The organism is Williamsia maris (assembly GCF_024171815.1).
Classification (GTDB): domain Bacteria; phylum Actinomycetota; class Actinomycetes; order Mycobacteriales; family Mycobacteriaceae; genus Williamsia_A; species Williamsia_A maris.
The window spans coordinates 1,251,686-1,367,028 of record NZ_JAMTCJ010000002.1 but is presented as its reverse complement, the minus strand read 5'-3'; the positions used below and the strand labels follow the sequence as shown (position 1 = coordinate 1,367,028).

The window sequence follows — 115,343 nt, the reverse complement described above, 5'->3', positions numbered from 1 at the left end:
CACGACTCGGCGGTCGAGGCGACCTACACCGCGCGTGACGAGGCCGCGATGACCACGCTGCGTGCGCTCCGAGACCGGCTCGGCGACGACATCGTCGCCGAGATCCATCTCTGCCACGACGATTCACCGGCCCGCGGTTTGGCGACCATGGCCCAGCACCTGGAGGCCAGCGCCGTCGTGATCGGCGGGGAACCGGCGTCCGGCGGTGCCGCATCCGCACTCCTGCACGCATCGCCGTTCCCGATCATCCTGGCCGCACGGGCCAGCGCACATCGCGGCGTGGCGCGGCTCGGCGCCATCACGTGCGCGCTGGGCCCGCGGTCGCAGGACGACCTCGTTCGGATCGCCGCGCTGTGTGCCCAGGTCGCCGACACCCCGTTGCGTGTGATGACGCTGCTCGTCCCGCCGGCCGACGTGCAGGACGGTACCGCTCCGCGTGCCGAGCACCGCGACGCGATGTATCAGCGACTGGCCGACGCGACACTGCTCGCCCAGGGATGCCTGCCCGTCGATTTCCCGGTCACTTCGGTTCTCGTCGAGGGTGATTCGATCACCGACGCAGCCGCGCGACTCGAGTGGGGCCCGGGCGATGTGGTGGTGCTGGGTTCGAGCCGACTCGCGGTGCCACGCCGCGCCTTCGTCGGGTCGTCGGCCGCCAAGATGCTGCGGGTCCTCAACGTCGCCGCGGTGGTGGTGCCGAACGATCCGTATGCCTACAACTCGCCGGAGGACGCCCGAGCCCGCACCCGACGGCTCAGCGAGGAGCGACGGACGCCGACCACCCCGCGATGAGGGCCCCGAGGCCGGCGTCGAACGCCCGGTCGGCGCGGTCCGGCGTGTTCGCGTGCGCGAGCACCTCCGCGAAATCGGGGTCGGTGGTCGCGTCGGCCGACCAGACCTCCTCCGGCGCAGCGAGATCCAGTGCAGATCCCAGCACGTAGGCATCCAGGGTCGTGATGGCGTCGAGCGTCTGCTGCGCCGACATGCCGCCGCGTCGGAAGGTCCGGGCCAACGATTCGTACATGGCGACCGCGGCGTGGGAGCGGACCGTGTGCGCGGTCAACAGCGGGATCAGTCGCGGATGCGCAGCGTAGGCATCGCGGTACGACCGGGCGATCGCAGCCAACGTCGTCGTCCAGTCGGTCTCGTCGGCTGCCTGCGACGCGGCGACCCGAACCGCCGACATCGCCCGCTCACGAAGGAGTTCCACGATCTCGCTGCGCCCACCGACGTGGTTGTACAGCGACGACGGACGCACGTTCAACGCCGCTGCGATACCCGGCATCGTGAAGTCGCCCGCAGTGTCGACAGCCCGCAGCGCGGCGTCGACGATCAGCTCCACCGACAGCAGTGGACGACTTGGACGGGGCATGCGGCCAGCCTAGTGTCGCGGCCCTGCCAGAGGCCTCCAGGTGGTTCGGACCATCTGCCCAGCCGGCTGTCAGCGACCTCCCAGCTTTGTCTCCTAGCGTCAGCACCACAGGTTGGACACCGCGCGACGAGAGTAGGGAACACCATGGCGACCGTCGAGGTCAGTCGCAGGACGATGTTGTACGGAATGGGCGCGCTCGCAGGTGCCGTGGCGGTGGCGGGATGCTCCTCGTCGTCCGGCTCGACGAGTTCGAGCTCCTCGTCGTCGTCGGCGACACCGACCACGGGACTGGTGTTCGACCCGACGACGTTCACCGAGAAGACCACCACCATCACCACCGACGCCGGCGACAAGAAGGTCGTCTACAAGTTCTTCGGTCCCATCACCTACGTCACGAACCCGTCCGACACCGAGCACCAGAGCCTCACCATCAGCGTGCCGACCAGCATCGACGGCACCGCGGTGGACGCGACCGACGCCCCGATCGTGTTCGCGAACTCCGTCGGCGGCTACATGCCCGCGTCGGTCGCCACCGCGACCGGGGTGGGCGAGGCCTCGATGCAGATGGGCGGTATGGGCGGCGCACCGGCCGGTGGCGGGGCGCCGCCGCAAGCCGCGGGCGGCGAGGTCCGATCCGGTGGCAATGCGATGCTCAACGCGGGCGGAGGGATGGTCAGCCTGGCGAAACTCGCTGTGGCGGCCGGATATGTGGCGGTCGATCCGGGCTGTCGTGGTCGGAGCCTCACCGACGCGAAGGGCACCTACTACGGTGTCGCACCCGCCGCGATAGTCGACCTGAAGGCCGCGGTCCGATACCTGCGTTCGAACAAGGGCAGGGTCCCCGGCAACACCGACCGCATCGTGTCGACCGGGACCAGCGCAGGCGGCGCGCTCTCCGCGCTGCTGGGTGCCTCGGGCGACAGCGCTGCCTACGACCCCTACCTGACGGCGGTCGGCGCGGCGAAGGCCAGCGATGCGGTGTTCGCCAGCGGGGACTGGTGTCCGATCACCGATCTCGAGCACGCCGACGGCGCGTACGAGTGGAACTGGGGCACGAACCCGTCGTCCACCGGCGCACCGGTGGACCAGACCGTCTCGGCCCAGCTCAGGCAACAGTTCGCGACCTATCAGGCCGGACTGAAGCTCAACGGGAGCAACGACTTCGGTCAGATCACCGCGGACAACTACAACCGATATCTGCTGGAGACCTACCTACAGCCGTCGGCGAGCAGGTATCTGGCCGCACTGTCGGCCACAGATCGTGCGAAGTACCTGGCCGCGAACCCGTTCATCACCTACACCGACCAGAAGGCGACCTTCTCGTGGGCGGACTACCTCACCCATGTCGGGGTGCGCAAGAAGTCGACGCCCGCGTTCGACGCGTTCGACCTCTCGGCCGGCGAGAACAACGAGTTCGGCCTCGGGACGACGAAGGCCCGACACTTCACCGACTACAGCATGTCCAAGGACACCACCGGGCTGACGACGCGCCGGCTCGACAAGGACATCCCCGATGCACTGAACCTGATGAATCCGATGTACCACTTGGGCCGCGGCGACACCGAGCGGGCCGAACACTGGTGGATCCGTCTGGGCACCAAGGACAGTGACACCGCGCTCACGGTGTCGGCCAACCTCGCCGCGGCGGTGTCGGCGCGCGGGGAGACAGTGGATCACCGCATGTACTGGGACGCCGGACACGGCGCCAACGAGGACGCCGCCGACTTCATCACCTGGGTGAAGAAGATCGCCGGCTGACCTCGTCGTCGACTCAGGGGGCGACGAGCACCTTGAGGGCCTCCCGATCGGCCATCTGCTGATAGCCGGTCGGGACCTCGTCGAGGCTCATGGTCACGTCGAAGACCTTGCCTGGCTCGACCTTTCCGTCGAGCACGTCGGGCATCAGTTCCTCGATGTACGCACGAGCAGGTGCCACACCGCCGGTGAGCGTGATGTTGTTCATGAAGAACTGGCTGCCCGCGGTCACCTTGTCGTACTGCGGGACGCCGACGCGGCTCACGGTGCCGCCGGAGCGGACCGCGCCGAGCGCCATGTCCATCGCGGCCTCGTGACCGACGCACTCGAGCACCTTGTGGGTGCCGTCGCCGCCGGTGAGCTCGCGGACCTTCTCGATGCCCTCGTCGCCGCGCTCGGCGACGACGTCGGTGGCCCCGAACTCACGGCCGAGATCGGTGCGCGCGGTGTGCCGGCCCATCAGGATGACCTGCTCGGCGCCGAGACGCTTGGCGGCGAGGACGGCGGACAGACCCACCGCACCGTCGCCGATCACGGTGACCGTGCTGCCCTCGGTCACGCCGGCGGTGACCGCGCAGTGGTGACCGGTGGAGAACACGTCCGACAGCGTGAGCAGCGACGGCAGGAGTGCGGAGTCCTCGGCGACGGGCAGCTTCACCAGCGTGCCCTGGGCCTGCGGCACACGGACCGCCTCGCCCTGGCCGCCGTCGACACCGCCCATGCCCCAGCCGCCACCGTGGCGGCAGGACGTCTGCAGACCCTCGGCGCAGAAGTCGCAGGTGTTGTCGGCCCAGACGAACGGGGCGACGACGAGGTCACCACGCTTGAGGCCGCTCACCTCGGAGCCCACGTCCTCGATGATGCCGAGGAACTCGTGTCCGATCCGAGCGCCCTTGTCGGACGGCTTCTTCGAGCCATACGGCCACAGGTCGCTGCCGCAGATGCAGGAGCGGACGACCCGGACAACCGCGTCGGTCGGATCCTTGAGCACCGGGTCGGGTACGTCCTCGATCCGGATGTCGCCCTTGCCGTAGATCAGCGTTGCCTTCATGCGTGTTCTCCTAGAACGTCTTTCGCCACCGCGATGGCGGACATCGCGCGCGGCCATCCCGCGTAGAACGCGAGGTGCGTGATGGTCTCGACGATTTCTTCGCGCGAGACCCCGTTGTCCAGCGCCCGCTGGATGTGGCCGGGCAGCTGCTCGGTGTGCCCACCGGCGATGAGCACGGCCACTGTCACCAGACTACGGTCGCGCTTGCTCAGCTCCGGTCGTTCCCAGATGTCGCCGAATACGACACCGTCGGTGAGCTCCACCATCTTGGGCGAGAAATTGCCGATCAACTGCTGTGCGGGTGTCGTGTTTGTCATTGCTGACCTCCTGTCGTGGTCGGGCGTTCGGCCGGCGTGCCCCCTCGGGCGGTGACCGGGTCGCCACCCATGCAACCGCGAATCAGTGGTGGCCGGGAGTGGCTGCCCGTACAGGTGATGACAGGCCCCCTTGGCTGCTGCCTGCCGTCGGCCCCGTCGCCGCCAGCGGACCGCTGTAACTTTGTACGGATCACTGTGATTCGGAGAGCTTCGCTCCAACCGCCCGCAGGCTGCGGGTAAATGATCGATAATTCCCTCTGGGGTTTCCGGCGTGGAAACGAACCGGAAACAACTGACGGTGCATAGTTAGCCGTAGTACGCGAAAGGCATCGGAGGGTACGACGTGATCAGGGGACCTCGGCGAGCGTGATCGCCTATTTGTTGCGAAAGACGCTCGGGTGGCTCGCCCTCATCGTCGTGGCCACCAACCTCGTCTTCTTCCTCGCGAGCGCGCTGCTCGAACCGCGCGCCAACTATCTGTCCCGTCGACCACCCCTGCCCGAGAACGTCGTCGACTCCACGCTCGATCGGTACAACCTCAACGACAAGGTGTCGATCTTCGATCGCTGGTACCACTGGATCTCCGGGATCGTGTTGCACTGGGACTGGGGCCAGTCGCCGGTGGGCGATTCAGTCAACGGCCAGATAGGTTTTCGCGCCTGGACCAGCTTCCAGTTGGTCATCGGGGCGACGTTGCTGATGACCATCATCGGGGTCGGCCTCGGCGTCTACGCCGCGGTTCGCCAATACCGGCTGTCCGACCGGCTCCTCCAGGTGACATCCTCGTTCGCACTGGTGGTGCCGGTACCGGTCGTCGCACTGGCCCTGGTCATCCTGGCGATCTCGATCAACGAGGCGGCCGGGTCGACAATCTTCTTCGTCACGGGCTCCTCGAGTGTCGGGATATCGGGATTCTGGCCCGTCGCAGTGGACAAACTGCAGCACCTGATCCTGCCGTCCCTTGTCCTGATCATCACCGGGTACGCGGGGACGCAGATACTGCAGCGAAGTCTGCTGCTCGACACGCTCAACAGCGATTACGTACGACTGGCCCGGGCCAAGGGACTCCGACGCGGCGTCGCCGTTCGTCGTCACGCGCTGCGCACCTCACTCATCCCGGTTGCAACCAGCGTGGCCTTCGCCGTCCCCGCCGCATTCACGGGCGCCGTACTCACCGAGTCGATCTTCGCCTGGAACGGCATGGGCAAGTACTTCGTCGACACGATCACCAAGAACGACGTCTACGGCGTCGTCGCCACGGCGGCCTTCGGCGCTGCCCTGACCGCGGTCGGTGCGATCCTGTCCGACTTCCTCCTCGTGTACCTCGATCCCAGGATCCGGCTGAGCTGATGACACTTCCCGACAACACCTCGCCCACTACCAGCGGCAAGCTGACCAACGCCATTCCGGTCGCCAACCCCGCGGGCCCGGAGACGACCACCCTCGCGAACGAACACCCGGGCGGTGGGGCGTCACGGAGTTCCGGCCGTGGTGCCGTGATGACCCGCCGGTTCATCCGTAACCGCACTGCGCTGGTCGGACTCGCGATACTGCTTCTCCTCATCGCGTTCGCCGCGCTCGGGTCGCTGTTCACGTCCTACGACTATCGGGCGACCGACTTCGCCGCGTTGGGTGTCGCCCCCGGGGGACCACACCTACTCGGTACGAACGATGCGGGCGTCGATCTCTATGCGTCACTGGTCCACGGACTGCAACGGTCGTTGGTGATCGCGTTCTCGGTGGCCCTGGGCACCACGATCATCGCCACCATCATCGGAACGGTGGCCGCGTACGTCGGCGGATGGGTGGAACGCATCACGCTGCAGTCGATCCACTTCCTGCTGGTGGTCCCGTCGCTGTTGATAGTCGCGCTCGTCGCGAACCGATACGGCGGTGACTGGAAGGCATTGATCGTGGTGCTCATCGTGTTCGGCTGGCCGTTCCAGGCACGTGTCACCTGGTCACTCGCACAGTCGGTGAGCGAGATGGACTACGTTCGAGCCGGAAAGTTTCTCGGGCTGGGCGCTTTTCGGATCTCGCTTCGCCACATCATCCCGAATATGTCCTCGCTCATCATCGTCTCCACCGTCCTCGGTGTCGTCACGGTGGTGCTCACCGAGACGAGCTTGTCCTTCCTGGGGTTCGGCGTGAAGATCCCGGACGTGACCCTGGGTTCGCTGATATCGGACGGACAGTCGACCATCACCTCGTCGCCATGGCTGTTCTGGTACCCGGCCGCCGTACTCACCCTGCTGACGATGTCGCTGTCCCTGATCGGCGACGGCCTCCGCGACGCGTTCGACCCCGGATCGGCCTCAGGCGGACGCGTTCGACGGGCCCGACGAGCCAGAAACACCGGCGTCACGAAGGATTCGCCGTCATGACCGCGCCCGGCCCGATCCTGCAGATCACCGACCTACGCGTGTCGTTCCCCACCGAGTCCGGGATTCTCGACGCCGTCCGCGGAGTCGACCTCACGATCGAGCCGGGCCGGTGCACCGCCATCGTCGGTGAATCCGGGTCCGGCAAATCGGTGACGTCGTTGTCGATCATGGGACTGCTGCCCGACTCAGCCGACGTCTCGGGGTCGATCAGGTTTCAGGACTCCGAGCTCATCGGCCTCGACGATCGCCGCATGTCCGAGATACGGGGCAGCGAGATGTCGATGATCTTCCAGGATCCGCTCACCGCCTTGACGCCGGTCTACACCGTCGGCGATCAGATCGTCGAGGCGCTCCGGGCGCATACCCCGACGCCGCGGGCGAGCGCACAGAAACGGGCCACCGAACTACTCGAATTGGTGGGCATCCCTGATCCGGCACGGCGTATGCGTGCCTTCCCACATGAACTCTCGGGTGGGATGCGTCAGCGGGTGGTGATCGCCATCGCCATCGCCAATGATCCGGCGCTCATCATCGCCGATGAGCCGACGACCGCGCTCGACGTGACCATCCAGGCCCAGGTGATGGATCTCCTGGCGACCATCCGGCGCGAAACCGGTGCTGCGCTGTTGCTCATCACCCACGATCTGGGTCTCGTGGCCGGCACCGCGGACGACGTGGCGGTGATGTACGCGGGCCGCATCGTGGAGCGCGCCGGCTCCGAGGACCTCTACGCCACGCCCCGGATGCCCTACACGGTCGGGCTTCTCGCCTCCATCCCCCGCATCGATCGTGAGCACGGTGGCCCCCTGGTGCCGATTCCCGGTCAGCCACCGGTGCTCATCGATGTCGACGACGCATGCCCGTTCGCCCCTCGGTGCCCCGCCGCGATCGCGGAGTGCACCGCCTCGGAACCCGCACTCACCACGATCGATGCCGACCACCTGTCAGCATGTCACCGATCCGGGGAGATCACCGGCGTGGGGATCGTCGACGGTGGGCCGATCTTCACCCCGCCGGAGATCGACGCCGAGATCGCGGTCGCACCTGCTGAACTCGACCGCGAGGTCGTCCTACGTGTGCGCGGCCTGACCAAGGAGTTCCCGATCCTGACCGGCCTCCTGCGTCGTCGGGTCGGGTCGGTCTACGCCGTCGACGGCCTGGACTTCGATGTCCGCGAAGGCGAGACCATGGCCATCGTCGGCGAGTCGGGATCGGGCAAGACGACCACGTTGCTGGAGATCCTGCGCGCCGAACCCGGGACCACCGGGAAGGTCGAGATCGCAGGTGCCGACTTCTCCACCCTGAAGGGACGCGCGCTGCGCTCGGCGCGGAAAGCCGTGCAGATCGTGTTCCAGGATCCGATGGGGTCGTTGAACCCGCGGATGACCGTGCACGACATCATCGCCGAGCCACTTCGGGCCTACCGTGACTCGACCCGGGACATCGACGGACGTGTCACCGAACTGATGCGCCTGGTGGGACTCGACCCAGCGCACGCGGCACGGTTTCCCGCTGCGTTCTCCGGCGGACAACGCCAGCGCATCGGGATCGCGCGCGCTCTCGCGGTCAACCCGACGCTCATCGTGCTCGACGAGCCGGTCTCGGCCCTCGACGTCTCGATCCAGGCCTCGGTCATCAACCTGCTCGACCGACTCAAGCGGGAGGTCGGTGTGGCGTACCTGTTCGTCGCCCACGACCTCTCGGTCGTACGGCATCTGTCCGACCGGGTAGCGGTCATGTACCTGGGCCGATTTGTCGAGATAGGCACCACCGCAGACGTCTTCGATCACCCCGCCCACCCGTACACGAAGGCGTTGTTGTCAGCCATCCCCGTTCCCGACCCCGTGCTGGAGCGATCACGCGAGCGCGTCGTGCTGACCGGTGAACTGCCCAGCCCCAGTGCGCGTCCTGGTGGATGTGCGTTCCACAACCGCTGTCCCCTGCGGCCGACCCTGCCCGACGACGACCAGCAGAGGTGCATCGGCGAGGTGCCCGTCCTGCAACCCGTCACCGCCGGATCCGCCCACCAGCACGCGTGCCATTTCGCCGATCGATCCGTACCCGTCAGCCAGGCTCCATCCCTGTGAAAGGACCGTCAATGAAACGTCATCTGTGGGCCGCCGGCGCGGCGTCGCTGGCCGTGACACTCGTGCTCTCCGGTTGCGGCGGGTCGACCGACTCGACGTCGTCGGACACCAACGACTCCCTGTCGAAGTCCGCGGCTCAGATCAACGAGCAGCCCCGGCAGAACATCGCTGACACCGGCACGTTGACAACGGCGCTGCCCGAGGTGTCGCCGCAGTGGAACACCTTTCAGGCCGACGGCACCCTCTACACGCTGAACCTGTGGCGCTGGTACAACCCGTCGTTGTTCACCTTCGCCGCCGACGGCACCGCTTCAGCCGACCCGGATTACCTCACCGACTACAAGAAAGAAGTGGTCGGCGGGAACACGGTGATCACCTACACGATCAATCCGAAAGCAACCTTCAACGACGGGACGCCGATCGACTGGACGGCGTTCGAGGCGACCTGGAAGGCCAACAACGGCACCAACTCCGCGTATTCGGCATCGAGCACCGACGGCTACTCGCAGATCGGCTCGGTTGCGCAGGGCACAAGCTCGAAACAAGCCGTGGTCACGTTCCGCGGTCCATACGCATGGCCGGACGGCCTCTTCAACGTCCTGTTACACCCCAAGGCCCTTGATCCGACGTTCTACAACACCGCCTACATCAACACCCCGCACTCCGAACTGGGCGCCGGCCCGTACCAGCTGAAGTCCTTCGACCGGACTGCCGGAACGGTCATCTTCGAGAAGAACCCGAAGTGGTGGGGTGACCCCGGCAAGCTCGATCAACGGGTGTTCCTCCAGATGGACAGCCAGGCATCGATCAACGCATTCAAGAACAATCAGATCGACGCCGTATCGGTGGCCACCAAGGACCGACTCGCTCAGGTCCAGGGCATGGGCGGAATATCGATCCGAAAGTCGGCGACACCGTCACAGGACCTGGTGACGTTGAACCTGGCCTCCCCGCCGCTGCGGGACGTGAAGGTACGCAGCGCGATTCTCAAGTCCATCGACCGGAAGGTCGTGGCCGATGTCCTGTTCCAGGGGCTCGGGTACAGCGAGACCGAACCCGGATCGTTCACGCTCTATCCCTTCCAGAAGGGATACGCCGACAACCTCAAGGGCGTCATCGACTTCGACTCGAACACCGCGAAGAGCGAACTCGACGCCGCCGGATGGGCACCGGGGTCAGACGGGATCAGGACGAAGGACGGTCAGAAGCTCTCACTCACCTTCCCGGTGACCGGCGACGACCCGACGATCCTCAACCTGGCGCGCGCCATCCAGGCAATGGAGAAGTCGGTCGGGGTCGACCTACAGATCCAGCAGAAGTCATCGAGTGAGTTCTCCGACATCGTGACGAACAAGAAGTTCGATTTCTTCCTGTCGGGGACGTACTCGAGTGACCCCTTCGGATACGCGTACTTCTGCCAGTTCTGGTGCTCGGGTTCGCAGCTGAACCAGGCCGGCGCCGGAACCGCCGAGTTGGACACACAGATCCGCGCGGTGGGTCAGATCGCCGATCCGGCCGCACAGATCACGGCGGGCAACGCACTCGAGCGGACCCTGCTGGGCCAGTACTCGAACCTCCCGCTCGACAACGGCCCGACGATCATCGCCACCAAGGAGAAGCTCGCCAACTACGGAGCCGGTCTGTTCTACATCGGTCGAGTCCAGGACATCGGCTTCCAGAAGTAGGCCGCCACCGGTTCACTCTGCTGTGGCCGCAAACGCACCCCGACAAAAGTCGGGGTGCGTTTGCGTTGCAGCTCACGTACCCCGGGGCTACCATTAAACGAACCTCATTCGTTTAACTCCGTTCCGAGGAGATCCTCATATGCGTACGATCACCGCACCCCCGCCACCGGCCGCGCTCAGCCGCTACGACGCACCCACCCGGCCGCCCCTTCGCGTGGCGCTGGTGCAGCACCGGTGGCATGCGGACCCCGACGCACTGCGGGCCGAGCTGGCCGAGGGGATCGCGGCCGCCGCACAGGCCGGCGCCGCAGCGGTCTTCCTTCCCGAGCTCACCCTGCGGCAGTACCCGGCGTTCGTCCGCGCTGGCGAGCGCCCCGGCGACGACGCCGAGGACCTGCACACCGGCCCGACCGCGACCTTCGCGGCCGAGATGGCCCGCAAACACGACATCTTCGTGCACGCCTCGCTCTATCAGCGGGCGCCCGCACCCGAGGGCGCCGTGCCGGACGGACTCGGCCTCAACACCGCGATCCTGGTCTCGCCGCGGGGCGAGATCGTCGCCCACACCCACAAGCTCCACATCCCGATCAGCCCCGGCTATTACGAGGACACCTACTTCCGCGCCGGCCCGTCGGAGGATCCCTACCCGGTGCACCGCCCCGAGGGACTGCCCGCCGCGTTCGGGTTCCCGACGTGTTGGGACGAATGGTTCGCCGAGGTCACCCGCAGCTACTCGATCGCCGGCGCGGAGATCCTCGTCTACCCCACCGCCATCGGTTCCGAGCCCGACTTCCCCGACTTCGACACCCAGCCGCTGTGGCAACAGGTCATCGTCGGCAACGCCATCGCCAACGCCACCTTCATGATCGTCCCCAACCGCCACGGCGACGAGGGCGCGATCACCTTCTACGGCTCGTCGTTCATCTGTGATCCCTACGGCCGCATCCTGGTTGCGGCACCACGCGACGAATCGGTCACCCTGGTCGCCGATCTCGACCTCGACCAGCGACGGGACTGGCTGGCCCTGTTCCCCTTCCTGGCGACCCGCCGCCCCGACACCTACACGTCGCTGACCGCGCCGGTGACCCCATGAGTTGGCGCCAGCCCGCCGAGGGCGTACCCCAGGAACGGGTGTGGATGGCCTACCCGGTGACCGGATACTCGTTGGGCGACACCGAGTCCGAGCGCGACGAGGCCCGTCGTACCTGGGCAGAGGTCGCACACGCCATCGCCGACCACGAACCCGTCACGGTGCTGGTCGATCCCGGCGAGATCGACCACGCCCGGCGCTATCTGTCGTCGGAGGTCACCCTCGTCGAGGCCCCGCTCGACGACGCCTGGGCCCGCGACATCGGACCGACCTTCGTCGTCGATGACGAAACGGGGCGCCTCGGCGCGGTGGACTGGGTGTTCAACGGCTGGGGCGCAGCGGAGTGGGCCACCTGGGACAAAGACCAACACATCGGCCGACTGATCGCCGAACTGTCCGGCGCCGAGCTGATCACCTCGCCGATGATCAACGAGGGCGGCGGTATCCAGGTCGACGGCAGCGGCACGGTGTTGCTCACCGAGTCCGTCCAACTGGGCCAGGGGCGCAACAGCGACTGGACCGCCGCGCAGGTGGAGGCGGAGCTGGAACGCACGATCGGGACCACGACGGCGATCTGGCTGCCCTATGGCCTGACCCGCGACAACGAGACCTTCGGCACGCGCGGCCACGTCGACATCGTCGCCGCCATCCCCACACCGGGCACGGTGCTGGTGCACGAGCAGACCGACCCCGCCCATCCCGACCACGCGGTCTCCGCCGAGATCATGCGGGTGCTGAGCGAGGCGACGGACGCGCAGGGGCGCGCCTTCGACATCGTCGGCGTCCCGGCACCGGCGGGGCTCACCGACAACGAGGGGTTCGTCGACCACAGCTACATCAACCACCTCGTGATCAACGACGCCGTCATCGCCTGCCGCTTCGACGACCCGCGTGACGATGCGGCCGCGGCCATCCTGGCCGACGCCTACCCGGGACGGACGATCATCGGAGTCGACGCCCGGCCGCTGTTCGCCCGCGGCGGCGGGGTGCACTGCATCACCCAGCAGCAACCCGCGGTGTGATCGGTGCGTCTGGGCGTGCCCATTCCGTGATCCGCCGGCGACTCTCGTCACGAATACCGCGCTTTTTGTGATCATCAACGCGATGCCGTCAGGGTTACCCGCCAGTAATATCGGAGACATGACCGTCACCCAGGCAACGCAGCCCGAAGATCGTTCATCCGATGTCACGTCGCCCGACCACAGCGAAGCGGTGGACCAGGAGCTGGTCGTCGACAACCTGAAGTACACGCTGGACGGCAAGTGGCGCGACGTCCGCAACTACGCCCGCGCCCACATGGACCGCACCGACCTGCTGCCGGACCCGACCCTGTCGATGCAGGCGGCCCGGGACGCCACGTTCGGCAAGCTCGGAGAGCTGGCGCAGCTGGACTTCGCCGCGTCGGGCTTCCGGCCGGAGCACGGCGGCACCGGCGACGTGGGTGCCGCGATCACCAGCATCGAGATGCTCGGATACGCGGACCTGTCGCTGATGGTCAAGGCGGGCGTGCAATGGGGTCTGTTCGGCGGTGCCATCGAGAACCTCGGCACCAAGCGGCACCACGATCGCTACGTCACCGACCTCATCAATCTCGACCTGCTCGGCTGCTTCGCGATGACCGAGACCGGACACGGCTCGAACGTGCAGGCCCTCGAGACCGTCGCCACCTACGACGCCGAGTCCGACGAGTTCGTCGTGCACTCGACCACCGAGTCGGCGACGAAGGACTACATCGGCGGAGCAGCTCAGCACGCGACCGTCGCATCGGTGTTCGCCCAGCTCGTCACCGGCGGCCCGGGTGAGGAGCCGACCGGACGCGGCGTCCACTGTTTCGTGGTGCCGCTGCGCGACGACAAGGGCAACGCCCTTCCCGGCGTGACCATCGGTGACGACGGCCCCAAGGGTGGTCTCGCGGGTGTCGACAACGGTCGGCTGCGGTTCGATCAGGTCCGGATCCCGCGCGAGAACCTGCTCAACAAGTACGCCGACGTCGACGCCGACGGCACGTACCACTCGCCGATCGAGAACGAGAACCGCCGCTTCTTCACGATGCTCGGCACGCTGATCCGTGGTCGCATCAGCGTCGCGGCCACGGCAGGTGCGGCCGGTCGCAAGGCACTCGCGATCGCCACCCGGTACGCACTGACCCGCAAGCAGTTCGAGGCCCCCGATTCCGACGACGAGATCGTGATCATGGACTACCTCGCGCACCAGCGGAAGCTGTTGCCGCTGATCGCCAAGTCCTACGCGTTGAACTTCGCGCAGAACGAGGTGACCGAGGAGCTGCACGAGGTGCAGACCGCGAACCCCGAGTCCACCGAGGGTGACGACTCCTTCGCCGGACGTCAGCGTCAGCTCGAGAGCCTCGCCGCCGGCCTCAAGGCCATGACCACCTGGCACGCGTCGCACTCGATCAACGTCGCCCGCGAGGCATGCGGTGGCGCCGGCTATCTCGACGAGAACCAGCTGTCGATCATGCGCGGCGACATCGACGTCTTCACCACCTTCGAGGGCGACAACACCGTCCTCACCCAGCTGCTGGCCAAGGAGCTGCTCTCGGCGTACGCCGAGGACGTCCGTGGTCTCAACACGGTCGGCTGGGCGCGATTCATCGCGAACATGGCGCGCGACGTCGTGCTGGAGAAGTCGGCGGCCCGTCAGGTCGTGCAGACACTGATGGACTCCTCCGACGAGGACACCGAGGAATCCGAACTGTCCAACCGCGGCACGCAGATCCGGCTGTTCCGCAACCGTGAGGATCACCTGCTGCGGACCTGCGCCAACCGTCTGCGGCGCGCAACCGAGGAGGGCAACGACCCCTTCGAGGTGTTCAACGCAGCGCAGGACCACCTGCTGAAGGTGGGCCACGCGCACATGGAACGCGTTGTGCTGGAAGCGTTCATCGAGGGCATCGAGGGCTGTGACAGCAAGGCGGCGACCGAGCTGCTCGGCACCGTCTGCGACCTGTTCGTCTACTCCTCGCTGGAGAACGACCTCGACTGGTTCCTGATGCACCGCCACATCTCGGTGGAGCGCGCCAAGGCCATCCGCCGCGGCGTCAACGATCTGTGCGCACAACTGCGTCCGCACGCGAAGACCCTCGTCGACGCGTTCGGCGTCCCCGAGGCTCTGCTGACGGTGCAGATGAACTGAGTCCTCGACAAGCAGAACGTCAGCGGCGCAGCGCTGCCCGTACCGAGAACGCCAGGGCGAGCAGCGCTGCGAGCGCGACCACGGTGGCGCCGCCGATCCGGCTGCCCGAGTACCGGGTGAGTTCATACGGTCCGGAGACGACCGTGCCGCCGAGTTCGACCGGCGGGTAGCTGCTCGTCTCGATGCCGCTGCGCCACAACAGGACCGCCACGACCGCGAGGACAATCCCGACCACGATGCCCGCGATGGCGACGAGCCGGTGGCGCGCCGGGGTCACGTGTCCTCCCGCGGCGGCAGGCCCATCTGCATAGCCAGGTGGGCCTCGGCCAGTTCGGTGCGCAGACGATGATGGTCGCGGGCCCACGCCTGCGCCAACTTGCCCGACGTCATGCGCACGCCGATGCCGGTACGACGACGCGGCACGGCACGGAGTTCGCCGATGGCCGGTGCGCTCTCCCACTTCTCGGGCTCGGGGTTCGTGTTCTCCGGGTAGATGCGTTTGATGTCGGCCAGCGCGATGGTTCGGGTGCCCTGCTTCAGGGTGGTGTCGGTGAGGACCACGCCGACGTGCTGACGCGCGGCGTACACCTGGATCGCCGAGAAGCCGGTGATGATGACCAGGAAGATCGACAGCACGGGCCAGTGCACCTGTCCCCCACCGAACAATTCCATCAGCAGTACCGCGGCCACGAGGACCGGGCCGATCGAGACGACCCACCAGCTGCCACCGTTCTCACGGAACAGCACTCGGCCCGGCGCCACCGAGGTGTTCCACTCGCCGGCCCCCGGGACGTCGGGAGAATCGGGGGCGTCAGCCACCGACACCCCCACGGGTGAACCACGGCTCGGCAGCCGGGCGGTACGCCATCATCGAGCCGACCAGCCCGACGATGCCGCTGATCAACAGGAACGGGTCGAGGAACAGTGCCGCCATCAGCATGCCGAGCACCGTGACCGTCAACGACAGCACGGCGAGCACCGACCGCCAGCGCGGGTCCCCGGAGCCGGTGCGCCGCGTCAGCAGCAGCATCCCCACGCCCACGCCTGCACTGACCACGCCGAGTCCGATGCCGAACGCGTTGGCGCTGCCGATCCCGATGATGAGGAACCACGCCGCCGAGGCGAGGAACAGCACGCCCGATGCGATCCACAGACGCACCGCCCAGACCGCGAGCGTGGGCGCCGCGGGACCGGGTTTCGTCATCGGTTGCCCCCGGAGTCGTCACGCCGATCGTCGTGCGGCGGATACGGGTACTGCCCCTGCTGCGGGTACTGCTGCGGGTACTGACCGTGCGGGAAGTACTGGTTCGGGGGCGGACCACCGTTCGGCGGCCACCCGGGGCCGGGGGGCGGTGGTGTCCCGCCGGACTTGCGGTAGGTCGCCATCGCCTTGCAGTAGGTCTCGGTCTCGCGCTGCAGCAGCAGGTATGCGGCCCCCAGGGCGGCGACTCCACCGATCACCGTCGGGATCGTCGCCCAGGTGGCGCCGTTCCCGTCGAACAGCGCCAGAACGGCCTGGACCACGAGGAACGCGCTGAAGAACGACAGCACCAGGCGCGCCCAGTTGTGGCCGGTACGGGCCAGCCAGACGATGAGCAGCGACACGGCCGCGATGATGGCGGTCGCGACGACGAACACACCGACCAGGAATCCGCTGGAGGTCACCAGGTCGACGTCGCGGGCCGATGCACCGGACGTCTCGCGCACCGAGTCACGGAACGAGTCGGTGACCGAGGAGTACTCACCGATCGACGCGATGATCTGGCACAGCACCACCACCAACCACAGCTCGGTCGCGATGGCCATCGAGTTCACGAGCGTCGGCTTACCCGTGTTCCCGGGTTGCTGCGACGGATCGGAGTGCGACGGATCCGGGGGCCACGAGCCCTGGGGCCACGGATTCGGGGGTTGAGACATGGCCCCAGACTAGTGGAGCCTGGCGGCGACCTCGGTTGCCCAGTAGGTCAGCACGATGTCGGCGCCGGCCCGACGGATCGAGGTCAGCGACTCGAGGATGGCGGCGTCCCGGTCGATCCAGCCGCGCTCGGCGGCCGCGGTGATCATCGAGTACTCGCCGGAGATCTGGTAGGCCGCGACCGGCACGACCACCGCCTCGGCGACATCGCGGACGATGTCGAGGTAGCTCATCGCCGGTTTGACCATGACGATGTCGGCACCCTCGGCGAGGTCGAGTTCGAGCTCGCGGATGGCCTCGTCGCGGTTCGCCGGATCCTGCTGGTAGGTGCGTCGATCACCCTGCAGGCTGCTGCCCACCGCCTCACGGAACGGTCCGTAGAACGCCGACGAGTACTTCGCGGTGTAGGCCAGGATGCCGGCGTCGGTGTGGCCGGCATCGTCGAGCGCGGTACGGATCGCGCCCACCTGGCCGTCCATCATCCCGCTCGGGCCCAGCAGGTGCGCACCCGCCTCGACCTGCGCGAGCGCCATGGACACGTAGCGATCGAGAGTGGCGTCGTTGTCGACGCGACCCGAGTCGTCGAGGACGCCGCAGTGACCGTGGTCGGTGAACTCGTCGAGGCAGGTGTCGGCCATCAGCACCGTCGAGTCACCGAGGTCCGACCGCAGCGCGGACAACGCACGGTTGAGGATGCCGTCGGGATCGTCGGCACCCGAGCCCGTCGCGTCCTTGTCGCCGGCGGCCGGGACACCGAAGAGCATCAGCCCACCGACGCCGGCCTCGACCGCCTCGGCCGCGGCCCTGCGCACCGAGTCGATGGTGTGCTGGACGACGCCCGGCATCGACGCGATCGGGTTGGGCTCGGACAGGCCGTCGGCGACGAACACCGGCAGCACGAGATGCCGCGGCTCCAACGACGTCTGCGCCACCAGGCGACGCATCGCCGGGGTGGTGCGCAGACGACGGGGTCGGATGTAGGGACGTTCGGTCATACCGAACAGCCTATGACTGCCGGGCCCGCGCTCGCTCCGGGCCTCGCTGCGCTCGATCCTCACTCGGCGACCCGTCAGGACCGCGAGCGACGGGCCTTCTTGCGCGGAGGAGGCAGTGCCCCTTCGGCGCGCAGTCGGGTGGCGTGCTCGGCCAGGGCCTCGACCAGGTCGGGAACCGATGCGGTCTCCGGCTGGACATCGACGCGCAGCCCGAACTCGATGGCGGTCTCGGCCGTCTTGGGTCCGATGCACGCGACGATGGTGCGCGCGTGCGGCTTCCCGGCGATACCGACCAGGTTGCGCACCGTGGAGCTCGAGGTGAAGCAGACCGCGTCGAACCCACCGGTCTTGATCATCTCGCGGGTCGTGGCCGGCGGCGGCGCCGCGCGCACCGTGCGGTACGCGGTGACGTCGTCGATCTCCCAGCCCCGCTCGCGCAGGCCCTCCGACAGCGTCTCGGTCGCGATGTCCGCGCGCGGCAACAGGATCCGGTTGACCGGGTCGAAGACGTCGTCGTACGGCGGGAAGTCGTCGAGCAGACCCAGTGACGACTGCTCGCCACTCGGGATCAGCTCCGGGTTGATGCCGAAGGTGCGCACCTTGGCCGCGGTCGCCTCGCCGACACAGGCGATCTTGACGCCGCTGAAAGCGCGTGCGTCCAAACCGAACTCGGCGAACTTCTCCCACACCGCACGCACCGCGTTGGTGGAGGTGAACACGACCCACTGGTAGCGGCCGTCGACGAGTCCCTTGACGGCGCGTTCCATCTGCGCCGGGCTGCGCGGCGGCTCCACCGCGATCGTGGGGACCTCCATCGGCATGGCGCCGTGGACGACGAGCCGGTCGCTCATGTCGCCGGCCTGGTCCTTGGTGCGCGGCACCAGCACGGTCCAGCCGTACAGCGCGCGCGACTCCCACCAGCTCAGGCGGGCACGCTGGGTGACGACCTTGCCGATGGTGACGATGAGCGGACCCTGCAGGCCTGCACCCTTGTCGTTCAGGGTGGCCAGCGTCGCCTCGATGGTGCGCTGCTGGCAGGTGGTGCCGTTGACCGTCACCGCGACCGGGGTCTGGGCGGCGACACCGTTCTCGGTCAGCGCGCTCGCGGTCTCGGCGAGATGACCGGCCGTCGCGTGCAGGACCAGCGGTCCGGGGGCTGCGGCCAGAGCGGCCCAGTCCACCTCGCCGCGGACGTCGGCCTCGGTGTGACCCGAGCCGAGCGGCATGCCCGCGTAGCTGGGGACCGCCGCGGCGGCGGGGAGCCCGGGGATGACCTCGAAGCCGATCGAGGTCCGCGCGACGGCGTTGACCTCGGCCAGGACCGAGTCGGTGGTCAGCGGATCGCCTGCGACCACGCGGACGACGTCGTCGCCGCCCTTGGCCACGGCGATGAGGGTCTTGGCCACCTCGGTCGGATCACCGAGCGCCGGGCGAACCCGCGCACCGGTCTCCTCGGGGTCCACGATCGAGTCGTTCTCGACCGCGACGGGTCCGGTGGGTGAGGTGGTGTCAGCGGTGTCGTCGACGGCAACCGGGGCGGCGGGTGCGGTCGGTTCCGGGGCCACGTTGGCGCCGATCAGGGCGATCACACCGGCCGGGACATCGGGATCGACGAACACCGTGCCGGCGTTCTCGATGGCATCTCGGGCGCGTACCGTCAGCAGCGCCGGATCTCCTGGGCCCGACCCCACGAACAGGATCCGACCCGGATGTGCCTTCTTCATGCGGCTCATACGTTTGCGCTTTCTGCGACCCGTTTGAGGGGTCTGTCGGTGTGGCTACCGGTTGCGCATGACCTCGGCGGCCCCGCGATCCAGTAGTTCTGCGGCGAGTTCCCGACCGAGCGCCACGGCGTTGTCCACGGGGCCCACCACCGACGATCGGATCACCTCGGATCCGTCCTCGGCCGCGACCGCCGCACGCAGCGACAGCTCGGTGAAAATGCGCCCGTCGTCGTCGATCGACTCCACCACCTCGGCGATCGCTCCGACCGGAGCAGTGCACCCGGCCTCGAGGGCCGCCAACACTGCGCGCTCGGCGTCGACCGCTGCCCGCGTGGGGGCGTCGTCCAACTCGGCGAGAATGCTCACCAGTTCGGCATCGTCGGAGCGGCACTCCACAGCCAGAGCGCCCTGTGCGGGTGCCGGTAGCAGCACAACCGGATCGAACGCCTCGGTGACCTCATCGGCACGACCGATTCGAACCAACCCTGCACGGGCCACAACCACTGCATCGAGCTCACCGCTGGCGACTTTGCCCAACCGAGAATCTAGGTTGCCTCGTAGGGGGCGGATTTCCAAACCGAGACCCAGTGCGTTAAGCTGCGCCACCCGTCGCGGAGCGGACGTCCCGACCGTCGAACCCGCAGGCAGTTCGCCCAGCACCCGACCACCCGACGCCACCAGCGCGTCGCGGGAGTCCTCGCGGGGCGGGACGGCGGCGATCCTCAGCACGGGGTCCGGCGCGGTGGGCAGATCCTTGTAGGAGTGCACGGCCACGTCGATCTCACCGGCGTGCAGGGCGTTGCGGATGGCGGTGGTGAACACGCCGATGCCGATCTCGGCCACCGGCGCCGCCGACAGGTCACCGGCGGTCTTCACGATGACGAGTTCGGCCGGGTGCCCGGCCGCGATCAGTTGGTCGCGGATGACCCCTGACTGCGTCCTCGCCAGCAGTGAACCGCGGGTGCCGATCTTTATCGTCAACGGTCACCTCGTGCGCGCATCTCACCGGGCAGCCCGGTCTCGGGCGCCGAGACCGACTCGGCGGCACCGGGAGTGAGTTCGAAGAGTTCGCGCAGGGCCTCGGCGTAGTGGTCGCCCTGCGGGGTCGACGCGAGCTGCTTCACCCGCACCGTGGGTGCGTGCAAGAGCTTGTCGACGACGCGGCGGACCGCCTTGGCGACCTCGTCGCGCTGCGGGTCGTCGAGGCCGGGGAGCTTGGTCTCCAGGCGCATGATCTCGGCCTCGACCATCTCGGCCGCGCGCTGTCGCAGGGCGGTCACGGTGGGGGTGACCTCGGCCTGTCGCTGATGGGTCAGGTAGTCGGCGAGCTCGCCGGCGACGATGTCGCGGGCGGCGGCGGTGTCGGCCGCAGCAGCCTGGGTCGCGCCGTCGCCGCGCAGTCCCTCGATGTCGACGATGTGCACGCCGGGCAGTCGCGCGGCGGCCGGATCGACGTTGCGGGGCAGTCCGAGGTCGCAGATGACCAGCGGGGTCGACTGGGTGCGGGCGGCGAGGGCGGAGTGCACCTCACCGACGGTCACCAACGAGCCGACCGTGCCGGTACAGCTCACCAGGACGTCGGCGTCGGCCAGCGCACCGGCGAGCCCGGACATCGGGACCGCGGAGGCGCGGACGCCGTGGTTCTTGGCGACGTTGGCCGCGAGGTGCTCGGCCTTCTCGGTGGTGCGGTTGACGACGCGCAGCTCGGTGACGCCGTCGCGGGCCAGATGCGCGGCCGCGAGGCCACCCATTGCGCCGGCGCCGAGCACCACGGCCGAGTCGATCGTGCCGGGCTCGCCGCGGGTGCCCAGCAGTGTCTTGGCGCGCTCGAGGGCCACCGACACCACCGACGCCCCGGCGCGGTCGATGCCGGTCTCGCTGTGGACGCGCTTACCCACGCGCAGCGCCTGCTGGGCCAGCTCGTGCAGAACCCGTCCGGCCGAGGAGTTCTCGTCGGCGCTGGCGTAGGCCGCGCGGATCTGGCCGAGGATCTGCTGCTCGCCCACGACCATCGAGTCCAGACCGGCGGCGACGGTGAACAGGTGCTCGACCGCGGCCTCGGAGTACCGGACGTAGGCGTGGCTGGTCATCTGGTTGACGGTCATGCCGGAGTGCTCACCGATGACCGCGCCCACCGCCTCGAGGGCGGGGTGGAAGGCGTCGACGACGGCGTAGATCTCGACGCGGTTGCACGTGGAGACGATCATCACCTCGGAGATCTGCGGCGTCTCCAGCAGAGCGTCGACCAGCTTCGGGCGGGCGTCGTCGGAGATGGCCAACCGCTCCAGCACCGACACGGGTGCACTGCGGTGGGACACACCGAACAGGAAGATACTCACACTGCTACCGATCTCTGAGCCGTCGACACACGGGGAGCCGTGTCGGCGGCGGCGGGTTTCGTGGTCAGTTCCTCGCCGGCGTTGCGGGACGCGTTGAACGCGAGGACCTGGAGTTCGAGGGCGAGGTCCACCGGACGGATGTAGACGTCGGAGGTGGTGTGCAACGACACCGTCGTGAAGTTGAGGATCTGTCGGACGCCTGCGCGCACGAAGGCGTCGCAGGTCTGCTGCGCGATGGAGTCGGACGTCGCCACGACGGCGATGTCGACACCTTTCGCCGCGCAGTCGTCGGCGAGATCGGTCATCGGTGCCACGGTCAGTTCAACACCGGCCGCGGGAAATGTCGTACCGATGAGGTCGGGGTCAGTGTCGAACATCGCAACGACGGTGAACCCGCGACCCAGACCCGTGTGGGCGAGCAACGCGCGGCCGAGGAAGCCCGCACCGGCCAACGCGACGTTGTGGGTGTCCTCGGTGTGCAGGGCCAGCGCGATGCGGGCGGTGAGACGCCGGACGTCGTAGCCGACGCCGCGTACGCCGTTGGCGCCGACGTGGGAGAGGTCCTTGCGCAGGATCGCCGAGTTCACGCCCGCGGCGGTGGCGAGCTGGCTGCTGGAGGTCACGAGCACACCGTGCTCGCTGAACAAGCGCAGCACGTGCAGGTAGGTGGCCAACCGTGCGACCGACGCGTCCGGGATGGACGCTCCGTTCTCTTCGGGTGATCTGGGCATCTACTGGCTCCGACTCATCGTGTCCGCGCCCGTCGTCGTTGGCGGCGCGGATAACCGAATCGAGCGTATACCGCTTGTGAATGCGTTCACAAAAGGGTCACGCCTCCTCTGTGGCGGCCGTCATATCGCGGTGCAGCCGCGGCAGGTCGACCTCGCCGTAGCTGTGCTCGCGGTCGTCGAGCAGGACCACCGGCAGCCGGTCGCCGAACTCGGCACGCAGCTCCGGGTCGTGCGCCGCGGCCTCGTCGACGTCGACGACGGTCAGGGACGCGTCGTACCCGGCGCACACCCCGCGCAACTCGTCGAGCGCGCGAGCGCACGCAGGGCATCCGGCACGGGTGAGCAGGGTGACGACCACGGATTCGATTGTGCACCCGCGCCGCACACCACCTTTTCTCCGGTGCGCCCTGGCCGTGCGACTACGCTGGGGCCGTGAGCGAGCAGGAGGCGATGGGGTGACCGATACGCCCGGCGAGACCGGCCCGAACCCGGAGCACGGCGACACCGACGACGCCGTCGACCCGGGCACCGCACAGAGCGGTGGTGTCGCCGATTCCGAGGAGGTCCTGGCCGGACCCGACCCCGACACGAGCTCCGATCCGTCGGACGAGCGTGACGCCGGCGGGACCGTCAGCAACTGGATCACCTCGCGAGCGGGTCGCTCCACCGGATCGGGTCGGGTCGGCCGGTTCCGTCAGTCCGCCGCCGAACTCCGCCACTCCCTGGCCGGTGAGGCCAGCGCCCAGGCCGCCTACGCGACGCTGCAGGAACGCACCCGCCTCGACGACGGCGAGCACGACGAACCCGGCGCCCCCACCGACGTCCCGCCGGACCTGACCGCGGCCGCATTCTTCGACGTCGACAACACGCTGGTCCAGGGCGCGTCGATCGTGCATTTCGCCCGCGGCCTCGCCGCCCGCGACTATTTCTCCTACCGCGACATGGCCGAGTTCATCTGGGCGCAGGCCAAGTTCCGCGTGACCGGACGGGAGAACGCCGACGACGTCGCCTCGGGTCGGGAGAAGGCGCTGTCGTTCATCGCCGGTCGCTCCACCGAGGAACTCGTCCGGCTCGGCGAGGAGATCTTCGACGAGACCATCGCCGACAAGATCTGGCCGGGTACGCGCACCCTCGCGCAGATGCACCTCGACGCCGGCCAGCAGGTCTGGCTCGTCACCGCGACGCCGGTCGAACTCGCGCAGACCATCGCCGACCGCCTCGGCCTGACCGGTGCCCTCGGGACGGTCGCAGAGAGCGTCGACGGGAAGTTCACCGGCCGCCTCGTCGGCGACATCCTGCACGGGCTCGGCAAGGCACACGCGGTGCGCACGTTGGCCATTCGCGAGGGGCTGAACCTCAAGCGATGTACGGCGTACTCCGATTCCCACAACGATGTCCCGATGCTGTCGCTGTGCGGTACCGCCGTGGCGATCAACCCCGATGCCGACCTACGCGATGTCGCCAGGGTGCGTGGCTGGGAGATCCGCGACTACCGCACCGCCCGCAAGGCCGCGAAGATCGGTCTGCCCACCGCGGTCCTGCTCGGTGCCGCCGGTGGCGGCGCGGTCGCCGCGGTCCGCAAGTTCCGCGACTGACTTCGCGCGGTACACAACCCACGTCGCTGAGCGCTGTCGGCTGCGTCATGCACAGATAGCGGCGCAGCGACGTGGGTTGTGGATGACTCCACATCTGACGGGATGTGGCCACCCGGCAACCGCAGACTGACCCGATGAGAGATGCGGGGGTCTACAGCCGGCGGGCTCTGATCGATCGGGGTCACACACAGGCCCAGGTGAGGTCGGCGGTGACGAAGGGAGACCTCATCCGTCTCCGCCGGGGCTGGTACGCAACGCGATTCGCCGACCCCTCCGTCGCTGCCGCGGTCGCGCGTGGCGGGGTACTGAGCTGTCTGTCGGCCCTTCGGCTGCACGGCGTATGGGTGCCGGAACACGACACGAACATCCACGTTCGTGCGAACTCCGAGAACCGCCGACTCCCGGGCCCGTTCTGCTCACAACACGGCGGATACGAGGTCGAGGCCGGGCCGGTCGACGACGTGGCGGTGGCGCTCCGGCACGCAGTGCGATGCCTGGACGACGAGGGGCTCGTCGTGGTGTGCGACTCGATTCTGAACCAGCATCTGATGACGTTGCAGGAACTCGCCGACACCTTGTCGGACGCGCCGACCTCTGCTCGGCGCCTGCTCGACAAGTGCGACCGACGCGCGCAATCCGGCACCGAGACCATGGTCCGCCTGCGGCTTCGTGGTCGGCGCATCGCGGTCACACCCCAGGTGCAGATCTCGGGTGTCGGCTGGGTCGATCTTCTGGTCGGCGAACGGCTGATCGTCGAAGTCGACGGCGAAGAGTTTCACACCGGCCGGGCAAAATTCTCCGAGGACCGACGACGTGATCGGGAAGCGATCCGGCGCGGCTACGTTCCCGTGCGATTCACCTATACCGACGTCGTTCACCGGTGGGGCGAGTCCGAGCACGTGATCCTGGAGTTGGTCAGAACCAACCGCCACCGATCACCCCGCCACAACCCACACGGCTGACGAGCGTTGTCCGCACAGTGCAGCCAACGACGCTGAGCGGCGTGGTTTGTGGACCGAACTAGCCGAAGTAGACGGACCCTCGGCGACTGAGCATGCGGAACAGTGTCTGCTGGATCTCTTCGCGGACGTGGTCGGTCAGGTCGAAGACGACCATCGGGTCGTCGGCGGCCTGCTCGTCGTACTGGCTGGTCTCGATCGGCTTGCCGAAGTGGATGTGCCACTTCGACGGCAGCGGGACCAGGCCGAGCGGTCCGAGTGCCGGGAACGTCGGCGTGACCGGGATGTAGGGCAGACCGACCAGTCGCGCCAGCGGCTTGAGGTCGCTGAGCATCGGGTAGATCTCCTCCGACCCCACGATGGACACCGGGACGATCGGCACGGCTGCACGCAGGGCGGTGGTGACGAAGCCGCCGCGACCGAACCGCTGCAGCTTGTAGCGATCCTTGTACAGCTTGCCGACGCCCTTGAAGCCCTCCGGCCAGACGCCGGTCAGTTCGCCGCCGCGCAGCAACCGCTCGGCGTCGGCGGTGCAGGCGAGGGTCGACCCGGTCCGGCGGGCCAGCTGTCCGACGAACGGCGACTCGAACGCGAGGTCGGCGGCGAGGATCCGCAGGAAACGATGCTGGGGGTGGTGGTCGTGGACAGCCACCGACGTCATCAGCGCGTCGATGGGCAACGTGCCCGCGTGGTTGGCGACCAGCAGCGCGCCACCCTCGGCCGGGATGTTCTCGATGCCGGTGACCTCGACGCGGAACCACTTGTCGAACAACACCCGCATCGCGGGCAGGAAGACGTTCTCGGTGAAGTGCTGATCGAAGCCGAAGTCGTCGACCTCGTAGTCGCCCGTCAGCCGCTCGCGCAGATATCCGGCGCCGGCGATCACCGAATCAGCCAGGGTCGAACGCAGACTGCTCAGGCTGAACAGCGGCGACCCGGTGGGCCGGACCGGCAGACCGGCGGCGTCGAGACGGGTCGCCATGTCCTTGCTGATCGGCGTGACGTCAGCCGGATCGGCGAGGAAGTCATCGGTGTTGGGATGGCCGGCTCCGCCGGGGTTGGGATGGCCGGCCCGGGGCGGCGCGGGTCGGGGCGCGCGGGGCCTGCGCGGCGTCGTCGGAGTCCGTTCGATGCCGGAATCGGTTCGCTCCGTTGACTTCTGCTGCGAAGGATGGCGGCGGCGGACCTGCTCGCGACTGGGGGCCTCGGGGGGCGAGGCGTACAGCTGGATCACCTTGGCGGTCCGAGCATCGGACGCGCCGTTGCCTTTGACCAATGTCCCAACAACCTCTCCGCGTCGATTCCACGAGTGCCCGGGCGATATGCCGACCCCTGATCCGCGTTCAGTGTAGAAGGTACGCGGGGTGCGTGCTGCCCCTACACGAGCGCGCGTGCGGTTTCGGTGATCCGGCGCTCGAGACGGTGCCACGCAGCGGCCGAGACCACCGGCTCCAGCGGCCTGCGGCTGATGAAGTCGTCGAGGGTCTCCAGGCTCGTGTATCGCGGCGCGAAGCCCAACTCGGTGCGCATCCGGGTGGTGTCGAGGACGCGCCCGTAGGTCAGGTAGCTCGCCTGGTCGCCGTGCATCGTCGCCACCCGCATGTTCCGGAACACCCCGGCCACCGACCCCAACAGGTTGGCGGGCACCGGCAGCTCGATCCGACCGGCACGACGGATCGCCTGCGTCAGCGACACCACCCCGTCCGCCGCGAGGTTGAACGTGCCCGCCTTGCCCAGCAGGGTTGCGTGCTCGAGCGCGGCGAGCGCGTCCTCCTCGTGCAGGAACTGCAGACGCGGCTGGTACCCGATCACCACCGGGATGATCGGCGACGAGAAGTAGATGCTCATGCGGGTCGATATCTTCGGGCCGAGGATGGCCGTGGGACGCAGGATGGTCACCGCGATGTCCTGACGACGCCGCGACAGCCCGCGGGCGTACGACTCGACGTCGAGCAGGTCGCGACCGTAGCCGCTCGTCGGATCGACCCGGGCCCGCGTCTCCTCGGAGAAGTGCGCCGGATCGGCCGCGCTGGACCCGTAGACCATCCCGGTGGAGCGCAGGATCACCCGTCGCACCGACGGCGACCGCTGGGCCGCCGCGCACACCTGCATCGCACCGATGACGTTGAGCTCTTTGATGGCGGGCGAGTGACCGACGGTGTCCATCACCGATGTCGCGGCGTGCACCACGGTGTCCACCTGCGCGGACTCGATGACCTTGGCGATGGTGGGCCTGCGGATGTCGGCGCGCACGAACTCGGCGCGACCCATCCGACGGATCATGTCCTTGGTCGGCACCCGCGAATCGACGGCGAGCACCCGCTCGATGTCCGGGTTCTGCGCGAGTCGGGTGGTCAGGTAGCCGCCGAGGAACGTCGACGCCCCGGTCACCAGGACCACCTTGGGCAACTGCGCGGCGTCGGTCATGCCGCCACCATAAACCGAAAAACCCGCCGACATGCGGCGGGTTCCTTGGTGGAGCAGGTTGCTACGAACTCATTTACCGAGTTTCCTGCGCTGCACTCGCGTGCGACGAAGCAACTTGCGGTGCTTCTTCTTCGACATGCGCTTGCGGCGCTTCTTGATTACCGAACCCATCTGGGCATCCTCACGATCTGACCGAACGGTCCTACTGGTCTGGGAACAACGAGCGCGCGTCGCGCCGCGGGGTGCGCACTGGAGTGGATTGCTCCACTCGTGCGCTTCCGCCATGCCGACTATTTCCGCAGAGCCCGGCGAACACAACAGAGAACCACGTTACCGCTCGTCACGCCTGAGGTGAAATCACACCCCGGCGGTCGTCACCTGCAGATCGCTCAGCCGGCGTCGAAGTACGACGTCTCGAGGTAGTCGTGGACCGCCTTCGCGTGCACCCGAAACGACCGACCGACGCGGACAGCGGGCAGATCGCCGTTGTGCACGAGTCGATAGACGGTCATTTTGGACACTCGCATCAGTGCGGCCACCTCGGCCACGGTGAGGAACTGCGTACCAGAGCCCGTGTTGGTGATCGGAACACCGCCTGTGGCGTTGTTCCGGTCGCCGGGCTTGTTTGCAGGCGCCATGAAATTCACATACCTCCGGTGCACGCGTCGCGGCCGCAGGCTTCCCCTCCTGCGGACACCAGACACGCACGTGCTGAGGGGAGCTTAGCGTGGCGGATGTGGTTGATGCGACGTGAGTGGGTAACCATTCCGAGATTTATCGGTTAGCAGACCGATATCTTCGGCGTGTCGCCCCTATTGTCGGCGTGGCGCACGGTAACGAAGCCCTCTGAACTGGATATTCGTCGGGCCGATGTCCGAGATGGGCCGTATGCGAGCCCCGACGACACCGAAATGGATTGCTCCGAGTGCCCCGGTGTGTCGTGGGACGGGGAGATCAGTCGCGGTCGGTCGGCTCGGTCCCGCCGGTGGCCACCTGGGCGGCCGCGGTCGCCACGCTGGCCGCGACGTTGGCCCGCATCGCCTCGTAGAACCCGTGCCGGAACCCGTTGGCCTCGAGCTGGCGGATCGCCTCGGCGGTCGTCCCGGCGGGTGAGGTCACCGCGGCACGCAGATCGACCGGAGAGAGCCCGGAGTCGGTCAGCAGGACGCCGGCGCCCCGGATGGTCTGGCCGGCGAGTTCGGTCGCCACCGGCCGCGACAGCCCCAGCCCGACGCCTGCGTCGATCATCGCCTCGGCCATCAGGAACGCGTACGCCGGACCCGACCCGGACAACGCCGTCACCGCATCCATCTGCCTCTCGGGCACCACGACGACCTTGCCGACCGATTCGAGCAACGTGACGACGGTCGCGACGTGCCCGTCGGTGGCGTAGCGGCCGGCCGCGACCGCCGACATCGCCTCGTTGACGAGCATCGGGGTGTTGGGCATGACTCGGACGACGGGTGCGCCCGCGGGCAGCGAGCTCTCGTACTTGCGGGTGGGCAGCCCGGCGACCAGGGTCACCGTCAGCCGCTCGGTCTCGCCGGCGTCCTCGACGCCGGAGACGAGCTCGAGTACCGAGTCGACGTCGGCGGGCTTCACCGCGAGCACGACGATGGCCGCGCCCTCCACCGCGTCGGCGACGTCGGTGACCCGGATGCCGTACTCCTCGGTCAGCTCCTGCGCACGCGACGACGCGCGCTCGGCCACGACGAGGTCCTTGGTCGCGCGTCCGGACGCGATGAGCCCGGCGAGCAGGGCCTCACCGATCTTGCCGCCGCCGATGATGGCCACACGCTGTGTCATTGCTTTTCTCCTGTTGCCGCCGCGGTGTCGTCCGGGATGAGTGCGAGTTGTCGGGACTGGGCCACCAGCGCGCCGGTGGAGTCGATGATCTGGTGGTCCTCCTCGAACCACCCGGCGCCGACCTCCGACGACGACGCCTGCACCCGCAGCCATCCGGGCGCGGGCATCCGTCGGACGTAGGTGGTCAGCTGCAGCGTCGGCGCCCACCCGAACAGGCCGAGGTTCATCACCACCGGCGCCGAGATGTCGCCGGCCAGCAGGGCGAAGAAGGCGTCCGGTTCGACGTCGTGGGGCCGTGCCCACAGTCGCAGGACCGGTTCACCGACCTCGCCGCGCACGAACGGGGCCGATTCGGCGTCGTAGGCCAGCGCGATGGCACCGGAGAGGTTGATGACCGACGCCAGCGGCGAGCCGTCGACGTGGACCGCGTCGGCGGGCGGTTCCGCCGGCATGGCCGAGAGCGCGCCGGACGTGGCGTGCCGGGGCTCGCCGTGGTCGAGGCGCGCCATCGACACCGACGAGTGGACCAGCGTGCGACTCCCCTGCGCGATCTCGATGTCCATCACCGAGATGCGGCGTCCGCGTTTGCGCACCTGTGCTCGCACGGTGACCTCGGCCGGGTCGGGCGCGCCGAGGTACTCGGTCGAGATGGCCACCGGGACGAGATCGGCGACGGCGTTCGCACCGTCGGCGTCGGGGGCGGTCTCCCGCAGCGCGCGGGTGGCCGCGTGCGCGGAGATCACCTGCAGGACACCGCCGTGCACCTTCGGTCCGATGGTGAACACCGGGCTGATGTCGATGCGGTAGGTGCGTCGATCGGGGCCGTCGCCTGCGGGGTCGGGGCGCAGGTCGGCCAGGTCGGTCACCGACGTCACGGGGATCCTCTTCTCGACTTCTCGTACGGGGTCAGGGACTGGGGCACGCGGCGATCACGCCCGCTTGAGGTGCTCACGGGCGAACGCGAGGGACCGCGAGAGGATCTCGCTGCGCTCGGGTTTGGTGCGGGCCGAGCCCGTGGTGACCTCGAGGACGACGGCGCCCGCGAAGTCGCTGTCGGCCAGACGGCGACAGATCTCGACACACGGCTGGGAGCCCTCGCCGGGGACGAGGTGTTCGTCGACCGCGGCACCGAGTCCGTCGGTCAGGTGCAGGTGGTTGAGGTGGTTGCCCATCCGCTCGTAGAGCGCGATCGCGTCGACACCGGCGGTGGCGGTGTGCGACAGGTCGAGCGTGTAGTTCGCGAAACCGTCGTCGGTGGGGTCGATGGACGTGCCGAAGGCCGACAGGCCCGCCCCCGGCCCGCCGCGGCGGCGCATGCGGTCGGCGGCCTGCTCGTACTTGCCGAACACGCGGTCGGCGCGCATCGGGAACATGTTCTCCACGGCCACCGCGACGCCGCTGTCGGCCTCGAGTTCGGCGACGGTCTCGGAGAACCCCTTCACGTAGCGCCGTTGCCAGCGGAACGGCGGGTGGACGACGACCGTCGACGCACCGAGTTCCTGCGCGGCGCTCACCGACCGCGCCAGTTTGGCGATCGGGTCCCGGCCCCACACCCGCTGCGAGATGAGCAGACACGGCGCGTGCACCGACAGCACCGGCACCGCGTAGCGGTCGGAGAGGTAGTGGACGTGGTCGATGTCCTGACTGACCTGTTCGCCCCACACCATCAGCTCGACGCCGTCGTAGCCCAGCTCGTTGGCGTACTGGAACGCCGCCTCGGTGTTCTGCGGATAGACCGACGCGGTGGACAGGCCGATGGGGATGTCGAGCTTCACGTGCGGCCCCCCGGCGTCGTCCCTGCGCTGGTCAACTGCCCGACGCGAGCAGCACCAGCGGCCCGATCGTGACGATCAGTCCGACGCCCAGGGCGAGCAGGGTGCTGATGAGGTCCTGGCTGCGGCGCACGACGTGCACGGTGGTGACCATGCCGAACATCACGACGACGGCCAGGACCAGGGCGAAGTAGACGTTCCACTTCCACAGCTCGTGGAATCCGAGGAACAGACCGACGCCCACCACGAGGCCGACGACGACCTGGATCCCGAGCATCGCCCACTGTCGTGCGGGCGAGGCCTCGGTGTCGTGCTCAGTGGACGTCGTGTCGGCGTCGTCGGTGCGGGCCCGGCGACGGCGGGGCTGCTCCGGGGCGGCGGTGGCGGCGGGGTGATCCTGCGCGTCGCGCTCGTCGGCGTACGCACCCACCTGGGCCTGGTCGAGGTCGACGATCTGGGTCTCGGCGTCGGCGTCCCGGCGACGACGACCGTCGACGGGCGGAGCCGGACGCGGGGCCGCGTCGTCGCGAGGGAAGGACTCGCCCGCGCCGAAGGCGGTGGTGGAGTCGTCGGCGAAGTCGAAGTCACCGGAATCGCGCAGGTGGTCGCGGACCTCGTCGGTCTCGGCCGCGTCGGTGTCGGCGGCGTCGGTGTCGGCGGCGTCGTCGGCGGGCCACCGGGTCCAGGGGCGGTCGTCCCACTGCTCGTGGTCGTCAGCGGGGTCGGCGGGGGCGTCGTCAATCGGCAGATCTGCGGCGGTCGCGGATCGCCCGCGCAGCAGACCACCGAGGCGGCCACGCTTCTTCTTCGGTTCGGGTTCGGTCTCGGCGAGGTCGTCGATGTCCTCGAAGTTGCGGTACCGCTCGAACTCGCGCTCGCGCTCCTGCGGGGTGAGATGGCCCAGGTCGGCGCCGTCGAGCGAGCCGGTCGGCGGTGCCGACGCGTCGACCTCCGGTGCCTGCTCGACGCGCGGGATGATGCCGGTCTCGACCGCGTCGGCGGCGACCGCCCGACGCTGGTCGCGGAAGCGGTCCGCGATGGCCCCGCTGCTGATGTCGCGGGTCGGCGGGTGGACGGGTCGGTCGCCGGCACCGCGGTCGGGCGAGGCCCATGCGGCCGGACGGGTGGGCGGCTCGAACGGTCGGGCCGCCGGGGCCTCCGACCGCGGGAAGACCCCCGGCTCACGGGTGGGTCGAGGGGGCTCGGATCGGGGGAACGGCCCGCGGGTCGGCTCGGCGACCCGCGCCGAGGACTCGGTGGGGACGAAGCGCGACCCCGGGTCCGCGGAGGGGGCACTGGTGGCGGCCGGCTCGTTCGACTCCTGCTCAGCGGCCTGTCGCCCGCTGCGGGAGGGGGCGTCGGAGACGCGTGGCAACTCGCCGGTCAGCTCCGCGAACGACACCGACCCGGCGCCACCACGACGTCGACGTCCCGAGCCGTCCGAACCCGAGCCGTCCGAGCCGGCGTCGCCGTCGGTCGACGCATCGTCGAGCTCCCGAGCCCGTGCCATGAGTTCGGCCACCGAGATCGGCCGTGAATCCGCATCCGGTTCTCTGGCCATTCCTGTTCTGCCTTTCCTAGGATCGTGCGCTCGGGCGGCCGCTCGTGACGATGTCGATGTCCGCGGCACCCGGGTTCCCCGGGTCGGTCGGGATCGCCACGCCCGCGTCGAGCCGTCGCAAGATGACACCCTCCCGCAGTGCCCACGGGCAAATCTCCAGGGTATCGACCGACAGCGCCCGCATCGAGGCCTCCGCGACGAGCGCACCCGCCACGAGTTGGCCTGCGCGGTCCTCGCTGACGCCCTCGAGCTCCGCGCGGTCACTCACCGTCATGCGGGAGATGAACGAGATGAGCTGTCGGAGGCCGTTGCTGGTCAGTGTGCGCGTCACCCGCGGCCCCGCGCTCGACGGCGCGGCACCGGTGAGTCGGGCCAACGAACGGAAGGTCTTCGACGTCCCGACGGCCAGATCTGGCGTCCCGGCCGCCGTCAGCTCCTTCGCGGCGCCGGCCATCTCGGCGTCGAGCCAGTCACGCAGCACCGCGACGCGGCGTTTGCCCGGCGGGTCCTCGGTCAGCCATTCCCGGGTGAGTCGACCCGCGCCCAGCGGCAACGACAACGCGACGTCGGGTTCCTCGTCGACCCCGTTCGACAGTTCCAGCGAGCCGCCGCCGATGTCGAGGGCCAGGATGCGTCCCGCGCTCCACCCGAACCAGCGGCGCACCGCCAGCGACGTCAGCCGGGCCTCGTCCTCGCCGGTCAGCACCTCCACCCGCACGCCGGTGCTCTTCTCGACGTCGGCCAACACACGGTCGCAGTTGGTCGCGTCGCGTACCGCCGACGTCGCGAAGGCCATGACCTGCGCGCAGCCCGAGCTCGACGCGATGGTGGTGAACTCCTCGACGGCCTCGATCAGCTTCGTCGCGCCCAGTGGGGACAGTCTTCCGCTCGCATCGATCTGTTCGGCCAGCCGCAGCGTCGACTTGGTCGAACTCATCGGGGTGGGGTGCCCACCACGATGTGCATCGACCACCAACAGATGGACGGTGTTGCTGCCGACGTCCAGAACTCCTAAGCGCACGCCCCAGAGGGTAGTGCGTCTACCGTTGTCAGTTGTGCAGGCAGCCACAGACAAGATCACCCCCGCCCCGGAAGTCGAGCTCGACTTCCCGCGCGAGTGGTTCGATTTCATCGATCCCGCCGACCCCGAACACCTCATCAGCGCCGATCTGACATGGCTGCTGTCGCATTGGACGTGCGTGTTCGGCACGCCCGCGTGCCAGGGGATCATCGAGGGCCGTGAGGACGACGGGTGCTGCAGCCACGGCGCGTATCTGTCGGACGACGACGATCGCAAACGACTCGAACGCGGCATGAAGATGCTGACGCCGGACGACTGGCAGTTCTACGACAAGGGCACCGGACGCGATCCGCTGGGCAAGCGCGGCTACCTCGAGGAGGACGAGCTCGACGACGAGCCTGCCGTCAAGACCCGCAAGCACAAGGGCGCCTGCATCTTCCTCAACCGTCCCGGTTTCGCCGGCGGCGCGGGGTGCGCACTGCACTCGATGGCGCTGCGCAAGGGTCTCGAGCCGCTGACCGTCAAGCCCGACGTGTGCTGGCAGCTGCCGGTCCGACGCGAGCAGACGTGGGTCGAGCGTCCCGACGGCTCCGAGATCCTCAAGACCACGATCACCGAGTTCGACCGGCGCGGTTGGGGTTCGGGTGGCGAGGACCTGAAGTGGTACTGCTCGGGGTCCCCCGACGCGCATGTGGGTGAGAAGCAGGTCTGGCAGTCCTACGGTCCCGAGCTGACCGAGCTGATCGGCCAGGCCGCCTACGACGAGCTGGCCGCGGCGTGCCGTCGTCGCAACGGGCTCGGCCTGATCGCGATCCACCCGGCGACCGCCCGTGCGACCGAACGCCGCACCGGTGACATCAAATACGCGCTGACTCCCGAGGAGTAGACACCATGGCCAATCGCGATCACGGAGACCCCGGCGACGCCCCCACGATCCCCGGGCCGCTGTCCGACGTCCTGCGCCCCACCCGCTCGTCGCCGGCCGAGGAGTCCAGGACCCTCGCGGCGTCGAACACCACCGCGACCCTGGCGACGCTCACCGCCGACGGCGACCCCTGGGCGTCGTTCGTCACCTACGGCCTGCACGAGGGCTCCCCGGTGCTGTGCGTGTCACACATGGCCGAGCACGGTCGCAATCTCGCGCACGACCCGCGGGCGAGCATCGCGATCGTCACCCCCGACACCGACGACGACCCACTGGCCAGCGGTCGGGTGACGCTCGCCGGCGCGGTCGAGCGCCCGGTCGGCGACGAGTACGACGCGGCCCGCGCCGCACATCTCGCGGCGGTTCCCGCGGCGAAGTACTACGTCGACTACAGCGACTTCTCGCTGTGGGTGCTGCGCGTGCACCGCGTCCGCTGGGTCGGCGGCTACGGCCGCATGGACTCCGCGAGCGGCACCGACTACATCTCGGCCGAACCCGATCCCGTTGTGCCGCACGCTGGTCCGGCGATCGAGCACCTCAACGCCGACCACGCCGAGTCGTTGCTGGCGATGGCCCGCGCCCTTGGCGGATACCCGGATGCGACCAGTGCGCGATGCACCGGCGCCGATCGGTACGGCCTCGACCTACTGGTCGCGACACCGCGCGGGCCGCAGCCGGCGCACACCCGGGTCGGGTACGCGCACCGACTCGACTCCGCCGACGGATTACGTGCCGCCACCGTCGAACTCGCGAAGGCAGCCCGTCAGGGTTCGAGCTTGTAGCCCAGGCCGCGAACGGTGACCAGGTGCTTGGGGTTGCCCGGGTCGGACTCGATCTTCGACCGCAGTCGCTTGACGTGCACGTCGAGCGTCTTGGTGTCCCCGACGTAGTCGGCACCCCACACCCGGTCGATCAACTGTCCGCGGGTCAGCACCCGTCCCGCGTTGCGCAGCAGGTACTCCAGGAGGTCGAACTCCTTGAGCGGCAACGTGATCGTCGAACCCTCCACCGACACGATGTGGCGTTCGACGTCCATCGTCACCGGACCGGCCTCGAGCAGGCCGCCATCGAGTCCGAGGTCGTCGCCGGTGTCGACGCCGCGCCGCAGCACCGCGCGGATCCGCGCGATCAACTCACGTGCCGAGTACGGCTTGGTGACGTAGTCGTCGGCGCCGAGTTCGAGACCCACGACCTTGTCGATCTCGCTGTCGCGCGCGGTCACCATGATCACCGGGACGCTGGACTTGAGCCGCAGCGCCTTGCAGACCTCGGTTCCCGACACCCCCGGGAGCATCAGGTCGAGGAGCACGATGTCGGGCGAGACCCGCTCGAACTCGCCGATCGCGCGCGAGCCGTCGTTGACGATCGTCGTCTCGAACCCTTCCTTGCGTAGCAGGAAGGCCAACGGATCAGCCAGAGACTCTTCGTCTTCCACAATCAGGACGTGCGTCACCTGTTCAGTTCCTTCGTCTCGAGAACCCGGCGATCCGAGTCCTTGTCCGTGGTGAATCGTGGTGCAGGGATGGTCTTCTCGCCGACACCGGCGCGAGACATGGGGATCGCGAGCGTGAACGTCGAGCCGGTCCCGGGTTTGCTCCACAGGGTGATCGACCCGTCGTGGTTCGCCGCGACGTGTTTGACGATGGCGAGTCCGAGTCCGGTCCCGCCGGTGGCCCGCGACCGCGCCTTGTCGACGCGGAAGAACCGTTCGAACACGCGGGCCTGGTCGCGCGGGGCGATCCCGATACCGCGGTCGGTCACCGCGATGGCCACCATGGCCGGATCGGTACCCGCCGGGATCACGCGACGGCTCACCGACACCGGCGAGTTGGCCGGCGAGTAGGCGATCGCGTTGGCGATGAGGTTGTTCAGCGCGGTGAGCAGCAGGGTGCGGTCACCCCGGACCACCAGGCCGCTGGGCCGGTCGGTGTTCAACGAGATACCCGCCGCCTCGGCGCCCACCTGCGCACGGTGGATGGCCTCGTCGACGAGTTCGTCGACGTTCACGTCGTCGGAGTCGGGGAGCTTCTCGGCGCCCTGCAGCCGCGAGAGCGCGATGAGCTCGTTGACCATGTTGCCCATGCGGGTGGACTCGGTGATCACACGCTCGCCGAAGTGCCGGACCGACTCGGGGTCGTCCTGCGACTCCAGCAGCGCCTCGGTGAGCAGGCCGATCGCGCCGACGGGGGTCTTGAGTTCGTGGGAGACGTTGGCGACGAAGTCACGTCGTGTCGCCTCCAGGCGCATGTTGTCGGAATCGTCGCTGCCGTAGACCACGGCGTACCGCTCGGTGCCGTCGGTGACCAGCCGGATCACGCAACGCACCGCGACCGGCGGCGCCACGGCCCGCCCGGTGGAGATGAAGCCGTTGGTCGCGTGGTGCGGGGTGAGTTCGACGTCGACGTCCTCGCCGGTCTCGAGGACGGTCCGCGAGGCGGCCCAGACCTGGTCCTCCAGGAGGTGATCGTGGACCAGGCCGAGTTCGTGCGCGCGGCGGTTGAACATGACCACGTCGCGGTGTTCGTCGACGACGGCGATCCCGACCTCGGTGGTCTGCACCACCAGGGCCAGCAGCGCGGCCTTGGACATGCGCCCGTCGACCGTCTCGGTGCCCGGCTCGAGGAGTTCGTTGGGGCGGTTGCCCAACGTGCTGTCGGCCGCGACGTCGATCGGGGTGTCGGTGGTGAGGGTCGTCCGGGGCGCGGGCGTGGTGGTGGCCCGCAGGATCTCAGGGGATCGGACCGTCGGGCGGGTCGTCCGCCTCCCGATCAGCCATCCGCCGACTCCCGCGATCGCGATCAGCACCACGATTCCGGCGACGATCACTGCGGTCACGCGGTCAGCCTACGGTCGGCGAGCCCGGAGTCGGTGAAATCCAGACCCCGGAGCTTACGGTTGGCTGAACACGACACTGGGCAAGAATGCTTGTTGGCGACCGCCGTAACAAGCCAGGTCTGCCTTGTTGGGGTGGAGTTCACCGCGATTTCTCCCGTTCGCCCTCGCGCCCGGGCAGACGGTGACCCGCGACACGTCGCTCAGCGGCTGATCCGGGCCACCATCGACGCATACGACGGGTTCTGCTCGACGAAGTGCGCCACGAACGGACAGACCGGGACGATCGGCTTGTGGGTGGGGGCGATGTCGTCGAGCACGTGGCGTACCAGCTGGCCGCCGTAGCCCTGACCGCTGAACCGGTCCGCGATCACCGTGTGGGTGATGACCACCTGTTCGATCTCGTCGACGTAGTCGAGATAACCGATGTACTCGTCGCCGAGATACGCCTCGTACCGTTCCTGAGGCCGTGAATGCGTGACTCGGACCCGCGACTGCGCGGATGCGTTCTCCGAATGTGTGTCCTGGGCCATATCCCAGGATAGCGCCGCACATCCGTACACGCACCCGGTTCGCGGGCCCGCCGGACTACTTCTTCTCGCCCTGCGCCGCGACCGCCGCGGCCCCCGCCTCGGCAGCCTCCGGGTCGAGGTACGCACCCTCACCGATGGGCATCAGATCGTCGCCGAGGTCGTACCGGCGCGGGTTGCCGGTGGGGATGTTCAGGCCCGCGATGTCGGCGTCGGAGATCTGCTCGAGGTGCTTGACCAACGCGCGCAGCGAGTTGCCGTGCGCGGCGATCAGGACGGTCTTACCCGCGCGCAGGTCCTGCGCGATGACCTCGGTGAAGTACGGGATCATCCGCTCGACGACGTCCTTGAGGCACTCCGTCAGCGGCACCGCATCGAGGTCGGCGTAGCGCGGATCCGCACTCTGGCTGTACTCGGCGTCGGGCTCGATGGCCGGCGGCGGGGTGTCGTAGCTACGGCGCCAGAGCATGAACTGCTCGTTGCCGTACTTCTCCTTGGTGGCCGCCTTGTCGAGGCCCTGCAGCGCGCCGTAGTGCCGTTCATTGATGCGCCAGTCGCGGACCACCGGGATCCAGTGCCGGTCGGCGACGTCGAGGGCGATCTGCGCGGTCGCGATGGCCCGGCGCAGCAGCGATGTGTAGAGGACGTCGGGCAGCAGGTCGTGCTCCACGAGCAACTCCCCCGCACGCTTGGCCTCGGCCCGTCCCTTGTCGGTGAGGTCCACATCGACCCAACCGGTGAACTGGTTGGACTCGTTCCAGGTGCTCTCGCCGTGCCGCATCAAGATCAGGGTTCCGGTAGCCATGCGGGAGAGTTTTCCACATCCACCCGCCCCCGCCGGGTGACAAGGCTGTTAATTGCGGCCGTACCCGTTGCCGTGGTCTGCCCGGCGGTGGACAGTTCTGTGGATGAGCATCACCGACGATTCCCCGTCCGGCACGAACGACGTCGAGATGAACACGGCCGCGCTGGGATACGGCACCAAGGTGATCGCCGTCGAACCGGGCGGCAACGAGCCGATCCCCGACGACGCGCGCCACGGGAGCCCCGTGAGCCTCTTCTGGACCTGGACGTCGCCGAACATGGAGTTCGCGACGATCTACGTCGGCGTCATCGCGGTTCTGTTCTTCGGCCAGACGATGTGGCAGGCCATCGCCGCAGTGGTGATCGGCAACGCACTCGGCGCACTCACGCACGGGATCCTCACCGCGCGCGGGCCGTCGACGGGGGTCCCGCAGATGGTGATCTCGCGGTTGTCCTTCGGCTACTTCGGCAACGTGGTCCCGGCCACCCTGATGTCGGTGATGGCCGGCGTCGGCTGGTTCGCCACCAACAGCGTCAGCGGCGCGTTCGCCATCACCACACTCACCGGGCTGCCCAAGGTGGTGTCGCTGATCATCGTCGTGGTGGTGCAGCTGGCCATCGGCTTCTTGGGCCACAACATGATCCACGCGTTCGAGAAGTACGCGTTCCCGGTACTGACCGTCATCTTCGTCATCGCCGGCATCGTCATGTTCACCAAGACCGAGCCGTCCGCGGTGAGCGGCGGCGGGGGCATCGGCGGGTTCCTCATCACCCTGGGTGCCGCATTCGGCTACACCGCGGGCTGGAACCCCTACGCCACCGACTACAGCCGCTACCTGCCGAGGTCGGTGACGGGCTGGGCCGCAGGCGGATACGCCGCCGCCGGCCTGTTCTGGTCGACGTCGTTCGGCATGATCGTCGGCATCGCGTCGGCCACCATTGCCGACCCGGACGACGCCAACCCCACACACCAGTTCACAGTCCATTTCCCGGGGTGGCTGTCGGATCTGTTGCTCATCGCCATCGTCCTGGGGTCCATCTCGGCCAACGCGGTCAACGTCTACTCCGCGGGCATGGCCTTCACCACCATCGGCATCAGGACGAAGAAGAACCTGGAACGGGGCCTGGCGGCGGTCTTGTTCGGCGTGCTCGGGTTCTTCGTGGCGCTGTGGGCACTCAAGGACGCGGCTGCATCGTATGAGGCCTTCCTGCTGATCATCGCCTACTGGATCGGGCCGTGGCTCGGCGTCGTGTTCGTCGACCAGTTCCTCCGGCGGGGCACCGACGTCACCGGACTGCTCTACAGCCGGGCGTTGCGCAACTGGCCCGGACTGGCGTCGTTCGTCCTCGGTACCGTCGCCTCGATCCTGCTGTTCTGCAACCAGACGAAGTTCTCCGGCTACCTGGTGCGCGAGTTCCCTGACCTCGGTGACATCACGTTCTTCGCCGGGTTCCTCTTCTCGGCAGGTCTTTACGCGGCGCTGTCGGCGGGGCGGCGACGTGCGACGGTGTCGTCATGACGTCCTCGATCACCACGGCCATGCTCGACATCGCGGTGGAGCAGGCCCGGATCGGCCGGGACGAAGGCGGTGTCCCCATCGGCGCCGCCCTGTTCGGCCCCGACGGCGCGGTGCTCGGGCGCGGCCGTAATCGCCGGGTCCAACACGACGACCCGTCGGTCCACGGTGAGACCGACGCCTTCCGCGCCGCCGGGCGACAACGCAGCTACCGCGACACCACGATGGTGACGACGCTGTCGCCGTGTTGGTACTGCAGCGGGTTGGTCCGACAGTTCGGGATCGGCACGCTGATCATCGGCGAGGCCCGGACGTTCCAGGGCGGCCACGACTGGCTCATCGAGCACGGCGTCGACGTCGTCATCCTCGACGACCCCCGCTGCATCGACCTGATGACCGCGTTCATCGCCGAGCGGCCCGACGTGTGGAACGAGGACATCGGCGAGGAGTGAGTCCCGCCATTTATTCCCGATTGTCCGAGATGTCGGGATGTAGAAGTCGTCACAGGCAAACAGATTGATTGCGCGTCGCCACTACGTGCATGATGCAAGTAATGAGTACTTTACGCCTGGAACCGAAGCGCAAGCCGTCGCCGACGCTGCTGATCGCGGTGCTGTGCTTCGGCGGCCTGCTGGCTTCCTACATGCAGACCCTCGTCGTCCCCATCGTCGGCAAGCTGCCGGAGTACCTGAACACGAGCGCCGACAACGCCTCGTGGGTCATCACCTCGACCCTGCTCGCCGCTGCCGTCGTGATGCCGATCGCCGGTCGGGTCGCCGACATGTTCGGCAAGCGCTCGGTGATCCTCGCCAGCATCGGGTTGATGGTCATCGGATCGGCGATCAGCGCACTGTTCGACTCGCTCATCCCGGTGATCATCGGACGCGGCCTGCAGGGCATGGCGATGGGCGTCATCCCGGTCGGCATCAGCCTGCTCCGTGACGAACTGCCGCCGTCGAAGATCGCGGGCGCGATCGCGACGATGAGCGCCACGCTGGGCGTCGGCGGGGCGATCGGTCTACCGGTCGCCGCGTGGATCTCGCAGAACTTCAACTGGCACGTCCTGTTCCTGACCTCGGCGGCACTCGGCGCGGTCGCCTTCCTGCTCGTGCTGACGCTGGTGCAGGAGTCCCCGGCACGGTCGGGGGGAACGTTCGACGCCGTCGGCGCCGTCGGGTTGACGATCGCACTGGTCTGTCTCCTGCTCGCACTGAGCAAGGGCCGCTCGTGGGGCTGGACCAGTGGACTGACGCTGGGCATGGTCGCCGCCGGCCTGGTGGTCTTCGCAGCGTGGGTCGTCTACGAGCTGCGGACCACATCGCCCATGGTCAACATCCGGGTGTCGATCGGCCGACGCGTCCTCTTCACCAACATCGTCTCCATCGTCATCGGTTTCGCCCTGATGGGCATCAGCCTCGCGTCGCCGCAGCTGCTCCAGCTCCCGAACATCCCCGGCGTCCTCGACTACGGCATGGGCCGCAGCATCATCGAGGCCGGACTCTGGATGGCGCCCGGCGGACTGATGATGATGTTCCTGTCGCCGGTCTCGGCCCGACTCAACGTCAACATCGGCCCCAAGTTCACGCTCATGATCGGCACCATCGTCATCGGCCTGGGGTACCTGCTGGCCGTGTTCGAGGCCGCGCAACCGTGGCAGATCGCCCTGGCCGTCATGGTCACCAGCTCCGGCGTGGGCATCGCGTACTCGGCGATGCCGTCGCTGATCATGTCCGCGGTACCGCTGAGCGAGACCGCGTCGGCCAACGGCCTGAACTCGCTGATGCGCTCGATCGGTACCGCCATCGCCTCGGCCCTGCTCGCGACGATCCTGGCGAGCTCGACCGTCGACATCGGCAGCACCAGCGTCCCCGACCGCTCCGCATTCCAGCTCGTCTTCATCGTCGGCGCGATCGCGTCCGCGGTGGCCGTCGCGCTGATCCTGCTGATCCCCAGCGACAACAAGAACGCGATCCCCGGCGCCCAGCCGGTCGACCTGCCCGAGAACAAGGACGACCCGGCCGAGTCTGTAGCGGACGAGATCGAGGACGGCGAGCTCAGCGTCAACGGCGCGATCACCTACGGAAAGCACGCCGCCCCCGTCCGCTGACCCGAGACGTCGGAGTCGTTTCGAATTGCCACCGATCGCTTGATCGGTCACGATGACGCTCGTGAACAGACCGGCGATCATGGTCGCGACGTTGTGTTTCGCCGGCGCGGTCTCGTCGTACACGCAGAGCGTCATCCTGTTGCCGATCGTCGCCCGGTTGCCCGAGTACCTCGACACCAGCCGCGACAACGCCTCCTGGGTGATCACGGCGACGCTGCTGGTGGCGGTGATCGCGTTGCCGACCGGTGGACGTCTGGCCGACCTGTTCGGTAAACGACGCGTCATCCTCACCGCACTCACGACGCTGCTCGTCGGGTCGGTCGTCTGTGCACTGTCGGACTCGCTCGCCCCGCTGCTCGTCGGGCGTGCACTGCAGGGCGTCACCCTGGTCGTCATCCCGGTGGGCGTGAGCCTGCTGCGCGACATCCTCCCCGCCGCTCGGGTACCGGGCGCGATCGCCACGATGGGCGCATCCCTGGGACTCGGTGGCGCCGTCGGACTGCCGATCGCCGCGTGGATCCCGCAGCACTTCGACTGGCACGTACTGTTCTGGGTCTCGACCGGCCTGGCCGCGCTCGCCCTCACCCTGGTGTCGACCCGCATCCCGGAGTCGCCGCAGCGGACGACCGGCACCGTCGACGTCATCGGGACCATCGGTCTCGCCGTGGCGTTGACCTGCCTGCTGCTGGCGATCAGCAAGGGCCGGGTCTGGGGCTGGACCGGAGGCGTCACCATCGGCCTCGTCATCGTCTGTGTCATCACCCTGATCGCCTGGGCCACATACGAACTGCGGTGCACCTCACCGCTGGTGAACCTGCGCCTGGCGGCCCGCCCGGTCATCCTGGCGACGAACCTGGTGTCGGTTCTCATCGGCTTTACGCTGTTGGGAATGCTGCTGGTGTCGCCGTACCTCATGCAGGTCCCGCGTGTGCCCGGTGTCATCGACCACGGGATGGGCCAGTCGGTGCTGGCGGCCGGGTTGTGGGTCGCCCCCGCGGGTTTCGCGATGCTGGCCATGTCGCCGGTGTCGGCGCGGATGACCACGTCCCTGGGCCCCAAGGCCACGTTGCTGATCGGTACCGCGGTGATGGGATCGGGCTATCTGTTCGTGGTGATCTGGATGGACGAGCCGTGGCAGATCATGACCGGCGTGACCATCACGTTCGCGGGGCTGGGCATCGCCTACGCCGCGATGCTGGGCCTGATCATGGCGTCGGTGCCGGTGGGTGAGACGGCCGCGGCGAACGGCCTCAACTCGTTGATGCGGTCCATCGGTACGTCGACGGCGTCCGCGGTCACCGTTACGGTGCTCGCGGCCTCGACGGTGACGGTCGGCGGGCGGGAGTTCCCCAGCCGGGAGGCGTTCGAGCGGGTCTATCTGATCGGGGTCATCGCGGCCGTCGCCGGCGTCGTGCTGATCACCCTGATCCCGGGCCGACGCGCGGCCCCGACCGTGGCTGGTCGGGCGCCGGCGCCGGTCACACGGTAGGTCAGACCTTGGTGCGCAGGTCCTTGCGGAGGATCTTGCCCGCAGCGGACTTCGGGATCTCCTCGATGAACTCGACCTGGCGAACCTTCTTGTACGGGGCCACCTTTCCGGCCACGAACTCCATGACCGCCTCGGCGGTGATGTCGGTGCCGGACTGCTTCACCACGAACGCCTTGGGGATCTCCTCGCCGGACTCGGAGTCGATGACGCCCACGACCGCGGCGTCGGCGATGTCGGGGTGGCTGAGCAGCAGGGCCTCGAGCTCGGCGGGCGGCACCTGGTAGCCCTTGTACTTGATCAGCTCCTTGAGCCGGTCGACGATGAAGACGCAGCCGGTCGGGTCGACCTGGGCGAGGTCACCGGTGTGCAGGAAGCCGTCGGAGTCGATGGTCTCGGCGGTGGCCGCATCGTTGTTCAGGTATCCGGCCATCACGTTGGGCCCGCGGAACCACAGCTCGCCGGTCTCACTCAATCCCTCTGTCGGAAGGCCGATCTCGTCACCGGTGGCCGGGTCGACGAGCTTGCTCTCCGAGTTCGGCAGCGTCCAGCCCGACGAGCTGAGCTTCGCGTTCTCGCCGCCGAGGATGGACTGTCCACCGTCGAACGGGATGACGTGGCTGACCGGGCTGAGCTCGCTCATCCCGTAGCCCTGCACCATGCGGCACCCGATGCGCTTCTCCACCGCGTGGCCGAGCTCGGCGTCGAGCGGGGCCGCGCCGGACATGATGGTGTGGATCGACGACAGGTCGTACTGGTCGACCAACGGGTGCTTGGCCAAGGCCACCGCGACCGGCGGGGCGATGAACCCGTAGCTGCACTTGTAGTTCTGGATGTTCTCCAGGAACTCGGTGAGGTCGAAGCGCGGCATGACGACCAGGTGCGCACGCGCGTGCAGCGCGGCGTTGAGCAGCACCGTCATGCCGTAGATGTGGAAGAACGGCAGGATCGCGAGGATCCCGTCGTCGGCCTGCATCCCCTGCAGCGGACGGATCTGACACACATTGGACACCAGGTTGCGATGGGTCAGCATCACTCCCTTGGGGTTTGCGGTGGTGCCCGAGCTGTAGGGCAGCACGGCGAGGTGCGTCGACGGGTCGAAGCTCACCTCGGGTGCGGCGTTGCCCTCGCCGAGCAGCTCGGCGGCGTTCGGGTGGCCGGTGGCCTCGAGGCCTTCGCCGTCGAGGACGATCAGATGATCGGCCGCGATGCCGAGCTTGTCGATCGCCTCCTTCGCGCCGGGCGCGAGGGCACCGACGGTCACCAGCATGGTGGCCTTGGCGTCGGTCAGCTGCTTGGCGATGTCGTTCGGGGTGAACAGCGCGTTGATCGTCGTCGCGGTGGCGCCCGATCGCAGGATGCCGTGGAACGCGATCGCGAACGCCGACGAGTTCGGCGACAGCAGACCGACCACGTCACCGACACCGATGCCACGCGCCGCGAGCGCTCCGGCGAACAGGTCGATGCGCGCGATCAGGTCTCGGTAGGTGGTGGTGGTTCCCGGTTTGGCGTCGATGAGCGCGGGCCGATCGAGGTCGGATTCCTCGATCCCACCGAAGAGGTAGTCGTACACACTCGAATCGGGGATCGAAACCTCGGGGTGTGGACTCGCGAAACTCATGGAACCTCCGTTGGTCGCCGCACTGTCGTTTCAGTGACGTGAGTCCCAGAATATCAATGTGACCGATTCGGCCGGACCCGAACTGCCGCGCCGACGTCACTCCTCGAGCGCGGCACCCTCCGGCGCGGACGACTCGGCCAACTCGGCGACCGTCTGCGCGGGCTTCTCCGGCTTGATCACCGGCAGCGTCTCCTCGTCGATCAGGTGCTCGAACGCCAACAGGTTCTTCAACGATTCGCCGCGGGAGACGCGCCAGGCCCACTCGCGTCGGATCGACGTGTAGAAGCCGATCTCGAGCAGGGTGTTGAAGTCGCCGTCCGCGGCCTCGAGCACCTGACCGAGAACGCGGTCGAGTTCGTCGGCGGTCACCGACTCCGCCGACATCCGTCCGATCAGATAGATGTCGCCGACGTTGTCGATCGTGTACGCGACGCCGTAGAGCCGACGGTTGCGCTTGAGCAGGTAGCGGTAGACGCCCTCGTGGTTCTCGTCCGGGCGGCGGCAGACGAACGCCTCGATCCGCAGTCCCGGCTTGCCCACGGTGAGCAGGACGTTCGTCTTCAGCTTCCGTTCGCCGGGCAGTTCGACGAGCAGGTGCTCGGTGTCGGCTCCGCCGGAGTTCTTGAGCGTATAGAGCACGCCGCGGTCGAGCAGCGCCTTCTGGATCGCGTCCGACTGCTCGACGATGCCGGGCGGGCGCCTCTCGGCGGTTCGGTTGCCTTCTCGGTTCATGCGCGTACTCCTGACCGGCGACGTCCCCATCGCCGTGTGGTTCTGGCTGTCTGCGCAGCCGTCGGCGCCGGTGTCGGCCGATCGGCGCGCGCACCGCCCGCGATGTCGAACGACACCAGCGCGCGGTGGTAACTCTCCAACAGTTGATCTGCGGTGTGGTCCCACGAGAACTTCTGCGCGTGCACGGCCGCGGCCGCGCCCATCCGCGCCAGACGCCCGGGGTCGGACAGGGCGTCGCGCAGCGCCGCGGTCCAGTCGTCGATCCGGTGCCCGGCCACCAACATGCCGGTCACACCGTCGGACACCGCGACACCCAGACCGCCGACGTCGGCGGCGAGGACGGGCACCCCGCTGGCCTGGGCCTCGATGGCCACCAGACCGAAGCTCTCCGAATAACTGGGCACGACAACGAGATCCGATGCCCGGTAGACCTGCGCCAGCCGTTCGGGCCGCTGCGGCGGCAGGAAGGTGACCGCGTCGGCGATGCCGAGTTCGCGGGCGAGATCGATCAAAGAGGTCGGACGCGCCAGGCCGGTGCCCGACGGTCCCCCGACGATCAGCACCCGCACCGGGTGAGAAGTCCCCCGCGCCGCCTCGATGACCGGGGCCGCGGCGCGGATCAACACGTCGGGGGCCTTGAGCGGTTGGATCCGGCCGACGAAGGTCAGGACCGACTCGTCGGAGGCCAGACCGAGATCGGCACGGGCGTCGGCCCGCGACCCCGGGTGGTAGGTGTCGAGGTCGGCGCCGGGGGTGGCCACGTCGACGCGACCCGGGTCGGCGTTGTGGATCGAGATCAGTTGCGCCGCCTCGGCGTCGGTGTTGGCGACCAGACGGTCGGCCTCGTCGACGACCTGCTGTTCACCGACCTGTCGGAGCGCCGGCTCGGCCTCGTCGCCGTCGGCCAGCGAGGCGTTCTTCACCGCGGCCAGGGTGTGCGCGGTGTGCACCAGCGGCACGCCCCAGCGGTCGCGGGCGAGCCAGCCGACCTGTCCGGAGAGCCAGTAGTGCGAGTGCACGAGGTCGTAGTGGCCCGGTGGGTACATCGCCTCGACGCGCAGGACCCCGGCGGCGAAAGCGCAGAGCTGCGTGGGCAGATCGCGTTTGTCGAGGCCCTCGAACGGTCCCGCGACCACGTTGCGCACCAGCACCCCGTCGGCCGCGGAGACCGACGGCTCATCGGTCGACGACGTCGCGCGGGTGAAGATCTCGACCTCGATGCCGCGCTCGGCCAACTTCAACGCCGTCTGCCACACGTAGACGTTCATCCCGCCGGCGTCCCCGGTGCCGGGTTGCGCCAACGGCGAGGTGTGCACCGAGATCAGTGCGACCCTCTTCATGCACGAACCCCCAGGGCGGCAACGAATTCGGTCATCTGGTCGGCGAAGGTGTCGGGGTTCTCGACGAACGGGGCGTGACCCGCACCCTCCCAGTAGTGCGCGCGGACGTCGGAGAGCAGCGACTCCGCATGCCGCGCCGCGGAGACGTCGACGACCTGGTCGGCGGTGCCGTGCACGATCAGCACCGGCATCGGCAGTTCACGCAGCAGCTGGTCGTAGGACGCCTCCCGGGCGAACAGACCTGCCCGCGCCTCGGGGGCGGTGGCGAGCGACGTGCCGAAGAACTGTTGTCCGAGCGCACCGAGATCCGGCCGGTCGGCGGGCACCAGGGCGGACCCGAACGATCCGAGCGCCCGGATCGCGGTCCGCGGATCGGCGGAGTACGCGTCGGGCAGTGCCGCCCGCATCGCCGAGCCGACCCGTCCGCCCGCCTGTCCGCGCCCCAGCGAGGTGATGGCGCCGACGAGCACGATCCCGCGGATCGAACCCACGCCCTCACCCCGGGTGATGAGGTCGGCGATGTGGTCACACGCCACCAACCCGCCGTAGGACCAACCGGCGAGGACGACACCGTTCGATCCGACCGCGGGGTCGTCGAACGCCGATGTCGATGCCGAGGACTCGGCCGCGATCACCGCGGCGATGTCGCCGGCGAAGTCCACCGCGGAGTAGTTCGCGCCGGCGGCGGCGTTGGGCCCCGAGTTCTGCGTGGGCACCCCGGAGGCGCCGTGGCCGCGGAGGTCGACGGCGACGACCCGGTGGTCGCGGGCCAGCGACTCGAGCAGCGGCGTTCCCCAGCTCGCGCCGGACTGCGCCCACCCGTGGATCAGGAGGAGGGTGGGTCGTCCCGCGTCGGCTGCGGGGTGCGGAGCACTGACCCGGTATGCGATCTCGACATCGCCCGGGCCTGCCGTCGAACGCAATCGATAAGGCATGCACTCCACCATATCCGTGCGGTGAACACGTGCGTCGCCGCAGTTCGCGTGGGTGGCCGGAGATGTCCGGAATTAATCGGACCGCGGTCCGGTTAGAGTAGACATCAGATCGACCGAGACCGACTCTCAGGAGGACGAAATGCCTGCAGTGACCGCCGATACGTTGACATTGGACCGGATCGCCGAGGCCGGCCCGGCCGAGACCGAGCGCCCCGTGCGGTCGGTGACCACCGGCCCCCGTGGGTACGAGGGCGAGGGCTTCCCCGTGGTCCGTGCATTCGCGGGGGTCAGCAAGACCGACCTCGACCCCTTCATCCACATGGACCAGATGGGCGAGGTCGACTACGAACCCGGAGAGCCCAAGGGCACCAGCTGGCACCCGCACCGCGGGTTCGAGACCGTCACCTACATCATCGACGGCCGTTTCCAGCATCAGGATTCGCACGGCGGCGGCGGCCTGATCGCCGACGGCGCGACCCAGTGGATGACCGCGGGCTCCGGGATCCTGCACATCGAGACCCCGCCCGCCGAGCTCGTCGCCAGCGGCGGCGTCTTCCACGGCATCCAGCTGTGGGTGAACCTGCCGAAGTCGGAGAAGTTCTCGACGCCGGCGTACCAGTCCATCGAGGGCGGCGAGGCGCGTCTGCTGTCGTCGTCCGACGGTGGATCGCTCGTGCGGATCATCGCCGGCGAGATCGGTGGTTTCGCCGGGCCGGGTTCGACCCGCACCCCGATCACCATGGCGCACGCCACGATCGAGCCGGGCGCGCAGCTGAACCTGCCGTGGAACCGGAAGTTCAACGCACTTGTCTACGTGCTCTCCGGTGAGGGAACCGTCGGTCCGCTGCACAACCCGGTGTCGGGTGGACAGCTCGTCGTGCTCGGCCCCGGCGACCGGATCACCGTGTCGGCCAACGCCACGCAGGACTCCAACCGTCCGGCGATGGAGGTGCTGCTGCTCGGCGGTCAGCCCATCCGTGAGCCGGTGTTCGCCTACGGACCGTTCGTCATGAACACCAAGGCCGAGGTCATCGAGGCGATCGAGGACTTCAACGCGGGCAAGTTCGGTGTGATCCCGCCCGACGCGTTGATGCCACACACCGGATAGATCATTGACACTTTCGCTGATGTGTCTCATCATCGGGACATGTCAGCGACTGTGTCGACCACCCCGGGCTTCACGTTGCGGTCCGGACCGTCCTGGCGCGACCCGTTCGGCATGTACGCCGACCTGCGCGACCGGGACCCGGTCCACCACTGCGTCACCCCCGGGGCCGAGTTCTGGGTCCTGACCCGGCACCGCGACGTCACCGCGGCCGCGGCCGACACCACGACCTTCTCGTCGGCGGGCGGGCTGACGGTCAACCAGGGCGAACTCGAGGCGATCGGCCTGGCCGACAACCCGCCGATGGTGATGCTCGACCCGCCCGACCACACCGCCTTCCGGCGGCTGGTGGCCCGCGGGTTCACCCCGCGTCAGGTCGAGTCGCTCGAACCGGCGGTGCGCGAGTTCGTCGTCGAGCGCATCGAACGCCTTCGCGACCTCGGCACCGGCGACATCGTCGCCGAGCTGTTCAAGCCCCTGCCGTCGATGGTGGTCGCGCACTACCTCGGTGTCCCGGAGTCCGACCGGTCGAGCTTCGATCGCTGGACCGACGCCGTGGTGGCCGCGGCCGCCTCCGACGGCGGGTTCGCCGACGCGAGCGCATCGGCAGGCGCGGCGATCATGGAGATGATGGCCTACTTCGACGGGCTGATCGCCCATCGTCGAGTCCATCCCGGCGACGACACCGTCTCGCAACTGGTGTCGGCGGGCGTGGGCGCCGACGGCGACACCGCAGGCGTGCTGTCGGTCCTGGCGTTCACGTTCACGATGGTCACCGGCGGCAACGACACCACCACCGGGATGCTCGGTGGTGCAGTGCAGTTGCTGCACGCCGACCATGCCCAACGTCGGATCCTCGTCGACGACCCCGCCGCGATCCGCCCCGCCGTCGAGGAACTCCTCCGACTCACCTCACCCGTCCAGGGCCTCGCACGCACCACCACACGTGAGGTGGAGTACCCGACCGCGACCATCCCGGCCGGGGCGAAGGTACTGCTCTGTTACGGCGCGGCCAACCGGGACCACGACGCCTACGGCGACGATGCCGACGAACTCGACGTGACCAGGGACCCGCGCGGGATCCTCTCCTTCAGCCACGGCGCGCACCACTGCCTCGGCGCGGCCGCCGCCCGCATGCAGGCCCGCGTCGCACTCACCGAACTCCTACGCCGGTGCCCGGACTTCGCGATCGACCCCGACACCGTCGAGTGGGCCGGCGGCAACTACGTCCGACGTCCGACCACCGTCACGTTCTGCGCACAGCCGTGAGTCCCGACACCGACTGGTTGCGCGACGAACGCTCGTCGGCGGCCCGGGACAAGCTGCTGACCATCGCCGAGGAGTTGTTCTTCCGACAGGGGGTCGCAGGCGTCACGATGCGCCAGATCGCCGACGCCGCCGGCTGCTCCCGGGCGACGCTCTACCGGTACTTCCCCGGCCGCGCGGACCTGCACCTCGCCTACATCGACCGGTCCACCCGGGTGATCGCACGGACCATCGAGGACACAACAGGCGAGATCGACGATCCCGCCGACCGCCTCACCGCGGCCGTGGTCGTAGCGGTGGCCGGAGTGCGCACGAACCCGGCGCTGATGGCGTGGTTCGCACCCGACTCGGCCGCCACGACCGGGGCCCTGGCGATGTCGTCGGAGATGATCGCCGCGGTGACCAGTCGATTCGTCGAGCTTCTGGGCGGATCGGGCGACGCCCGCGACGTCGAATGGGTCGTGCGGATCGTCGTCTCCTTCCTGATCGTGCCCGTGCCGGAGTCCGACATGGAGCACCTGGTGCGGCGGTATCTGGTGCCCGTGATCATCTCGGCCGAACCGGTCCGACGTGGTCCGGGTCACCGTCGTCCACTGTGAATTCCCACATGGGAGCAACGGCGCGTCAGTGGTGCGGGCCAGACTTCAGGTCTTTTTCAACTCTTGGCAATCAATTTAAGGTCCCTTTAACATTCGCTGGCTACGTTGGCCCGCATGCACATGCCAGCTGCACTGACGTCGTTCAACGCCCGAGACGTGGTCCGCTACGACGTCCCCGCCTCCCTCGTGGTCTTCCTGGTCGCTCTGCCACTCTCGCTCGGTATCGCCATCGCCTCCGGCGCGCCGGTGATGGCCGGACTGATCGCCGCGGTCGTCGGTGGCATCGTCGCCGGCTCCCTCGGCGGGGCACCACTGCAGGTCAGCGGTCCGGCCGCCGGGCTGACGGTGGTGGTCGCCGAACTCATCGCGAACTTCGGGTTCAAGGTCACCTGCTTCATCACCGTCGGCGCAGGAATGCTGCAGATCGTGTTCGGTCTGAGCCGGATCGCGCAGGCCGCGCTGGCCATCGCACCGGTGGTGGTGCACGCGATGCTGGCAGGCATCGGTATCACCATCGCGCTCCAGCAGATCCACGTCCTGCTCGGCGGACAGTCGCAGAGCTCGGCGATGGAGAACCTCACCGCTCTGCCCGGCTCGATCATCGACCTGCACTGGGCCGACCTGCTCATCGGCGGTCTCGTCGTCGCCGTGATGCTCACCTGGCCGACGCTGCCCGCGAAGGTGCGCAAGGTGCCCGGGCCGCTGGTCGCCATCGTCGGCGCCACGCTGATCACCATGTTCGCCGGTCTGAACATCGACAAGATCTCGATCGACGGCAACTTCTTCGATGCGCTCGCTCTGCCCGAACTGCCCAGCGGCAACTGGGGTGCCGTTGTTCTCGGCGTCCTCACCGTGGCGCTGATCGCCAGCGTCGAGTCACTGTTGTCCGCGGTCGCCGTCGACAAGATGCACACCGGTCCGCGCAGCGACTTCAACCGCGAGATGCTCGGACAGGGCAGCGCGAACATGATCTCCGGCATGGCCGGCGGACTGCCGGTCACCGGTGTCATCGTGCGCAGCTCCACCAACGTCGCGTCCGGCGCCCGCACCCGTGCGTCGGCCATCCTGCACGGCGTCTGGATCCTGATCTTCTCGGTGCTGCTCACCGCACTCGTCGAGCAGATCCCGATGGCGGCCCTGGCCGGTCTGCTCGTCGTGATCGGCATCCAGCTGGTCAAGACCGCACACATGAAGCTCGCACTAAAGACCGGCGATCTCTGGGTCTACGTGATCACCGTGCTCGCCGTGGTGTTCCTCAACCTCCTCGAGGGCGTCGGCATCGGCCTGGCCATCGCGGTCCTGATCGTCGTGTGGCGCGTGGTCCGTGCGCAGATCACCTCCGCGCCGATCGGCACCGAGGCGTCGCGGCAGTGGCAGATCACGATCCACGGCTCGCTGAGCTTCCTGGCACTGCCGCGTCTGTCCAAGGCCCTCGGCCGCGTCCCGGCGCAGGCCCGGGTGACGATCAACCTCGACACCGACTTCCTCGACAACGCCGCCTCGGAGATGATCGAGGACTGGAAGTGGGCGCACGAGGCCAACGGCGGAACCGTCGCGATCGAGGAGATCGGGCAGGCCCACCTGGCCGATGCCCCCAAGGCCCCGCCGAAGCGTCACCCGGTGGCCACGAAGGCCCTGGGCCTCGCGCCGTGGAAGACCTGGCAGCACCGTCCCGACGCGAACGCCGACCCCGATGCCTCGCCGATCCTCCGTTCGATCAAGAGCGGCGTGCAGGAGTACCACCGGTCCAACGCCGACGCACTGCTCGAGCACATGACCGACCTGTCCGACAGCCAGGATCCGGACTCGCTGTTCCTGACCTGCGCCGACTCGCGCGTGGTGCCCAACGTGATCACCTCCAGCGGACCCGGCGATCTGTTCACCATCCGCAACATCGGCAACCTGGTGCCCACCGAGACCAACCAGGACACCTCGGTCGAGGCGGCGCTGGAGTTCGCGATCAACAACCTCGGCGTGAGTTCGATTGTCGTGTGCGGGCATTCGTCCTGCGGCGCGATGAAGGGACTGCTGGCGGGCAGCGACGACGACAGCGCTCTGAGCAGCTGGCTCAGCAACGCCGCCCCGTCGCTCGCGGCCTTCCGCAGCGGGCACCCGGCCGGTCGCAGTGCCGCCGAGGCCGGCTTCTGCGAGGCCGACCAGCTCGCGATCGTCAACGTGGCGATCCAGGTGCAGACCCTGCAGCGCCATCCCCTGGTGGGCCGGGCGATCGCCGACGGCAAGCTCCGCGTAGCCGGACTGTTCTTCGACATCACCACCGCCCGGGTGATCGACGTCAGCAGCACCGGGGTCGCCGTCCCGACCTGATCGCGTCCGAATTGGAGGTGTTACCGACAACGGTTACCATTTGCGATTATGTCGCCGTCACGTCGCTCCCGCACACTGATCGCTCTCGCCGTCGTCACGCTCGGCGCCGCACCGCTGGCCGCCTGCGGTTCGTCGTCGACGTCGTCGGACTCAGGCCGCATCTCGGTCGTCGCCTCGACCGACGTCTGGGGGTCGGTGGCCACCGCCGTGGCCGGCGACAAGGCCGACGTCACCTCGCTCTACACCTCACCCGACGGTGACCCGCACGAGTTCGAGGCCACCGCCCGCGACACCGCGAAGATCGCCGACGCCGGGGTCGTGGTGCTCAACGGCGCCGACTACGACCACTACATGGACGAGGCCGAGAAGGGGCCCGACGCCGCGGTGGTCAACGCCGACGACGTCTACAAGGGGCTCAACCCGGACGCCTCCACGAAGGCCGGTGCGGTCAACGAGCACTTCTTCTACAACCTGACCGTCGTCGCGGGCGTGGCCGACAAGATCGCCGGCGCGCTGGCCGACAAGGCGCCCGACGACGCGTCGACCTTCCGGGCCAACGCGAGCGCCTTCACCGCGAAGATCGACGGACTCAAGACCCGACTCGCGCAGATCAAGGCCGCCCACAACGGCGAGAAGGTCGCGCAGACCGAGCCGCTGGCGGCCTACCTGCTGGCCGACGCCGGCCTGATCGACGCGACGCCCGAGGGCTTCACCGAGGCCGTGGAGTCCGGTCAGGACCCGGCCGCCGCGGACATCGCGACCACGCAGGACCTGATCCGCGACAAAACCGTCCGGGCGCTGCTCTACAACACCCAGGCCGTCGACGACATCACCAAGAACCTGCTCACCACCGCGGAGGGCAACGGACTGCCGGTGGTCAGGCTGACCGAGACCCTGCCCGCCGGAGTCACCGACTACATCGCGTGGCAGACGGCTACTGTGGACGCGATCGCCACCGCCGTCAGCTAGGACGCCCCTCATGCACGAGCCTTCCACCGCGGTGGCCCCCGCGATCGAGATCAGCGGCGGCCGACTGTCTTTCGGACCACGCGTGCTGTGGAGCGACTTCGACCTGTCCGTCGCACCGGGCGAGTTCGTGGCCATCCTGGGCCCCAACGGATCAGGCAAGACCTCGCTGTTGCGGACGCTGCTGGGCCAGTACCAGCTCGACGCGGGCGAGATCAGCATCGGTGGACGTGCGGGCACGAACAGGGCGTCGATCGGCTACATCCCGCAGCAGCACCCGCACGACGAGGGTGTCCCGCTGCGCGGACGCGATCTCGTCGGACTCGGTGTCGACGGTCGCAGCTGGGGCATCGGGTTCCGAAACCGCAAGCAGCGCAAGGAGAAGGTCGACCTGGCCATCGACCAGGTGGACGCGCGCGGATTCGCCGACGCGCCCCTCGGTCTGCTGTCCGGCGGCGAGCAGCAACGTCTCCGGGTCGCGCAGGCGCTGGCCAGTGATCCCGTCGTCTTGCTCTGCGACGAACCGCTGCTGAGTCTCGACCCCGCCAATCAGGCACGCGTGGCGGCGCTCATCGACCGCCGTCGGCGTTCGGCGGGCACGGCCGTGGTCTTCGTGACCCATGAGATCAACCCGGTCCTGCCCTACGTCGACCGCGTCGTCTATCTCGTCGACGGCCGGTTCCGGATCGGCACGACCGACGAGGTGATGAACTCACAGACGCTCAGCGAGCTCTACCGGACCAAGGTCGACGTGCTGCGGGTGCGCGATCGCCTCGTGGTCGTCGGCGCCGATGAGGCCGCCTGCCACGGCGATCACGGAACTCCCGCCATCGATGTCGAGGCGGCGGGATGAACGACCGCTCGTGGTCGGACTTCTTCGACTTCGCCACCACCGGCGACCTGTTGCAGCGCGACTTCGTCCAGCAGGCCCTGATCGCGCTGATCCTGCTCGGGCTCCTCGGCGGACTGCTCGGGCCGCTGGTGGTCTCGCGTCAGATGGCGTTCGCCGTGCACGGCACGGCCGAGCTCTCCTTCACCGGTGCCGCGGCCGCGCTGCTCGTCGGTGTCGGGGTCAACGTCGGCGGCGTGGTCGGATCGATCATCGCCGCGGTCATCTTCGGGTTGCTCGGAAACCGGGCACGCGATCGTGATTCGGTGATCGGCGTCGTCATGGCGTTCGGACTCGGGCTCGGCGTGCTGTTCATCGCGCTCTACGGACGTCCGGGCACCGGCTTCAATCTCCTTGCCGGACAGGTCGTCAGCGTCGGCACCCGCGGCCTGACCGCGGTCATCGTGACCACGGTGATCGTGATCGTCGTCCTCGCCGTGATCTACCGCCCGTTGATGTTCGCCAGCACCGACCCGCGCGTGGCCGAGGCACTCGGGCTGCCCACCCGCACCCTCTCGGTCGTGTTCGCCGTCCTGCTCGGCGCCAGCGTCGCGCAGTGCGTCCAGATCATCGGCGCCCTGTTGGTGATGTCGCTGATCATCACCCCCGCGGCCGCGGCCGCGCGGATCACCTCGAACCCGGCGAAGGTCGTACTGGCCTCCATCGTGTTCGCCGAGGTGGCCGGCGTCGGCGGCGTGGTCCTCTCGCTCGCGCCGGGACTACCGGTGTCGGTGTTCGTGACCACCATCTCGTTCCTGATCTACGTGGTGTGCCGCATCGTCGGCGGGCGTCGTCAACGAACCGCCGGTCGCGTCGCGGCCACCGAGGAGCTCACGGTCGTCTGACGTCTCGGGGCCGATGGCCGGGTAGGCGTGCACCAGCGCGCTGGTCACCCGTGGGACCCCGGCGATGAGGTCGGTCTCCGCCCGGTGGGCCAGGCGGTGCGCGTCCATGAGCGAGCTCGATGTCGACACGTCGAGTTCGGCCTCGGCGTGTAGTGAGTGTCCGATCCACCGCATCCGCACGCCGGCGACCGATTCGACACCCGGGACCTGCGCCAGGATCTGCTCGGCCGATCCGACGATCGCCGGGTCGACGCCGTCCATGAGGCGGCGGAACACATCTCGCGCCGCCGAGCACAGCACCGTCACGATCGCCGCGGTGATGATCAGACCCACGATCGGGTCGGCGAGGGGAAACCCCAGCGCCGCGCCGGTCACACCGGCGATGACCGCCAGCGACGTGAACCCGTCGGTGCGGGCGTGCTTTCCGTCCGCGATCAGCGCGACCGAACCGATCTGCCGACCGACCCGTATCCGGTACTGCGCCACCATCTCGTTGCCGACGAAGCCGATCACACCCGCTGCGGCCACCCACCCGAGGTGCGACAGCGGAGTCGGGTCGACGAGTCGGCGGATGGCCTCGTAACCGGCGACGATCGCCGACAGCAGGATCATCGCGATGACGAACAGGCCCGCGAGGTCCTCGGCGCGGCCGAATCCGTAGGTGTAGCGACGCGTCGGGGCGCGCCGTCCGATGACGAACGCGATCCAGATCGGCACCGCGGTCAGGGCGTCGGAGAAGTTGTGGATCGTGTCCGCAAGGAGCGCAACCGATCCCGACACCCACGCCACCATGAGCTGCGCGACCGCGGTGACCAGGAGGACGCCCATGCTGATCACGACCGTCCGGATCCCGATCGCGCTCGATTCCATCGCCTCGTCGACCTTGTCCGCCGAGTCGTGACTGTGCGGCGTCAGGGCATGCGGCACCAGCGATCTCAGGCGAGACCGGGGGTGGTCGTGATCGTGCGGGTGGTCATGCGGATGCGGGTGATCGTGCCGGTGCTCCCCCGGGTGGGTGTGGCCGGTCATGTCCCCGACCGCTCGTCGCCGCCGGCCACCAGACGGATGGCGCCGTCGCCGTCGGACGGGTCGGGGGCGTGGGCGTCGGTCCGATGATGTCCGGGCACCCCGGGGCCGGAGTGTTCGGCGTTGAAGACCGCGTCGAGGACCATCTGCTGCACGTGGTCGTTCTCGAGGCGGTAATGCACCGAGGTGCCCTCCTTACGGGTGCGCACCAGTCGCGCCATCCGCAGCTTCGCGAGATGCTGACTCACCGACGGAGCCGGTTTGCCGACGATCTCGGCCAGCTCGTTGACCGAACACTCGCGGTCCACCAGGGCCCACAACAGCTGGACCCGCGTCGCGTCGGAGAGCATGCGGAACACCTCGACGACCAGGGCGACCTGATCCTCGGCGAGCGTCCGTCGACAAACCCGCTTATCTGCATTCATACGCAGATAGTAGCGCTACTCCTCGGCGCCGCCGGGATTGCACCGTGCGTCGACCATCTCCCGATCGGTGACGACGGGCCGCCAGGGCTCCAGGTTCCAGCTCGGCTTGTTCGGCTCGAGGATGCGCGCGAAGATCCAGTGACATCCGAATTGCATTCGCATTCCTGGTGAATCGGCGGTCGCGTCCTTGGCGACCACCTCTTTCCAGGCCGCGTCCTCGTCGTCCGCTCCCTGCGCGCGCCGACCCGACGCGGTCGGGACCACCTGCAGACTGCGTCCGAGCGGGGTCTGGACCCACGTCGTCCGCTCGATGAACGGCGGCAAGGCCACGGGCACCGACGACGTGACGACCTCCGGCGGCGCAGACGACGAGCTGGAGACGGCGGACGGGCCGGGCGCGGACTCGCCACAGCCGGCGAGCAACGCGGCCACGACGACCAGAAACGACGCGGACACCGTGTGGCGGCGATTCGCTATCAATTGAGCCTCGTTCTTCCCTCATGGGGTGGCCGGTCTGCAACCATTGGGCCATGTCGAGCCCACTGTCGTCCGACGATACGCACGACGCGTTCGGACCGATCGACGGTGGCACGTACGTCCTCGTCGACGGGCATCCCATCTGGCATTTCGTCGACGGCGACGGCGCCCCGGTGGTGCTGTTGCACGGCGCGTTCGCGGGTGCGTCGTCCTGGGGTGCGCAGATCCCGGCCCTGCTCGCGGCCGGCTGGCAGGTCTACGCGCCGGAGCGCCGGGGTCACGGCCACAGCCCGGACACCTCCGCCCCCTTCTCGTACTCGGAGATGGCCGACGAGACCGTCGGCTACCTGGAGGCGACATTCGGATCCAGGGTCCGGCTGGTCGGGTGGAGTGACGGTGCGGTGGTCGCGCTGCTGGTGGCCCAGCGCCGACCCGACCTCGTCGAACGGATGGTTCTGCTCGGCCAGTACTACAACAGCTCCGGACGGGTCGCCGGCCCCGACACCATCGTCAACTCGTTCGTCGACGGCGATTCGAGCGAGGCGATCGCGTTCCTGCGCGCCGAGTACGACTCGGTGTCACCGGACGGCCCCGAGCACTTCGCCGAGATCTACCGCAAGACCGTGGCGATGATCGCCGCCGAACCGGAGATCGATCTCGCGACACTGACCGGGATCGACGTGCCGACGCTGGTGGTCCAAGGCGACCGCGACGAGGTGACGGTCGAACACAGCATCGCGGTCGTCGCGGCGCTGCCGAACGCGCGGCTCGCCGTCCTGCCCGGGACCCACATCCTGCCGCTGGAGTCGCCGGACGTGTTCAACCCGCTGCTGCTGTCATTCCTGGCCGGGGACGCCCCCGCCCAGTGGGACCTCTGAGTACCCGCGGAAGCCCTCCCAGGCGATTCGTCGTGCACGGGACGGGTCCCGTTCGGTCCGGATCGGATCGTCGATCACCCGGACCGTGCGGTCGTCCGCGGTGTACGGATCCCATCCGGGTCTCGGCGCGCCGGTCCGGGCGAACGCCACCCAGTCACCCTGCACCTGACGGGTCACCCGTCGCGCCGCCCGCCGATCTCCCGCGAGCGTGAGCGCCGAGCCGATACGGCTGTCGAACGCACCGAACACCGCGAGGAGCTCGGTCGCGTGGGTGGCCCCGAAGCCGGACCAGTCCAGGATCCGCGTGGCGTAGTCGTAGCGGTACATGTAGGTCGGCGCGTGCGCACCGTGACCTTCGGCGATCTGCACCGACGGCGCCCAGAAGATCATGTCCCCGGCGATCTCCCGGCACGCCTGCGCCGACGGGTACCCGTCGTAGGCACCGGTCACCTGCGTCTTCACCTCGGGATCGGTTGCGACGAAGAGCCGTTCGATCGCCTTCGGACTGGTCGGCAGCACGTCGAAGACCTTCGCGAACAGGTTGGCCTCGACCCGGTTGCTGCCGATGATCAGCGGCACCGGATGGGTACGACCGGTCCGTGCGGCCTCGATCGGATCGAGCGGGAGGTAGCTGCCGTCGACGCTGGGTCCGTACGGGAGTGCGCCGGGCGCGATGTCGGAGATGCGGCGGGTCAGGGACTGCCCGGCCCGACCGAGCTCACCCGGGGTGGCGGTGTGCAGCGCGGCCACCGGATCGTCGTGGGTCTCCCCGAGGATCTCGACGTAGGTCTTGGCGAACTCCTGCGCCCAGTCGTTCGGCACGGTCAGCGCGGGCGCGGAACTCTGCGCGATCGCCTTGGCGAACAGTCCCTCCGCGGCCGGCGTCGCCAGCAGCGTGGTGACGGCGTTGCCGCCCGCGCTCTCACCGAAGATCGTGACGTTGTCCGGGTCGCCGCCGAACGCGGCGATGTTGCGGTGCACCCATTCGAGCGCGGCGACCTGGTCGCGCAGCCCGAGGTTGTTGTCGAAGGTCCGTGTCTCGCTGGACAGGCCGCTCAGGTCGAGATATCCGAGGGGTCCGAGCCGGTAGTTGATGGAGACGTAGACGACGCCGCCCGCGCGGACGAGCGAATCACCGCGATAGACCAGCGACGACCCCAGGATGTAGGCGCCACCGTGGATGAACACCATGACCGGGAGCGGTCCGGACCGCTCCTCGGGGGCGACGACGTTCAGCGTGAGGCAGTCCTCGCTGATCGGCTGGCGCTTGCCGATGCCGATGGTCGTGTAGCGCGGGTGCTGCGGCGCCGCGTTGCGGAAGCTGTGGCAGTGCCGCACGCCCTGCCATCCGACGGCGGGTTCGGGAGCGCGGAACCGTCGTTCCCCCATCGGTGGCGCGGCGTAGGGAATGCCCCGCCAACTGTGCAGGCCGGCGTGCGACACCCCTTCGACGACGCCGTCGGCAATGGTCACGCGCGTGTTCGATCCACTCATCTACCCGAGGGTAGTGGCCCTACGCTGATGGCCATGCCGACGCTCCGGATCGACCTCAACGCCGACCTCGGTGAGGGCTACGGCGTGTGGCGCCTCGGTGACGACGCCGCCGTCCTCGACGTGGTCACCAGCGCGAACGTGGCGTGCGGATTCCACGCGGGCGATCCCACGGGCCTGCGACGAACGTGCGCCGACGCCGTGGCGGCGGGCGTGAGGATCGGGGCGCAGGTGTCGTACCCCGACCGGGTCGGCTTCGGCCGACGGTTCGTCGATGTCGCTTCCGACGACCTCACCGCCGACACCATCTATCAGATCGGCGCCCTCGACGGCATCGCGCGATCGGTCGGCGGCCGGGTCGAGTACGTCAAACCGCATGGTGCGCTCTACAACTCGATCGTCACACACGAGGAACAGGCCGGGGCGGTGGTGGCCGCACTGGTCGCCCTCGGCGGCGACCTGCCATTGCTCGGGTTACCCGACTCGGCCTCGCTGCGACGCGCCGCGGCGGCCGGGATCCGCACCGTCGCCGAGGCGTTCGCCGACCGCGCCTACCTCGCCGACGGTTCCCTCATGCCCCGCGGGCGTACCGGCGCGGTCATCACCGACACCGACGAGATCTGCACGCGGGCGGTCCGGATGGTGCGCGACCACGAGGTCGTCGCCGACGACGGGTCCCTCGTCACGGTGAGACCGGCGTCGATCTGTCTGCACGGGGACACCCCGGGGGCGGTCGAACACGCACGCGCGGTCGCCGCGGCGCTGCGGGATGTGGGCACCGAGATCGCCGCGTTCGTCGACTGAGGAGCCCGTAGGGTCGAGTCCATGTCAGGCCTCGACACCCAGCTCACCCCGTTGCGTTTCCTCGACCGTGCCGCCGAGGTGCACCCCGAGGCCATCGGCATCGTCGACGGCGATCGCCGCCTCACCAACACGGAGTTCGCCGAGGCCGCGCAGCAGCTGGCCGGCGCCTTGCGCGACTGGGGTGTCTCGCCCGGCGACCGCGTCGCCTACCTGGCCGCCAATCGCGCGGAGCTCCTCATCGCCCACTACGGCGTGCCGCTGGCCGGCGGTGTCCTGGTCGCGATCAACACGAGGTTGTCGCCGGACGAGGTCGCCTACATCTGCGGACACTCCGGCTCCTCGTTGCTGCTGGGCGACGCCGATCTGCTCGACGCGCTCGGCGACGTCGAGCTGCCGGTGCGCGAGGTGATCTCGCTCGACGACATCGACGCGTTCACCGCCCGCGGCGGCGACGGTTTCATCCCCTGGGAGGTCGCCGACGAGACCGCGACCATCACGATCAATTACACCTCCGGCACCACCGGCCGCCCCAAGGGCGTGATGTACACCCATCGCGGCGCCTACCTCAACGCCCTGAGCGAGGTGATCCACCAGGGCTTCGACCACTCGACCCGCTATCTGTGGACACTGCCGATGTTCCACTGCAACGGGTGGTGCACCACCTGGGCGGTGACCGCGGTGTCCGGGCGCCACGTCTGTCTGCCCGCCGTGCGGGGCGCCGAGATCTGGCGGCTCATCGACACCGAGGGCATCGACCACATGTGTGGGGCGCCCACCGTGTTGTCGACGTTGGCGTCGGCACCCGAGGCCCATCAGCTCGATTGGCCGCTCACCGTCGTGACCGCCGGCGCCCCGCCCAGCCCGACCGTGGTCGGTCAGATCCGCGCTCTGGGAGCGACTCTCGTGCACGTCTACGGCCTCACCGAGACCTACGGTCCGTACTCGATCTGCGAGCCACAGGACGGCTGGGACGAGTTGAGTTCCGACGAGCTCGACGTCGTGATGGCGCGGCAGGGCGTCGGGATGGTCACCGCGGACCCGCTGCGGGTGGTTCGTTCCGAGCCCGCGGCCGACGGTTCGCTGGTCGATGTCGCACCCGACGGCGTCGAGATGGGCGAGATCGTGATGCGCGGGAACTGCGTCATGAAAGGCTATTTCGACGACGAGCGGTCGACCGCAGAGGCGTTCGCAGGCGGGTGGTTCCACAGCGGCGACCTCGGGGTCATGCTCCCGGACGGCTACGTGAAATTGCTCGACCGGGCAAAGCACGTGGTGATCTCCGGCGGCGAGAACATCTCCACGATCGAGGTGGAACAGGCGCTGGCGAGCCACCCCGCCGTCGCCGATGTCGTGGTGATCGGTGTGGCCGATGACAAGTGGGGTGAACGCCCCAAGGCCTTCGTGGTTCTCGGCGAGGGTGTCGAGGTCGAGCCCGACGAACTGACCGCGCACGTCAAGACACTGATCGCATCGTTCAAAGCGCCCCGCGACATCGAGTTCACCGACGCCATCCCGCGCACCTCGACCGGCAAGGTGCGCAAGAACGAACTCCGGGACGCCGAGCGAAAGTCGGCCTCCCACTGAGTTTGGTTGACAGGCAACAATATTCACCAAACTGAATCGCATTTTTTCCTTGACGGTGCCCCCGTGGATGGCTAAAATCGAACACACATTCGATAGAACTTCGGGGGAACGATGGATGTCACGCAGGTGGAGACAGCGGTTGCGCTGCAATCGTTCCTGCGTTCACTCGCCGATCAGCCCTCCGCAGAAAGCGAAGCCGAGGCGATCGAACGTATCGCGCTGCTGGAGTCGATCAAGGCGGGATGTGCTGCGGCGCAAGCCCGTGACACGATGCGGTTCGAGGAACTGCGTATCGAGGCCGAGACGGGCAGCGGCGTGCCTGCAGCCCGGCGGGGCCGCGGCATGGCATCGGAGATCGCGCTGGCCCGCAAGGTGTCCGGCGCCCAGGGAAGCCGTCACCTCGGCTTCGCCCGCGCGTTGATGCACGAGATGCCCAACACGCGTGCAGCTCTGGAGTCCGGCGCCCTGAGTGAGTGGCGCGCCACCATCCTGGTGCGCGAGACCGCGTATCTCACTCGTGTCGACCGCGAGGAGATCGACCGCCGGTTGTGCAGCGACCCCACCACGCTCGACGGTCTCGGCGACCGCGCCGTCGATGCCGCCGCAAAGAAGCTGGCCTACGAACTCGACGCGCGGGCCGTCGTCGATCGCCACGCGAACGCGGAGAAGGATCGACGCGTCAGCACTCGACCCGCGCCCGACGGGATGGTCCGCTTGACCGCGCTACTGCCTCTGAAGCAGGGCATCTCGGTGTACGCATCGTTGAAGAAGCACGCAGACACGATCCGCGGTGTCGACGACCGCAGCCACGCGCAGATCATGGCCGACACCCTCGTCGAGCGGGCCACCGGCGCAACGAGCGCCGAGGCCATGCCCGTCGCCGTGAACCTGCTTCTGCCCGACTCGATACTCAGCGGCTCGGATGACGCGGCGGCGCTCGTGAACGGATACGGCCCCATTCCCGCCGCGACCGCGAGGCACATGATCCGCTCCTCGATCGATGCCGAGGCGATGGTGGCGCTGCGCCGTGTCTACGCGACGCCGACCACCGGCGCGCTGGTGGCGATGGACTCGAAGTCCAGAACCTTCCCCAGCGGCCTGAGGACGTTGCTGGACTCTCGCGACCACGACTGCCGGATCCCGTACTGCGACGCACCGATCGCCGAGTACGACCACGCCGATCCGCACGCCGACGGCGGTACGACCAGCGAGGTCAATGGGCTGGGCATGTGCCTCGGCCACAACCGCGCCAAACAGAACCCTGGGTGGTTCGTCGTCATCGGCGATGTGGACATCGGACGACACACCGCGACGGTCACCACGCCGACCGGACACACCCACACATCGACGGCCCCGCCGCCACCGGGGCACAGTGATCCCGCATTCAGTCAGATCGAGTATCGGCTGACCACGCTCCTGGCCGCCTGATCACCGGCCGTTGTCGTAGATCGGCGTGAACACGACCGCGCCGTTGTTCCCCGGATTCAGATCGGGTGTGGTCGACACGGCGTACTGGTACAGCTGACGGGCGTAGATCCCGCAGTCGATCTGCAATTTCTTCTTCGACTGACCAGGCGCGATGTCGCCGAGGAACACCGGCCCCGGCCCGAAGAGCCCGGGAGTGGTGAGCACCGTGACGTTCCGTGCCGTCGCCGGGCCGTTGTTCGTCACGTTCAGACCGCAACTGAACGGCTCGCTCCCGTTCGTTCCGACCAGGTCGGCGGTGAAGCCGGACGCAGAGCCAGTACCCGGAGCCGCGCCCGCAACTCCGGCGCCGATTGTTCCGAGGGTCACGATCGTCGCCGCAGCGACAACGGGGAATCGTGTCGAGATACGCATGATGACCTCCATCTACGAATGAGCTGGTACTGGTAAGTACCAAAAATTATTGTTGCTCAGTCGTACAAACAAGACAAGCGTTCTGTTCTGCGGCCCGTTGCCTCAGACGGTCAGGCCTGACGGCGCTGCCGGGCGAACTCGGCGAGCACGACACCGGCGGCGACCGATGCGTTCAGACTCTCGACCGGTCCGGCCATCGGGATCGACAAGATGCTGTCGCAGGTCTCACGGACCAGGCGCGACAATCCCTTGCCCTCCGAACCGACCACGATGATGATCGGCCCGGTGCCGTCGTATCCGTCGAGTTCGGTGTCGCCCTCTGCGTCGAGGCCGACGAGCTGGGCACCGTCGGCGGCCCATTCCTTGAGCGTGCGGGTCAGGTTCGCCGCCTGCGCGACCGGGAGACGCGCCGCCGCACCGGCACTCGTGCGCCACGCGACGGCGGTGACGCTCGCGCTGCGACGCTGCGGGATGACCACACCGTGGCCACCGAACGCCGACACCGACCGGATGACCGCGCCGAGGTTGCGGGGATCGGTGATGTTGTCGAGCGCGACGAGCAACGGCGGCGTACCGCTGTCGACGGCCGACCGCATCAGATCGGTGGGGTGCGCGTACTGGTACGGCGGCACCTGCAGGGCGATGCCCTGATGTAATCCGTTGGAGCTCATACGATCCAGTTCAGAACGCTGCGCCTCGAGGATCGAGATCCCCTTGTCGCCTGCGTACTTGACCGCCTCGCTGACGCGCTCGTCCGGCACCGACCCGACCATGACGTAGAGCGCAGTCGCGGGTACACCCGCTCGCAGGCACTCGACGACTGGGTTGCGGCCCAACACGTATTCCGGTGCGTTCTCGTCACGCCGCTGCGCCGCCGTGGTGCGCCCTCGCGGGACGCCCGACGCCGCTTTCGCGGCAGCATTCGAGCGCTTGTGCGCGGCGTGATAGGGGCGGTCCACCGCCTTCGGGGTGGCGCCGCGACCCTCGAGCCCGCGACGACGGTTACCGCCGGATCCGGCGACCTGCCCCTTCTTCGTGCCCTCTTTGCGAATCGCGCCCTTGCGTTTGGAGTTGCCGGCCATCAGTTGCGTCCCTTGAGATTCCATTGTGCGCCGTCGGCGGTGTCGGTCACTTCGACACCGGCCTGGGCGAGTCGGTCGCGTACCGCGTCGGCGGTCGCGAAGTCCTTGTCGGCGCGCGCGGTCGCACGCCGATCGAGTTCAGCGCTGACGAGCACGTCGAGCGCCGCGATGGCGTCGGAATCGTCACCGTCGGAACGCCAGTGGTCGTCGAGCGGGTCGACGCCGAGGATCCCCATCATCGCGCGCACCGACGACGCGGCGGCCACGGCCGTCTCGACATCGCCGGCCTCGAGCGCGGAGTTGCCGGTGCGCACGGTGTTGTGGATCTGCGCCAACGCCGCGGGCACACCGAGATCGTCGTCGAGGGCGGCCGCGAACTCCGCGGTCACCTCACCGACGGGCACGTCACCGAAGCGCGTGACCGCCCGGTGCACAAAGGATTCCACGCGCCGGAAGCCCGCGGCGGCCTCCATCAACGCACCTTCGGAGTACTCGATCATCGACCGGTAGTTCACGCTGCCCAGGTAGTAGCGCAGCTCCACCGGCCGGACGCGCTCCAGCATCGCCGGGATCGACACGACGTTGCCCAGCGACTTCGACATCTTCTCGCCACCCATGGTGACCCAGCCGTTGTGCAACCAGTAGCGGGCGAAGGGGTCACCCGCACCATGCGCCTGGGCGATCTCGTTCTCATGATGCGGGAAGATGAGATCGATTCCGCCGCAGTGGATGTCGAACTCCGCGCCGAGCAGCGAGGTGGCCATGGCCGAGCATTCGAGGTGCCAGCCCGGGCGGCCGGGACCCCACGGCGTCGGCCACGAGGGCTCCCCGGGCTTGGCGGCCTTCCACATGGTGAAGTCGCGCTCGTCGCGCTTGCCGGTCGCGAGACCCTCACCCTGGTGCACGTCGTCGAGTCGGTGTCCCGAGAGCGCGCCGTACTCGGGCAGGCTGCGCACGTCGAAGTAGACGTCGCCGTTCGAGGCGTAGGCGTGGCCCCGCTCGATGAGGCGCTCCATGTACTCGACCATCTCGGTGACGAACCCCGTCGCGCGCGGTTCGGCCGACGGAGGCAGGACACCGAGTTGTTGATACGCGAGGGTGAAGGCCCGCTCATGGGTGGTCGCCCACTCCCACCACGGTCGGCCCGCGTCGGCGGCCTTGGTCAGGATCTTGTCGTCGATGTCGGTGACGTTGCGGACGAACAGCACGTCGAGTCCGCTGTGCTCCAGCCATCGTCGGAGGATGTCGAAGGCGATGCCGCTGCGCACGTGACCGAGGTGCGGGACCCCCTGGACCGTCGCGCCGCACAGGTACACCGATGCACGCCCCGGCTCCGCGGGGGCGAAGTCGCGCAGGGCACGCGCGGCGGTGTCGTACAGACGAAGGGTCACGACGTGGAATCTTACTTGCCCGAGGGCTCGGCACTGTCCACCGCGACCAGCAACGCGGTGGCAACCGCGGCGATGCCCTCACCGCGTCCGGTCAGTCCCAGGCCGTCGGTGGTCGTCGCCGAGACCGACACGGGTCCACCGACGAGGTCGGACAGCACTTGCTGGGCCTGCTCGCGGCGGGGCCCGATCTTCGGTCGGTTGCCGATGACCTGGACCACGGCGTTGCCCACCTGGAAGCCGGCGTCCGAGACGAGTCCGCGTACGTGGGTGAGCATGGTGGCGCCGTCGACCCCGTCCCACTCGGGGCGGCCGGTGCCGAACACCGACCCGAGGTCGCCGAGACCCGCGGCCGACAGCAACGCATCACACAGGGCGTGGACCCCGACATCGCCGTCGGAATGCCCCTCGCAGCCGTGGTCGTCGGGGAAGTGCAGGCCGACCATCCAGCAGGGCTTGCCCGCCGCGATGGGATGGACGTCGGTTCCGATACCCACCCGCATCAGCGGACTCCTGTCGCTTCGAGCAACATGCGCGCGAGCCGCAGGTCCCACTCGGTGGTGATCTTGAAAGCCATCAGGTCGCCCTGGACCACGGTCACCGGGATGCCCGCCGCCTCGGCCAGTCCGGCGTCGTCGGTGGCATGACCACCGGCCGCGTGTGCACGGGCCAGTGCGTCGGGGGTGAAACCCTGCGGGGTCTGGACCGCGCGCAGGACGCTGCGGTCCACGGTGGCGACGACGTGCTCGGCACCGCCACCGGGTTCGACGGCCTTGAGGGTGTCGGTGACCGGCACGCCGGGGATGACCGCCGGAGCACCGGCACGCACCGCGTCGACGACCCTCCGGAACAGGTCCGGCGGGGTCAGCGCGCGTGCGGCGTCGTGGATGAGGATCACGTCGGCGTCGAACGACGCGGAGGCCGCCGCGATGCAGGCCCGCACCGACGCGCTGCGTTCGGCGCCGCCGACCACCACATGGCAGTCCGGGAGCATGGCCTGCGCCTGCGCCACCAGATCAGCGGGGACCGCGACGACAACGGCGTCGACGTCGGCGTCGAGCACCCCACGAACGGCTCGTTCGAGGATGGTCTGGCCGGCGAGATCGACGAACGCCTTGGGTCGACCGGCAGCCAGACGGGTACCCGCCCCCGCAGCCGGGATCAGGCAGACGGTTGACACAGAGAGACTCTCTTACGAGGCGGGTGCGAGAACCTCGTCGAGGATGAGGTCGGCCCGAGCGTTGTCGGTGCCCTGAGCGAGCGACAGCTCGTCGACCAGCACGCGACGCGCACGCGTCAACATGCGCTTCTCGCCTGCGGACAGCCCGCGGTCCTGCTCACGACGCCACAGGTCACGCACGATCTCCGACACCTTGATGATGTCGCCCGAGATCAGCTTCTCCTGGTTGGCCTTGAAGCGACGCGCCCAGTTGGTGGGCTCCTCGGTGTGGGGCGCACGGAGGACGTCGAACACCTTGTCCAGGCCTTCGACCCCGACGACGTCGCGAACACCGACGTACTCGAGCTTCGTGGACGGGATCTGCACGGTCATGTCACCGTCCGCGATCTTCAGGACGACGTACTCGACCTGCTCGCCCTTGATGGTGCGGACCACGATGTCTTCGACTAGAGCAGCACCGTGATGGGGGTATACAACGGTGTCGCCGACTTTGAAATTCAAGTTTCAAGCCCCTTTCGATTGGGCCAGCTTACCACGGGGCCCGTGGGGGTATCACACAACGGTGCAGGTCAGCGGCCTACCAGCAGCGATCCACCCCCGACGATCACAGGTCACCGGTGCCGTATCACGCGGTGAGCTAGGTCATTTGGGCACCCGAACGCGCTTCGGAGCGCCGTGGCCACTACGCTGCGTAGTGCGCCATCCGGCCGTCGTCCCCAGCGAGAAGGAAACCCGGTGTCAGTGCTCAACCCCTTTCGTCACCTGACTCGCGTCGCTGCGATCGCCGCCATGGGCGGCGCATTGGCCCTCGGTACCACCGCCTGCGGCGCCGGCCAGATCGCTCAGACCACCAATCAGGCCGCCGCGGTGAACGGTTCGTTCGCCACCCTCGGCGACATCGCCCTGCGCGACGTCCACGTCGTGTTCCCCTCGTCGGGGAGCAACGCCGAGTTCGTCAACGGCGGTCCGCTGCAACTCGCCTTCCTGATCTCGAACAACAGCCCGTACAAGAACGATCGGCTGCAGTCGATCACGTTCAAGTCCGGCACCGGGGTCGCCTCCATCGACGGCAGCCAGGACATCCCGGCGACCAAGTCGCTGCGCGCAGGCCAGCCCTCGCAGCTGCTCGTGGAGTCGCCCACCGCGTCGGCGAGCGCGTCCTCCTCGAGCAGCGTCCCGGCGAGTTCCGCCCCGTCGAGTTCTGCCCCGTCGAGCACGTCGTCGTCGAACAACTCCGCCGATCCGAGCGAGACCCGGATCAGCGTCACGCTGACCGGTGCGGGCAAGCAGATCACCCCCGGCCTCACCGTGCCGCTGGTGTTCACCTTCGCCGAGGCGGGCCAGGTCACCCTGAACGTCCCGGTCGACGCCGGTTCGGTCCTCCCGCGCGACGACCGCGCGGTGCAGAACCCCGGCGGCGGAGAAGAAGAGGGAAGCGCGAGCGAAGGCGAGGGCTGAGTCCTCCCCGAGGGTGTCGGTCCGCGTCGCTAGTGTTGCCGCGTGGCCAAACCCCGTTCGTCCTATCGATGCACCGCGTGCGGCCATCAGTCCACCAAGTGGGTCGGCCGCTGTCCCGAGTGCAATGAGTGGGGCTCGATAGACGAGGTCGCCACCGTGTCGGTGTCGGCGCGTGGTTCCGTCGCGATCGCCCCGTCCACCCCGGCCCGCCCGATCACCGAGATCGATCCCACCGCGGCCGCGGCGTTCCCGACCGGCATCGGCGAACTCGACCGGGTCCTCGGATCAGGTGTCGTGCCGGGTTCGGTCGTCCTGCTCGCCGGTGAGCCCGGCGTCGGCAAGTCCACCCTGCTGCTCGAGACGGTCAAACGCTGGGCGGTGCAGGGCAAGCGGGCGCTCTACATCACCGGCGAGGAGTCGGCCGCCCAGGTTCGGCTGCGCGCCGAACGCACCGGTGCGGTGCACCCGGAGGTCTACCTCGCCGCCGAATCCGACCTCGACACCGTCCTCGGTCACGCCGCGCAGGTGCAGCCGAGCCTGATGATCGTCGACTCGGTGCAGACCATGGTCGCAGGCGGATCCGACGGGGTCAACGGCGGCGTCACCCAGATCCGCTCGGTGACAACGGCGTTGACGTCACTGGCCAAGAACTCCGGTATCGCGATCATCCTCGTCGGCCACGTCACGAAGGACGGCGCGGTCGCCGGGCCCCGGTCGTTGGAACACCTCGTCGACGTCGTGCTCGCCTTCGAGGGCGACAAACATTCGTCGTTGCGGATGGTGCGGGGCATCAAGAACCGGTTCGGTGCGTCCGACGAGGTCGGCTGCTTCGAGCAACGCGGCGACGGCATCCACGAGGTCCCGGACCCGTCCGGCCTCTTCCTGCACCACCGCGACTCCGAGGTGCCGGGCACCGCGATCACCGTCGCGATGGACGGCAAACGGCCAATGGTCGGTGAGGTGCAGGCGCTGGTCTCCCCCACCCAGAACGGATCGCCCCGGCGGGCGGTCAGCGGCCTCGACTCCCAGCGGGTGGCGATGATCCTCGCGGTGCTCGAGGGCCGCATCGACGTGAAGGTCTCCACCGTAGAGGTCTACGTGGCGACCGTCGGCGGCATGAAGCTCACCGAGCCCGCCGCTGACCTCGCCATCGCCCTGTCCGTCGGATCGATCGTGAAGATGAAGCCGCTGCCGCGCTCCACCGTCGCCATCGGAGAGGTGGGTCTCGCGGGTGAGGTGCGCCGGGTGTCCGGGGTGGGCCGTCGGGTGGCCGAGGCCAAGCGACTCGGGCTCCGGCACGCCATCGTGCCCGCGGGGTCCACCGATCTCCCCGCCGGCATCAAGGTGACCCAGGTGGCCGATCTGCACGAGGCGGTTCGGGCCGCACTCGTCACCAGCGCCGACACCTACAAATTCTGACCCGCTGCTCAGGCACCGAACTCCGGCGACGCGAACTGGCTCTTGGCACGGCTCTCACGGAAGTGCACGCTCGGATCGACGATGATGAACAGGCCGTGCGCGCCGCCCACCTCCTCGCCGGTGTCCCCGCCGCTGTTCCCGTCGCCATCGATCAGATGCGCAACGGCCCGGACGTAGATCTTGCGGCGCTGCGTCCCCAGGATCTCGGTGGAGAACCGCAGCCTGCTGCCCAGCTGGATCGGCTTGGCGAAGTCGACGTCGAGCACCGCGGTCACCGCGGTGACACCCATCAGCATCACGTTCATGCCCATGATCTCGTCGAACGCCGACGACAGGATGCCGCCGTGGATCATGCCCGGACCACCCTCGAAGTGCGGTTCGACGAGCATCTCGCCGGTGATCGCCATGCCCTCGCCGGCGCGGGCGTCGAGGTGCAGACCGTTGGGCGCGTCCGGTCCGCAACCGAAGCACATGGGGTTGTGCGAGGGCATCCGATCTCCCGGCGCCAGGGCGTCCGAGCGGCGCTGGGCGGGCTCGAGACCATCGGGTACGACAAAGGTGCTCTTCACACGCAGTTAATCTAGTCGGCGTGACCCACGACGGAGAGACACACCCATGGCGGACGTGACGCACGGCGACCTGCTCCGCGCGACCATCGCGCGGGTGGCCCCGGGCACCGGCCTGCGCGATGGTCTCGAGCGGATCCTTCGTGGTCGCACCGGCGCGCTCATCGTCCTCGGCTACGACGACGACGTGGAACGGATCTGCGACGGCGGGTTCGCGCTCGACGTGGAGTTCGCACCGACCCGTCTCCGCGAGCTGTCGAAAATGGATGGCGCCGTGGTGCTCTCGACCGACGGCACCCGGATCCTGCGCGCGAACGTGCAGCTGGTCCCCGACCCGTCGATCCCCACCGAGGAGTCCGGTACCCGACACCGCGCGGCCGAGCGCACCGCCATCCAGACCGGTCATCCGGTGATCTCGGTGAGCGCATCGATGTCGATCGTCAGCGCCTACGTCGCGGGTATCCGCCACGTCGTGGAGGGGTCGGATCCGATCCTGTCCCGCGCGAACCTCGCCGTGGCGACGCTGCAGCGCTACAAGACACGGCTCGACGACGTCAGTTCTGCGCTGTCCCGGGCGGAGATCGAGGACTACGTCTCGCTGCGCGACGCCATGACCGCGGTGCAGCGCATGGAGATGGTGCGTCGGGTGTCGATGGAGATCGAGCAGTACGTGCTCGAACTCGGGGCCAACGGCAGGCAGCTGAGCCTGCAGCTCGAGGAATTGGTCGGCGACAACGACTCGATGCGTGAGCTCGTGGTCCGCGACTACTACTCGAGTCCGGAGCCGGCGACCATCGAGGAGGTCCGGCAGGCGATCGAGGCCATCGAGGCGCTCAACGATACCGACCTGCTCGACCAGACGCTGCTGGCGGGGGCGTTCGGCTACCCCACCACCCTCGACGCGCAGGACACCACGATGAGTCCGCGCGGCTACCGTCTGCTCGCGCGGATCTCAGGGCTGCAGTTCGCCCATCTCGACCGGCTGGTCCGCAGCTACGGGACACTGCAGGCCCTGCTCGCGACGAGCGCGTCGGACCTGCAGGCCATCGACGGCATCGGCGGTATCTGGGCTCGGCACATCCGTGAGGGACTGTCCCGTCTCGCCGAGACCACCATCGAGCGATTCGACTAGCCCTCAGCTCCCGGTGCGATCAGGCGCCGGGCGGGTTGGTGAAGTTGAACGTGATCGGCGCGCTCTGACGCTGGCCGAGTTCGCCGACGGCCTGGTACGGACCCGCTCCGGCCTGCACCCGCGGCAGCTTGCAGCCGGGCGCGCTGGTCGTGCCGGACCACACGATCGTGTCCTTGAACTGCTGGGCCGGCTTGAGCAACTGGTTGTTCACGGTGTTGATCGGCGAGCAATCCGTCGCCGACCAGATGTAGCGGGTCCCGTCGAGGCTGCGCACGGTGACGTTCTGCATGTCCTTGCCGACGTCGCGGGTGCACTCTGTCAGGCCCGCGTTGGTGACGACGAGCGTGAAGGTCGGCTTGTCGCCGGTCGTGTACGAGGGCTTGTCGGTGTAGAGCACCACCGAGATGTTCTGGTCGGGGCACAGGCCGCTGGCCGGGACCGCGCCCGGGGCCTGCGAACTCTGCGGCGCCCCGGACGACGCCGGGGTGGACGACGCGCCGGGTGCACCCGAGCTCGACGGTGCGGCCGACCCGCCACCGGATCCGCCGCCGGTGACCCCGGACTGCGACGGGTCGATGCTCTCGGGGAGCTGCGTCGACGACGGACTGGTGCTCAGGCTCGCGCTGGTGTTGGTCGGCTTGTCGTCCGACCCACCGGTGGCCAGCAGGATGATGCCGACGATCACCACGATGACCAACACCACCACACCGACGGCGAGCGCACGGCGACGCCAATAGATCTCGGGTGGGAGAGGTCCCTGCGGTTCCAACACGTTTCAACGCTATCGGCCGGGGTCGGTGGCCCGTCTGACCTGCCGCGGCGTGTCGGTCACAAAGTGTTCAGCTCACACCGTCGGGAGGGCGTGAGCCGTGTCCGGCTGATCGTCGACAGCGCCGACGACCTCGCGCAACCACGCGCGCCCCTCGGCCAGGCTGTAGGTGAGCCCCACGATGCCCAGTTCGCCGGCCTCGATCGCATCGGCGATGATCCGACTGCGCTCGGTGAGGAGCTTGGTCGTCTCCTGCACATGTCGGGCCTCGAACTCGTCGACGCGGGTCAGGCCCTCGGCCCGACCCGACAGAACGCTCGGCGTCACCTTCTCGACCACGTCGCGGATGTAACCGCCGGGGATCTGGGCCTCGTCGACAGCCTTGATCGTCGCGCCCACCGCGCCGCAGCTGTCGTGGCCGAGGACCGCGATCAGTGACACCTTCAGCACCGCGACCGCGAACTCGATCGATCCGAGCACGGCGGAGTCGATGGCCTGGCCGGCGGTCCGCACGACGAAGAGGTCGCCGAGGCCCTGATCGAACACGATCTCGGCCGCGACCCTGGAGTCCGAGCATCCGAAGAGGACTGCCTTGGGGGTCTGCCCGCCGGTGAGACGGTTCCGGTCGTCGATACCCTGGCTGGGATGCTTGGGTTCACCGTTGACGAATCGGTCATTTCCGTCGCGCATTTCGCGCCACGCCTGTGCTGGGGTCATGGATGCCATGACTGACATTCTGCCGAATGATCTCCAATCGCGTCTGCTCGCATGGTTCGACGTGCATGAACGTGATCTGCCGTGGCGCGGCGCGAAGGTGACACCGTGGCAGATCCTCATCAGCGAGATCATGTTGCAGCAGACGCCGGTGGCCCGCGTGATCCCGAAGTGGCTCGAGTGGATCGAGCGGTGGCCGGTGCCCTCGGCGATGGCCGAGTCCGGTGTCGGAGAAGTGGTGCGCGCGTGGGGCAAGCTCGGGTACCCGCGGCGCGCGATGCGACTGCACGAGTGTGCGACGGCGCTGGCCACCCGCTTCGACGACGTCGTCCCCAGCGATGTCGAGACGCTGCTGACGCTGCCCGGCATCGGTGACTACACCGCACGCGCAGTGGCCTGCTTCGCGTTCGATCAGTCGGTGCCGGTGGTCGACATCAACGTGCGCCGAGTGATCGCGCGGGCCGTCCACGGTCGCGGCGACGCAGGCACGCCCGCGCGCACCGACCTGGCCGACGCGCAGGCACTGTTACCCGACGACCCCGCCCGCGCCCCACGCTTCTCGGCCGCCTTGATGGAGCTGGGTGCACTGGTCTGCACGGCGAAGAACCCCCGATGCGGCGATTGCCCTGTCCTCGAATGCCTCTGGGTCGATCTCGGCAGACCCGCGGTCACCACCAAGAAGAAGGTGCAGAAGTTCGCCGGCACCGATCGCCAGGTGCGTGGGCTGCTGCTCGACGAGTTCCGTGGCAGCGACGGTCCGGTCGGCCGCGACCGCATCGACGCGATCTGGACCACCGACATCGGTCAGCGCGAGCGGGCGCTGGACTCGCTGCTGGCCGACGGTCTGATCGAGTCCATGTCCGACGGACGCTTTTGTCTCGCAGGCGAATCGACCCACCACCGGTCGGGCACCTAGCCGGCTCGCGGTCGCACTGCGCGCATGCGGATCTGCCCGCCCCGGCGTTCGAGATCGACGTCGGTGAAACCGGCGCGTTCAAGTCGCTCTCCCAACGTGGTCACGTCCAACGGGTTGAAGACGTCCCCGATGTGCAGGACCCGCATCGAGATCGAGTCGAGCACGTCGCAGCCGGCCAGCACGCCACCCGGCCGAAGGACGCGGAGCGCCTCGGCGAAGACCGAGTCCTGCATCTCCGCCGTCGGAACGTGATGCAGCATGGTGAAGTTGGTGACCGCGTCATAGCTCCGGTCGGGCATCGGGAGGTTCGCGCCGTCAGCGGTTGTCACCGTCACTCCCGGGTGTCTCCTCTCGAGCCCGGCAGCGAGGACCGGATCGATCTCGGCCACGCTCACCTCGTCGAAGCGTTCATTCAGGGCCGCGATGTTCGCCCCGTATCCGGGCCCGATCTCGAGCACGTGTGCTCGTGAACCCACCCCGTCCACTACCCACGGGACCACTTTCTCGACGCATCGCCGCTCCCAAACCGCTGACCGGCACAGCAGCCGGTGTGCCATGTTCATCGCCATGTTCGAGACGCTAAGACGTGGATCCGCTGTACGCCAGACGGTAGGTTGACAGATCATGTCGCAGAACGGACACAGTGCTGTCCTCCCGATCGAGCTCGGCCCGACAGCCATGGTTCTCGGCGAACTCGCGCTGGCCGACGGTGTTCGCTTCGCCGATCACGAACACCCGACCCACCAGATCGCCTGGGCATCAGCAGGAGTCCTGACGGTGCGCATCGGCGAGCGCCAATGGATCCTTCCTCCCACCCGCGCGTTGTGGATTCCCGCCGGCTGCGCGCACCAGACAGCATCGCTCCGCGGCGCGGCCATGCGCGGCATCTACATCGACGCCGCCACGACGAAGTGGGCGGAGCCGACGCTGGTGTCCGTCACGCCTCTCGTCCATCACCTCTTCGACCACCTGACGCGACTGTCCGGCCGGGACTCGATCGCGGCGCGCCTACGGGCGGAGGCAGTCCTGTTCGATCTGCTCATCCCCACCGACGTGACGACGCTGAGGCTGCGATGGCCGGAGGACGCGCGCGCCCGCGTCGTCGCCGACACCGTCGCCCGGCAACCCGCCGACCAACGCACGTTGGCCCAACTCGCCGCCGAGATCGGCATCGGCGAACGCACCATCGCGCGCAGCTTCCGGACCGACACCGGAATCACGTTCGGGCGGTGGCGAACTCACCTGCGCATCGCCGCCGCGCTACCACTGCTCGCCGACGGGATGGCGGTCGCACGAGTCGCGGGCCGAGTGGGGTACTCGACGCCCAGCGCTTTCGTCGCCGCCTTCTCACGAGAGATCGGGGTGCCGCCGGGCAGCTACTTCCGGTGACCCGTCAGGGCAGGACGCCGGAGAGGAAGGCCTCGACCGCTCCCCGGTAGACCGCGGGCTTGTCGTCGTGGACCAGGTGGCCCGCACCGGGGATCGTCAGATGGGTAGCGTGCGCGTTGATCTCGGCCATGCGCGCCATCTGGCCGTTCGGGGTGACGGAGAACTCGGCCTCCAACAACAGTGTCGGCGCCTGGACCTCGCGCCACTGCGACCAGAAGTCCTGCTGCCCCCACTCCTCGGCGATCGCCGCCCAGATCTCCAGGTCCCCGTGCAGCCGGCCGTCGTCGAACGCCTCGTAGAAGTAGCGCCCGGCCACGGGGCCGAACATCGCGTCGGCCTCGGACCGGGTCGCGAACCGATCCGGCCACGAGGAGAACCACGGCGTCCAGGACGTGGTGGTCTGCCCGCGGAAGTCCGGTGCCATGTCCTCGACCACGAGCGCGGCGACGAGTTCCGGGTACTGCGCCGCGGTGCACCACGCGTGCAAACCGCCCATCGAATGGCCCACCAACACCGCCGGCCCGCGGTCGATCCACACGAGGCACTCGGCGACATCCGCGACGAACCGCTCGGTGGCGATCTCGTCTGCGGCGATGTCGTCGAGACCGAGGGCACCGGCGCCCGTGTGCCACGCCGCGTCGACGGTGAAGACGCGTCCGTGGCGTCGCAACCACGGGATCTGCCGACGCCAGGTCCGTCCCCGACCCATCAATCCGTGAAGGAGCACGATGGTCGGCGCACTCTCACCGGCGTCGCTGCCGTGGTCGCGCAGTCCGGTCTCCCATGATCCCGAGTCGGCCGTCACGGTGGATACGATAGCGACCATGGCAGTCGTGAAGATCAACGCAATCTCGGTTCCCGACGGCGCAGGCCCTGAGCTCGAGAAGCGCTTCGGCAACCGCGCCCACAGCGTCGACGGGACGCCCGGCTTCCTCGGGTTCCAGCTGCTCCGCCCGACCAAGGGCGAGGACCGCTACTTCGTGGTGACGCAGTGGGAGACCGAAGAGGCGTTCGCCGCCTGGGCCGACGGACCCGCTCGTGCCGCCCATGCGGGCGAGCGCGCGAACCCGGTGTCGAGCGGCGCGTCGCTCCTCGAGTTCGAGGTCGTGCTGGACGTCAAACCGAGCTGACCGCGTCGGGGACGCGGACACCGAGCACGAAGCCCTGCGGGCCGGGGTCGACAGATCGGGCTGGGCGATCGAGCTTCGCGACCGTCTCCACCCCGACGTCGCGCAACACACCGGCGATGTCGTCAGTCGTGTGGCCGAAGACGGAAAGCCTGACGTCGTGGCCGTAGGCGTGGCTGCTGTCGCGCCTGGATGCGCCACCGTGGAAGCCGACCAACACGACACCGTTCGGGCGCAACACCCGGGCGAACTCGGCGAGGTACGCGCTCACCGAGGCCGGCGCACTGTGGATGATCGAGTACCACGCCAGGACTCCGTCGAGAACACCGTCGCCGTACGGGAGACGAGACAGATCCCCCTGCTCGACACGCCGAGACGGGTGCCGTGCCCGCGTCACCTGAACCCTCTCCTCCGACAGATCGATCCCCTCGACGTCCAGCGTGTCGTCCAGGGACAGGAGATGCGTCATCATCCGCCCCGCACCGCATCCGGCGTCGAGGACGTGACGGCCCGGCAGCAACTCGACGAATCGGTTGATCAGCGCCAGGTCGGCACTGTCCTCGAATGAGCTGTTCGGCAACAGGACTGCGTACGACTCGGCGACGGCGTCATAGGCGAACCCGATCGCATCGCCGGGCAGATGGTCCACACGGTCACGATATGACACCCGTGCCGGGAACTCGTCGGAGCAAGTCGTCCACGAGTCGTTAGCATGGCGAAATGCGAGCCCTGATCCGACCCGCCGGCCCGGCCGACGCGCCACTGCTGGCAGCAGTACACGTCGCAGCCTGGTCAGAGACGTACGGCGAGCTGCTCGACGACGACGTGCTCGACGCGTTCGACGTCGACGAGCGACGGGTGACCTGGGAGACGATCCTGGGACCGCGACGAGATCCGCTGTCGACCGTGGTCGTGGCCGAGGTCGACAGCTCGATTGTCGGTTTCGCGACGTCTGGCCCACCCCGGCACCATCGCCCGGCGCGCGAGTGGGAGCTCGCGTCGCTCTACACCCTGTCGTCGGTCCACGGCCGCGGCGTCGGCGCCGCCCTTCTGGCGGCCGCCGTCGGGACGAGACCGACCGAGGTGTGGTTGGCGGCCGAGAACGCCCGGGCCACCGCCTTCTACCGCAAGCACGGCTTCGTCGAGGACGGCACGACGAACTGGTTCGATCGGTGGCGGATGACCGAGAAGCGAATGGTGCGCTGACGCGGCTGTGCGAGCCCGCAGGGTGCCTGGCCGAATCCGTCCGGCGCCGCTACCGTTGATCACATGGCAGAACCTTCCGGAGAGGCGGCCGCGCCCTCCGGGACGCCGCTTCCCATGTTCCCGCTCGGCATGGCGCTGCTACCCGGTGAGATCCTGCCGCTACAGATCTTCGAACCGCGCTATCGCGAGATGCTCGCGGACTGTCTCGCGGCTCCCGAACCGTCATTCGGCGTCGTGCTGATCGCGCGGGGTCGAGAACTCGGTGGCGGGGACGAGCGGCACATGATCGCCACCGAGGCGACGATCGTCGAACACCACATCAAGGACGACGGGCGGGCGTTGCTCCGCTGCGTCGGCGCCGACCGCCTGCGGGTGAGTGAGTGGCTGCCCGACAACCCGTACCCGATGGCCACGGTCGAGCCGTTTCCCGACGAGTCCGTGAACGCCCTCGATGAGGCGTCGCTCGAATCTCTCTACGCCGAGGTCGCCGAGGACATCCGCGCCCTGTTCGAGCTGGTGCGCACGGCCGGGCGCACCGAGGCACAGTTCGACGACACCGTCTACGGCGACGTCGATCGGGCATTCCGGTGGGCCGGCCAGGTGCCGCTGGGCCAGGCCGACCGATACGCGATCCTCGCCGCGCCCTCGGCCCAGGAGCGGATCGGGGTGTTGGCCGAAGCGGTCGAGTCGGTCACCGCGGCGATCCAGTTCCAGTTGCTGGACTGATCCACCGGCCACAGGGGTTGGCAAAATTGGAACCTGTTCTAGTATTGGTGTGACAGGGACCACGCCACAACTGCACTGGAGCACTCCAATGACCGACACCGCCGCCCCCGACACCGCGGACACCGGCTCGTACGACTACGACAAGCTCTACATCGGCGGACGGTGGGAGGCCCCGCACTCCACCGACGTGCTCGAGGTCCACTCCCCCGCCACCGGGATGCGCGTCGGCAGCGCCCCGCACGGTGACGCCACCGATGTCGACACCGCCGTCGCCGCCGCCCGCGCGGCCTTCGATTCCGGTGTCTGGACCGACAAGACACCCGCCGAACGCGCCGACGTGATCGCGAAGGTCGCCGATCTGATCGATCAGCGGATGGGCGTCATCGGCTCGCTGGTCTCCGCCGAGATGGGCGCGAGTCAGATGGACATCGCGACGCTGCAACAACTCCCGGGCACCGGTGTGCTCCGCGCCTACGCCGAGGCCGCGCGCGAGTACCCCTGGGTCGAGTACCGGACCGGACTGTTCGGCCAGACCAAGATCCAGCGTGAGGCGGTCGGCGTGGTCGGCGCCATCACCGCGTGGAACGTCCCGCTGTTCCTCCTCTGCAACAAGCTCGGACCGGCACTGGCCGCCGGATGTTCGGTGGTCCTCAAGCCCGCGCCCGAGACACCTCTGAGCGCGTTCGTCCTGTGCGAGATCTTCTCCGAGGCCGGCGTGCCCGACGGCGTCCTCTCGGTCGTCACCGGCGGCGTCGAGACCGGCAAGGCACTGGTCGGCCACCCGCAGGTCGACAAGATCACCTTCACCGGGTCGACCGCCGCAGGTCGGGCGATCGGAGCAGCGTGCGGCGAGCAGCTCAAGCGCTGCTCGCTGGAACTCGGCGGCAAGTCCGCCGCGATCGTCCTCGACGACGCGAACATCGACGAGATCGCCGGCATGCTCGCCTTCTACGGTCTGTTCAACAACGGTCAGGCGTGTGTGGCGCAGACCCGCATCCTGGTGCCGCGCGCACGTCGCGACGAGATCGTGGACGCGGTGATCGCCGCCGCGAAGACCATGACGCCCGGCGTGCCGAGCGATCCCGAGGCCAAACTCGGACCGCTGATCACCTCCAAGCAGCGCGACAAGGTGGAGAACTACATCAAGCTCGGCAAGGAGGCGGGCGCGACGCCGGCCCTCGACGGCAGCCGTCCCGAGGGCCTCGAATCCGGATACTTCCTGAGCCCCACCATCTTCACCGGCGTCACCAACGACATGGCCATCGCCCAGGAGGAGATCTTCGGCCCGGTGCTCTCGGTCATCGACTACGACACCGTCGAGGAGGCGATCGACATCGCCAACGACTCGGAATACGGTCTGGCGGGGGCGATCTGGACCGCCGACGTCGAGCGCGGACTGGAGATCGCGTCGAAGATCCGCACCGGCACGTTGGGCATCAACTGGTACGCGATCGACCCGTCGTCGCCGTTCGGCGGCTACAAGAACTCCGGGATCGGCCGCGAGAACGGCAAGGAGGGCCTCGAGTCCTACCTGGAGCACAAGTCGATCATCCTGCCGATGGGCTACACCCCACAGGTCTGATCCCCCCACTGTGCGCACGGGGTGAACACGTAGTTTGGAGACGACCATCGTCCCCGTCGAAAGTGATCCCCGTGCGTCGCAGTCTGAAGATCTCGAGTTCCGTTCTGGCCCTGTGTGTGGCGGTGAGTGTCGCTGCCGCGTGCGGTGATTCCGACTCGTCGGACGCATCGTCGTCGTCCGCCGCGACCACCACCACGGCGGCTGCCGACACCACCGACACCGCGGCGGCGGAAACCACCACGCCTGCCGCCGCCCCGCCGAGCAGCGGCACCTCGGGCTCGGCAGGCATCCCGGCCATCACCGCCAACGGGACCGACCTCACCAAGGAGCCGACGATCGCCGCGGGCGGGGCCACCCCGCCGACCGGGCTCGCCATCGCCGACCTCGTCGCAGGCGAGGGCAAGACCGCCGTCGCCAGTGACACCGTCAACGTCCGCTACACCGGCGTGCTGTACTCCGACGGCTCCAAGTTCGACGCGTCGTGGAAAGCAGGCAGCGAACCGGTCGAGTTCCCGCTCAGCGGGGTCGTCCCCGGCTTCGCCGAGGGCATCGTCGGCATGAAGATCGGTGGACGGCGCGAGATCGTGATCCCGCCCGCACTCGGATACGGCGACGAGACCAGCGGCCCCATCCCCGGCGGCTCGACGCTCGTCTTCGTGGTCGACCTCGTCAGCATCAGCTGACCCAGACCACCGCGGTCAGGGCGCCGGCGCCGAGCTCGTGGGTGCCGGCGCGGGCGGGACGACATTCGGTGTCGCGGCGGTGGACGGCGCCGGTCCGAGGTGCAGCTTGTCGCGCAGGGAGTTGTCGGTGATGACCTGGATGTCGTCGATGACCCACCGGCCACCCGATTTGCGCATCGAGTACTGCACCCGGCTGGGTTCGACGCGGACGAGTTCGGTCTGACCGCGGGTCACCGACTGGTTCATGAAGATCAGCACGACGGCACGATCGCCGTTGCTCGAGACGACCCCGGCCTCCTGGATCGACACCGCCGACCGCACGTTCTGCTTCTTCACCTCGGCCGACAGGTCGCTGCTCGACATGATGCCGTCGTAGGTCGTGCGCGCGTTGCCGACCAGCGCGGCCTTCGCCTGCGCCACGTTCTTGTCGACATCGGCGGGGGTGAACCCGAACATCACCGAGGCGTAACGCTTTCCGGCGTCGAGTGCAGCGGAGCGCGCATCCTCGTCGGAGCGCGACCCGGCGTACCGCAGCCCGAGAACGGTCGCTGCGACGGCACCGGCCAGGAGCAGCACGACCATCACGGCACCGACTATGCGCACGCGCGTCGACTTCCAGACGCTCGTCGAGGCGGCCATCACGTGACCCACTCGATGTCGGTCATCTTCATGTCCCCGTTGATCATCGTGATGGACAGCTTCCACCGGAACGTCTGGACCACAGGTCCCTGATCGGTCGGGGGTGCCGCGGCACCCGCGGCGGGTGGCGGGGTGTTCATCGTCCAGCCCGACACCAACATCACCGTCGCCGAGTCGGCGTCGCTGTCGACGACCGCGTCGGAGAGGATCGTCCCCTTCGTGGTGACGCCCTGGGACTTCACCAGGTCGGTGGTCTGCTGCAACGACTGCTGCAACTGCTCGAGCGCTTTGCCGCTGGTCTTGGTCTCGAAGGTGTTGGTCACCTGGTCGATCGTGGTGGGGCTCAACGACGTCAGGTTCACGATCATCTGACGGGCGAACGCCGAGTACTGCGCGCGTTGTGCGGCGCGGTCGTCGATCCGGTTGGTGCCCATGGCGAACAGCACCGACGCCACGACGAGCCCGACGACGAGGACAACCGCGACGACGGCGGCGAGCGCGACGCCCAGGCGGGACCGATCCGCCCTCGTCGTGACGACCCGTCCGGCGGCATCGCCCGACGACCCCGCGCGCCGACGCTCGCGGTACGACATCGCGGCACCGGATCGCTGCGGTGACGCCTCCGACGACGTGGTGTCGGCCGAGACGATCGGTCGAGTCGCGACCGGCGCCGACTTCTTGCGACGGATCTGCTTGATCGGGGCCGTCTTTCGCGGCGCCGACGGGTTCGCGCGCGGGCCGGTGGACACCGAGATGGACTGTGCGGCCGTCCCGTCGGCCGCCGGTGGGCCGGCCGGTCTGCGGACGCGTCGGCGCGACGTGCCCCGTGGTGCCGCCTTCGCGGTGTCCGGTGTCATTTCACTGTTCCCGTGATCAGGCCCTGCCATGTGGCGGTTCCTCCTTGCGCGGCGCCGTCTGCGGACCCGACGTTGTAGGTCTTGCCGTCCGGTCCGATCGCATCCCCCGACACCGGATCGTACGCCGCGCCGTAGACCGCGGGCGCTCCGTCGAACGACGACGGGGTGGCCGGCGTGAGCTGACCGTTGGGCAGGTTCTGCACTCCGGGCAGCCCCTGCGGGAACGGGACGTTCTCGGCCAGCGGCTTGTAGCCGGTGGCGCATTCGGCCGGGGTGGCCGCGCGGCGTCCCGGGAACTCCGCACAGGGGAAGTTCCTCGCGCCGCGCACACCGACGTTGGAGTCCTGCGGGACGCGGCAGAGCAGTCCGGGTGGCAGGTCTCGTGCGGTCGTCACCGACGCCGGGCGGCGTTCCGACGCGGGCAGGAAGCCCACCGTGCACGTGCCGGGATCCTGGAATCCCAGGGCGAAGTCGACGTTGGCGCCCTTGCGCGGGTCCTCGGTGTTGACGGCCGTGATGAGCGCCTGGATCAGCCGCGGGTAGAGCACCATGACCTGCTGCAGGTTGGGTAGGTACACCGCCAGCGTCCGCCCCGCGGTGGCGAGGTTGTCGAACAGTAGCGGCAGTGTCTGGTCCATCGACGCGAACAGTTCCTGAGCCTGATTCGTCGTCCCCGGGCCCTTGCTCAGGATGTCGCGCAGCTGCGGGTCATTGGCCCGGATCTGGTCGGTCACCTGCGCCACGTTCGACGTCCACTGCCGGATGGCCCCGACGGTCGCGGTCTGGGTCTCGAGCAGCGGGGCGGCCTGTTCGATCAACGCCACCGTCTGATCGGAGTTCTTGTTGGCCTCGTCGGCGAACAGGGTCAGCGAGTCCAGCAGACGCTGCAGGTCCTCGCCGGAGCCGTTGAACGCGTTGAAGGCCTCGTTCATCACGCGCCGCAGCTTGGTGGACTGCACCTTGGCGAGCAGCGCGTTGGTCTGATCGAGAAGAGTCGAGACCTCCACCGGCACCGTGCCGTTGCGGACCACCGAGTCGTTGACCAGGTTGCCGCGGTCGCTGCCGTCCGGGTCGGGGGTGAACTGCACGAACTGCTCACCGACGGCCGAGACGCTCTGTATCGACGCACTCGAGGACCGCGGGATCTTTCGGTCGCTGTCGATGGACAACGTCGCCCGGACACCGGCCGAGGTCAGGGCGACCGACTCGACCTTGCCGACGGTGACGCCGCGGTAGGTGACGTTCGCGTTCTGGTAGATGCCGCCGGTACTCGGCAGGTCGACCTTGACCGTGTACCGCCCGACCCCGAACAGCGCCGGGACCTGGATGTAGAACACGCCCACCGCGACCAGGGAGACCACGGTGACGATCGAGAAGATGATCAGCTGGATGCGTACGAAGCGGGAGATGGTCATCGGCCCGCCTTCGGTGTGGTCGTCTTCGGGGCGGTTGGCTTGGGCGCGGTCGTGGGCGTCGCGTCGTCACCGTCGGTCAGCGGTGCGGTGAACGGGTTGGCCCCTCGCTTGGCGGCACCGGCCGAGGTACCCAGGACCGCCTCGGGTCCGTAGACGGCCGCGGGCGCACCCGCCCCGAGACTCGCGAACGCTCCACGCCCGAGTCGGCCGTTCGTCAGGTCGAGGTTGATGACCGCGTTGACGTAGTCGCCCTTCACGATCTTCGGGATCACCGACTCCGCGAACGGGAACGTCACGAGGATGTTCAGCGACTGGGTCAGCGACGTCCCGCTGTCCTGGAGTTGGTCGAGCACCGGCGACAGGTTGCGCACGATCGTCTCGAGATCCTCACCGTTGGCCTTCAGGATGTCGTCGGTCGTGCGGCTGAGGCGGCCCACCGACGCGAGCGCATCGGTCAGGTTCACCCGTTGATCGACGAGGAGCTTCAGGATCTTCGGCCCGTCGTCCAGCGCACGTTCGATCGTGGGCGACTGCTCGTTGAAGTTGCGGCTCAACCGGTCCAGTCCCTCGACGGCCGAGATGATGTTCGCCCGTTGCTTGTCCAGATCCGACACCAGGGTGTTCAGTCGCGGGACGAGGTTGCGGATGACGTCCTGCCTGCCTGCGAGGGTGTCGTTGAGCTCGTGGACGACGTCGCCGATCTGCGACAGCCCACCGCCGTTGAGGACCACCGACAGCGAGCTGAGCACCTGCTCGACGGTGGGGTAGGTGCACTGCGCGACCTGCTGTGCGGAGTTGATGTCGGCCACCGGGGTGACGTTCGCCGGGGTCTCGATGTTCTCCTGCTCAGGGCACGCCGTGAGCGGGATCTCCTGCCCGGCCTTCATCATCCCGCCGGTCGGCTTGTCCGGTTGGACCACCTGCAGGTTGAGCGAGCCGAGCACGCTGGTGAGTCCGACCATCACGTGCGACCCGTTGGGCACCTGGGTGCCCTTGTCGAGCCGGATCGTGACGAGCGCCTTCCAGTTGCGCACCGAGATCTTGCCGACGCTGCCCACGGTCGCGTCGTTCATCAGCACCGGCGCGTTCTGCACGAGGTTCGCGGCGTTGGGGATGAGCGCGGTGATCTCGTACGCACCGTCCCCGGTCCCCTGCGCACCCGGCACCGGCAACGAGTTCAGCCCCTGGAACGCACATCCGGACGTCGCGAGCACGGCCACCGACATCGCCGCCACGGCGACGGTCCGCGGTCGCCGCATCGCGCGCGGCACCCCGCGCATCAGTTCTGACCCCCGAACGGCACGAGGAGGTTCGCGAGCGGGACGTTGCCGCCGTAGGACTTCCGGGTCTGCACGTCCTGGTCGACGATGCCCTGCTGGGCCCGCGCCTTGACGCTCGAGTCCTGGTACTGGATCTGGCCGGGCCGCGCGTTGATGCCGGTGACCGGATTGACCAGCGCCGGTGGATAGTTGACCGAGATCGTGGAGATGATCGGACCGAGGATGTCGACACACTTGGAGACGTCGGCCTGGCTGGTGCCGGGGCGGTCGTTGGCGGCCAACGTGCCGCACAGGAGGTCGATCAGGTTGCCGAACTGGCCGAGACCGAAGATGCCGCTCAACGACCCCGTCAGCGGGTTGTAGATGTTGTAGAAGTTGCTCAGCTGCGTGGGCGCGGAGTGCAACAGGTCGCGGATCTGCGAATCCTTCTGCGCGAGAGTCGAGGTGACGTCGGACAGGCGCTGAACCGATTCGGTGAGCGACTTGCCGTTGGTGTCGATGAAGTCCTTCACGTCGGTCAGCGCCGAGTCGAGGTTCGTCAGCGCACCGTTGAGGTTCTCGGTGTTGTCGGCCAGCACCTGACTCACCGACGCGATCCGTCCGTTGAACTGCACCAGTTCCTCATGGCTCTTCTCCAACGCGCCGGTCAGCGACTGCAGGTTCCGGATGGTGCCGAAGAGGTCGCCGCGGTTGTCGGCCAACGTCGCCGACAGATCAGACAGCTGCTTCACAGACTCGCGGATGGCGGCACCGTTGCCGTTGAGGTTTGCGTCTGCGGTGTCGACGAGGCGCGCGACCGACCCCTCGTCGGCGCCCTTCGGTCCCACCGCCGCCGTCAGACGGGTGAGCTCCTTCTTGATGTCGTCCCACTCGACCGGCACCGCGGTGCGGTTCATCGGGATGTCGGCACCGGACGCGAGCTGCGGTCCGTTGGCGTAAACCGGCGAGAGCTGGATGAACCGGCCCGACACCAGGCTCTGCGCCACGATGACCGCGGAGACGTCCCGCGGGATGTCGGTGCCGCGGTCCACCTCGAACGAGACCTTCACGTCGGCTGCGCGCGGGGTCACCGAGCTCACGGTGCCGACGTCGACACCCAGGATCCGGATCGGGTCACCGGGATACAGACCGTTCACTGCGGTGAAGTAGGCGGTGTAGCTCTTGTAGACGGCCTTCTGATAGCCGAGGTAGGCGACCACGACCACCACGATCACCAGCAGCACGGCGACGATCACCTGCCATGTGCGCTTGCCGATCCGTGCCATCACCGGCCCCCGCTTCCGTCTCTGGGTGAGCCGACCTCGGGGATCGAGCGGTCGGGGTCGCTCTCCTGATCGGGGCGCAGGAACACCTTCGGGGGCAGCAGACCGGTGTAGCTCAGCGCCTTGGCCGCCTCGGGGTACTTCTGCTGCAACAGGTTCAGGAACACCGACGTGTAGTCGCCGAACGTCGGCACACCGACGAGCGAGGAGAAGTACGGGCCGCTGGCCACGGCCTCGCCGAGCACGTTGGCGTACGGCCCCAGGCGATCCAGGGTCTGCTTCAGGTTGTCGGAGTTGTCCTGCAGGATCTTCAGCACCCGGTTGAGCTTGCCGAGCACCGGGGCGAGCTGGGCGTTGTTGTCGGCGATGAATCCGCTCAACTCGGCGGTGACGTCCTTGATACCGACGATGAGTTGGCCGACGGCGAAGCGGCGGGCCTGCAGTTCGCCGAGCAGCGAGTTGGCGTCGACGAGCAGCGAGTTGATCTGACCGCTGCGCTTGGCGATCACGTCGGTGACCCCCTTGGCGCGCGAGAGCAGCAGCGTCAGGGCGTCGTCGCGGTCGGCGATCGACTTCGACAGCCGCGAGACCCCGTCCACCGCTCCACGCACCTCGCGTGGCGTCCCGGCGAACGTGGCCGACAGCGTGTTCAACGCATCGTTGAGCTGGCCGGTGTCGGTCTCGGCGATCGAGGTGGTGGTGTCGTCGAGGGCGTCGGTCAGCGAGTAGGGCGAGATCGTGTTGCGGTTGGGGATCGAGTCGCCGGGGGTGAGCCGTCCACTCCCCCGCGGGATCAGGGTCAGGTTCCGTCGTCCCAGGACGGTCTCGGTCTTGATCGAGGCCTGACTGTCGGTGCCGACCACGACGGTGTCGTTCATCGAGAACGTGATCTTGGCCTTGGTGCCTGCATCGGTCTTCGCCAGGCCGATCCCCTTGACGGTTCCGATGGTGACACCCGAGACCACCACGACATCACCGTCTTTGAGTCCGCCGGCGTCGTCGAAGTAGGTGGTGTAGATGCTGCCGCTGGACAGGTACGGCAGCTTGTCGACCTGGAGCGCGACGATGACGACGAGGGTCGTCACCACGACACCGATGATGCCGATCTGGGCGCGAGTACGTTCGCCGCGGCCCTCGCTGCGTGCGGCGTCGGCGGTCGCCGAGGCGGGGTTGGGTGCGCGCCTCCCCCGTAAGAAATCACTGATCGAGGCCATCATTTCGGGGTCGCACACCTCCCGCCGGGGTTGACGTTGTTGCCGGTGTCGTCGAGGGATCGGTAGACGATCTCCTTGTGATCCGGTCCGGTGAAGTAGATGTCGACGCGGCACAGCCAGATCTGCAGCCACGCACCGTAACTGCCGAGGTTGCTCAGCGCCTTGAAGTCGCCCGGGAAGCGCTGGAGCAGACCCCGCAGGAACGGTTCGTCGCCGAGTACCTGGTCGGACACCTGGCCGGTCCTGGTGACGATGTTCTTCAGATCTGGCCGGGTGGTGTCGAGCAGACCGGCGAGGTCGTTGGTCAGCTGCGAGGTGTTGGTCACCGCGGCGCCGATCGAGTCCTTCTGCGAGGCGAGCCCGGAGATCAACTGCTGCAGTCGGTCCAGGGAGGTGTCGAAACCCGCCTTGTCGGCGTCGATCGTCTTGAGGGTGCCGTTGAGGTTGTCGATGACCTCGCCGATCAGTTGGTCGCGGTCGGCGATGGTGTTGGTGAACGACGCCGTGCTCCGCAGCAGTTGGGTCAGAGCGGGCCCCTGGCCCTGGAACACCTGGATCAGCGACGACGACAACTCGTTGACCTCGGCGGGGTTCAGCGTCTTGAACAACGGCTTGAACCCGCCGAGTAGCTTGTCGAGGTCGAGCGCGGGTTCGGTCTGTGACTCGGGGATGGTGCCGCCGTCGGACAGGAACGCGCCCGGTTCGCCGGTGCCCTCGGCGATCTCGACGAAGCGGTCGCCGGTCAGGTTCTCGTAGCGGATCATCGCGTGCACCGACTTCGGCAGTCGGTACTGACGGTCGACGCTGAAGTCGACGGTCGCGGTGTTCGACGCCGTCAGCGACACCCCGCCGACCTTGCCGACCTCGACGCCGGCGATACGCACCTTGCTGCCCGACTTGAGCTGTGAGGCGTTGGCGAAGGTGGCCTTGTAGTCGTTCGACGATCCCGAGCGGTACTGGCTGAAGACTACGACGAGCGCCACGAAGATCAGTACCATCACCACGGCGAAGCTGCCCAACTTGATGGACGTGTTCCGGAATGCCCGTGATCGGGCCGTCGACCTAGCCACGGGGGGCCGGCCCGAACATGATCTGGAACAGCTTGCGGGGGTCGGCCTTCGGGGTAGTGCGCGGCTGGTAGGGCTGCGGGGCGGTGTCGCCGACGTAGAACGGCGCGTGCGTGGTCTCTTCGATGTTGGAGAGTCCGAGTGCGCAGGTCGGCGGTCCCTGCACGTTGACCTTGGGCAGGTCCTCGGGGTAGCGGTAGGGCTCCTTGCCGGGCAGCACGCCGGCGTTGAGCGAGATGTAGCCGGTCTTGTCGCCGAAGATGGGCAGCGCCTTCTTGCCCGCGCCCGCGGTCGCCTTGAGGAAGCAGCTCAGTCCGGGCGCGTAGTAGCCGAGCAGCTGCGACACCGGATCGAGGTTCGACAGCGCCGTCATCACGGTCTGCTTCTTCGGGGCGATGATCCCGTTGACCGTGTTGGCCAGTCCGGTCGTGTTCACCAGCAGCGCATCGAGATTCGACGAGTTGTCGACGAGGGTGTTGCCCGTGCGGGTGAAGTTGTCGATGACCCGGGACAGATCCGGGAACACATCGGCGTAGACGTTGGTGACCGTGGCGGTGGCGTCGATCGTCCGGTTCAGGTCACCGAGCACCGGGTTGGTGCGGCCCAACAGGTTCGAGAGGTCCTCGAGGCCCTTGCCGATCTGATCGCCGCGGCCCGACAACGCCGTGTCGAGGGCGCCGAGCGTCGCGTTGAGCTTGTCCGGCTGCACCTGCGCCAGCACGTCGACCAGCCGCTGGAACACGGTGTTGAGCTCGACCTGCACCCGATCGGCGGAGATCGAGCCGCCCGAACGCAGGTGCGTGGTGGAGGGGTCCGCGGGGATGTCGAGGTCGACCGACTTCGCACCGAACACGGTGTTCGAGCGGATCTGTGCGGTGACGTTGGCCGGGACCCGACGGAGCTGATCGGTGTCCATGTTGAGCTTGAGCTCCACTCGGTCGCCGTCGGGCTCGATGCTCGCGACGCGGCCGATGACCACGCCGCGGAGACGCACCTTGGCGTCGGCGTTCATGACGAGACCGGCCCGATCGGCCGTGAGCGTCACCGGCGAGGTGTCGCGGAAGCTGCCGGAGAACTGCATCACCGCGAGGGTGAACACGATGACGATCGCGGCGACCATACCGACCGCGGCGAACTTGCGCGCGAGACTGGAGCGTTCTGTTCTTCTCATCAGTGGCCTACCCCGAGAGGTTGAACTTCCCGTCGGCGCCATAGATGGCGAGGGACAGCAGCAGGGTGATGACGACGACCACGACCAGCGAGGTCCGCACGGCGTTGCCGACCGCGATGCCGACGCCGACCGGGCCGCCGGAGGCGTTGTAGCCGTAGTAGGTGTGGATCATCATGACCGCCACGGCCATACAGATCGCCTGTACGAACGACCACAGGATGTCCGAGGGTATGAGGAAGGTGTTGAAGTAGTGGTCGTAGACACCGGATGACTGCCCGTATATCAACACCGTGGCGAAACGACTGGCCAGGAACGACGCGACCGAGGCGAGCGCGTAGAGCGGGATGATGGCGATGAGGCCGGCGACGATGCGCGTGCTCACCAGGTACGGGATCGACGAGATCGCCATCGACTCGAGGGCGTCGATCTCCTCGCTGACCCGCATCGCGCCGAGCTGGGCGGTCGCGCCGGCACCGATGGTGGCCGCGAGGGCGATACCGGAGATCACCGGCACCGCGATGCGGACGTTGATGAAGGCCGAGAAGAAGCCGGTCAGGACCTCGACGCCGATGTTCGACAGCGAGCTGTAGCCCTGCACGGCGATGGTGCCGCCGGTGAACAGCGTCAGGAAGCCCACGACGACGACGGTGCCGCCGATCATCGCGAGCGCACCGGTGCCCATGCTGATCTCGGCGATCAGCCGCAGCGTCTCGCGCTTGTAGGCGCGGACCGCCCGGGGGATGTTGATGAGGCTGTCCCAGTAGAAGAATGCCTGATCACCGATGCGGTTCCATTCCGAGCTCACGCGGCCCGCCGAACGAGCGGTGCGGATCCGGACGCTGGAGGGAACGGGTACGACCATGTCTCAGCCGCCCGTCGCTTTGAGACCGACGGCCGTGACGACGACGTTGACGACGAACAGAGCCATGAAGGAGTAGACGACCGTCTCGTTGACCGCGTCACCGACACCCTTCGCACCACCCTTGACGTTCAGACCGCGATAGCAGCCGACCAGCCCCGCGAACAGGCCGAAGAGCGCGGCCTTGATCATCGAGATCATCAACTCACCGAACCCCGTGAGCAGGGTGAGGTTGGCGATGAACGCGCCGGGGTTGACGTCTTGGAGATAGACCGAGAAGACGAAGCCGCCGCCGAGACCGATCGTGCACACGAGGCTGTTGAGAAGGATAGCCACGCCGGTCGACGCGATCACCCGGGGCACCACGAGGCGGTGGATGGGGTCGATGCCCAGGACCTTGAGGGCGTCGATCTCCTCGCGGATGGTCCGGGCCCCGAGGTCGGCGCAGATGGCGGTGGCGCCTGCGCCGGCGACGATCAGCACGGTCACGATCGGGCCGATCTGGGTGATGGTGCCGAGGGCGGCCCCGGCGCCGGACAGGTCCTGCGCGCCGATCTCGCGCAGCAGGATGTTCAGTGTGAAACTGACCAGCACGGTGAACGGGATCGCGACGAGAACCGTGGGGACCATGGACACGCGTGCGATGGCCCAGGACTGCTCGATGGTCTCGCGGGCCTGGAAGGGACGGCGCGGCAGTTCACGCGCGGTCGCCACGGCCAGTGCGACGAAATCGCCGACACCCTCGAAGGGAGCCGTAAGGCGAACGTTCACCGACTCTCCTCACGCAACGGTGCACAGCGGACCACACGCCCGGTCGGTCCCGCACCGCCTGGAATGAAGCGACTATAACGTGTTCTAGTTTTTCTCACGGCTGTTTCGCCGATTGCGTCGGCGATACCTCTGGCCTGCGACGATCCGTCGAACGAGGGAAACCTACCATGCGTCCAGTTGGTGGAGAAGGTCATCAGGCGAGTGCATCGGATGCGGAGAAGGTCACCGCCGCGTCGCGGGCGGAGAACCAGTCGCCGAGCCGGTCGGCCAGTGCGTCCCGATCCCACGCCTCACCGGGCGCGACGAAGGTCTCGGCGACCGCGGGCGCGGCCATCAGGGTGACCTTGGGGCCGTAGACCACGAACACCTGACCCGACACCGCGGCCGAGGCCGGACCGGCCAGGAACTGCACCAGGCTCACGACGTGGTCGGTGGACAGCGGGTCGACCGCACCCTCGGGCGCCTCGCCGAAGACCGCGGCGGTCATGGCGGTGCGCGCACGCGGGCAGATCGCGTTGGCGGTGGGGCCGTAGCGACTCAGCACCCGCGAGGCCGACAGCGTCAGCGACGTGATGCCGGCCTTGGCCGCGCCGTAGTTCGCCTGCCCCTCCGGCCCGAGCAGACCCGCCTCGGAGGAGGTGTTGATCAGCCGACCGAACACCGGGGCGCCGGTCTGCTTCGACAACGTTCGCCAGTGCGACGCCGCATTGCGATTGAGCAGGAAGTGTCCACGCAGATGCACACGGATGACGAGGTCCCACTCGTCGTCGCTCATGTTGAACAGCATCCGGTCCCGGACGACGCCCGCGTTGCTCATCACGACGTCGAGGCTGCCGTGGTCGTCGACCGCGGTGCGCATCAGTTCGGTCGCGACGGCCGAGTCGGAGATGTCGCCGGCCACGGTGACCGCCTTCGACCCGCGGGCGGTGATCTCGTCGACCACGTCGCTCGCGTCGAGGGCGCTCGCGAGGTCGTTCACGACGACCGTCGCCCCGGACTCGGCGAGCCCGATCGCCTCGGCGCGACCGAGGCCGGCCGCTGCGCCGGTCACGATCGCGACCCGCCCCTCGAGATCTCCGTTGCCCGAGTTCACCGACACGTCCGTCACCTCTCGTCATGCCCTGGAACAGGTTCCAACCTGGCTGGTTCTGGATAGAACCTGTTCTAATTCCGGCGAGATGTCAAGTCTCACCAGCGGGCGTGCGACGAGGGTGTGGGCGAGGTCGGGCGTCACTCGATGGAGAGGGCCGCCTTCGGGCAGTTGGCCACCACCTGGCGCATCTCCTCGAGGCGGTCCTCGGGGACCTCCTCCTGCAGAATCACCAGGTAATCGTTGTCGTCGAGGTCGAAAACGTCCGGCGCCATGCCGACGCAGATCGCATTGGACTCACAGAGGTCGAAATCAGCTTTGATGCGCATACCCGATGCACACTCCCTTCGATCATGGCGCCGGTTGACGCGCTACCTGATTCAGGTTAGAACGTGTTACAGATCCACGCGACGCCCGTGCCACCGCACGTCGTTGGAACGTTCGGGTCGAATTGTCTCATGGAGCATCGATGCGCATCGCCTATACGGAGTCCCAAGAAGAGCTCCGTCGTGAACTGAGGACCTACTTCGCCGACCTGATGACGCCCGAGCGCCGATCCGCGCTCGCGTCCGACACCGGCGAGGTCGGTGAGGGTGACGTCTACCGCGAGGTCGTCGCACAGATGGGGCGCGACGGGTGGCTCGCCCTCGGGTGGCCCACCGAGTTCGGCGGCCAGAACCGTCCGATGATGGACCAGCTGATCTTCACCGACGAGGCCGCAATCGCGGGCGTGCCCGTCCCGTTCCTCACCATCAACTCGGTGGCACCGACGATCATGAACTTCGGCACCGACGAGCAGAAGAAGTTCTTCCTTCCCAAGATCGCCGCGGGCGAACTGCACTTCGCGATCGGCTACTCCGAGCCCGGTGCGGGCACCGACCTGGCGTCGCTGCGGACCACGGCCGTCGCCGACGGCGACGACTTCGTCATCAACGGCCAGAAGATGTGGACCAGCCTCATCCAGTACGCCGACTACATCTGGCTGGCGTGCCGCACGGATCCGGACGCGAAAAAGCACAAGGGCATCTCGATGCTGATCGTGCCCACCGACGCCGAGGGGTTCAGCTACACGCCGGTGCACACGATGGCCGGTGTCGACACGAGCGCGACGTACTACTCCGATGTCCGCGTGCCCAAGACCGCCGTGGTCGGTGAACTCGGCGGCGGGTGGCCGTTGGTGACGAACCAGCTCAACCACGAGCGGGTGGCGCTGTGCAGTGCCGCGCCGATCCAGCAGGCGCTGCGCGAGACGGTGCAGTGGGCGCAGGACACCAAGATCGGCACGGGCCAGCGCGTCATCGACGCCGAGTGGGTCCAGCTGAACCTCGCGCGCGTGCACGCCAAGGTGGAGTTCCTCAAGCTGATCAACTGGAACATCGCCGCTGCCGCGACCCAGGGCGGTTCCCCGTCCCCGGCCGACGCGTCGGCCACCAAGGTGTTCGGGACCGAGTTCGCCACCGAGGCCTACCGGCTGCTCATGGAGGTGGTCGGACCGGCGGCCACGCTGCGTCGCGGGAGCGCAGGCGCCCAGCTCGTGGGTCGCCTCGAACGCTTCCACCGCTCGTCGCTGATCCTCACCTTCGGCGGCGGCACCAACGAGATCCAACGCGACCTCATCTCGATGCTCGCGCTCGGGCAACCGCCCCAGAAGCGCTAGACACAGCGGCGCCGAAAGGTACGACACACCATGGACTTCCGATCCACCGAAGAGACCACCGATGTCGCGGGCCTGGCCCGCGACATCGTCGCGAAGATCTCCGACCACGACAAGCTCGCCGCACTGGAGGCCGACGGCGCGCCCGTCGACACCGAACTCTGGCGCGCCCTGGCCGACGCCGGCCTGCTCGGACTCGAGGTCGACGACGCATCCGGGGGTGCGGGCCTCGGAGTCGTCGACAGTGTCGCGGTTGCCGAACAACTCGGGCGTGAACTGGCGCTGGTGCCGTTCGGCCCGCACAGCATCGCCGCGCTGCCCGCCATCGCCCGTTTCGGGTCCGAGACGCTGCGCGAGCGGTGGATCGCCGATCTCGTCGGTGGCGCCGCGATCATCTCGGTCGCCGTCGACGAGGAACTCGCCGACGACCCCGGTGCCCCGACCACGACGGCACGGGCCGACGGTGACGGCTGGGTGATCGGGGGCAGCAAGGTCGCGGTCCCGTTCGCCAACGCCGCGCGCGCCCTGATCGTCAACGCGGCGACCGACGACGGCGTCATCGCCGTGGTGATCGCGACCGATGCCCCCGGCGTGACCGTGACCGCGACCCGGACCACCGGGCTGGTCCCGACCGCGCAGGTCGACCTCGACGGCGTCGCCGTGTCGGCCGCCGATGTCCTCGGCGGACGTGACGCAGTGGCCTTCGTCGCCGACCGGATGGTGTTGGCGCAGTGCGCCGAACAGGCCGGTCTCGTGGCCCAGGCGCTGGACCTGACCGCCGAGTACGGCCGCGAACGCGAACAGTTCAGCAGGCCGATCGGGTCGTTCCAGGCCGTCGCCCAGCGGCTCGCGGACGGCTACATCGACGTCCGGGCCGCGAAGCTCACGCTGCTGCAGGCGGCGTACCTCATGGGCGAGGGGCTGCCCGCCGACACCGAACTCGCGACCGCGAAGTTCTGGGCCGCCGACGCCGGGCACCGTGTCGCCCACACCGCCGTCCACGTCCACGGCGGGGTCGGCATCGACACGTCACACCGGCTGCACCGCTACTTCCTGCGGGCCAAACAGAACGAGTTCGCCCTCGGTACGGCGACCACGCACCTACGGCGGATCGGCAAGGCCCTGGCGGCGGAGCCGGCCTGATCGCCCCGGTCCCGTGACACCACAGACCGTCGCCGACCTCCTCGAGCCGCTCACCGAGGTCGATTCGAGCGGGATCTGGTTCGAGGGCGAGTTCGTCTCGTGGCGTGCTCATCTCGCGCAGGCACGCCACTGGGCGACCGCGCTGCGCGCCGAACTCGATCCCGACCGCCCGCCGCACGTCGCGGTGCTGCTCGACAACGTCGTCGAGTTCAGTGTGCTGCTGTGCGCGGCGGCCGTCGACGGGCTGGTCCTGGTCGGACTGAACACCACGCGGCGCGGGGCGGCGCTGGCCCGCGACATCGCGACCGCCGACTGCGGCGTGGTGCTGACCTCCCCCGAGACCGCGCATCTGCTCGACGACTCCGAGATCGGCTCGGAGACAACGGTCATCGACATCACCTCGTCCGACTGGGCGGCGCGACTCCGTGCGGCCGCGACCCGTCCGGCCCGACCGCGACCGCGACCGGAGATCACCCCCGAGCAACTGATGATGCTCATCTTCACCTCGGGGACCAGCGGCGAGCCGAAGGCCGTCTGCTGCGATCACCGGAAGTTCGCCGCCGCGGGGGCGATGCTCGCGCAGCGGTTCGGCCTCGACGACACCGATGTCGTCTACCTGTCGATGCCCATGTTCCACTCCAACGCGATCATCGCGGGGTGGAGTGTCGCGGTCGCCGCGGGTGCGTCGATGGCGTTGCGTCGCACGTTCTCCGCGCGCGGGTTCCTCACCGACGTCCGGCGCTACGGCGTCACCTACGCCAATTATGTCGGCAAGCCGCTGAGCTACGTGCTGGCCACGCCCGGCGAGCCCGACGACGCCGACACCACCCTGCGCATCGTCTACGGCAACGAGGCGTCGGCGCACGACATCGTCGCGTTCGCGCAGCGGTTCGGCGTCACGGTGGTCGACGGGTTCGGCTCGACCGAGGGCGGTGTCGCCATCACGCGCACCCCCGACACCCCACCGGAGGCGCTCGGGCCGTTGGTCCAACCGAACGCGGTGATCGACCCCGAGACCGGTGAGCGTTGTCCCACCGCGATCTTCGATGCCGATGGCTCCCTGGTCAACGCGTCCGCGGCGATCGGCGAGATCGTCAACAGTGCAGGCGCCGGTCTGTTCACCGGCTACTACCGCAACCCCGACGCCGAGGCCGAACGCATGCGTGGCGGGCGGTATCACACCGGCGATCTCGGCTACGTCGACGCGGCCGGATACGTCTACTTCGCCGGTCGTCTCGGCGACTGGGTACGCGTAGACGGCGAGAACCTCGCCACCGGGCCCATCGAGCGGATCCTGTTGCGACACGACGAGATCCGGCTGGCCGCGGTTTACGGCATCGGAGCCGATGTGGGGGACGAGATCGTGGCGTCGGTTGTCGGCGATGTCGGTGCCGACGACCTGACCGGATTTCTCGCCGCCCAGACCGACCTCGGCCCGAAGCAGTGGCCTGCGCACGTCTGCCTCGTCGAGGAGCTGCCGCGGACGGCGACGTTCAAGGTCCTCAAGCGGGAACTGGCAGGCAAGGCCCTGGTTCCCACCTTCTCCCTCGATCGCGCCACCCGCACCTACCGCCCCGCCCGCCAGTTGGGCACGTAAGACCATTGATTGGGCGCCTGGATGCCCAACTGGTGGCCGTACGTGCCCAACTGTCGGGTCTCAGGCCGGGGACTTCTCCACCACGGTCTGGCCAAGGCGGGCGACGGTCTCCTCGTATTCGCGGACGAGGTCCTCGATGAGTTCGGCGGTCGGCGTGATCGCGTTCATCCGGCCCACGATCTGACCGGCGGGCATCGCGACCACGCTGGCGTCGTCGGCCGCCGAGATCCTTGCATGAGCCTCACTCACGAGGATGTTCTGCAGCGGCATCGGCAACGGCTCCGGGGCATCCGCGGCGTCCCACGCGTCGGTCCACTTCGTCTTCAACAGCCGGGCCGGCTTACCGGAGTAGATGCGGCGGCGGACGGTGTCATGCGAGGTCGCGTCGAGCAGCGCTTGCTGGATCGTGGTCGGGCCGTCGCCGGTCGACCCGAGCTTGTATTCCGCCGCGGTCAGCCAGTACGACCCCATCCAGACCCCCTCGGCTCCGGAGGCGAGTGCCGCCGCCATCTGGCGCCCACTGCCCACACCGCCGGCCGCGAGCACCGACGCGTGCCCGCGGACCGCGTCGACGATCTCCGGCCACAGGATGATCGAGGTGATCTCGCCGGTGTGCCCGCCGGCCTCGTAACCCTGTGCGATGACGATGTCGACGCCGGCGTCGACGTGGTGCATGGCATGGGCTCTCGCGCCGGCGAGCGCGGCGACCTGCACGCCGTGCTCGTGCGACTTGTCGATCACGTCCTTGGGCGGCGAGCCCAGCGCGTTCGCGATGAGCTTGATCTGGCCGTAGCGGTCGGCGTGCTCCATGGCGATGTCGACGTGCGATCGCGCGACCGAGTGCAGCCACCCCAGGACGCCCGCGTTCACACGCTCCTCCCCCGGCAGTTTCGGCACGTGCAGCTCGTCGAGGGTGCGCTCGACGAACGCCCGGTGTTCGGCCGGGATGAGTGAGTCGAGGTCGACCTGTGTTCCCTCGGTGGGGATCTTCGCGGGCATGACGATGTCCACGCCGAACGGCTTGCCGTCGGTGTTCTCGTGCATCCACTCGAGGACGGTGTTGAGCTCATCGGCCTCGTTGAAGCGGACGCAACCGAGCACCCCGAGTCCGCCGGCGCGGCTGATGGCCGCGGCGACGTGCTCGGACGGGGTGAACCCGAAGATCGGGTACTCGATCCCGAAACGTTCGGTCAGTTCTGTTCTCATGACGTGTCTCTCGTTCGGTGGAGCGTGGTCTAGACGCGGGTGGAGGTGACGGTCAGGGTCTCGTCGGCCGCCCGCGACTCGGTGATCTCGGTTCCCCAGCGGTAGTTCGGTTTCCCGGCGGGAGAGCGCTTGATCGTGTCGACGAACCAGACGCTGCGTGGGCACTTGTATCCCGCGATCTGTTCGCGCGCAGCCTCGTTGATGCTCGCCAGCGAGGGCTGTGCGCCGTCACGGGTGGCGATCACGGCCGACACCCGCTGGCCGTACCGCTCGTCGGGCACCCCCACGACGACGGCGTCGAACACGTCGGGGTGGGCCTTGAGGGCTTGTTCCACCTCTTCGGGGTAGATCTTCTCGCCGCCGGAGTTGATCGACACCGATCCGCGACCGAGCATGGTGATGGATCCGTCGGTCTCGTAGCGGGCGTAGTCCCCGGGGATCGAGTAGCGGGTCCCGTCGTAGACCTTGAAGGTCTTGTCCGACTTCACCGGATCGTTGTAGTAGCGCAGCGGGATGTTGCCGGTGCGCGCCATCACCCCGACCTCGTCGGAGCCGACCGGGATGATGGTCCCGTCCTCGCGCAACAACACGGTGTTCGGATCGGCCTTCACGCGCGGGCCGCCGGCGTGCTCGGCGCCCTTCGTGATCGTCGCGAGTCCCCCGAAGCCCGTCTCCGACGACCCGATGGCGTCGATGATGACCGCGTTGGGGAACTTGTCGACGTACTGGTCCTTGACGCTCTGGGAGAACAGCGCGGCCGACGAGGCGACGGAGAAGACCGAGCTGATGTCGTAGTCCTTCTCCAGCAGCGCGTCGATCATCGGCCGCGCCATCGCGTCGCCGGTGATGAAGATGACGTTGACCTTGTGCCGCTCGACGATCTGCCAGGTCTGGTGGCCGCCGAACTCCGGGTAGATGATGGCCTTGCCGCCGCCGTAGAGGGCCTGGAACACTGCCCACTGCGACCCGCCGTGGATGAACGGCGGGATCGGGAACCGCACCAGCTGACCGCCCGCGGCACCGTCGTTCGCGAACTTCCACTCGTCGTCGATCGGGACCCCGTTGAACCAGTCGGTGCCGCCGCCGAGCACCCGGTAGACGTCCTCCTGACGCCAGACGACGCCCTTGGGATGTCCGGTCGTCCCACCGGTGTAGAGCATGTAGAGGTCGTCGTTGGACCGCTCCTCGAAGTCGCGTTCGCTCGAGTTGTTCGCGATCGCGTCCTCGAACTCGGTCGCGTCGGCGGTCAGATGCCCGTGGTTCAGCGCGTCGGCGATGTCGCGACTCACGCCGTCCTCCATGACGATGAGGTGCTCGAGCTTCGGCGCCTTCGGGAGCACCTTGGCGACCTTCTGGGTGAACTGCCGCTCGTAGATGAGGACCTTCATCTCCGAGTCGGTGAAGATGTGCTCGAGTTCGCTCTCCACGTAACGGAAGTTCACGTTCACCATCACCGCGCGGGCCTTGAAGATCGCGACCATCGCCTCGACGCACTCGAGGGTGTTGCGACTGTAGACGCCGACGGTCTCGCCCGGCTCGACACCGAACGCGCGCAGCTGGTGCGCGAGGGCGTTCGCGCGCGCCTCCAACTCCGCGTAGGTACGCGATGCGCCGTCGGTCTCCAACGCGGTGCGATCGGGCATGAGGTCGACGGCGTGCTCGATGAAGTCGGCGATGTTGTAGGCCATGACCCTAAAACTAGAACGTGTTACCGTTTCCGGCAAGCAGCAACTCCGATTCCCCCGCGTGATCGGACCCGAGCACGGAGAAGAGCGTCATGTCGAGCGAGCCGCATTGCCTTGTCGAGCAACGTGATCACACCCTCATCGTCACCATGAACCGGCCGGAGGCACGCAACGCGTTGTCCGGCGAGATGATGGCGATCATGGCCGAGGCCTGGGACCGGGTGGACTCCGACCCGTCGATCCGTGTCGCGATCCTCACCGGCGCGGGCGGCGCCTTCTGCGCGGGCGCCGATCTCAAGGCGATGAACTCACAGGCCCCCGGCGACAACTTCAGCAAGGGCGGGTGGGACCTCACGCGGCTTCCCGCGCTCCTCAAGGGCCGGCGGTTGAGCAAGCCCCTGATCGCCGCGGTCGAGGGCGCCGCCATCGCGGGCGGCACCGAGATCCTGCAGGGCACCGACATCCGAGTGGCCGGGGAGAGCGCCAGATTCGGCGTCTCCGAGGCGAAGTGGGGACTGTTCCCGCTGGGCGGCAGCGCCGTCCGCCTGGTTCGTCAGATCCCGTACACGATCGCCGCCGACATCCTGCTGACCGGACGGCACATCACCGCCGCCGAGGCGCTCGACTACGGGCTGATCGGCTACGTCGTGCCGGACGGCACCGCGCTGGACAAGGCGCTGTCGGTGGCCGACCTCATCGCCGCCAACGGCCCCCTGGCGGTCCAGGCGATCCTCAAGACCATCCGCGACACCGAGGGCATGCACGAGGAGGACGCGTTCACGATCGACGCGGACCTCGGAGTGAAGGTGTTCATGAGCAAGGACGCCAAGGTCGGTCCGCGCGCCTTCGCCGAGAAGCAGAAGCCGGTCTTCACCGGGGAGTGACGTCGGCGATCGCCCGCAGCAGTCCCGCGGGCACCGCCGTGGCCGGGAGCCCCGACATCGCGCCCACGAAAGCCCCGATGCACATCGTCGCGACGTCCTGCTTGTCGATGGTCCGGTCGCCCAGGAACTCGTAGCAGGACGCGCGCACCATGCCGATCCAGCTCCGCAGGGCCAGCACCAGCACCGGGGCGACGTCGGCGTGTCCGTCGACGGCGGTCAGGATCCGCTCCACCTCGAGGTCGATCGACCTCGAGACGATGTCGACGATGGCCGGGTCGGAACTCACCGCGCCACGGAACACCGCCCGTACGCCGTGTTCGTGGGCGATGCAGTGGTCCAGGAAGGCGACGACACCCCCGCGGAGTTGCTCGATCGGCGGCAGGGTCGGGTCGGGCGCGGTCTCGGCGAGCAGCGCCTCGTTCTCCCGACTGAGGAACGCGACGAAGAAGTCCCGCTTGCTGGGGAAGTAGTGGTACAGCAATCCCCGTGACACACCGGCCAATTCGGCCACCCGCTCGATGTGCACCTCGTCGTAGGGATGCGAGGCGAACAGTTCGGCACCCAGATCGAGCAACTGATCGCGGCGTTGCACGGGGGTCAGACGCGTCCGGGTGGCCACGACGTCCACCCTAGCCCCGCGCTACTTGACACGCATTCAGTAGCGAGGCATGGTCTGCTCATGGCGAAAACGGTGCAGAACGACTGGTCCGGGCAACGGTTCCCCTCGGCCGGACGACGCTTGCCGTTCATCGGCGACCTGCTCAACATCGACCCACGCCAGCCCATCCTCAGCATGCAGCGCGGGGCCACCGGCCTCGGGCCGATCTTCGAACTGCAGGTGTTCCGGCAGAAGATCGTCCTGGTCGGCGACGTCGCCATGGCCGCGGAACTGTGCGACGAGACCCGGTTCTGCAAGGCCCTGCCGCCGGCGATCGAGGCCCTGCGGGACTACGCGGGAGACGGGCTGTTCACCGCGCACAACGACGAGCCGAACTGGCAACTCGCCCACGAACTGCTGATGCCCGCGTTCACGAAATCGGCGATGCAGTCCTACCACCCGATCATGGTCGAGACCGCGTCCGAACTGTTCGACTACTGGCGGGATCGACTCACCGACGGTCCGGTCGACGTGTCGCGCGACATGACCAAGCTGACGATGGAGACGCTGAGCCGCAGTGCGTTCAGCCACGACTTCGGATCGTTCGGGACCGAAGAACCCCACCCGTTCGTCCCCGCGATGGTCGGGGCGCTCGAGGGAGGCCGCCGCAAGGGCGGTTTCCGGAGCGCGCCCGGTGGCAGGCTCCTGGCCAAGGTCGTCGACCGACGCTTCGCCCACCACCAGGCCTACGTCGACCAGATGCTCGACGACCTGATCTCCGCGCGCGGTGACTCCGAGAGCCAGCACGACCTGCTCGGGATCATGCTCAACGTCGCCCACCCCGAGACCGGCGAGAAGCTCAGCCCACTGAACATCCGCTACCAGATCCTGACCTTCCTGGTCGCCGGGCACGAGACCACCTCCGGCGCACTGTCGTTCGCGCTCTACTACCTGGCCCGCAACCCCGAGTGTCTGGCGAAGGCGGCGGCCGAGGCAGACGAGATCCTCGGCGACGACCCGGACGCGATGCCGGCGTTCGAGCAGGTGAGCAAGTTCCGCTACATCCGTCGCGTCCTCGACGAGTCGCTGCGGATCTGGCCCACGGTGCCCGGCTTCGGGCGCAGCCCCCGCGAGACCACGACTTTCGCGGGCAAGTACACGATGCGACCGCAGGACTTCGCGGTCGTGGCACTGGGGCTCGTGCACAAAGATCCGGCGGTGTGGGAGAACCCCGACGAGTTCGACCCGGACCGCTTCCTGGCCGCCAACGTCAAGAAGCGACCGGCCCACAGTTACAAGCCCTTCGGCGCCGGGGCACGGGCGTGCATCGGACGACAGTTCGCCATCCACGAGGCCGTGCTCGTTCTCGCCTCATTGGTGCACCGCTTCGACATCACCGGCGACCCGGACTACGAACTCGCCGTCGACGAACGACTCACCATGCTCCCCAGGGGATTCGAGCTCACCCTGCGCACGCGCTCCGCACAGATGGCGCGCGCAGGCTCCGACTGACGGCCCGGCTAGATCGCACGCTCGGCGTCGACCCAGTACGGGTCGCGCAGCTTGCGCTTGTAGAGCTTGCCGTTGTCGTCACGGGGCATCTCGTCGACGTAGTCGATCGAGCGCGGCAACTTGAATTTGGCCAGGCGGGCCCGGGCGAAGGACATGATGTCCTCGCTCAGCGCGTCGTCACCGGCCACCCCGTCGGCGGGCAGGACCACGGCCTTGATCTCCTCGCCCCAGTCCGAGTGCGGCACACCGAAGACCGCGACGTCGGCGACCTTCGGATGGATCACCAGCTCGCCCTCGATCTCCGCGGGGTAGATGTTCACGCCGCCGGAGATGATCATGTCGTTCTTGCGATCGAGCAGGTAGAGGAAGCCCTCGTCGTCCATGTAGCCGATGTCGCCGGTGGTGAACATGTTGCCGACACGGGCCTTCTGGGTCTTTTCCTTGTCCTTGTAGTACTCGAACGAAGAACCCTTCATCTCCATGTAGACCTGGCCCGACTCGCCCCGGGGGACCTCGTTGCCGTCGTCGTCGAGCACCTTGACCACCGAGTACGACCACGCCTTGCCCACCGACCCGGGATGGGTGAGCCACTGGTCGCCGAAGATCGTGGTGCCACCGCCCTCGGTCGCGGCGTAGTACTCGGTCACGACGGGGCCCCACCACTCGAGCATCTGCTGCTTGACCTCGCGCGGGCACGGGGCCGCGCCGTGGATCATGTTGCGCAGCGACGACACGTCGTAGCGCGCACGGACGTCCTCGGGCAGCCCGAGCAACCGGCGGAACTGGGTGGGGACCATGTGGCTGTGGGTGACCCGATGACGTTCGATGAGTCGCAGCATCTCCTCGGGATCCCACTTGTCCATCAGGACCACCTTGTGCCCCAGCTGGATCGAGATCATCACGAAGTTGACGACCGCCGTGTGATAGAGCGGCGACCCACAGATGTGCACGTGCTCGTCGTGCGGCACCAGACCCATGACGCCGAAGAAGCCGATACCGCCCATGGCGGCCTGCTCGGGCGGGACACCGGGCAGCGGACGTCGAACCCCCTTGGGCTTGCCGGTCGTTCCCGAGGTGTAGAGCATCGGTGCACCGGTCGTGCGGTCGTCCGGCTCGGAATCGTCCACGCCGGTGGCGAGTTCGGACAGATCGAGGAAGCCGTCGATCGCGCCCGAGGCGAACAGGTCGGTGCCCGCCATCCCCGCCTCGCGCGCCGCGATCTGCGCGGCCTCGGCGAAGCGTGCGTCTGCGATGAAGATCTTCGCCTCGCTGTCGCCGAGGATATAGGCGATCTCGGGCCCGGTCAGATGCCAGTTGACCGGCGCGAGGTACAGGCCGATCTGCAGGGCCGCGAACTGCAGGCACACGGTCTCGATGCTGTTGGGCATCGCGATGACGAGGGTGTCACCGGTGCCGAGTCCGTGCGCGCGCAGACCGTTGGACAGCCGGTTGGCCCGCGACGCGAGCTCGCCGTAGCTGATCTCGGCGCCCGACGGATCGACCACCGCGGTCCGTTCCGGGGTCGCCCTGGCGATGTTCCACAGTCCGATCGGCTGGTCGATTTCCGGCACCGGTGCCTCCAATTTCTAGAACGTGTTCTACCGACGGTCTCACATTAGACCAGGGTGCCCAGCTCGCGAACAAGGTCGACCGTTCGGGCGGTCACCATGAGCATGCTGACGCCGGCCGCCTCCCACCGTTTGATCTCGGCGCGGACCTCGTCGGCGGTGCCGACGATCATCGTCTCGCGGACCATCTCGTCGGGGACCGCGGCGACCGCCTCGTCCTTGCGTCCCTCCCGGAACAGCGCGCCGATCTCGTCGACCGCATCGCCGTACCCCATGCGCCGGTAGACCTCGGCGTGGAAGTTGACCTCCTTGGCGCCCATCCCGCCGACGTAGAGCGCGGTGGCCGGCTTGTATTCGTTGAGCGTCGCGCGGACGTCGTCGGTGACCACGACCTGCACCGTTGCCGCCACCTCGAACTCCTCGCGGGTGCGGCGCGCGCCGGGCCGCGACAGCCCTTCGGCCAACCACTCCTCGTACTGCGGGGCCAGGCGCGGCGTGTAGTAGATCGCGAGCCAGCCGTCGGCGATCTCGCCGGTCAGAGCGATGTTCTTGGGGCCCTCGGCGCCCAGCCAGATCGGCAGGTCGGGCCGCACCGGGTGGGTGATCGGCTTGAGCGACTTGCCCAGGCCGGTCGCCCCGGGTGCGTCGGACGGATACGGCAGCGGGTAATGCGGGCCGGCATTGGTCACCGGCGCCTCACGGGCCAGAACATCACGGATGACCTGCACGTATTCGCGTGTGCGGGCCAGCGGCTTGGCGAACGGTTGTCCGTACCAGCCCTCGACCACCTGCGGTCCGGAGACGCCGAGACCCAGGATGTGTCGGCCGCCGCTCAGATGGTCGACGGTCAGTGCCGACATCGCGACCGAGGTCGGCGGCCGGGCGGCGATCTGGGCGACCGCGGTCCCCAGCCGGACCCGCGACGTCGCGCTCCCCCACCATGCGAGGGGGGTGAACGCATCCGACCCCCACGACTCGGCCGTGAACACCGCGTCGAAACCGGCCTGTTCGGCGGCTGCGATGAGCGCAGGCGCCTCGTCGATGGGCCCCCGCCCCCAGTAACCGAGTTGCAGACCCAACTTCACGCGAGACTCCCTCTTCGGTGTGACTTCTTGCGCCCAATTCTAGAACCTGTTCTACTCCAGTGGTGAGCAACAGCCAGACTTCTCCGGGATTCGCGGCGGTACTCGACGCCGCGGTCGCCGACGTGCCCGAACCGGCCTCCCCGGTACTGACCGCACCGCTGAGCAACACCTTCGACTACACCCGCTCGCTGGGGCCGGTCCTCAGCCGGTTCGCCGAAGGTCTCCTCGAGGGCGCCGTCGTGGGTGGGCGTGCCTCGGACGGTCGTGTGTTCGTGCCTCCACCCGAGTTCGACCCGGTGAGCGGCGCGCCGATCACCGACTTCGTCGAGGTCGGCCCGACGGGCACCGTCAGCACCTGGTCCTGGCAGCCCGAACCGCTTCCCGGGCAACCGCTCTCCGAGCCGTTTGCGTGGGCACTGATCACGTTCGACGGCGCCGACACCGCGCTGCTGCACGTGGTGCAGGCCGCGTCCGCCGAGGAGCTGAACACCGGGCTGCGCGTGCACCCGGTGTGGAAGTCGGAGCGGACCGGTCGGATCGACGACATCGCACACTTCGTCGCCGGGGAGAATCCCGAACCGGCACAGGAGAACACCGGTGCGGGCCAGGTGACACCAGGCATGATCGTCACGCCCATCGGGTTGACCATCGACCACTCCGCGACCGTCGAGGAGACGTGGTACCTCGAGGGCATCAAGGAGGGCAAGCTCATCGGCGGCCGCACCAGCGACGGGGTGTATTTCCCTCCGCGGGTGTCCTCTCCGGCCAACGGCGACCCGACCACCGAGAAGGTCGAACTGCCCGACACCGGGATCATCACCACCTTCTGCATCGTCAACGTGCCGTTCCTGGGCCAGCAGATCAAGCCGCCGTACGTCGCGGCGTACGTCCTGCTCGACGGTTCCGACATCGGCTTCCTGCACCTGATCCTCGACGTGGAGGCCGCCGACGTCCGCATGGGCATGCGCGTGCAGGCGGTCTGGCGCGACAGGTCCGAATGGGACCACACGCTGCGCAACATCAGCCACTTCCGGCCGACCGGCGAACCGGACGCCGAGTACGAGTCCTACAAGAAGCATCTGTGAGGAACCAGCAGTGACAAACGCACCGAGGATCGCTGTGGTGGGGTTCGCCCACAGCCCGCACGTCGATCAGACCTTCGGCACCACCAACGGCGTCGAGATGCTGATGCCGTGCTTCGCCAAGCTCTACGCCGAGCTCGGCATCAGCCGCACCGACATCGACTTCTGGTGCAGCGGCTCGTCGGACTACCTGGCCGGGCGGGCGTTCTCGTTCATCTCGGCCATCGACTCGATCGGCGCGGTCCCGCCCATCCACGAGTCACATGTGGAGATGGACGCCGCCTGGGCGTTGTACGAGGCGTGGGTCAAGATCGCCTCCGGCGAGGTGGAACTCGCGCTCGCCTACGGGTTCGGCAAGCCGTCGGCAGGCAACATGGACCTGACGTTGGCCCTGCAGACCGACCCCTACACCGTCGCCCCGCTCTGGCCGGATGCGAAATCCCTGGCCGCCCTGCAGGCGCGGGCCGGGATCGACTCCGGCGCGTGGACCGAGGCCGACATGGCCGCGGTCGCCGCGCGCACCAGCGGCATCTCGGTCGACGAGCTGCTCGCCACGCCACGCACCGCCGATCCGCTTCGTGCGCATGACTCGTCGCGTTACACCGACGGTGCCGCCGCGGTGATCCTCGCGAGCGAGGACCGTGCCCGCGAGCTCGTCGCCAACCCGGCCTGGATCACCGGATGGGACCACCGCATCGACTCCCCCAACTTCGGCGCACGGGATCTCACCGAGTCCCCGTCGACGCGGTTGGCCGGCGACACCGCTCTGCGGGATGCCGGTTGGGGCGACGACCGCGCGGTCGACATCGCAGAGCTCTACGCGCCGTTCACCCACCAGGAGATCATCATCCGCAACGAACTGCGGCTGCCGGACTCGGTGCGGATAAACCCGTCCGGCGGCGCCCTGGCCGCCAACCCGATGTTCTCCGCGGGCCTGGAACGGATCGGCTTCGCCGCCGCCGCGATCATCGCGGGCGAGGCGAACACCGCCATCGCCCACGCGACCAGCGGTCCACTGCTGCAACAGAACATGGTCGTCGCGCTCTCCGGGGACGACACCGCGAAAGGTGAGCACTGATGGGCAGGTTGCGGGCAGCCGTCATCGGCACCGGACAGACCAAGTACGTGGCCAAGCGACACGACGTCACCATGGCCGGGATGTGCCGAGAGGCCATCGACGCCGCGCTGCGTGACTCACGACTGACGATGGACGACATCGACGCCGTGGTCATCGGCAAGGCCCCCGATCTCTTCGAGGGCGCGATGATGCCCGAGCTCGCGATGGCCGAGTCGATCGGCGCGGTCGGCAAGCGGCTGATCCGGGTGCACACCGCCGGATCGGTGGGTGCGTCCACCGCGGTCGTCGCGTCGTCACTGGTCAGCAGTGGGGTGCACCGTCGGGTGCTGGCCGTGTCGTGGGAGAAACAGTCGGAGTCGAACGCCATGTGGGCGTTGTCGATCCCGGTGCCGTTCACGATGCCGGTCGGTGCCGGCGCGGGCGGCTTCTTCGCCCCGCACGTGCGCTCCTACATCCGTCAGTCCGGTGCGCCCGAGCACATCGGTGCGATGGTCGCGGCCAAGGACCGCCGCAACGGCGCCAGGAACCCACTGGCCCATCTGCATCAGCCCGACATCACCGTCGAGAGCGTGATGGCGTCGCAGATGCTGTGGGATCCCATTCGTTTCGACGAGACGTGCCCGTCGTCGGACGGTGCGTGCGCCGTGGTGATCGGCGACGAGAAGGTGGCCGACGAGTCCATCGCCGACGGCAACACCGTCGCCTGGATCCTCGCGACCGCGATGCGTACCGAGCCGTTGGCCTACGCACATCGCAACGTCGTCAGTCCCCAAGCAGGCCGGGACGCATCGGCCGCGCTGTGGCGTGATGCCGGGATCACCGATCCGCTCGACGAGGTCGACGTCGCCGAGATCTACGTCCCGTTCTCGTGGTTCGAGCCGATGTGGTTGGAGAACCTCGGTTTCGCGGCGGAGAACGAGGGCTGGAAACTCACCGAGAAGGGCGAGACCGAGATGGGCGGGCGTCTGCCGGTGAACCCGTCCGGCGGCGTGTTGTCGTCCAACCCGATCGGCGCCTCCGGGATGATCCGCGTCGCCGAGGCGGCCATCCAGGTGATGGGCAAGGCCGGCGACCACCAGGTAGACAACGTCAAGAAGGCCTTCGGCCACGCCTACGGTGGCGGCTCGCAGTACTTCTCCATGTGGCTCGTGGGTGCGGAGAAGCCGGAATGATCTCGACAACGGAGTTTCGGAGCAGCCCACGAATTCGTGTCACAGTGGGTGCGGAGAAGCCAGAATGAGTACCGCTGCTGGCGAACCCGCGTACCTGAACATCGACCGGGAGAACAATCCCGCCGTCGTCGCCGGTCGGATCTCACGTGAGATGGTCGCTGCCCGCGACAAGCAGGGGTGGATCGACAACTTCGCCGCCGACGCCGTGGTCGAGGACCCGGTGGGGCCGTCGATGTTCGACGAGCAGGGTCGTGGCCATCACGGACACGAGGCGATCGCCGCGTTCTGGGACATGACGATCGCGACGACCGAGAGCCTGGACTTCCAGTTCGACGAGGAGATCATCTGCGGCAACGAGGTGGCCTACATCGGTCGCATCGTCACCCACATCGGCGGCCACGTCACCACGTCGCGCGGGGTGTTCACCTACCGCGCCGATGCCGACGGCAAACTCGTTGCCCTCCGGGCGTTCTGGGAGGTCCAGAAGACGATGGACTCCCTGCAGAAGGCCGACTGACCACCCGACCCGACCTTCCCTACTTGACGCCGTAGTCCACCATCAGGTGCTTGATGCCGTTGATCCAGCCGTGGCGCAGGTACTGCGGCTCGGCGACCTTGGTGATGTCGGGCATGTGGTCGGCGATGGCGTTGAAGATCAGGTTGATCTCCATGCGCGCCAGGTTCGCACCGACGCAGTAGTGCGCGCCGTGCCCACCGAACCCGACGTGCGGGTTGGGGTCGCGGGTGATGTCGAAGGTGAACGGATCGGTGAAGGCGTCGGTGTCGTAGTTGGCCGAGCCGTAGAACATCCCGACGCGCTGGCCCTTCTTGATCTGCACCCCACCGAGTTCGAGATCCTTGCGAGCGGTGCGCTGGAAGCAGTTGACCGGGGTCGCCCAGCGGACGATCTCGTCGGCGGTGGTGGTCGGCCGTTCGCGCTTGAACAGCTCCCACTGGTCGGGATGGTCGAGGAACGCGTTCATGCCGTGGCTGATCGCGTTGCGGGTGGTCTCGTTGCCCGCGACCGACAGCATGATGAAGAAGTAGCCGAACTCGATCTCCGACAACGACTGTCCGTCGATGTCGGCGTTGACCAACTCGGTCACGATGTCGGCGGCCGGACACTTCTTGCGGTCCTCGGCCATCAGGTAGGCGTATCCGAGCACCTCGGCCGAGGCCACCTGCGGATCGTCGGTGAACTCCGGGTCCTCGGAGTTCATCATCGAGTTCGACCAGCGGAACAGCTTCTGCCGATCCTCCTGCGGCACACCGAGCAGGTCGGCGATCGCCTGCAGCGGCAACTCGACCGCGACGTCGCCCACGAAGTCACTCGGCCCGGCGTTCTTCGCGGCGTCGGCGACGATGGCCGCGGCGCGATCACCGAGACCCTCCTCGAGGGCGTGCACGGCCTTCGGTGTGAACGTCTTCGACACCAACTTGCGCAGACGCGTGTGCTCCGGCGGATCGTGGTTGATGACGAGCGCCTTGGTGACGTCGAGCGCCTCGGAGGGCATGTCGTCCTCGAAACGGATGATGACGCCGTTGTCTCCTGCCGACCAGAGCTCGTTGTTCTTGGAGATCTCTCGGATGTGGGCGAGTTTGGTGACGGCCCAGTACCCACCGTCGTGGAACCCGCCGCCCTTCCCGGGCTTCTGTTCGTTCCACCAGATCGGAGCCGTCTGCCGGAGCTCGGCGAACTCCTCGTGCGGCAGGCCCTTCTCCAGCAACTCGGGATGGGTCAGATCGAATCCGTCCGGGGCGGCGGCACTGCGGAACACCGGGCATCCGGTCATCGCACCCGGGTCGGTCGCAGGGCGGCTGTCGGCTCTGGTCATTGACGATCACCTCATCTGAAAAATGAACCTGTTCCAGCGCCATTAGAACACGTTCACACCCGCCTTCACCATGGGTTCAGCGCCGCGACATGGACTCAGATAGAAACTTGTTCTAGTTTGTAAATGACCTACTCAGGTCGAGAAATCAGCAGTGGAGAGGACCCGAGCAATGGGCGTACCGGTGATCGTCGAGGCAGTGCGAACCCCGATCGGCAAGCGAGCGGGTTGGCTCTCGGGCCTGCACGCCGCCGAGATCCTCGGTGCCGCACAGTCCGGGGTCGTCGAGCGGGCCGGCATCGACGCCGCGGTGGTCGAACAGGTCATCGGCGGATGCGTCATGCAGGTGGGCGCGCAGAGCAACAACATCACCCGCACCGCATGGCTGCACGCCGGACTGCCGTGGCAGACCGGCGCGACCACCATCGACTGCCAGTGCGGGTCGGCACAGCAGGCGAACCACCTCATCGCAGGCCTCATCGCGACCGGTGCCATCGACGTCGGCATCGCCTGCGGCGTCGAGTCCATGACGCAGGTCCCCCTGGGTGCCAACGTCATGGTGGAGAACGCCGGACTACGCCGGCCGGAGACCTGGGACATCGACATGCCGAACCAGTTCGAGGCCGCGGAACGGATCGCGCAGCGGCGCGGCATCACGCGCGCCGACACCGACGCCCTCGGTGAGCGCAGCCAACGTCTCGCCAAGCAGGCCTGGGAGGAGGGTCGCTTCGATCGCGAGGTGCTGGCGCTGAAGGTCCGTGAGATGACCAAGGAGGGTGAGCCGACCGGCGCCATCCTCGACGTCAACCGCGACCAGGGTCTGCGGGACACCACCATCGAGTCACTCGGCAACCTCAAGCCGGTGATCGAGGGCGGGATCCACACCGCCGGCACGTCGTCACAGGTCTCCGACGGTGCCGCGGCGGTCCTGCTCATGGACGAGGACAAGGCCAAGGCGCTCGGCCTGAAGCCCCGCGCCCGCCTCCGCGCGATGGCGCTCGTCGGCGCGGAGCCGTACTACCACCTCGACGGGCCGGTCCAGGCCACCGAGCGGGTCCTCGCCAAGTCCGGCATGTCCATGGGCGACATCGACCTCTTCGAGGTCAACGAGGCCTTCGCCTCGGTGCTGCTCAGCTGGGCGTCGGTGCACGAACCCGACATGGACAAGGTGAACGTCAACGGCGGGGCCATCGCCCTCGGACATCCGGTCGGCAGCACCGGCTCCCGCCTCATCACCACCGCACTGCACGAACTCGAGCGCTCTGACAAGTCGACGGCTCTGATCACCATGTGCGCGGGTGGTGCGCTCTCGACGGGCACCATCCTGGAACGAATCTGAAATAGTGTTCCAATGACTTCAGGTGAACAGCAGAGCGCACGCGAGAAACCGGCCGCTCTGGACTCCAAAGCCGTCGGCACGATCCTCAAGTGGGGTTCGCGGGCGAACACGGCGTTGTACAAGGCGACCGGCGGGCGCATCGGCGGGAACTGGCGCATCGGCGCCGGGTTCAAGAAGCCGGTGCCGGTCTGCCTGCTGACCACGACCGGCCGCAAGACGGGAGAGCCGCGGACCGTCCCGCTGCTCTGTCTGCGAGAGGGCGACGCGGTGGTGTTGATCGCCTCGCAGGGCGGCCGGAAGAACCACCCGCTGTGGTATCTCAACCTTGTTGCCGATCCCGAAGTGACGATCCAGATCGGCAAACAAACCGGCCCGTACGTCGCGCGCGCGGCCGACGACGCGGAGCGAGAACGCCTGTGGCCCCGCTACGCCGAGATCTACGCCGACGTCGACCAATACCAGGAATGGGCAGACCGGACAATCCCACTCGTCATCTGCGAGCCGTCTGTGACAGCCACTTCGTGACCGACGGGTAACCGTTTGGTTCGTCTTGCGCAAAGTGCATCGCGAGATGGTCGCAGGGCCGACAATGGGACGGGTGAACTACATGCCCGTCACCGACTCGATGTTCCTGCTGGCCGAATCGCGTGAACACCCGATGCACGTGGGCGGGCTGCAACTGTTCAGCCCGCCCGAGGGCGCAGGCCCCGACTTCGTCTCGAAGATCATCGAGGAAGCACGCTCCCACACCGACCTCGCGCCGCGGTTCGGGATGCGCCCGGCCGACCCGGTCAGCTCGGTGGGCAACCTCTGGTGGGCGAAGAACCAGAAGATCGATTTCGAGTACCACGTCCGCCATTCCGCGGTGCCGCGTCCCGGGCGGATCCGTGAGCTTTTCCAGCTCACCTCGCGGTGGCACGGCACCCTGCTCGACCGACACCGCCCGATGTGGGAGATGCACGTCGTCGAGGGCATCGAGGACGGTCGGTTCGCGGTGTACACGAAGGTCCACCACTCGCTGTTCGACGGGGTGTCCGCGCTGCGCGTCATGCAGAACGCGCTGAGCGAGGATCCCGACGATCTCGAGTTCCGCGCGCCGTGGGACAAGCACGAGAAGCGCTCGAAGCCGTCGACCGCATCGTCGCGCGGCCCCTTGTCGGTCATCGGCGACGCGGTGTCGCTGGGGACGACTGCGGCCGGGCTCGTCCCCGCGTCGATGAAGATCATCGGCACGGCCATGCGCGATCACAACTTCACCACACCGTTCGAGGCGCCCCGGACGATGCTCAACGCGCCGATCGGCGGCGCCCGCCGGTTCGTCGCGCAGACGTGGGAGATCGCCCGCGTGAAGTCCGTCGGCGAGGCGGTCGGTGCCACCCTCAACGACGTCGTCCTCGCGATGTGCAGTGGCGCCCTGCGCAAGTACCTGCTGGAGCAGAACGCACTGCCGGACAAGTCACTCACCTCCATGGTGCCGGTGTCGCTGCGGCCCGATGACCCGGAGCACTCCGGCGGCAACGCCGTCGGGGCCGTGATCGCCTCGCTGGCAACCGATGTCGAGGACCCACTGGAGCGGATGATGGCCATCCGCGAGTCGGTCCAGTCGGCGAAGAGGATGATGGGCGAGCTGAGCCCACTGCAGATCATGCTGCTCAGCGCGGTCAACATGTCGCCGCTGGCGATGTCGCCGATCCCCGGTTTCGTGAGCCTGACCCGGCCCCCGTTCAACGTGATCATCTCGAACGTCCCCGGTCCGCGAAACCGCATGTACTGGAAGGGCGCTCGCCTCGACGGCGTCTACCCCGCGTCGATCGTGCTGGACGGCCAGGCCATCAACATCACGCTGACCAGCAACGCCG

Annotated in this window: 113 protein-coding genes and 1 pseudogene (2 of these 114 running past the window's edge); 50 read left to right on the top strand and 64 right to left on the bottom strand. The window is 68.2% G+C overall.

The genetic code is table 11. The features are described 5' to 3' along the window. Positions 1-792 carry the 3' portion of a universal stress protein gene (locus LX13_RS13210; protein WP_253661745.1) on the top strand. It extends 132 nt beyond the left edge of the window, so only the last 792 of its 924 coding nucleotides appear in the window; the start codon falls outside the window, past its left edge; it ends in the stop codon at positions 790-792. On the opposite strand, the gene LX13_RS13205 is transcribed toward LX13_RS13210, so the two are convergent. Next, positions 755-1,372, bottom strand: coding sequence for a TetR/AcrR family transcriptional regulator (locus LX13_RS13205; RefSeq protein WP_253661744.1), 618 nt, complete (start codon positions 1,370-1,372; stop codon positions 755-757). The two genes, LX13_RS13210 and LX13_RS13205, sit on opposite strands and share 38 nt — an antisense overlap. 144 nt (positions 1,373-1,516) lie before the next feature. Here LX13_RS13205 and LX13_RS13200 point away from each other — a divergent pair, with 144 nt between their 5' ends. Beyond that, entirely contained in the window at positions 1,517-3,130 is a 1,614-nt protein-coding gene (locus LX13_RS13200; RefSeq protein WP_253661743.1) for a subtype B tannase, read from the top strand. 13 nt (positions 3,131-3,143) lie between these two features. On the opposite strand, the gene LX13_RS13195 is transcribed toward LX13_RS13200, so the two are convergent. Further along, on the bottom strand, positions 3,144-4,178 hold the full coding sequence (locus LX13_RS13195; protein WP_253661742.1) for a zinc-binding dehydrogenase: 1,035 nt from the start codon (positions 4,176-4,178) through the stop codon (positions 3,144-3,146). Beyond that, complete coding sequence (locus tag LX13_RS13190; RefSeq protein ID WP_253661741.1) at positions 4,175-4,495, bottom strand: carboxymuconolactone decarboxylase family protein; 321 nt, start codon at positions 4,493-4,495, stop codon at positions 4,175-4,177. The genes LX13_RS13195 and LX13_RS13190 overlap by 4 nt, the downstream gene beginning before the upstream one ends. Positions 4,496-4,861: 366 nt before the next feature. On the opposite strand from LX13_RS13190, the gene LX13_RS13185 reads away from it, so the two are divergent. The 7 genes from LX13_RS13185 to LX13_RS13155 all read left to right on the top strand — a co-directional run bounded on the left by LX13_RS13185 (position 4,862) and on the right by LX13_RS13155 (position 14,894). Further along, a complete protein-coding gene (locus tag LX13_RS13185; RefSeq protein ID WP_253661740.1) occupies positions 4,862-5,845 on the top strand; it encodes an ABC transporter permease in 984 nt (327 codons plus the stop codon). After that, positions 5,845-6,879 carry an ABC transporter permease gene (locus LX13_RS13180; RefSeq protein ID WP_253661739.1) on the top strand — a complete coding sequence of 345 codons (1,035 nt, stop codon included), beginning with the start codon at positions 5,845-5,847 and terminating at the stop codon, positions 6,877-6,879. The genes LX13_RS13185 and LX13_RS13180 overlap by 1 nt, the downstream gene beginning before the upstream one ends. Further along, the gene (locus LX13_RS13175) at positions 6,876-8,966 is read left to right on the top strand and encodes an ABC transporter ATP-binding protein (protein WP_253661738.1); all 2,091 of its coding nucleotides are present in this window, start codon (positions 6,876-6,878) and stop codon (positions 8,964-8,966) included. The genes LX13_RS13180 and LX13_RS13175 overlap by 4 nt, the downstream gene beginning before the upstream one ends. A gap of 11 nt (positions 8,967-8,977) precedes the next feature. Continuing rightward, on the top strand, positions 8,978-10,651 hold the full coding sequence (locus LX13_RS13170; protein ID WP_253661737.1) for an ABC transporter family substrate-binding protein: 1,674 nt from the start codon (positions 8,978-8,980) through the stop codon (positions 10,649-10,651). Between the two features lie 139 nt (positions 10,652-10,790). Beyond that, the gene (locus LX13_RS13165; protein WP_253661736.1) at positions 10,791-11,744 is read left to right on the top strand and encodes a nitrilase-related carbon-nitrogen hydrolase; all 954 of its coding nucleotides are present in this window, start codon (positions 10,791-10,793) and stop codon (positions 11,742-11,744) included. Further along, the gene (locus tag LX13_RS13160) at positions 11,741-12,763 is read left to right on the top strand and encodes an agmatine deiminase family protein (protein ID WP_253661735.1); all 1,023 of its coding nucleotides are present in this window, start codon (positions 11,741-11,743) and stop codon (positions 12,761-12,763) included. Before LX13_RS13165 ends, LX13_RS13160 begins: the two co-directional genes overlap by 4 nt. A gap of 118 nt (positions 12,764-12,881) precedes the next feature. Continuing rightward, positions 12,882-14,894: an acyl-CoA dehydrogenase family protein gene (locus LX13_RS13155; RefSeq protein WP_253661734.1), complete on the top strand. Its 2,013-nt coding sequence runs from the start codon at positions 12,882-12,884 to the stop codon at positions 14,892-14,894. Between the two features lie 19 nt (positions 14,895-14,913). On the opposite strand, the gene LX13_RS13150 is transcribed toward LX13_RS13155, so the two are convergent. The 10 genes from LX13_RS13150 to LX13_RS13105 all read right to left on the bottom strand — a co-directional run bounded on the left by LX13_RS13150 (position 14,914) and on the right by LX13_RS13105 (position 22,956). Beyond that, positions 14,914-15,171 (bottom strand): hypothetical protein, encoded by a 258-nt coding sequence (locus tag LX13_RS13150; protein ID WP_253661733.1) that lies wholly within the window; start codon positions 15,169-15,171, stop codon positions 14,914-14,916. Next, a complete protein-coding gene (gene mce1N / locus LX13_RS13145) occupies positions 15,168-15,713 on the bottom strand; it encodes a transport-regulating membrane protein Mce1N (RefSeq protein ID WP_253661732.1) in 546 nt (181 codons plus the stop codon). The genes LX13_RS13150 and mce1N overlap by 4 nt, the downstream gene beginning before the upstream one ends. Continuing rightward, the gene (locus tag LX13_RS13140; RefSeq protein WP_253661731.1) at positions 15,706-16,098 is read right to left on the bottom strand and encodes a hypothetical protein; all 393 of its coding nucleotides are present in this window, start codon (positions 16,096-16,098) and stop codon (positions 15,706-15,708) included. Before LX13_RS13140 ends, mce1N begins: the two co-directional genes overlap by 8 nt. Next, positions 16,095-16,811 (bottom strand): hypothetical protein, encoded by a 717-nt coding sequence (locus LX13_RS13135; RefSeq protein WP_253661730.1) that lies wholly within the window; start codon positions 16,809-16,811, stop codon positions 16,095-16,097. Before LX13_RS13135 ends, LX13_RS13140 begins: the two co-directional genes overlap by 4 nt. Before the next feature lie 9 nt (positions 16,812-16,820). Beyond that, a complete protein-coding gene (gene hemB, locus LX13_RS13130; RefSeq protein ID WP_253661729.1) occupies positions 16,821-17,804 on the bottom strand; it encodes a porphobilinogen synthase in 984 nt (327 codons plus the stop codon). A 74-nt stretch (positions 17,805-17,878) separates the two neighbouring features. Further along, entirely contained in the window at positions 17,879-19,537 is a 1,659-nt protein-coding gene (locus tag LX13_RS13125; RefSeq protein WP_253661728.1) for a bifunctional uroporphyrinogen-III C-methyltransferase/uroporphyrinogen-III synthase, read from the bottom strand. Between the two features lie 45 nt (positions 19,538-19,582). Next, positions 19,583-20,509, bottom strand: a complete 927-nt coding sequence (gene hemC / locus LX13_RS13120; protein ID WP_253661727.1) for a hydroxymethylbilane synthase — start codon at positions 20,507-20,509, stop codon at positions 19,583-19,585. After that, positions 20,506-21,867, bottom strand: coding sequence for a glutamyl-tRNA reductase (locus tag LX13_RS13115; RefSeq protein WP_253661726.1), 1,362 nt, complete (start codon positions 21,865-21,867; stop codon positions 20,506-20,508). The genes hemC and LX13_RS13115 overlap by 4 nt, the downstream gene beginning before the upstream one ends. Continuing rightward, positions 21,864-22,598: a redox-sensing transcriptional repressor Rex gene (locus LX13_RS13110; protein WP_253661725.1), complete on the bottom strand. Its 735-nt coding sequence runs from the start codon at positions 22,596-22,598 to the stop codon at positions 21,864-21,866. The genes LX13_RS13115 and LX13_RS13110 overlap by 4 nt, the downstream gene beginning before the upstream one ends. A gap of 97 nt (positions 22,599-22,695) precedes the next feature. Further along, on the bottom strand, positions 22,696-22,956 hold the full coding sequence (locus LX13_RS13105) for a glutaredoxin family protein (RefSeq protein WP_253661724.1): 261 nt from the start codon (positions 22,954-22,956) through the stop codon (positions 22,696-22,698). Positions 22,957-23,053: 97 nt separating this feature from the next. Here LX13_RS13105 and LX13_RS13100 point away from each other — a divergent pair, with 97 nt between their 5' ends. Together LX13_RS13100 and LX13_RS13095 are read left to right on the top strand one after the other, a co-directional pair. After that, entirely contained in the window at positions 23,054-24,193 is a 1,140-nt protein-coding gene (locus LX13_RS13100; protein WP_253661723.1) for an HAD family hydrolase, read from the top strand. A gap of 461 nt (positions 24,194-24,654) precedes the next feature. Continuing rightward, positions 24,655-25,155, top strand: coding sequence for an endonuclease domain-containing protein (locus LX13_RS13095; protein ID WP_253661722.1), 501 nt, complete (start codon positions 24,655-24,657; stop codon positions 25,153-25,155). Positions 25,156-25,213: 58 nt separating this feature from the next. Here LX13_RS13095 and LX13_RS13090 read toward each other — a convergent pair whose 3' ends face one another. From LX13_RS13090 to LX13_RS13050, 9 genes are all read right to left on the bottom strand, one after another. Next, positions 25,214-26,428, bottom strand: coding sequence for a lysophospholipid acyltransferase family protein (locus LX13_RS13090; RefSeq protein WP_253661721.1), 1,215 nt, complete (start codon positions 26,426-26,428; stop codon positions 25,214-25,216). A 101-nt stretch (positions 26,429-26,529) separates the two neighbouring features. Continuing rightward, positions 26,530-27,579, bottom strand: coding sequence for an NAD-dependent epimerase/dehydratase family protein (locus LX13_RS13085; protein WP_253661720.1), 1,050 nt, complete (start codon positions 27,577-27,579; stop codon positions 26,530-26,532). A gap of 69 nt (positions 27,580-27,648) precedes the next feature. After that, positions 27,649-27,750, bottom strand: a complete 102-nt coding sequence (locus LX13_RS13080) for a 30S ribosomal protein bS22 (protein ID WP_003402602.1) — start codon at positions 27,748-27,750, stop codon at positions 27,649-27,651. A 218-nt stretch (positions 27,751-27,968) separates the two neighbouring features. Next, the gene (locus tag LX13_RS13075) at positions 27,969-28,217 is read right to left on the bottom strand and encodes a helix-turn-helix domain-containing protein (RefSeq protein WP_253661719.1); all 249 of its coding nucleotides are present in this window, start codon (positions 28,215-28,217) and stop codon (positions 27,969-27,971) included. A 316-nt stretch (positions 28,218-28,533) separates the two neighbouring features. After that, a complete protein-coding gene (gene proC / locus LX13_RS13070; protein ID WP_253661718.1) occupies positions 28,534-29,385 on the bottom strand; it encodes a pyrroline-5-carboxylate reductase in 852 nt (283 codons plus the stop codon). Then, the gene (locus LX13_RS13065) at positions 29,382-30,260 is read right to left on the bottom strand and encodes a thioesterase family protein (RefSeq protein WP_253661717.1); all 879 of its coding nucleotides are present in this window, start codon (positions 30,258-30,260) and stop codon (positions 29,382-29,384) included. Before LX13_RS13065 ends, proC begins: the two co-directional genes overlap by 4 nt. Positions 30,261-30,314: 54 nt before the next feature. Continuing rightward, positions 30,315-31,160, bottom strand: a complete 846-nt coding sequence (locus LX13_RS13060; RefSeq protein WP_253661716.1) for a sugar phosphate isomerase/epimerase family protein — start codon at positions 31,158-31,160, stop codon at positions 30,315-30,317. A 31-nt stretch (positions 31,161-31,191) separates the two neighbouring features. Next, entirely contained in the window at positions 31,192-32,718 is a 1,527-nt protein-coding gene (locus LX13_RS13055) for an Rv0497 family membrane protein (protein ID WP_253661715.1), read from the bottom strand. Between the two features lie 16 nt (positions 32,719-32,734). Continuing rightward, positions 32,735-33,739 carry a Ppx/GppA family phosphatase gene (locus LX13_RS13050; RefSeq protein ID WP_253661714.1) on the bottom strand — a complete coding sequence of 335 codons (1,005 nt, stop codon included), beginning with the start codon at positions 33,737-33,739 and terminating at the stop codon, positions 32,735-32,737. Positions 33,740-33,773: 34 nt separating this feature from the next. On the opposite strand from LX13_RS13050, the gene LX13_RS13045 reads away from it, so the two are divergent. Then, entirely contained in the window at positions 33,774-34,625 is an 852-nt protein-coding gene (locus LX13_RS13045; RefSeq protein ID WP_253661713.1) for a DUF3109 family protein, read from the top strand. A 5-nt stretch (positions 34,626-34,630) separates the two neighbouring features. Further along, positions 34,631-35,446, top strand: a complete 816-nt coding sequence (locus LX13_RS13040) for a HugZ family pyridoxamine 5'-phosphate oxidase (RefSeq protein ID WP_253661712.1) — start codon at positions 34,631-34,633, stop codon at positions 35,444-35,446. Here LX13_RS13040 and LX13_RS13035 read toward each other — a convergent pair. From LX13_RS13035 to LX13_RS13020, 4 genes are all read right to left on the bottom strand, one after another. After that, positions 35,428-36,117: a winged helix-turn-helix domain-containing protein gene (locus tag LX13_RS13035; RefSeq protein WP_188488815.1), complete on the bottom strand. Its 690-nt coding sequence runs from the start codon at positions 36,115-36,117 to the stop codon at positions 35,428-35,430. The genes LX13_RS13040 and LX13_RS13035 overlap by 19 nt on opposite strands. After that, positions 36,114-37,499 carry a sensor histidine kinase gene (locus tag LX13_RS13030; RefSeq protein WP_253661711.1) on the bottom strand — a complete coding sequence of 462 codons (1,386 nt, stop codon included), beginning with the start codon at positions 37,497-37,499 and terminating at the stop codon, positions 36,114-36,116. Before LX13_RS13030 ends, LX13_RS13035 begins: the two co-directional genes overlap by 4 nt. Positions 37,500-37,699: 200 nt before the next feature. Continuing rightward, entirely contained in the window at positions 37,700-38,029 is a 330-nt protein-coding gene (locus tag LX13_RS13025; RefSeq protein WP_253661710.1) for a GNAT family N-acetyltransferase, read from the bottom strand. Positions 38,030-38,084: 55 nt separating this feature from the next. Next, the gene (locus LX13_RS13020; protein WP_253661709.1) at positions 38,085-38,831 is read right to left on the bottom strand and encodes a phosphoglyceromutase; all 747 of its coding nucleotides are present in this window, start codon (positions 38,829-38,831) and stop codon (positions 38,085-38,087) included. Between the two features lie 103 nt (positions 38,832-38,934). Here LX13_RS13020 and LX13_RS13015 point away from each other — a divergent pair, with 103 nt between their 5' ends. From LX13_RS13015 to LX13_RS13000, 4 genes are all read left to right on the top strand, one after another. Next, complete coding sequence (locus LX13_RS13015; protein WP_372499891.1) at positions 38,935-40,350, top strand: purine-cytosine permease family protein; 1,416 nt, start codon at positions 38,935-38,937, stop codon at positions 40,348-40,350. A 20-nt stretch (positions 40,351-40,370) separates the two neighbouring features. Further along, the gene (locus tag LX13_RS13010; protein WP_253661854.1) at positions 40,371-40,799 is read left to right on the top strand and encodes a nucleoside deaminase; all 429 of its coding nucleotides are present in this window, start codon (positions 40,371-40,373) and stop codon (positions 40,797-40,799) included. Between the two features lie 101 nt (positions 40,800-40,900). Next, positions 40,901-42,454, top strand: a complete 1,554-nt coding sequence (locus LX13_RS13005; RefSeq protein WP_301300939.1) for an MFS transporter — start codon at positions 40,901-40,903, stop codon at positions 42,452-42,454. A gap of 61 nt (positions 42,455-42,515) precedes the next feature. After that, positions 42,516-43,943 (top strand): MFS transporter, encoded by a 1,428-nt coding sequence (locus tag LX13_RS13000; RefSeq protein WP_253661708.1) that lies wholly within the window; start codon positions 42,516-42,518, stop codon positions 43,941-43,943. 1 nt (position 43,944) lies between these two features. On the opposite strand, the gene LX13_RS12995 is transcribed toward LX13_RS13000, so the two are convergent. From LX13_RS12995 to LX13_RS12980, 4 genes are all read right to left on the bottom strand, one after another. After that, on the bottom strand, positions 43,945-45,561 hold the full coding sequence (locus LX13_RS12995; RefSeq protein ID WP_253661707.1) for a 4-coumarate--CoA ligase family protein: 1,617 nt from the start codon (positions 45,559-45,561) through the stop codon (positions 43,945-43,947). A gap of 96 nt (positions 45,562-45,657) precedes the next feature. Further along, positions 45,658-46,293 (bottom strand): type III secretion system chaperone family protein, encoded by a 636-nt coding sequence (locus LX13_RS12990; protein ID WP_253661706.1) that lies wholly within the window; start codon positions 46,291-46,293, stop codon positions 45,658-45,660. After that, positions 46,290-47,633 (bottom strand): D-inositol-3-phosphate glycosyltransferase, encoded by a 1,344-nt coding sequence (gene mshA, locus LX13_RS12985; protein WP_253661705.1) that lies wholly within the window; start codon positions 47,631-47,633, stop codon positions 46,290-46,292. Before mshA ends, LX13_RS12990 begins: the two co-directional genes overlap by 4 nt. Continuing rightward, on the bottom strand, positions 47,630-48,568 hold the full coding sequence (locus LX13_RS12980; protein ID WP_253661704.1) for an alpha/beta fold hydrolase: 939 nt from the start codon (positions 48,566-48,568) through the stop codon (positions 47,630-47,632). Before LX13_RS12980 ends, mshA begins: the two co-directional genes overlap by 4 nt. 139 nt (positions 48,569-48,707) lie before the next feature. Between LX13_RS12980 and LX13_RS12975 the strand changes: the two genes are divergently transcribed. From LX13_RS12975 to LX13_RS12945, 7 genes are all read left to right on the top strand, one after another. After that, on the top strand, positions 48,708-49,676 hold the full coding sequence (locus LX13_RS12975) for a pirin family protein (protein ID WP_253661703.1): 969 nt from the start codon (positions 48,708-48,710) through the stop codon (positions 49,674-49,676). 39 nt (positions 49,677-49,715) lie between these two features. Then, on the top strand, positions 49,716-50,942 hold the full coding sequence (locus LX13_RS12970) for a cytochrome P450 (RefSeq protein ID WP_253661702.1): 1,227 nt from the start codon (positions 49,716-49,718) through the stop codon (positions 50,940-50,942). Beyond that, on the top strand, positions 50,939-51,538 hold the full coding sequence (locus LX13_RS12965) for a TetR/AcrR family transcriptional regulator (protein WP_253661701.1): 600 nt from the start codon (positions 50,939-50,941) through the stop codon (positions 51,536-51,538). The genes LX13_RS12970 and LX13_RS12965 overlap by 4 nt, the downstream gene beginning before the upstream one ends. A gap of 114 nt (positions 51,539-51,652) precedes the next feature. Continuing rightward, entirely contained in the window at positions 51,653-53,863 is a 2,211-nt protein-coding gene (locus tag LX13_RS12960; protein ID WP_253661700.1) for a SulP family inorganic anion transporter, read from the top strand. A gap of 48 nt (positions 53,864-53,911) precedes the next feature. Further along, positions 53,912-54,832 carry a metal ABC transporter solute-binding protein, Zn/Mn family gene (locus tag LX13_RS12955; RefSeq protein WP_253661699.1) on the top strand — a complete coding sequence of 307 codons (921 nt, stop codon included), beginning with the start codon at positions 53,912-53,914 and terminating at the stop codon, positions 54,830-54,832. Positions 54,833-54,842: 10 nt separating this feature from the next. After that, positions 54,843-55,682: a metal ABC transporter ATP-binding protein gene (locus LX13_RS12950; protein WP_253661698.1), complete on the top strand. Its 840-nt coding sequence runs from the start codon at positions 54,843-54,845 to the stop codon at positions 55,680-55,682. After that, positions 55,679-56,563 carry a metal ABC transporter permease gene (locus LX13_RS12945; protein ID WP_308214742.1) on the top strand — a complete coding sequence of 295 codons (885 nt, stop codon included), beginning with the start codon at positions 55,679-55,681 and terminating at the stop codon, positions 56,561-56,563. Before LX13_RS12950 ends, LX13_RS12945 begins: the two co-directional genes overlap by 4 nt. A 9-nt stretch (positions 56,564-56,572) precedes the next feature. On the opposite strand, the pseudogene LX13_RS12940 reads toward LX13_RS12945, so the two are convergent. The 3 genes and pseudogenes from LX13_RS12940 to LX13_RS12930 all read right to left on the bottom strand — a co-directional run. Next, positions 56,573-57,592, bottom strand: a pseudogene (locus LX13_RS12940) (cation diffusion facilitator family transporter); the annotation flags it as partial. Continuing rightward, positions 57,589-58,014, bottom strand: coding sequence for an ArsR/SmtB family transcription factor (locus LX13_RS12935; protein ID WP_253661696.1), 426 nt, complete (start codon positions 58,012-58,014; stop codon positions 57,589-57,591). The gene LX13_RS12935 and the pseudogene LX13_RS12940, both read right to left, overlap by 4 nt. A gap of 15 nt (positions 58,015-58,029) precedes the next feature. Further along, positions 58,030-58,470, bottom strand: coding sequence for a DUF2599 domain-containing protein (locus tag LX13_RS12930; protein WP_253661695.1), 441 nt, complete (start codon positions 58,468-58,470; stop codon positions 58,030-58,032). 74 nt (positions 58,471-58,544) lie between these two features. Here LX13_RS12930 and LX13_RS12925 point away from each other — a divergent pair, with 74 nt between their 5' ends. After that, positions 58,545-59,369 (top strand): alpha/beta fold hydrolase, encoded by an 825-nt coding sequence (locus LX13_RS12925; protein ID WP_253661694.1) that lies wholly within the window; start codon positions 58,545-58,547, stop codon positions 59,367-59,369. Here LX13_RS12925 and LX13_RS12920 read toward each other — a convergent pair. Further along, positions 59,328-60,863, bottom strand: a complete 1,536-nt coding sequence (locus tag LX13_RS12920) for a carboxylesterase/lipase family protein (RefSeq protein WP_253661693.1) — start codon at positions 60,861-60,863, stop codon at positions 59,328-59,330. The genes LX13_RS12925 and LX13_RS12920 overlap by 42 nt on opposite strands. A 27-nt stretch (positions 60,864-60,890) precedes the next feature. Between LX13_RS12920 and LX13_RS12915 the strand changes: the two genes are divergently transcribed. From LX13_RS12915 to LX13_RS12905, 3 genes are all read left to right on the top strand, one after another. After that, positions 60,891-61,664 (top strand): LamB/YcsF family protein, encoded by a 774-nt coding sequence (locus LX13_RS12915; RefSeq protein ID WP_253661692.1) that lies wholly within the window; start codon positions 60,891-60,893, stop codon positions 61,662-61,664. 21 nt (positions 61,665-61,685) lie between these two features. Next, entirely contained in the window at positions 61,686-63,248 is a 1,563-nt protein-coding gene (locus tag LX13_RS12910) for an AMP-binding protein (protein ID WP_253661691.1), read from the top strand. Between the two features lie 111 nt (positions 63,249-63,359). Beyond that, positions 63,360-64,676 (top strand): HNH endonuclease signature motif containing protein, encoded by a 1,317-nt coding sequence (locus LX13_RS12905; RefSeq protein WP_253661690.1) that lies wholly within the window; start codon positions 63,360-63,362, stop codon positions 64,674-64,676. Here the strand turns inward: LX13_RS12905 and LX13_RS12900 are convergent, their stop codons facing one another. From LX13_RS12900 to LX13_RS12875, 6 genes are all read right to left on the bottom strand, one after another. After that, positions 64,677-65,087 (bottom strand): hypothetical protein, encoded by a 411-nt coding sequence (locus LX13_RS12900; RefSeq protein ID WP_253661689.1) that lies wholly within the window; start codon positions 65,085-65,087, stop codon positions 64,677-64,679. Between the two features lie 110 nt (positions 65,088-65,197). After that, positions 65,198-66,169: a 23S rRNA (guanosine(2251)-2'-O)-methyltransferase RlmB gene (gene rlmB, locus LX13_RS12895; RefSeq protein ID WP_253661688.1), complete on the bottom strand. Its 972-nt coding sequence runs from the start codon at positions 66,167-66,169 to the stop codon at positions 65,198-65,200. Further along, positions 66,169-67,560 carry a cysteine--tRNA ligase gene (cysS, locus tag LX13_RS12890; protein WP_253661687.1) on the bottom strand — a complete coding sequence of 464 codons (1,392 nt, stop codon included), beginning with the start codon at positions 67,558-67,560 and terminating at the stop codon, positions 66,169-66,171. The genes rlmB and cysS overlap by 1 nt, the downstream gene beginning before the upstream one ends. Before the next feature lie 11 nt (positions 67,561-67,571). Beyond that, positions 67,572-68,060 (bottom strand): 2-C-methyl-D-erythritol 2,4-cyclodiphosphate synthase, encoded by a 489-nt coding sequence (ispF, locus tag LX13_RS12885; protein ID WP_253661686.1) that lies wholly within the window; start codon positions 68,058-68,060, stop codon positions 67,572-67,574. Continuing rightward, positions 68,060-68,737, bottom strand: a complete 678-nt coding sequence (gene ispD / locus LX13_RS12880) for a 2-C-methyl-D-erythritol 4-phosphate cytidylyltransferase (RefSeq protein ID WP_253661685.1) — start codon at positions 68,735-68,737, stop codon at positions 68,060-68,062. The genes ispF and ispD overlap by 1 nt, the downstream gene beginning before the upstream one ends. Before the next feature lie 12 nt (positions 68,738-68,749). After that, positions 68,750-69,238 (bottom strand): CarD family transcriptional regulator, encoded by a 489-nt coding sequence (locus tag LX13_RS12875; RefSeq protein ID WP_188488760.1) that lies wholly within the window; start codon positions 69,236-69,238, stop codon positions 68,750-68,752. Between the two features lie 234 nt (positions 69,239-69,472). Between LX13_RS12875 and LX13_RS12870 the strand changes: the two genes are divergently transcribed. Together LX13_RS12870 and radA are read left to right on the top strand one after the other, a co-directional pair. Beyond that, the gene (locus LX13_RS12870) at positions 69,473-70,195 is read left to right on the top strand and encodes a copper chaperone PCu(A)C domain-containing protein (RefSeq protein ID WP_253661684.1); all 723 of its coding nucleotides are present in this window, start codon (positions 69,473-69,475) and stop codon (positions 70,193-70,195) included. Positions 70,196-70,237: 42 nt separating this feature from the next. Then, positions 70,238-71,614, top strand: a complete 1,377-nt coding sequence (gene radA, locus LX13_RS12865; protein ID WP_253661683.1) for a DNA repair protein RadA — start codon at positions 70,238-70,240, stop codon at positions 71,612-71,614. Between the two features lie 8 nt (positions 71,615-71,622). Here the strand turns inward: radA and LX13_RS12860 are convergent, their stop codons facing one another. Beyond that, positions 71,623-72,183, bottom strand: a complete 561-nt coding sequence (locus LX13_RS12860) for a PaaI family thioesterase (protein ID WP_253661682.1) — start codon at positions 72,181-72,183, stop codon at positions 71,623-71,625. A gap of 46 nt (positions 72,184-72,229) precedes the next feature. Between LX13_RS12860 and disA the strand changes: the two genes are divergently transcribed. Continuing rightward, the gene (gene disA / locus LX13_RS12855; RefSeq protein ID WP_253661681.1) at positions 72,230-73,312 is read left to right on the top strand and encodes a DNA integrity scanning diadenylate cyclase DisA; all 1,083 of its coding nucleotides are present in this window, start codon (positions 72,230-72,232) and stop codon (positions 73,310-73,312) included. A 19-nt stretch (positions 73,313-73,331) separates the two neighbouring features. Here the strand turns inward: disA and LX13_RS12850 are convergent, their stop codons facing one another. Together LX13_RS12850 and LX13_RS12845 are read right to left on the bottom strand one after the other, a co-directional pair. Then, complete coding sequence (locus tag LX13_RS12850) at positions 73,332-74,084, bottom strand: hypothetical protein (protein ID WP_253661680.1); 753 nt, start codon at positions 74,082-74,084, stop codon at positions 73,332-73,334. 72 nt (positions 74,085-74,156) lie between these two features. Next, a complete protein-coding gene (locus LX13_RS12845; RefSeq protein WP_253661679.1) occupies positions 74,157-74,807 on the bottom strand; it encodes a carbonic anhydrase in 651 nt (216 codons plus the stop codon). Here LX13_RS12845 and LX13_RS12840 point away from each other — a divergent pair. After that, positions 74,806-75,711 (top strand): iron-sulfur binding domain-containing protein, encoded by a 906-nt coding sequence (locus LX13_RS12840; protein WP_253661678.1) that lies wholly within the window; start codon positions 74,806-74,808, stop codon positions 75,709-75,711. The two genes, LX13_RS12845 and LX13_RS12840, sit on opposite strands and share 2 nt — an antisense overlap. On the opposite strand, the gene LX13_RS12835 is transcribed toward LX13_RS12840, so the two are convergent. Continuing rightward, positions 75,708-76,169, bottom strand: a complete 462-nt coding sequence (locus tag LX13_RS12835) for a class I SAM-dependent methyltransferase (protein WP_253661677.1) — start codon at positions 76,167-76,169, stop codon at positions 75,708-75,710. The genes LX13_RS12840 and LX13_RS12835 overlap by 4 nt on opposite strands. Positions 76,170-76,335: 166 nt before the next feature. Here LX13_RS12835 and LX13_RS12830 point away from each other — a divergent pair, with 166 nt between their 5' ends. Further along, positions 76,336-77,100 (top strand): AraC family transcriptional regulator, encoded by a 765-nt coding sequence (locus LX13_RS12830; RefSeq protein WP_253661676.1) that lies wholly within the window; start codon positions 76,336-76,338, stop codon positions 77,098-77,100. Positions 77,101-77,104: 4 nt separating this feature from the next. On the opposite strand, the gene LX13_RS12825 is transcribed toward LX13_RS12830, so the two are convergent. Then, positions 77,105-77,926: an alpha/beta fold hydrolase gene (locus LX13_RS12825; protein ID WP_372499890.1), complete on the bottom strand. Its 822-nt coding sequence runs from the start codon at positions 77,924-77,926 to the stop codon at positions 77,105-77,107. On the opposite strand from LX13_RS12825, the gene LX13_RS12820 reads away from it, so the two are divergent. Then, positions 77,925-78,230 (top strand): antibiotic biosynthesis monooxygenase family protein, encoded by a 306-nt coding sequence (locus tag LX13_RS12820; RefSeq protein ID WP_188488743.1) that lies wholly within the window; start codon positions 77,925-77,927, stop codon positions 78,228-78,230. The genes LX13_RS12825 and LX13_RS12820 overlap by 2 nt on opposite strands. Here LX13_RS12820 and LX13_RS12815 read toward each other — a convergent pair. Continuing rightward, the gene (locus tag LX13_RS12815; protein WP_253661675.1) at positions 78,217-78,876 is read right to left on the bottom strand and encodes a class I SAM-dependent methyltransferase; all 660 of its coding nucleotides are present in this window, start codon (positions 78,874-78,876) and stop codon (positions 78,217-78,219) included. The genes LX13_RS12820 and LX13_RS12815 overlap by 14 nt on opposite strands. A 71-nt stretch (positions 78,877-78,947) precedes the next feature. Here LX13_RS12815 and LX13_RS12810 point away from each other — a divergent pair, with 71 nt between their 5' ends. From LX13_RS12810 to LX13_RS23500, 4 genes are all read left to right on the top strand, one after another. Further along, positions 78,948-79,433, top strand: coding sequence for a GNAT family N-acetyltransferase (locus tag LX13_RS12810; protein ID WP_253661674.1), 486 nt, complete (start codon positions 78,948-78,950; stop codon positions 79,431-79,433). Between the two features lie 63 nt (positions 79,434-79,496). Continuing rightward, positions 79,497-80,159, top strand: coding sequence for an LON peptidase substrate-binding domain-containing protein (locus LX13_RS12805; RefSeq protein ID WP_253661673.1), 663 nt, complete (start codon positions 79,497-79,499; stop codon positions 80,157-80,159). A gap of 88 nt (positions 80,160-80,247) precedes the next feature. After that, positions 80,248-81,741, top strand: a complete 1,494-nt coding sequence (locus LX13_RS12800; RefSeq protein WP_253661672.1) for an aldehyde dehydrogenase — start codon at positions 80,248-80,250, stop codon at positions 81,739-81,741. 71 nt (positions 81,742-81,812) lie between these two features. Beyond that, complete coding sequence (locus tag LX13_RS23500) at positions 81,813-82,424, top strand: FKBP-type peptidyl-prolyl cis-trans isomerase (RefSeq protein WP_308214741.1); 612 nt, start codon at positions 81,813-81,815, stop codon at positions 82,422-82,424. A gap of 15 nt (positions 82,425-82,439) precedes the next feature. Here LX13_RS23500 and LX13_RS12790 read toward each other — a convergent pair whose 3' ends face one another. From LX13_RS12790 to LX13_RS12735, 12 genes are all read right to left on the bottom strand, one after another. Then, entirely contained in the window at positions 82,440-83,063 is a 624-nt protein-coding gene (locus LX13_RS12790) for a hypothetical protein (protein WP_253661671.1), read from the bottom strand. After that, the gene (locus LX13_RS12785) at positions 83,063-83,920 is read right to left on the bottom strand and encodes an Rv1363c family protein (protein WP_253661670.1); all 858 of its coding nucleotides are present in this window, start codon (positions 83,918-83,920) and stop codon (positions 83,063-83,065) included. Before LX13_RS12785 ends, LX13_RS12790 begins: the two co-directional genes overlap by 1 nt. Continuing rightward, positions 83,917-85,335, bottom strand: a complete 1,419-nt coding sequence (locus LX13_RS12780; protein WP_253661669.1) for an MCE family protein — start codon at positions 85,333-85,335, stop codon at positions 83,917-83,919. The genes LX13_RS12785 and LX13_RS12780 overlap by 4 nt, the downstream gene beginning before the upstream one ends. After that, entirely contained in the window at positions 85,332-86,615 is a 1,284-nt protein-coding gene (locus LX13_RS12775; RefSeq protein WP_372499889.1) for an MCE family protein, read from the bottom strand. The genes LX13_RS12780 and LX13_RS12775 overlap by 4 nt, the downstream gene beginning before the upstream one ends. Continuing rightward, complete coding sequence (locus LX13_RS12770; protein WP_253661849.1) at positions 86,615-87,880, bottom strand: MCE family protein; 1,266 nt, start codon at positions 87,878-87,880, stop codon at positions 86,615-86,617. Before LX13_RS12770 ends, LX13_RS12775 begins: the two co-directional genes overlap by 1 nt. Further along, on the bottom strand, positions 87,880-89,094 hold the full coding sequence (locus tag LX13_RS12765; RefSeq protein WP_372499888.1) for an MCE family protein: 1,215 nt from the start codon (positions 89,092-89,094) through the stop codon (positions 87,880-87,882). Before LX13_RS12765 ends, LX13_RS12770 begins: the two co-directional genes overlap by 1 nt. Next, the gene (locus LX13_RS12760; RefSeq protein WP_308214740.1) at positions 89,091-90,161 is read right to left on the bottom strand and encodes an MCE family protein; all 1,071 of its coding nucleotides are present in this window, start codon (positions 90,159-90,161) and stop codon (positions 89,091-89,093) included. Before LX13_RS12760 ends, LX13_RS12765 begins: the two co-directional genes overlap by 4 nt. Beyond that, positions 90,154-91,329 (bottom strand): MCE family protein, encoded by a 1,176-nt coding sequence (locus LX13_RS12755; RefSeq protein ID WP_301300925.1) that lies wholly within the window; start codon positions 91,327-91,329, stop codon positions 90,154-90,156. The genes LX13_RS12760 and LX13_RS12755 overlap by 8 nt, the downstream gene beginning before the upstream one ends. Positions 91,330-91,336: 7 nt before the next feature. Further along, the gene (locus tag LX13_RS12750) at positions 91,337-92,191 is read right to left on the bottom strand and encodes an MlaE family ABC transporter permease (RefSeq protein WP_188488729.1); all 855 of its coding nucleotides are present in this window, start codon (positions 92,189-92,191) and stop codon (positions 91,337-91,339) included. A 3-nt stretch (positions 92,192-92,194) separates the two neighbouring features. After that, complete coding sequence (locus tag LX13_RS12745) at positions 92,195-92,959, bottom strand: MlaE family ABC transporter permease (RefSeq protein ID WP_253661667.1); 765 nt, start codon at positions 92,957-92,959, stop codon at positions 92,195-92,197. A 193-nt stretch (positions 92,960-93,152) separates the two neighbouring features. Next, entirely contained in the window at positions 93,153-94,058 is a 906-nt protein-coding gene (locus LX13_RS12740; protein ID WP_253661666.1) for a 3-oxoacyl-ACP reductase, read from the bottom strand. Positions 94,059-94,189: 131 nt separating this feature from the next. After that, the gene (locus LX13_RS12735; protein WP_188488725.1) at positions 94,190-94,378 is read right to left on the bottom strand and encodes a ferredoxin; all 189 of its coding nucleotides are present in this window, start codon (positions 94,376-94,378) and stop codon (positions 94,190-94,192) included. Positions 94,379-94,518: 140 nt separating this feature from the next. Between LX13_RS12735 and LX13_RS12730 the strand changes: the two genes are divergently transcribed. Genes LX13_RS12730 through LX13_RS12720 form a run of 3 tightly spaced genes read left to right on the top strand, consistent with a single transcriptional unit; the run spans position 94,519 to position 98,443 of the window. Next, entirely contained in the window at positions 94,519-95,706 is a 1,188-nt protein-coding gene (locus LX13_RS12730; RefSeq protein ID WP_253661665.1) for an acyl-CoA dehydrogenase family protein, read from the top strand. Between the two features lie 30 nt (positions 95,707-95,736). Continuing rightward, positions 95,737-96,846 (top strand): acyl-CoA dehydrogenase family protein, encoded by a 1,110-nt coding sequence (locus LX13_RS12725; RefSeq protein ID WP_253661664.1) that lies wholly within the window; start codon positions 95,737-95,739, stop codon positions 96,844-96,846. Positions 96,847-96,859: 13 nt separating this feature from the next. Beyond that, on the top strand, positions 96,860-98,443 hold the full coding sequence (locus LX13_RS12720; protein WP_253661663.1) for a long-chain-fatty-acid--CoA ligase: 1,584 nt from the start codon (positions 96,860-96,862) through the stop codon (positions 98,441-98,443). Positions 98,444-98,503: 60 nt separating this feature from the next. On the opposite strand, the gene LX13_RS12715 is transcribed toward LX13_RS12720, so the two are convergent. Both LX13_RS12715 and LX13_RS12710 read right to left on the bottom strand, forming a co-directional pair. Next, positions 98,504-99,649 carry an NAD(P)H-dependent flavin oxidoreductase gene (locus tag LX13_RS12715; protein WP_253661662.1) on the bottom strand — a complete coding sequence of 382 codons (1,146 nt, stop codon included), beginning with the start codon at positions 99,647-99,649 and terminating at the stop codon, positions 98,504-98,506. Positions 99,650-99,678: 29 nt separating this feature from the next. Continuing rightward, positions 99,679-101,337, bottom strand: coding sequence for an acyl-CoA synthetase (locus LX13_RS12710; protein ID WP_253661661.1), 1,659 nt, complete (start codon positions 101,335-101,337; stop codon positions 99,679-99,681). A gap of 89 nt (positions 101,338-101,426) precedes the next feature. Here LX13_RS12710 and LX13_RS12705 point away from each other — a divergent pair, with 89 nt between their 5' ends. Beyond that, positions 101,427-102,218, top strand: a complete 792-nt coding sequence (locus tag LX13_RS12705) for a crotonase/enoyl-CoA hydratase family protein (protein ID WP_253661660.1) — start codon at positions 101,427-101,429, stop codon at positions 102,216-102,218. On the opposite strand, the gene LX13_RS12700 is transcribed toward LX13_RS12705, so the two are convergent. Further along, a complete protein-coding gene (locus tag LX13_RS12700; RefSeq protein ID WP_253661659.1) occupies positions 102,205-102,837 on the bottom strand; it encodes a TetR/AcrR family transcriptional regulator in 633 nt (210 codons plus the stop codon). The two genes, LX13_RS12705 and LX13_RS12700, sit on opposite strands and share 14 nt — an antisense overlap. A 60-nt stretch (positions 102,838-102,897) precedes the next feature. Here LX13_RS12700 and LX13_RS12695 point away from each other — a divergent pair, with 60 nt between their 5' ends. Next, entirely contained in the window at positions 102,898-104,328 is a 1,431-nt protein-coding gene (locus LX13_RS12695; protein ID WP_253661658.1) for a cytochrome P450, read from the top strand. 8 nt (positions 104,329-104,336) lie between these two features. Here the strand turns inward: LX13_RS12695 and LX13_RS12690 are convergent, their stop codons facing one another. Both LX13_RS12690 and LX13_RS12685 read right to left on the bottom strand, forming a co-directional pair. Further along, positions 104,337-105,899 carry an acyl-CoA synthetase gene (locus tag LX13_RS12690; protein WP_253661657.1) on the bottom strand — a complete coding sequence of 521 codons (1,563 nt, stop codon included), beginning with the start codon at positions 105,897-105,899 and terminating at the stop codon, positions 104,337-104,339. A 44-nt stretch (positions 105,900-105,943) separates the two neighbouring features. Beyond that, positions 105,944-106,981: an LLM class F420-dependent oxidoreductase gene (locus LX13_RS12685; protein WP_253661656.1), complete on the bottom strand. Its 1,038-nt coding sequence runs from the start codon at positions 106,979-106,981 to the stop codon at positions 105,944-105,946. 62 nt (positions 106,982-107,043) lie between these two features. Here LX13_RS12685 and LX13_RS12680 point away from each other — a divergent pair, with 62 nt between their 5' ends. The 4 genes from LX13_RS12680 (at position 107,044) to LX13_RS12665 (ending at position 110,830) form a co-directional block, all read left to right on the top strand. Further along, positions 107,044-108,066, top strand: a complete 1,023-nt coding sequence (locus LX13_RS12680; RefSeq protein WP_253661655.1) for a Zn-ribbon domain-containing OB-fold protein — start codon at positions 107,044-107,046, stop codon at positions 108,064-108,066. 10 nt (positions 108,067-108,076) lie between these two features. Beyond that, positions 108,077-109,141 (top strand): thiolase family protein, encoded by a 1,065-nt coding sequence (locus LX13_RS12675; protein WP_253661654.1) that lies wholly within the window; start codon positions 108,077-108,079, stop codon positions 109,139-109,141. Further along, positions 109,141-110,313, top strand: a complete 1,173-nt coding sequence (locus tag LX13_RS12670; protein ID WP_253661653.1) for a thiolase family protein — start codon at positions 109,141-109,143, stop codon at positions 110,311-110,313. Before LX13_RS12675 ends, LX13_RS12670 begins: the two co-directional genes overlap by 1 nt. 64 nt (positions 110,314-110,377) lie before the next feature. Next, entirely contained in the window at positions 110,378-110,830 is a 453-nt protein-coding gene (locus tag LX13_RS12665) for a nuclear transport factor 2 family protein (RefSeq protein ID WP_253661652.1), read from the top strand. 19 nt (positions 110,831-110,849) lie between these two features. Here LX13_RS12665 and LX13_RS12660 read toward each other — a convergent pair whose 3' ends face one another. Further along, the gene (locus LX13_RS12660) at positions 110,850-112,106 is read right to left on the bottom strand and encodes a cytochrome P450 (protein WP_253661846.1); all 1,257 of its coding nucleotides are present in this window, start codon (positions 112,104-112,106) and stop codon (positions 110,850-110,852) included. A gap of 211 nt (positions 112,107-112,317) precedes the next feature. Here LX13_RS12660 and LX13_RS12655 point away from each other — a divergent pair, with 211 nt between their 5' ends. The 3 genes from LX13_RS12655 to LX13_RS12645 form a co-directional block, all read left to right on the top strand. Continuing rightward, on the top strand, positions 112,318-113,484 hold the full coding sequence (locus LX13_RS12655; RefSeq protein ID WP_253661651.1) for a steroid 3-ketoacyl-CoA thiolase: 1,167 nt from the start codon (positions 112,318-112,320) through the stop codon (positions 113,482-113,484). 12 nt (positions 113,485-113,496) lie between these two features. After that, positions 113,497-114,009, top strand: coding sequence for a nitroreductase family deazaflavin-dependent oxidoreductase (locus LX13_RS12650; protein WP_253661650.1), 513 nt, complete (start codon positions 113,497-113,499; stop codon positions 114,007-114,009). Positions 114,010-114,091: 82 nt separating this feature from the next. After that, on the top strand, positions 114,092-115,343 hold the 5' portion of the coding sequence (locus tag LX13_RS12645) for a WS/DGAT/MGAT family O-acyltransferase (protein WP_253661845.1). 119 nt of this gene lie beyond the right edge of the window; 1,252 of the gene's 1,371 nt are visible here — the first part of the coding sequence; the start codon lies at positions 114,092-114,094; its stop codon lies off the right edge, out of view.

Coding starts and splice junctions, on each gene's coding strand:
- LX13_RS13205 (WP_253661744.1), bottom strand. CDS start 1,372: ATGCCCCGTCCAAGTCGTCCACTGCTGTCGGTGGAGCTGATCGTCGAC.
- LX13_RS13200 (WP_253661743.1), top strand. CDS start 1,517: ATGGCGACCGTCGAGGTCAGTCGCAGGACGATGTTGTACGGAATGGGC.
- LX13_RS13195 (WP_253661742.1), bottom strand. CDS start 4,178: ATGAAGGCAACGCTGATCTACGGCAAGGGCGACATCCGGATCGAGGAC.
- LX13_RS13190 (WP_253661741.1), bottom strand. CDS start 4,495: ATGACAAACACGACACCCGCACAGCAGTTGATCGGCAATTTCTCGCCC.
- LX13_RS13180 (WP_253661739.1), top strand. CDS start 5,845: ATGACACTTCCCGACAACACCTCGCCCACTACCAGCGGCAAGCTGACC.
- LX13_RS13175 (WP_253661738.1), top strand. CDS start 6,876: ATGACCGCGCCCGGCCCGATCCTGCAGATCACCGACCTACGCGTGTCG.
- LX13_RS13170 (WP_253661737.1), top strand. CDS start 8,978: ATGAAACGTCATCTGTGGGCCGCCGGCGCGGCGTCGCTGGCCGTGACA.
- LX13_RS13165 (WP_253661736.1), top strand. CDS start 10,791: ATGCGTACGATCACCGCACCCCCGCCACCGGCCGCGCTCAGCCGCTAC.
- LX13_RS13160 (WP_253661735.1), top strand. CDS start 11,741: ATGAGTTGGCGCCAGCCCGCCGAGGGCGTACCCCAGGAACGGGTGTGG.
- LX13_RS13155 (WP_253661734.1), top strand. CDS start 12,882: ATGACCGTCACCCAGGCAACGCAGCCCGAAGATCGTTCATCCGATGTC.
- LX13_RS13140 (WP_253661731.1), bottom strand. CDS start 16,098: ATGACGAAACCCGGTCCCGCGGCGCCCACGCTCGCGGTCTGGGCGGTG.
- LX13_RS13135 (WP_253661730.1), bottom strand. CDS start 16,811: ATGTCTCAACCCCCGAATCCGTGGCCCCAGGGCTCGTGGCCCCCGGAT.
- hemB (WP_253661729.1), bottom strand. CDS start 17,804: ATGACCGAACGTCCCTACATCCGACCCCGTCGTCTGCGCACCACCCCG.
- LX13_RS13125 (WP_253661728.1), bottom strand. CDS start 19,537: ATGAGCCGCATGAAGAAGGCACATCCGGGTCGGATCCTGTTCGTGGGG.
- LX13_RS13110 (WP_253661725.1), bottom strand. CDS start 22,598: ATGCCCAGATCACCCGAAGAGAACGGAGCGTCCATCCCGGACGCGTCG.
- LX13_RS13085 (WP_253661720.1), bottom strand. CDS start 27,579: ATGACCGACGCCGCGCAGTTGCCCAAGGTGGTCCTGGTGACCGGGGCG.
- LX13_RS13080 (WP_003402602.1), bottom strand. CDS start 27,750: ATGGGTTCGGTAATCAAGAAGCGCCGCAAGCGCATGTCGAAGAAGAAG.
- LX13_RS13075 (WP_253661719.1), bottom strand. CDS start 28,217: ATGGCGCCTGCAAACAAGCCCGGCGACCGGAACAACGCCACAGGCGGT.
- proC (WP_253661718.1), bottom strand. CDS start 29,385: ATGACACAGCGTGTGGCCATCATCGGCGGCGGCAAGATCGGTGAGGCC.
- LX13_RS13055 (WP_253661715.1), bottom strand. CDS start 32,718: ATGGCCAGAGAACCGGATGCGGATTCACGGCCGATCTCGGTGGCCGAA.
- LX13_RS13040 (WP_253661712.1), top strand. CDS start 34,631: ATGGCCAATCGCGATCACGGAGACCCCGGCGACGCCCCCACGATCCCC.
- LX13_RS13025 (WP_253661710.1), bottom strand. CDS start 38,029: ATGGCCCAGGACACACATTCGGAGAACGCATCCGCGCAGTCGCGGGTC.
- LX13_RS13020 (WP_253661709.1), bottom strand. CDS start 38,831: ATGGCTACCGGAACCCTGATCTTGATGCGGCACGGCGAGAGCACCTGG.
- LX13_RS13015 (WP_372499891.1), top strand. CDS start 38,935: ATGAGCATCACCGACGATTCCCCGTCCGGCACGAACGACGTCGAGATG.
- LX13_RS13010 (WP_253661854.1), top strand. CDS start 40,371: ATGCTCGACATCGCGGTGGAGCAGGCCCGGATCGGCCGGGACGAAGGC.
- LX13_RS13005 (WP_301300939.1), top strand. CDS start 40,901: ATGAGTACTTTACGCCTGGAACCGAAGCGCAAGCCGTCGCCGACGCTG.
- LX13_RS12995 (WP_253661707.1), bottom strand. CDS start 45,561: ATGAGTTTCGCGAGTCCACACCCCGAGGTTTCGATCCCCGATTCGAGT.
- LX13_RS12990 (WP_253661706.1), bottom strand. CDS start 46,293: ATGAACCGAGAAGGCAACCGAACCGCCGAGAGGCGCCCGCCCGGCATC.
- mshA (WP_253661705.1), bottom strand. CDS start 47,633: ATGAAGAGGGTCGCACTGATCTCGGTGCACACCTCGCCGTTGGCGCAA.
- LX13_RS12980 (WP_253661704.1), bottom strand. CDS start 48,568: ATGCCTTATCGATTGCGTTCGACGGCAGGCCCGGGCGATGTCGAGATC.
- LX13_RS12975 (WP_253661703.1), top strand. CDS start 48,708: ATGCCTGCAGTGACCGCCGATACGTTGACATTGGACCGGATCGCCGAG.
- LX13_RS12970 (WP_253661702.1), top strand. CDS start 49,716: ATGTCAGCGACTGTGTCGACCACCCCGGGCTTCACGTTGCGGTCCGGA.
- LX13_RS12960 (WP_253661700.1), top strand. CDS start 51,653: ATGCACATGCCAGCTGCACTGACGTCGTTCAACGCCCGAGACGTGGTC.
- LX13_RS12955 (WP_253661699.1), top strand. CDS start 53,912: ATGTCGCCGTCACGTCGCTCCCGCACACTGATCGCTCTCGCCGTCGTC.
- LX13_RS12950 (WP_253661698.1), top strand. CDS start 54,843: ATGCACGAGCCTTCCACCGCGGTGGCCCCCGCGATCGAGATCAGCGGC.
- LX13_RS12945 (WP_308214742.1), top strand. CDS start 55,679: ATGAACGACCGCTCGTGGTCGGACTTCTTCGACTTCGCCACCACCGGC.
- LX13_RS12935 (WP_253661696.1), bottom strand. CDS start 58,014: ATGAATGCAGATAAGCGGGTTTGTCGACGGACGCTCGCCGAGGATCAG.
- LX13_RS12925 (WP_253661694.1), top strand. CDS start 58,545: ATGTCGAGCCCACTGTCGTCCGACGATACGCACGACGCGTTCGGACCG.
- LX13_RS12920 (WP_253661693.1), bottom strand. CDS start 60,863: ATGAGTGGATCGAACACGCGCGTGACCATTGCCGACGGCGTCGTCGAA.
- LX13_RS12915 (WP_253661692.1), top strand. CDS start 60,891: ATGGCCATGCCGACGCTCCGGATCGACCTCAACGCCGACCTCGGTGAG.
- LX13_RS12910 (WP_253661691.1), top strand. CDS start 61,686: ATGTCAGGCCTCGACACCCAGCTCACCCCGTTGCGTTTCCTCGACCGT.
- LX13_RS12905 (WP_253661690.1), top strand. CDS start 63,360: ATGGATGTCACGCAGGTGGAGACAGCGGTTGCGCTGCAATCGTTCCTG.
- LX13_RS12900 (WP_253661689.1), bottom strand. CDS start 65,087: ATGCGTATCTCGACACGATTCCCCGTTGTCGCTGCGGCGACGATCGTG.
- rlmB (WP_253661688.1), bottom strand. CDS start 66,169: ATGGCCGGCAACTCCAAACGCAAGGGCGCGATTCGCAAAGAGGGCACG.
- ispF (WP_253661686.1), bottom strand. CDS start 68,060: ATGCGGGTGGGTATCGGAACCGACGTCCATCCCATCGCGGCGGGCAAG.
- disA (WP_253661681.1), top strand. CDS start 72,230: ATGGCGGACGTGACGCACGGCGACCTGCTCCGCGCGACCATCGCGCGG.
- LX13_RS12840 (WP_253661678.1), top strand. CDS start 74,806: ATGACTGACATTCTGCCGAATGATCTCCAATCGCGTCTGCTCGCATGG.
- LX13_RS12845 (WP_253661679.1), bottom strand. CDS start 74,807: ATGGCATCCATGACCCCAGCACAGGCGTGGCGCGAAATGCGCGACGGA.
- LX13_RS12830 (WP_253661676.1), top strand. CDS start 76,336: ATGTCGCAGAACGGACACAGTGCTGTCCTCCCGATCGAGCTCGGCCCG.
- LX13_RS12820 (WP_188488743.1), top strand. CDS start 77,925: ATGGCAGTCGTGAAGATCAACGCAATCTCGGTTCCCGACGGCGCAGGC.
- LX13_RS12825 (WP_372499890.1), bottom strand. CDS start 77,926: ATGGTCGCTATCGTATCCACCGTGACGGCCGACTCGGGATCATGGGAG.
- LX13_RS12810 (WP_253661674.1), top strand. CDS start 78,948: ATGCGAGCCCTGATCCGACCCGCCGGCCCGGCCGACGCGCCACTGCTG.
- LX13_RS12805 (WP_253661673.1), top strand. CDS start 79,497: ATGGCAGAACCTTCCGGAGAGGCGGCCGCGCCCTCCGGGACGCCGCTT.
- LX13_RS12800 (WP_253661672.1), top strand. CDS start 80,248: ATGACCGACACCGCCGCCCCCGACACCGCGGACACCGGCTCGTACGAC.
- LX13_RS12790 (WP_253661671.1), bottom strand. CDS start 83,063: ATGGCCGCCTCGACGAGCGTCTGGAAGTCGACGCGCGTGCGCATAGTC.
- LX13_RS12785 (WP_253661670.1), bottom strand. CDS start 83,920: ATGACACCGGACACCGCGAAGGCGGCACCACGGGGCACGTCGCGCCGA.
- LX13_RS12780 (WP_253661669.1), bottom strand. CDS start 85,335: ATGACCATCTCCCGCTTCGTACGCATCCAGCTGATCATCTTCTCGATC.
- LX13_RS12775 (WP_372499889.1), bottom strand. CDS start 86,615: ATGCGCGGGGTGCCGCGCGCGATGCGGCGACCGCGGACCGTCGCCGTG.
- LX13_RS12770 (WP_253661849.1), bottom strand. CDS start 87,880: ATGGCACGGATCGGCAAGCGCACATGGCAGGTGATCGTCGCCGTGCTG.
- LX13_RS12765 (WP_372499888.1), bottom strand. CDS start 89,094: ATGATGGCCTCGATCAGTGATTTCTTACGGGGGAGGCGCGCACCCAAC.
- LX13_RS12755 (WP_301300925.1), bottom strand. CDS start 91,329: ATGAGAAGAACAGAACGCTCCAGTCTCGCGCGCAAGTTCGCCGCGGTC.
- LX13_RS12750 (WP_188488729.1), bottom strand. CDS start 92,191: ATGGTCGTACCCGTTCCCTCCAGCGTCCGGATCCGCACCGCTCGTTCG.
- LX13_RS12735 (WP_188488725.1), bottom strand. CDS start 94,378: ATGCGCATCAAAGCTGATTTCGACCTCTGTGAGTCCAATGCGATCTGC.
- LX13_RS12730 (WP_253661665.1), top strand. CDS start 94,519: ATGCGCATCGCCTATACGGAGTCCCAAGAAGAGCTCCGTCGTGAACTG.
- LX13_RS12725 (WP_253661664.1), top strand. CDS start 95,737: ATGGACTTCCGATCCACCGAAGAGACCACCGATGTCGCGGGCCTGGCC.
- LX13_RS12715 (WP_253661662.1), bottom strand. CDS start 99,649: ATGAGAACAGAACTGACCGAACGTTTCGGGATCGAGTACCCGATCTTC.
- LX13_RS12710 (WP_253661661.1), bottom strand. CDS start 101,337: ATGGCCTACAACATCGCCGACTTCATCGAGCACGCCGTCGACCTCATG.
- LX13_RS12705 (WP_253661660.1), top strand. CDS start 101,427: ATGTCGAGCGAGCCGCATTGCCTTGTCGAGCAACGTGATCACACCCTC.
- LX13_RS12695 (WP_253661658.1), top strand. CDS start 102,898: ATGGCGAAAACGGTGCAGAACGACTGGTCCGGGCAACGGTTCCCCTCG.
- LX13_RS12670 (WP_253661653.1), top strand. CDS start 109,141: ATGGGCAGGTTGCGGGCAGCCGTCATCGGCACCGGACAGACCAAGTAC.
- LX13_RS12665 (WP_253661652.1), top strand. CDS start 110,378: ATGAGTACCGCTGCTGGCGAACCCGCGTACCTGAACATCGACCGGGAG.
- LX13_RS12660 (WP_253661846.1), bottom strand. CDS start 112,106: ATGACCGGATGCCCGGTGTTCCGCAGTGCCGCCGCCCCGGACGGATTC.
- LX13_RS12655 (WP_253661651.1), top strand. CDS start 112,318: ATGGGCGTACCGGTGATCGTCGAGGCAGTGCGAACCCCGATCGGCAAG.
- LX13_RS12650 (WP_253661650.1), top strand. CDS start 113,497: ATGACTTCAGGTGAACAGCAGAGCGCACGCGAGAAACCGGCCGCTCTG.